Genomic DNA, 115,343 nt, shown 5'->3' on the forward strand with positions numbered 1-115,343 from the left:
GTTTTGTGTACCAACAATTCTTTTGGGACGTACTAAATCGAATTCAAAAGCTTCAATTAGAATGACCGAAAGAATGCTGTTCCCAACTGAAAAAAGTCGATTTTTTCAGTCAAGGGGGAAGTATGCCCAAATACAGGAAATAACCATTGGGAATGAAGTCATTTTGGTTAGCTGGCTATAATTTATGTCGAGAAGGCGATTAAGCCAAATTAGGGTACTGGATTTTCATTATCACTTTTTAGCTGTGAATAATTCAGGTATTTATATAATTTTTCGTTAAAATGGGAATTGATTTAACCATTGGCCGCCATCCATTGTAATACATTCTCCATTTATATAAGCAGCTTCATCTGAAAGTAAAAATGCAGCAACTCCTGCAATTTCCTCAGGGGTACCAAGACGTTGTAACGGAACACTATTTAACGTGCGTTTTGCCGCTTCCTCTGAAAGAAATAGCTTTTCGGCTCCCCCTGTTCGTTCAATTGGTCCTGGTGCAATGGCATTAGAGCGAATGCCATATTTTCTCCCCCATTCAACAGCTAATGTTCGTGTTAGAGAAAGAACGCCTGCTTTAGCCGCAGCCGAATGAATAACACCTGCTCCTGCGTTCCATGCGTATGTAGCGACCATATTTATAATCTGTCCTTTTTCACCTTTTGAAATCCAATCGTTCCCAACAGCAGAACTGCAGTAAAAAGTACCATTGAGGACGATGTCAATTACTGCATTCCAACCATTTGCAGATAATTTTTCCGCAGGACAAATAAAGTTTCCTGCTGCATTGTTAATGAGTGCATCAATCTTTCCGAATTTTTCGTTTGTTGCTTTCACCATTTGATTTGCCATCTCAGGCTCTCTTACATCCATTTGAAATGGAAGCACTTGCCCTGCAAACGTTTCAATTTCTTCTTTTGCCTCCATTAACCTTTCTTCATTTCTTCCCGTTATGACGACATAGTTTCCATCATTGGCAAACCGCGCGGCCATCGCTTTTCCCATCCCGCTTGATCCACCAGTAACGATAATCACTTTCCCTTTCATTTCTCCATCCCCCTTAATTGAGTTTTTATAGAACATTTGACACTACCAATAACAATTGAATGAATACTCATTCATATTTTAACATATTTTTCAGTATTTTCTCACTTCTTTTTTAAAATAATTTGCAGAATGGAAACGTGCTATAATAGGAGAACAACGAATTTAATAGAATGGTTGATTTATTTATGAAAGGTACATTATCTCGCCGTCAATTTTTAAAACGGCTGAGCGCAGCACTTTTAGCTGGAGTTGGTATATCATTCGGAGGATACAGTTATATACGGTTTATTGAACCGAAGCGGCTCAGCGTAACAAAAAAACAAATTAAACACCGTTTCATACCGAAATCATTCCATCAGAAAACGATCGTTCAATTTAGTGATACCCATTTAAGTGATTACTTTAAAATTGAACAATTAGAGCGAGTCGTTAATACGATCAATTCGTTCAATCCCGATGTCATTGTCTTCACTGGGGATTTAATTGATGAACCGAATAGGTACAATCGTTTAAATGATATTGTTCCCGTCTTACAAGACTTATCTGCACCACTAGGAAAATATGCGATATACGGCAATCACGATCACGGAGGCTATGGAACGGATATTTATAAAAATATTATGGAGCGCTCAAACTTCGAATTGCTACAAAACAAATCGAAAAAGATTCAACTTGAAGATGGAAGCTTCATCTACATGGCAGGTCTCGATGATTTAATGCTTGGCAAACCAGATTGGGATAAGACGTTTCATAAGATGGCTGAAAATACGTATACCATTTTACTAGCCCATGAGCCTGATGCAGCAAACCGGACAAAACATTATCCTGTTCACCTCCAATTATCAGGCCACTCTCATGGCGGGCAAATTAAACTACCTTTTATCGGTCCTTTATACACTCCCCCCTTTTCTAATGATTATCATGAAGGCTTTTATGAAGTTGGCTCGACAACGTTATACGTGAACAGAGGACTCGGAACAACACGGCTCCCGTTTCGCTTTTTGTCAGTTCCTGAGATTACAGTATTCACGCTTATATCCAATGAAGAAACGGAAAACTTATAAGAAAACCGCAAGCACCATGCTAGTCACAGGCAAAAATATTCTTACGACGAAAAGGTACTTTCTTCCTTTATTGGATGAACGTAATTTGACCTCGAGGGGCAGGCGCTGGAGCTAGGCATGAACAACTCCGTCCATTGTACTTTAACGCTTTATAGACTTTTTTGAAACAATAAAAGACTATTTACGGAATACCGCAAATAGTCTTTTTATTACTCTTCATCCTCTAACACGCGATAGGCCATATTAAATAAAACAAGCTGAGCATCAAATTCAGGTTCATCAGGCTGTCGCGTTACATAGTGATACTGACCGAATTCATCTTGTTCGCGCGCCTTTACGTTATCGGCTAGTAGAGCCGCAAGTGTTTTATTTAATCGTTTCTTTAATTCCCCTTCATAGATTGGGAACATGATTTCTACACGTTTTTCCATATTTCGTGTCATTAAATCGGCTGATGATAAGTAAATTTTTTCTTCCCCATTATGATGGAAAAAGTAAATACGCGTATGCTCCAGGAAACGACCGACAATGCTTCTAACGGTAATATTTTCACTTACGTCTTTTATACCAGGGCGAAGACAGCAAATCCCCCGAACAATTAAATCAATTTTCACACCTGCACACGATGCTTCATATAGCTTCATAATGATCGGTTTATCCGTTAACGAATTCATCTTTGCGATGATCCGACCATTCCCATACTGTTTATGAAACTCGATCTCTTTTTCAATTAACTTGATAAACTCGCTGCGAATATCAAAAGGGGCAACAGAAAGATGATGGAAAGTCGGCTTTTCTGTAAAGCCACTTAAATAATTAAAAAAGTTTGTTGCATCAATGCCAAACTTACGCTTAGAAGTAATTAACCCCATATCGGTATACAATTTTGCCGTTTGATCATTATAGTTTCCAGTACCGAGATGAACAAATCGATCAATCCGACCATTCCGTCTGCGAACGACGAGTGTAATTTTACTATGCGTTTTTAAATACGTCATTCCATAAATGACATGGCAGCCTGCTTTTTCTAACTCCTTCGCCCACTGGACATTATTTTCCTCATCAAAGCGTGCTTTTAATTCAACTAATACGGTTACTTGTTTTCCGTTTTCCGCAGCACGTTTTAATGCTTCAATGATTGGTGAATCCCCACTCACACGATAAAGAGTTTGTTTAATGGCCAGTACATCCGGATCATACGCCGCATCTGAGACAAAATCAACGACCGGTTCAAACGATTCATAAGGATGGTGAAGCAAAATATCCCGATCGGAAGCGATTTCAAATAGATCATCTGAGGAACCTATATCCTTTGGTGGTTGGGGAATCAACGTTTCATATACTAAATGTTCATGTGTTCGTTCCAGCTTTTTGTAAAAGCCAAATAAGAAAGTTAAATCTAATGGACCATCAATTTCGTATACATCTTTTTCATGAATTTCTAACTCATGAAGCAAATAATTTAAAATTCGTCGATCGCTTCCGTACTTTTTTACTTCTAAACGAACGGCCGCTCCCCACTTACGCTTTTTCAATTCTTTTTCGATTTCTTTTAATAAATCCCGGGCACCTTCTTCATGAATGGTCAAATCTGCATTTCTCGTAATTCGAAATTGCGTAACGGAAACAACTTTGTATCCTAAGAATAACTTTGAAATAAAATGGCTGATGACGTCCTCTAACATCATAAACGTTCGACTCGTTTCATCCCCTTCTAATTCAATAAACCGATTTAAAACAGACGGGACTTGTACAATAGCCGTTTTAAATCGATCATCCCCTGATTCATATTCATCTTCTAACAAAATCGCTAAATTTAAGCTTTTGTTTAACAGCATCGGAAAAGGACGGTAAGCATCGACAGCCATCGGCGTTAATACAGGGAAAATATGTTCATCAAAATAGCGTTCCAACTTGTCCAATTGTTCCTTATGTAAGTCATCTATCGTTGTAAATGTTACGTTCTCTTCCTTCAGCTTAGGTAGTATCGATTTTTTATAAATGTTATATTGACGTTCTACAAGTTGATGATTTTTATACGCGATTTTGGAAAGTTGTTCTTTCGGAGTAAGTCCTGCTTTATTTTCAGGCTTGTTAAAACCCGCTTTCACTTGATCTTTCAATCCCGCTACTCGTACCATAAAGAATTCATCAAGGTTTGAGCTGAAAATCGCTAAAAATTTCATTCGTTCTAAAAGCGGGTTTCGCTTATCTTCTGACTCTTCTAAAACCCGTTCATTGAATGCCAGCCAGCTTAATTCGCGATTGTTGTAATACATTGGATTTCTTAATTTTGTTTTCTTCTTCTTTTTTGTCATCGTCATCGCATTCACCCTTCATCCAAAATTGGCATCAATTCGTTCAATTTCCATCTTAACATTTACATTTCATTCATTTGTAAATTTCATGTTAAATTTGTATAAATTTAACGTAAAATCCCTTTCTATCAAATTATACCAAAATGGCTGTATATCTACTATTTAAAAAGTAGAGGAATGCTTTATTTTAATATATTTTTATTTCACAAATTCAACTACTTTCTCTTCGATCGATTTGAAATTCAGTTCGATTTTTTGTTTGAGTGTTTTTTCTAAATGCTTCTTTTGTTTTTCAGCTTCGTATTTTTCCGGTTGCCAATTTTGGTTACAATACACATTGATTCCAACCGTTTCATTATCTTTATGTGCAACGAATAAATCTTGTACAATATTTCGTTTCGTTGCATTTAAACTGTAAGTAAACTTGATTAAAGCACCCATTAATCGTAATTTTCTTTGCTCTTCTTTCGAAAACCAATCCATAAACGGCTCAATATATTGTTTGAACGCTGAATGGTTTTTAAAGGAAGCGATTAAGGCAAGTGCGAGCTGTTCTTTATGGCGTAACCCGTCAATCGTTCGGTTTGAAAGCAAATAAAACGTATGTTGACTACTTGATTCAGAATCGACATAGTGACCTAAATTATAAACGAAGGAACCATTGCGTAATATTTGAAGATCTGTTTTCGTTAATTGTACAACGTTAGCTTCCATTAATTGTTTAGCTAGCAGCATGAGAAGATTCGTTACTTGACACGTAAAGGGAATGTCGATTTCATATTCTACAGCTAATTCTTGGAAGCTTTCTTCAATGACATTCGGAAAAGCTGTTAATCCAAATTGCTGCAAAATTTCTTCGTAAAGCACGCCATCACGCAAGCCCTTTCGACTTAAGAGGAACGAAGATGTTTCTACAACGTTACATAATTCAAGAAACACTTCTGTCGTTGGAATAATAATGTCCGCTCTATCTTTTGATAATCCTTCCACACGCTGTAATTTTTCAAATGGAAGCGAGGTTAAATAGTTTTTCACATCCATAATATCTTCTTTATTTAATTCATATTGGTGTAATTTTGCGAGCGGATATTTTTTTAATGCTTGGTCTATTTGCACGACATTTCGGGCGCTGCCACCGATGGCAATAATCGGAAGCTTTTTCCCTTTTAACCATGGTAGTTTAGACATTTCTTTTTGTAAAAACTCTTTTACTGCTTTAAGTTCTAAACGTGTTGGCATATTTCCTTTTACAAACTGTTTTTTCAAGGATAAAGCACCAAACGGGAAACTATGAAATTCTTGTAAGCGCCGATTTTTGAAATACGTAACTTCACTACTTCCTCCCCCAATATCAATGGTAATCCCTTCTTGAAAGGAAGTGGAATTCACAACGGCTAAAAAACCGTAGTACGCTTCTTCATACTCAGATAAAACACGTACCCTAAAATCGGTATTTGTCGCAACTTCCGTCAAAATTTTGTTTTGATTGTTCGCTTGTCGAATCGTAGCTGTCGCAACAGAGCGAATATTCGTTAAATTATGAAAGCGAGTCACTTCTTGAAACGCTTTTAATGTATTCACAAGAACATGAATTCCTTCATCACTTAACTCTCCATTATTCGCTAAGTAATTTCGCAAGCGAGCAACTGCTTTTACATTTTCGATTTCTTTTAATCGGCCGCTTTTATCTTGAACATAGATCACTAAACGCATAGTGTTCGAGCCGATATCAATAATTCCATATTTATTTTTCAACGTCTCAACACCCTAACTAAAAGAATATAGTTTATTATAGCATACGATTGTTCATAAAAAATGTCCGTTATGAAAGGTGGTAAACGAATGATTCATCTCGTAAATAGTGGAGAAACTTTATCAGAAATTGCCCTTAACTACAGAATTCCCCTTTTGTCCTTAATTCAAGCAAATCAACTCATCAATCCAAATGTGATTTATCCCGGTCAACCGATTATCATTCCAAATTTGCCAGATCCGCAAACGATCCCATACAAGATCGATGTCTCCATTCAGGAAAGAAGGCTAAGATTATACAAAAACAACTCCCTCTATAAGACATTTCCGATTGCAGTAGGAGCCATTTTATCGGAAACGCCAATCGGTTCTTTTGTCATTGTCAATCGAGAGCCAAACCCAGGAGGACCATTTGGTGCAATGTGGTTGAGCTTATCAAAATTACACTACGGAATCCATGGCACGAACAATCCTGCTTCCATCGGGCAAGCAGTATCCAAAGGATGTATTCGAATGTATAACGAAGACGTTTTAGAATTAGCCTCCCTCGTTCCGAATGGGACGGAAGTTTCAATTCATCTTTAGCAGTTCGACTAGTTATGATATAGTTAAGAAGAATCGAAAGACAGACGTTTAAACAAGCATACATTACGATAGGAGCGGAAGCATGGATATCTTCAACAATCGTAATTTTGTCAAACTATTTTTAGCTGCATTCATGTCGCAAATGGGTTCTACCATCGGAAATATGGCATTTGCCTTCTATTTATTAGATCATTTCAGCGATCAACCTTATTACGCTACGCTTGCCGAGCTGATGTATTCGTTACCAACGATTTTTGTCTTTTTTATTGTCGGCGTTGTCGCAGATAGACTTGATCGAAAAAAGGTGGCGGAATGGTGTGATTGGATTCGTGCATGCTTAACCATTTTATTATTTTTTACTCTTTTTACCGAATCACTTCCACTCATATTTCTAATATTATTTTTACGTAGCGCTGTCACAAAATTTTTCTTCCCAGCTGAATCAAGTTTAGTTCAAGGAATTTTGCGGAAGGATCAATATGCAACAGCCGCAGGATTAAATCAAATTTTATTTAGTCTTTTTATGGTTTTTGGTGTCGGACTTGGGGCACTTACGTATAAATGGATTGGCATACACGGAGCAATAGTCGTGGATTGTGTGAGTTTTATCGTATCGGCCCTTTTTATTCGTGCATGTAAAATCCCAAGGGCTGTTCGATTACCGAATGGACTGCCTACGTTTAAAAATTTCCACTTTCATTCCACTTTCAATGATTTTAAAGTTGGTCTGAAGTATATATTGAAAAATCGGCTTTTGTCACTTATTATTTTCGGCTTTTTCGTTTTCGGTTTTTTCCAAGGTAGCTTCGCCATTTTACCAATGTTTACGATGAAGTTTGAGTTAGCGCCATTCCAATATGAAACATTCGCCGCGCTTTTTGCTATATTCCTAGGAGCAGGCTTATTTGTTGGCAGCTTATTTTCGGCATATCTTGCAAAAAAGTGCAAACCTTATTATTTGTTTATCATCCCGATCTTGATGACGAGCATTTTCATTCTCTTACTAGGTGTTACGGATAATGTATGGTTTTACTTAACACTCTCTTCTTTGATCGGAATATGTATTGGACCTGTTAATATCGTCATTGGCGGTTGGATGCCCAAAATTGTTGATCCAAAATTTATGGGCCGTGTCAGCGGCTGGATTGACCCTGTAATGATGTTCGCTCAGTCGTTAACATTAGCCGTTATCGCCGTTCTTTTCCCGAAATTTGTTCCAAGCGTTGACTTTATTTATTATGGGATGGCTGTGATCCTATTAGGGATCTTCCTATTCTACGCAAAATTTTTGCCAAAGAAAGAGGATTCATCACAAATGGAAGATGACAAACAGCTTCATGCATAATATTTCAATACCGTAAAAACGAAGAAGAGGTTCATCAAATCATGGATGACCTCTTTTTGATTTGCTGTTCTTTATATTTACTTCCTATCATTGAAAACAAGTAATATTGGTTGCATTTTCTATTCATAAAAGTATAATTTAGGTAAGATACTTTTTTTACATATATTAAACAAAGGAGAATTATTATGGATGACAGTTACCGAAGTATGACAGACGTAACCTTTACAAATGAAATTGCGCGAGCCATTTATGTCGTAAATCGACATGCCAAAACAGCACCTAATCCGAAAACTCTTTATTTCTTAAAGAAAAAGTCTTTACAAAAACTATTGTCAGAAGGTAGAGCGAAAAAAGTAGGATTGCACTTTTCAAACAACCCAAAATATAGTCAACAGCAGTCTGATGTACTCGTCTCTGCGGGACAATATTATTTTCACATGCCCCCTTCTAAAGAAGACTTCCAAAACCTCCCGCATTTAGGTTCCTTAAACAATTCATATCGAAACCCAAAAACAAATTTACCGTTATCAAAAGCGAAGGTCACCTTACAACAATATGTAGGGATAAAAAAGGAGAATGCAGAGCATCGAGGTAAGAATCAAAAAAGGACACCTCACCAAAAACCCGTTTTTAAACGTTTAGGGGAAAGCTATTTTTAACATATAAAGGTTATATGCCAAAACTAAGACCGAAAGAATGCTGTAAAATCTACATTCTTTCGGTCTTTATTTTTAGATATAGGGGTGTCATTACTTCCTATTTATCCTCTAATAGTTCGTCCATTTTTTGAACAAGGAGATGAATTTCCGGTTTGCTTATTTGGGCATCAACACCAACTTTTTGACCTTTATGGCGTAAATCTTCCGTTATTAAAGAGGAGAAAATGATAATTGGGAGTGCTTCCCATTCTGGTGTTTCTTTTATTCTTTTCGTTAAGTGCAACCCATCCATTTGTGGCATTTCAATGTCAGTAATGAGTAAATCTACCGTTTCGTAAAGATCTTTTCCTTCTTCTTTCAATAATTCTAAATACGTAACAACATCTTTTCCGTTCTCATAAAAGTCAATATTCGTGTAGCCAGCTTCTGTTAATGTTTCCTCTATTAATTGACGAAGGAGCGGCGAATCTTCCGCAACGATAATTTTCTTACTAGATCTGTCACATTGTGTATGTTTGCGTATTTTATCCTTCCCAATAGCGGATTCAGGATGAATGTCAAGGACAATGCGTTCAAAATCAAGGAGTAAGATCATATCACCATTTAATTTCACAACACCGGTAATTTGTGTCTCCATCCCTTGATACATGTCTTGCGGTTTTTCAATTTGCGTCCATGATACACGATGAATTTGTGTAACCGAATGCACACGGAACACAACCTTCATTTTATTAAATTCCGTTACAATCAGTTTATCTTTTTCCTGAATTTCATTTGGATGTAAATCAAGTGCTCGAGCTACGTTCACAACCGGCAAAACTTCACCACGAAGCTCAATAATACCTTCCACATAACGATGGGCATGTGGAACGGGGGTGACCGGGAGGGGTTGAATAATTTCTTTCACTTTCATAACATTGATTCCAAATTTATTTTCACCGACGGTAAACTCCACAATCTCAAGCTCGTTCGTACCTGTCTCAAGCAAGATATCTCTTTGTTCCATTATCTTCTTCCTTCCGTAACCATTCTCAACTTATATATCGGCAATTTCATAAGTCCTTTAATAGTTTGGGCAGACTTTCCGATGGAATCATTGTCATATGTTAAACATTTCCTCTTTGTTACTATCAATGAAAATGCTATGGTAAGGAGAAAATAACTACGAATCTTAAGCAACATGGAACGAGGGGCATAGAAAAACATGAAAACATCCGTTCTATTTTTGCATTTTTTTAATGAAATAAGACGTCAGACTTGTTATAATGCTATATGTGAATCAGTGTTTGCTGATTTAACGGGTTGGGTCGAGGGTTACATTATAAGGAAGGACGAAAAGTGAATAAGTTATTTAAACTAACTGAGCGCGGGACAAATGTACGAAAAGAGCTGCTGGCCGGTTTAGTCGCATTCTTTACCGTTGTGTACATCGTTGTTGTAAACGCATCTATTTTATCAGACGCTGGCATCCCTATTGAGGCAGGCATTTTGGCAACAGTGTTTAGTTCTGTTGTTGGTTGTTTGTTGGTCGGATTTATGTCTAACACACCGATCATTATTGTACCTGGGATGGGGGTTAATGCTTTATTTACGTTTACCATTTGCCAATCTATGGGCCTCACTTGGCAAGAAGGTTTAGCCGTTGTTTTCATATCAGGTATTCTTTTTATGATTATTGCCTTTACAAAGCTTGCTGCCATTATTTCAAATGCGATACCGGACTCGTTAAAACATGCGATCACAGTTGGAATCGGTATATTCCTTACGTTTATCGGTTTACAAAAAGGTGGGCTTGTCGTAGCAAATGAAGAAACATTTGTTGCATTAGGGGATTTAACGGATCCTCATGTCATCTCAACGATGGTAACACTACTCGTTACAGTTGTCTTATTTGCTCGCGGTGTACCAGGAAACTTTCTTTTTAGTATGTTATTTGGAGCTACCATTGCAACTGCTTTCGGTTTAATCGATTGGACGAATGTTAGCGGAACGTTATCATTTGATGAATACGCCAATGTGTTTGCTGCCTTTACATTTGATCGCATAGGAGATATTGTCTTTTGGACGGCTACTTTTTCGTTAACGATGGTCATTGTATTTGAGAACATTGGGCTTATAAACGGTCATGTAGAAATGATCCATCAACAAGAAAGTTACCGCCCGGCACTACAAGCAAATGCAATTTCCGCTGCTACTTGTGGGCTATTTGGAACGAGCCCAACCGTTGCGACTGCCGAAACCGCGGCTGGAATTGCGGCTGGAGGAAGAACAGGATTAACATCTGTTACGACAGGAGTATTATTTTTTGTTTCCTTATTCTTCTTACCATTTATTAAATTGATTCCAAATAGTGCGATTGCACCGATTTTAATTTTAATTGGTGCTTTAATGGTGCAAAGCATTCAGCATATTAATTTGAAAGATTTTACGGAAAGTTTTCCAGCCTTCTTAATTATTGTACTTATTCCACTCACATATAGTATTGTTGATGGAATGGCCTTCGGGTTTATTGCGTATCCAATCATTAAACTATTTATGAAACGCAGAAATGAAATTGCGATTCCATTGTATGTGATTGCCTTTTTATTTCTTGTCAATTTCATTTTCCATACGTAAGTTTACCTCCCACATCTTGTGGGAGGTTTTGTTTTATCCTTTTATTACCAGTAGCGTAAGTCGTATATTCCCCCTCTATCCATCAAACGATAATGATAAATACGGTTGGGGGTGCTTGAATTGAAAACTTGGCTCGTTCCTATCGCTTTTAGCCTGCTCATCGGATGTCAAAATCAAGCAGATGTAAATACACTAGAAGAAACAAAAGGACTTGAACATACAAATGCAGATAAAGACCAATCGCCAGATGAACTCTTATTGGAGTCGAGAAGAGAAGTAACATTTACGGATGACGAACTTCAGATTCGTGAAGCAGAAAATTTATTATCTTCCTACCTTAGAGTCAATGAAGAAGATACCGTCGTCCAATACGACCATAAGGAAAAGGGGAAATACATTTTACGCGTATACTCCTTAAACGAAAATCAAGACGTTCCCCATGAATGGTACAGCATCGATATTCATACGAAACAAATTGAGAAATTGATACGTTAATCCTTTTGCTAGGTAACTTTTACCTAGTTTTTTTGTTTAGAAACAATATTTACAAGCGAACAAAGTTCAGGCCACTTGTATTGTGACTATTTATTGAAGGTTAAATTTTCCCCCTAGATTTTTTTATGTAACGTGATAAAATTCTAAAGGTGTTAAAAATAATCTTTAATAGAAGGGTGTCAAAAGAAGTGGGTACCTTAATGTTTTTCCATCAAGATCAAGAAGTAACGGCCATTGAAAATGTTGACCGTGAAGTATATGACAACTTAAAACAAACCAAGGAAAACCATTCGGTCGTTATCACGATGAATGAAAAACCTTTTTTATTACACAACGTTCTTCATGTACAATATGTTGAAGACATCAATTGGGATTTCGGCTATTAATCGTTGAAAAAGCACTAGCTTAAGCTGGTGCTTTTTTTATACTATGATCAACCCCTTCTTTTGTCCTCATACGAACAATTCTCCATGAATACGTTTCATCGTTTTACATCGGCCATACACCTAACGAAATATTTATCATACAGTGTTAGTGAACTGGATTTTGATGAAAGGAGATTGCACATGTATCCATACAATCGACAGTTTCAAATTTTTCCTTTTCCGTTTGGTCAAGGCGGGCTCCCATTCCCTCCCTTTGGTGGAGGGCAGACACCTCCGTTTGGCCCACCTAGTAGTGGAGACGGTCTAGGCCAAGGTCAACAAGGTGGTCCACCACCTGGACCTCCACCAGCGTTTACTCCGCAGGAAGCGCAAGGTCCTTCACTTTATGCGGTAGACCCTGGCGGAATTCGCGGATGTTTATATCGTTACACGTATATTCGTCTAAATAATGGACGAAGCTTTTGGTTTTATCCAACCTTTGTAGGCAGAACATCTGTAGCTGGTTGGCGCTGGAGAAGAAGACAAAATCGTTGGGTATATTACGGAATTGACTTACAGCGAATTCGATCCTATTCTTGTTATTATTAAGAAAATGTAGAAGCCTAAATTTTAGCATTCAATGAAAGGACTGCACGTAGCGGTCCTTTTAAAATGATCACGTAGCTTAATCTCCTATCTCCCCCGTATTCCGGCATTCATCTAACGGTTGGGTAATTGCAGCAAAAGCCATTTGTACAGCTGTTTTGGCCGTGTTAGCGTACTGAAGCTCAACTGTTTTCCGTTCATCTAAAAAGCAACCTTCAAAAGCGACCTCTTTCACCTTTGTCGCCCAGCCTCCAGACGTTTCGATGACGATGACAGGCTTTTTATTCGTATAGGCGGCTGATAATTCCCCTAAAGTTCCATTTCCACCGCGAATCATAATGAGCGCATCGGCTGAGTGAACTAAGACTAAACCTCGATAATCGACATGCAAACCAGTTGTAATGGGAATATCGATATAATCATTGGCGACGTTCGTCTCGTCTCCAGCTAAAATTCCAATGACTAGTCCTCCCGCTTCCTTCGCTCCTTTTGAAGCTGCTTCCATCACACCACTTCCCCCACCAGATAACAGGACGGCCCCTTGTTTCCCGATTTCTGCTCCAACCTCTTCAGCCAATGAACACACTTCAGCTGGAATGTGACCAGACTGTCCAATAACAGCTATTCTTTTCATCTCTCTTCCCCCGTTTTTTTATATTTATTATACAAGTTTACGATGAACTTACTGTAAATTTTCTTATTTTTTTCGATTACATGAAAAAAACACCTACTTACGACAGTAGGTGTTTACATAGCCTCCATTCTGTTTTGTAACGACGCCATCCGTTTACTCCTTCTTTCGGCTTGTTCAATTAATCGCTCAATCTCTTGCTTGTAAAATCTCATATGTTGAACCGACAACGCTTGTAACATTTCATCCTTTAATCGACTTACGATACGTTTTTCTTCATCTGTTAAAACTGTCTCATCATACACCATGCTTCTCACCTCACATGAGTAATCTTTACTATAACTTTCGGAGGTGATATTTTCGCTATGTCGGTCTTTTCTTATAATTTTGGTCCTTTATTAAATCGAAACCAACCCATTCGATAGAAAAAAAAGACCATTCCGACCACAATAAAGGCCATTATGCCTAAAACAATAAAATATCCATTTTCCATTTGTAGCTCGGGCATATTTCGAAAATTCATTCCGTAAATCCCGACAATGAACGTTAATGGCATAAAAATGGAGGACATAACCGTTAGCGTTATCATAATTGTATTCATTCGATTGGATGTAAACGAAAGGTAACTGTCACGAATATCTGCCGTTAATTCTCGATTCGCTTCAATCATCTCAACGAGCTTTATCAAATGATCATAAATGTCGTGGAAGTAAAGCTCCTCATTCATTTGATTCACTCTTTCGGATGTTATCATTCGGTATAGTAAATCTCTCATCGGAATAATCGTCCTTCTTAATTTGTTCAAATCCGAGCGAATTTCGAATAACTGCTTCATTAAGTCATCAATCGATTGATCTTTCGTATTCTCTTCAATCTCATTAAGTAAATCTTCTAATCGATAAACGGGTGGAAAATAATCATCGACAATTTTATCTGTAATTTTATGCATAATTTGAATGGGGCCTTGTCTGAGACGTTCATCTTTTTTGACAAGATGCCAAATATTATTGATGTCGCGTATTCCTTTTTTATGAAAGGTCACAATATATTTCGTACTTACAAACATGTCTACTTCTTCTGCTTGTAACGATTTTTGATGGATCGCATGTAAAACAGTAAACATATATGTATCATAAAAGTCTAACTTCGGTCTTTGTACAAACTCTAAACAGTCTTCAATGGACAGTGGATGAAATTGAAAAAAGCGACCGAGTACTTTCGTTTCTTCGACAGTTGGGTTTTGAAAATCTACCCAATACCATAAAACGTTGTTCCTCTTCAAATCTGTTAAATTGTCATCATATTGTATCGAACCATTATCAAGTATGGCTAACGTTCGAATCATCCGGCTCGACCCTTTCTTTCTAAATTGCTGTCTTCCTTTAATATGGCTATTTCATAAGAAAATATCGGCATTGACGGGAAAAGAATGATAAAATAGGAGCAATGAAAAATTTATGATGGAAGGTGATAGCGAAATGGAACATCTCATTAACCAACGTGTAAAAGATTTGTCAATTTCAGGAATCCGTAAATTTTTTAATCTTATTCAGCAATATGACAATGTCATTTCATTAACAATTGGTCAGCCGGATTTCCCAACACCTTCTCATGTAAAGGAAGCAGCGAAAAAAGCCATTGATGATAATTTCACATCCTACACGCACAATGCAGGCTTCTTTGAATTACGTGAGGCAGCTTGTCAATTTGTCGAGAAGAAATATTCATTGACGTATGACGCAAAAGAAGAGGTGATCGTAACAAATGGAGCTAGTCAAGCAATTGATATTGTACTAAGAACAATCATAGAACCAGGCGATGACGTTCTTCTCCCCGGCCCAGTTTACCCTGGCTACGAGCCAATCATTCGATTATGTGGAGCCACTCCCGTACATATTGACACGACTCAAAACGAATTTAAATTGACGGCAGATCTAATTGAAAAACATATAACTGAACAAACAAAATGTATTGTCTTACCGTATCCGTCTAACCCTACTGGCGTATCGCTAACAGAAACAGAGTTAAAAGACATTGCAGAGCTTGTGAGAGGAAAAGACATCTTCATCCTTTCAGATGAAATTTATAGTGAGCTTTTGTTTTCGCAAAAACATGTTTCCATTGCCTCCTTTTTACGAGAGCAAACGATTGTCATTAATGGGCTATCGAAGTCCCACAGTATGACGGGATGGAGAATTGGCTTTTTATTTGCTCCAAAAGAAATCACAAAACACATTTTAAAAGTACATCAATATAATGTATCTTGTGCATCTTCTATTTCACAAAAAGCCGCATATGAAGCGTTAACGGTCGGAATGAATGATTCCATCATGATGAAAGCTGAATATGAACAAAGGTTGGAATATGCTTATATGCGCCTTTGTCAATTAGGGTTTGACGTCGTGAAACCCGATGGGTCCTTTTACTTATTCCCATCCATTCCAACCTCGAGACAGCAATCGTCTTTCGACTTTGCTCTTGAGCTTGTTCAAGGGGCAGGGGTAGCAGTTGTTCCGGGAAGTGCTTTTTCTCCATACGGGGAAGGGTTTATTCGTATATCGTATGCATACTCGATGGAGCAATTAGAAGAAGCTTTTCGTCGAATGGAACGTTATTTAACAACGTAGACGTTTTAATGAAGTTGATCGAACCTTTTCCCCCACCCATCTTATTTGCATTTTTTCAAAATCATAAGAGGTGGGGGACTTCTGCTCGTAAAGAGTGGGATTAAGCGGATGTGTATAATAGGTATGAGTGCATGGTGAAAATCAACTGAACGGCTTTCTATAGTATACGCTTTAAGAATAAGGAAGTTTAATTGTAAAGGTCGTTCCTTCTCCCTCTTTACTGCGAACGTTTATTGTACCATGATGGTTTTCCACCATTTTAAACGTCATCATAAGTCCTAAACCATTTCCACTTTCTTTTGTTGTGACAAAAGGTTGACCAATCTTTTGTAAAATGTCTTCGGGAATTCCCGTACCTGTATCCTTTACATGAATGACAAATTGATCATGTTCTGTATATGTGATAATGGAGACACTCCCTCCATTTGGCATTGCTTCAATTGAATTTTTAATTAAGTTAATAAATACTTGCTTGAGTTGATTTGGATCACAATAAATGTCACCACAATCTTCACAAAGTGATTTCTCAATCATTACGTTATTTAAATTGGCTTCTGTTTCTAATAATGTCATCACTTCCGTTAAAACATGATTCATATTTACTTTTTTCATGATCGCTTGTTGCGGCTTCGCCAGTAATAAAAGCTCACTTAAAATCAGCTCAATACGATTTAACTCAGAAAAAATAATATCAAAATATTGGTCATTTTCGTCTTTTTCAGCTTGCATTAATTGTAAAAAACCTTTAATAGCGGTTAATGGATTTCGAATTTCATGAGCGATTCCTGCAGCAAGTTGTCCAGCTATCGTTAATTTTTCTGATTGCAGCATCAATTCTTCCGTATGCTTACGTTCCGTTAAATCACGTATAATCACTTGTACTGCTGGTTCTCCAAAATAAGTTGTCGGTAAACAAACGATTTCTGTAAAAACTGCTCCTTTTTCTGCATGACGATTCCAGCTTTGATTCATTAAGACCGTATCCTTTTTTCCTTCAATAATTTCAGCAAGTGCTTTTCTCATATGCACATGATGCTCTCGCTCAAGAAAAGAATAGATATTCTTGCCAATGATTGCTGAATAATCACCGACGCCAAATAATTTGAGTCCTGATTCATTCATAAATACCCATTTATCTTTATGAATAACTGCAATCGTATCAATGGAGTTTTGAATAAGTCGTTGATATCTCTCTCTGCTTTTTTGCAGTTTATTTTGAACCCTCTTTCGCGATGAAACGTCATGGATAGCGACGAGTTCAGCTTTCTTACCTTTATACTCAATTAACGAAGGACGACACTCGACATCTATGAATCTTCCATCCGTTCTTCGCCACACTTGTTCAATCATCCCTACTTGTTTATCTTGATGGAGCAGTTGAATGCGCTTCCGTACAACTTCATGGTATGGAGCGAGAATAAGGTCATAAATGGACTTCCCAACAACTTCTTCCTTTGAGTGAGCACCTAGTAGCCCTAATAAAGATGTATTGACATATTGAATCACTCCATCAACCGAAATAAACAGCGGGCTAGGCAATTTTTCTATCAGGATATATGCATCTTCAAGGACTTTCAGATCGGAGATTGATGTATCTTGTATAGTTGGATTTTTCCCTTTCGTTGGTTGAGAGGATATATAGGAATCTAACATTTTTAGTTTAATTACAACTTCTCGCTCATTTTCTTTTAAGCGATTATGGATAAAATCAACCGTTGCCTCCATCCATATGTATACACCTTTTTTATGACGGAAGCGAAAAGAGCAAGGAGATAAATGATGATCATTGTAAAAAAACGATTCTAATAGATAAATATCATCCTTATGTATGTATTCGCGAACATCTCTTCCGATTAACTCCTCTTGTGCATATCCTAAACAATCTAAGCAATTTGAAGAGATGTACCGCAAGCGCCCATTCGAAGATAGTACAGAATACAATTCAACCGTATCAAATTTCTGTTTATCGCGTACATGGTTCGACAAAAGAACCCCCCCTTTTACAAAAAGCTCAAAAATACATCCCCTTATTTCTATTGTATTCGAGTTGTGCTCTATCTACAACTATATCAATCGAATTTTGTTAAATTCTACAATTTAATCATGATTTTTCTTGTATTCTTTTAAAGATGTGTACGCTTACGTGTCCCCCCTACAACTATTCTACTATAATAAAGTGAAATTGCATTCAGTGGGGTTTTTTTCATCTCCCACTGGATAGTGGATGTGATTAATTTTTATTTATTTCGACATGTTGTATTCAAATTCCTTTTAAAAATCGAACTCTTTGTAAAATGTACCATTTAATCGAGTCTCTTTTTCAAGTTTTCGGTTTAGTATTTACACTCCGAAATCTTAATAGACAGACCGAAAGAATGTTGATTTCACGGCATTCTTTCGGTCTTTTTTGGAGTATTTCCCCCTAAAGTTTTAATGCATCCCCTTCCATTGTCCATCATTTTTCGGAGCTTTTTCTTTTTTCGCGTGTTCTTTATGCTTTTCATTCGCTTCGTGACTGCCAAATTCATGGCTAAATTCTGAATCAATTTTACTTGAATCATAGCCTTTTTTATTCTTTTGCTCTGGATCATTTTTTTTCGTTCGTTTTGCCATCATCTCAACTCCTTTTCATTCATATCGTGTACGATTTGCTAAAAACTATCCATGAATAGTTGGAGAAAAAAAGCGACCTCGTGTCGAGATCGCTTTTTATTGTTCAGCTATTGTATCTTTTTTCGGGGCTGTTCCTTTTGCATCGTATTCTTTTTGTAAATCAACGTAGGCATTGACAATATCGTTGGCAATGGCTGTATTGATGTTTTCTCCTCGACTCGTGCGGGTCCATGGGACTACAACACTAAAAGCGATTTCAGGGTTATTCGAAGGATAGTAACCAGCAAACGTTAAATTGTACACATCTCGGCCCCAATAACTTCGATTTGCTCCATAATAACCGGATTCAGCCGTTCCGGTTTTGCCCGCGACATCGTGATTGAACGCACCATTTGCAGTTCCACCCGGACCTGTTACGAGCTTAAAGCCTTGTTGAACACGTTTTATGTCTTCCGGTGTATTATTGATTCGATTTAATATCGTTGTTTGACGTTCTTGTGCAACCGGTCCAATTTCACCATCGCCTGAAGGCTCGTGAATCGACGTGACAAGACGGGGCTGGATGCGATAACCACCGTTCGCAATCGTTGACATGTATTGAGCCAATTGCAGCGGTGTATACGTATCGTACTGTCCGATCACTAAGTCTAACAGTTTCCCCATATTAGTTGGCGTTGTTTGCTGTCCTTTTGATTCTACCGGTAAATCTATCCCTGTAGGAACCCCAAGTCCGAATTGGGCAAAATAATTTCGAATCGTCATAAAATCCTCTAGCGTTGCAGGAAACGACATCCCTGGATAGTAGTTCATCCCAGCTATTTTCATCGCAATATGGAACATATAGACGTTTGAACTCTTTTGCAGAGCCGTTATATCATTGACTGAACCTAGAGGTCTATAAGATCCTTTTGGTTTCGTACCCTTCAATCTAACAGGTGTATCGTAAACGTAATAACCATGAGAGATTCCAAATTGATAGCCTGCAAGAACCGTTGCTCCCTTGACTGTAGATCCCATTTCATATTGGGTCGCAAACGCTCCATAGTCAAAGTTCAAAACTTTTCCTTCTGAGTACATTTTTCCGACCATGGAAAGAACATCCCCATTGTAAGGATCCATGATGACGACAAACGCTCTGTCAAGTAAATAGTTTCCTGGATGTCTTTTCGCTTCAAGGAGGCGTTTTTTGACAATCTCATCAACTCTTTTTTGCAATTCCATATCGATGGATAAACGTAAGTCATAGCCCCTTCTTCCATCGTCGACGAGCTCTTGCGAAATCGTTTCTCCATCTTTATTGGATATATATTCAAGCTTCGCTTTTCTCGGATTTAAGTAATCTTCGTATTGCAGTTCAAGATAACTTTTTCCAACTCGGTCATTTCGCGCATAACTTCGAGCCCTGTAAAAAGATTCTCTTTCTTGCGGAATCCCTTCTTTTTCATTCGAGATGCCACCTAAAATCGTTCGAAACAACTCATCGCCATACGGATAGTGTCGTTCCCAATCCATTATGACATCAATTCCAGGCAAGTATTCCAGTCGTTCTGCTACTTTGGACACTTCTTCACGTTTCAAATTCTTTGCCACTAATTGTGGTTCGTACGCATAGCCTGATGAAAATTTAGTATAAAACGCGACGAGTTGAAGCTCGTCTGGATTCTTTGTAATTTTTTCAATTTCGTCTTCCGGCACTCGTTCTACTTGAAGCTTATACGTTTCCTTTGGCTTTAATTTCTTTTCTTCTTTCGATAATAATTTCTCTGCCTTCTTCGGGTATTTGGCGAGCCAATAATCGCGAATATCCCGCTCTTTTAAAAAGTCTGTTTTGATTGTGATTAACTTCGAGAGCTTTTCGGCTGTTTCCAGTTTATCTTCTGCTTTTGTCGTATTTTCCACCGTATACGTGATCGCTGGTACGTTTGTATTATCAACGATTACCCGGTGATGACTATCGTACATTTTCCCCCGCGGTGCAGGATACTTCGCGATATCAACCTCTGTTCGATTGACTTCCTTTGAGTATTCCTCACCTTGAACAATTTGAACAACCCCAAGACGAATGATTAGCGCAACGAATAATAGAAAGATGACAAAAAAGAATACATTCATTCTGATCATTCTTGCTTTTTTCTGCCGTTTTTTCTCTGTCGGTTGTTGTCTACTTTCTGAACTCACATCGATTCGTCCTTTCTAAACAATCTCTTTCGGTAAAGAGAATCTACACTCTTGATTGTAACCTATTTGTCATGTTTATGACAGAAAGTTGAAAAGAAAAAAATGCTTTTTTATGAAATGGATTTGACAATACCGCCATCGACGAGTAATGTTTGACCCGTCACGTAAGTATTTAGTTTGGATAGTAAAAATACAGCGTAGTTCGCAAATTCCTCTGGTTGCCCATATCGACCTAACGGAATGATGGACTTCATTCGTTCTTCGATCTCTTCTTTCGTTAGACCTTGTTTGTTCGCATTGATTTCGTCAAGCTGTGCAACGCGATCCGTAGCAATTCTTCCAGGTGCCACTGTATTAATTAAAATTTGATGTGAGGCAAATTCCATCGCTAACGTTTTCGTTAAACCGACAATAGCTGTACGAAATGTGTTGGATAAGATAAGACCTGGGATCGGTTCTTTGACACTGGATGAGGCAATATTGACAATTCGGCCATTTGATTGTTTTAAATACGGTAGCGCTTCCCGAATGATACGAATATAGCTTAATACGTTTAACTCAAACGCGCTTTGCCAATCTTCATCCGTCATCTCTTCAAACGTACCCGCTTTTGGTCCACCAGCATTGTTCAGGAGCATATCGATGCTCCCAAATCGACTTGCGGTTTCTTTGACAACTAGCTTGATATCTTCTTTTGAAGTTATATCCGCCGTTATGTAATGTACGTTTCCTTTTTGTAATGCTTCTAATTGATTCGCGGTTTGTTTTAATTTTTCTTCATTACGAGAAACGAGCATAACATTTGCGCCTTCTTCTACGAGCTTTTTTGCTATCGCCTTTCCTAACCCTTGACTTGAAGCGATAACGAGAGCGTTTAATCCATTAATTCCTAAATCCATTAATATCACGTCCTTAACTTTTTGTTCATAGTTTACCATATATTGATAGAAAAGTAGAACTTGTTTACTTAAAAAAACGCTGAACTCTTTTACAAGAGTCCAACGTCTTAAAAGCATTAAATAATAAAATGACGAACTATTTTTTGTAATTCCTTGCTTGATTCATTTAAGCCCTCTGCCGATTGTGCAACGGATTCGAATGCTATTGTTTGTTCATTTGTTGAAGCACTTACTTCTTCAACAGCGGCAGCTGATTGCTGGGAAATAGCAGAAATACTTTGAATCGCTTCGACTACTTGTTCCTTTTTCTCGTTAATATCGTTCATGTTTTCTGTAACGGTTTGTATCGACGTAATGAGTTCATTCATTTTTATCGCAATTTGTTGGAACGCTTCTCCTGTTAATTGAACGTGGGCATGTTGTTCATCGTTTAATTCTCTTGAACGCTTCATTGTATTTACCGCATTTTTCGCTTCTTCTTGAATGCCTTGAATCGTAACACGAATTTTATCTGTCGCTTCAGCTGATTGTTCTGCTAATTTTCTTACTTCCGATGCAACGACCGCAAATCCTTTCCCACTTTCACCTGCACGCGCTGCCTCAATACTCGCGTTTAACGCTAATAAATTCGTTTGGTCGGAAATGTTCGAGATCGTCGTTATAACATCCGCAATATGATGAATTTTTTCCGCTAAACCGTCTAACGCCTTTTCAACCGTCTGAACTTCGGTATTTGCTTCGTTTGACTTCAATTGTAAGTTATTTAATTTTTCTAACCCGTCATAACTAGCTTGTTCTGACTCTTTAGATAGTTGTTTGACTTGATAAATGGCATCATGAACACTTTCGATACTGATGGATAAACTTTTTGTTTGTTCATTCATATTGTCTACGTCATGAGCTTGTTCCGTCGTACCTTTCGCAATATCATCGATGGCTGCGGAAATTTGTTGACCTGAAGCCATTGTTTCTTCTGAAACGGCACTTAAATGTTCCGCGGAATCGCTTAAGTGGATGATTGAACTATTCACTTTTTCTAGCATTAAACGCATATTGTCGACCATTTTGTTAAAGCTTTCACTCAGTTTCCCAACTTCATCTTTCGATTTTACGTGAACAATTGCTGTTAAATCACCTTGAGATACTTTTTCCGCTTGGTTTGTAAGGGTAAGAATAGGACGAGCAATTGACCTTGACACGAAATAACTACAAATCACAGCAAAAACAACGGCTACAACAGTAATGACGAAGTTCATGAGCTTTAGCGCATTAGCCGTTTTCATTAGCTCCTTATATTGATAAACGACACCAATCTTCCAATTAACCCCATCTATCGTATCATAAACCATCATTCGTTCATCTTGATCGTATTCATAATCTAGTAAACCATTATCACTTTCTTTTAGTGGCTGCATGAAACTTAGCTCGAATAAATCCTTTCCTTTTAAAGTAGGATGCGAGAGCGCCATTCCATTACTATCCATTAAATAACCATATCCGTTATGCCCTACATGAACGTTATTAACGATCGAATCAACAGCTTCTAATGAAACGTCAAAACCGAGAACCCCTATCGTTTTTCCATTATGTTCAATTGCTTTCGCTCCCGTAATGAGTAATTCGCCAGATGCGGCATCTTCATAAGGTTCTGTCCATACAACTTCCTCTTTATTTTCAAGTGCAAGTTGATACCAAGGGCGAGAAGTTGGATCAAAATCATCAGGTAAATTTAAATTTGGCTCTGTATATGTCACTTTAGATTCCGTCCCGACAAGGACCGCTTTCACTAAAGGGTTTAATTCTAGAAATGATTGATATGAGTTTAGCACTTTTTCTAATTGCTTTTCAGAAGGATTTGCTATTTGTGCAACCAAATCTTCGTCTTTACTAAACAGGTGGATATCATTGCTATAATCTTCAATATGTATTTCAACATTCGTTTTAATTTGTTCGACAACTGATTTTCCTGATTCTCGTACTTCTCTCTTTAAATTATTGCTATCAAAATAAGTAGTAAAGATAAATACTGCTGATAATGAAATGATTAATAGTAAAGCGATCAATGAGGTGATTTTCCATTGTAGCTTTTTAAACATGTTTTCAACTCCTATAATTTGTATTTCTGATTGAAGGCTAAATTGAATGAGGTTTGTATAAAAGCATAAGCGTTCAAAAATTTAGCTACTATCGATACAAAAAAACAATAGGACATGACTCAAGTCCTATTGTTTATATCGGTTCATTTCATGATTTTTTAAATACAATTTTACGTTTGTGTAAATCATTTTTAAAATGGGCGCATGCAAGTCGTGTTTTTCTGCAAGAGTTAATAAATATCCTTGTAGATGATCTGCTTCGACTAATGACTTTTTCTCCATATCCCGTTGCATCGATGACTTCATGTCATATTCCATTTTTTGAATCGTCTTCATTTGTTTTGCAACGATTTGGTTATCGAGAGGCGCTCCGACTTTTTTCATGATCGCGTCAATTTCATATAAGACGTCTTCGATTAATTCTAGACCATATTCGGTTTCGCGAATTGGACCTATTGGTGCTTGAAACAACGTGGTAACACCAGAAAAGGCCGAGATAAACATATATTTTTGCCACATCGCTTTTAAAATGTTACGACTAGCCTTCATCTCTGTTTTCGTATTCGAAAATACTTCGGCCAATTTTTCTATACGGGTAGTGTGCTCACCATTTAATTCACCAAATTTCAGATGATGATCTTGACTTGTTTGGACAATTTCCCCCTTTTCATTTAATGTCGTTTCAATGAAGCAAAGCCCTCCAAGCACTTTTTCTTCTCCAAACACATCCTTTAATACATCGATATGTTTCATCCCATTTAATAAAGGAAGGATAATCGTATCTTTCCCGACAAACGGCTTCATATCCTCGATCGCTTCCTGAAGATGATAAGCTTTCGTACTTAATATAATGAGGTCATAGCACTCGTTTGCAGAACGATTTGTCAAAGTTTTTGGGTTTATTTTAAAGTCACCATGGATACTTCGAACAACAAGACCTGTTTCTTCTAATTGCTTCTTTCGATTTGACCGAACAAGAAAGGTAACATCCTCTCCCTTTTCCATTAACCTCCCGCCGAAATATCCCCCGACGCCACCTGCACCAACGACTAAAATATTCATTTTTTTGCTCCCCCTTCTTCCTTCTTTTCCCTCTAGTATAAGAAATAAGGAAGAAAAAATCATGTAAAATATTCAATCTTTGCTGTAGGAAAGTATTGCTCAATGTAATGATGAAGCGTTTCCTTTAACACTTCCTCCTCATCTTTTTCGTAAATATATTTACCAATTCCGTATCTTCCCCATTTGTAACGGCGCTTTTCTTCATCCATTTCGAGCTTTGATTTTGGATAATTTTTTTCAATGACTCGTTTTGCTGGCTTTGTAAACCGGTGTTGAATAAGCTCAAATGTGATATCGTCACGATCATCTTCCGGTACGTTTTTTGCTAATCTTTCAAACATGTCTCGATACCCCTCTTCCCACCCGTCATGGATGTAAATTGGCGCTACGATAAAGCCAATTGGATAGCCCGCTTTAGCCGCTTTACTTGCCGCTTCAATACGTTTATGAAGGGGAGATGTTCCATGTTCAAAATTTTTAATTACATAGTCCGCATTAATACTAAAACGAAAGCGACTTTTTTTATTATGTTTTGCGTCTAACAAGTGATCAATATGGTGGAATTTTGTCACAAAACGAAGCCTTCCAAATTCGGTTTGACCAATAAATTCAATCGCCTTTTTTAACGAATGGGTTAAGTGATCGATCCCGACAATATCCGATGTACAAGAAGCTTCAAATCGTGTAATTTCAGGTGCTCTTTCGTCAATATATTGTTTAGCACGCTCAAATATCTCTTCAAGGTTAACATATGTACGAATATAGGGCTTGGAACCGAGTGTTGTTTGTAAATAACAGTAATGACAATGTCCCATACAGCCAGTTGCTAACGGAATAGCATATTCAGCTGAAGGTTTTGATGTATCAAATTTTAATGTTTGTCGTACGCCAATCACGAGTGTTGACTTAGCATAACGATATTTCTGTAATTCATTTTCCCCGGGGATATTTCGAACTTGGTTATGGGATGTCGTTTGCCGAATTTCGATCCCTTGTTTTTTAAACGTTTGAAGTAATTGTTCCGTCAGAGGATAGTCAAGAGCTCGTGGCTCGTAATAAACTAATTGAGGCATAAACGGTTTAACCATTCGGTTCACTTCCTTCATTAAATCCTTTCTTATTAATATGAACGGTTACTCCTTTCCTTTATCTACATAAAATTTTCCTATTGGAAATCCTACCTCAATTACACGAGTCCAGTTATTTCATCTGCTTCGACATTATTCCATACCGTCTCGTTTCCACTATAAAAAAACAGCAAATGGCATAAACCATTTGCTGTTAAAAAGGGAGTCATACGTGGAATGTATTTTTTACAAATTCCACAACTTCTTCAGTTGTACTCATCGCTAAAATTTGTTCCTTGAAGCTTGCTGCTTCTTCTTTTGATAATTGTTTAATTTGAGTTCGTGCCGGCAAAATGCTTGTCGCACTCATTGAGAACTCGTCTAATCCTAACCCTAATAGGATAGGAATAGCAAGTGAGTCTCCGGCCATCTCTCCACACATTCCAACCCATTTTCCTTCTTTATGAGCTGCTTCAATAACTAATGTAACGAGACGAAGAATGGCTGGGTTGTACGGTTGATAAAGGTAAGATACGCGCTCATTCATACGGTCTGCTGCCATTGTGTATTGGATTAAATCGTTTGTTCCAATACTAAAGAAGTCCACTTCTTTGGCAAATTGATCTGCTAGAATAGCGGATGATGGAATTTCGACCATCATTCCCACTTCAATGTCGTCAGAAACTTGAACACCTTCATGAACAAGCTTTTCTTTTTCTTCCATTAAGATCGCTTTCGCTTGTCTAAATTCAGCTAACGTTGCAATCATAGGGAACATGATTTTTAAGTTCCCATATGTACTTGCTCGAAGTAGCGCTCGTAATTGTGTACGGAAGATGTCCTGTACATCTAAGCAAAGACGGACCGCGCGGAAGCCAAGGAATGGATTCATTTCCTTCGGTAAATCTAAGTATGGTAGCTCTTTATCTCCACCGATGTCCAGTGTACGAACAACAACAGGCTTTCCTTCCATTTTCTCAAGAACTGTTTTATATGCTTCAAATTGTTCTTCTTCCGTTGGAAGCTCACTGCGACCCATGTATAAAAATTCGGTACGATACAGGCCTACACCTTCACCGCCATTTTCGAGGACACCTTTCACATCTTCAGGCGTACCGATATTGGCAACGAGTTCAACATGATGACCATCTTTTGACATAGTCGGTTCATTCTTTAGTTTCGCCCACTCTACCTTTTGTTGTTCGTATTGTTCTTTCTTCTCTTCATATTGTGCGATCATTTCATCAGTTGGGTTGACGATCACTTTTCCATCTAAACCGTCGACGATGACTTGAGCTCCATTCTCGATTTTTTTCATGACTTCTTTCGTTCCAACAACAGCTGGAATTTCCATCGAACGAGCCATAATCGCTGAGTGTGAAGTTCTTCCGCCAATATCTGTAGTAAACGCTTGAACATATTGACGGTTTAATTGTGCTGTATCAGACGGTGTTAAATCTTCTGCGATGATAATCACTTCTTCAGAAATTAAACTCGGATTTGGAACTTCTACTCCTAATAAGTGGCCGATCACACGCTTTGTTACGTCACGAATATCGGCAGCCCGCTCTCTCATATACTCATTATCCATCGATTCAAACATCGTAATAAACATGTCAGCTGTTTCCCGCATAGCGTATTCAGCATTGACTGATTCAGTTTTCACTTTTTCTTGAACAGGGTTTAAAAGTTCTGGATCACTTAACACTAAAAGGTGTGCTTCAAAAATAGCTGCTTTATCTGCCCCTAATTCGCTTTTTGCATGATCTCTTATTTGTTCAAGTTCCGTTTTTGCTTTTTGAATCGCTTCTTCAAAACGAGCTACTTCTGCCTCAATATCGGCAATTTCTTTCTTTTGAACGGTTAAGTCAGGTTCTTCTAAGCGGTACGCTTTAGCAATGGCAATACCATGTGATGCTCCAATACCTTCTATTTGTAACATTACTCGCCTAACCCTTCTTTTTTAATTGTTTCTTCAATTGCTAAAAGTGCATCATTTTCGTCAGATCCAGCTGCTGTCACTTTAATGTCAGCACCTTTACCAATTCCTAAAGACATAACACCCATGATTGATTTTAAGTTAACGGTTTTTCCGTTATATTCTAAGTTAATATCTGCATCAAATTTACTTGCTGTTTGCACTAGCATCGTTGCTGGACGTGCATGAATTCCTGTATCTGCTGTAACTTTAAATGTTTTTTCTGCCATTTTACCTCAAACTCCTTTGTAATAAATTGACTTTTGTATAGTAACAGCCTAAAAGGCTTTTTTCAAGCAATTATATTTTAGAAAGGGCTATTTGCTAGCCCTCTCTATTTATCATTAAAGTGAGATAACTTTTTCTTCTCCAGCCTTTACATGACCTGATTTTACTAGATTTATCGCTTGTCCTTCTTCTAGGTTTGTAAAGACAATTGGCGTCATGATGGACGTTGCGTTTTCTTCAATGAAAGAAAGATCTACTTTTAATAATGGTTGACCTTTTTTCACTTCATCCCCTTCGGCAACTAATACGTCAAAACCTTCTCCTTTTAAATTAACCGTATCAATACCAAAGTGAATAAGAATTTCATGACCGCTGTTTGATTGAATGCCAATCGCATGCTTCGTTGGGAAAACATTAACAATTTTTCCATCAACAGGAGAAACGACTGTACCATCCGTCGGCTTAATCGCTAAGCCGTCACCCATCATTTTTCCAGAGAATACTTGATCCGGAACTTCTGTTATCGGATGAAGTTCACCAGTTAAAGGAGCAACGAAGTCAAGTGCACTCATCTCTGTTTCAACGTTCTTTTCTTCTTGTTTCTCTACTTTACGAGGGGTTTTTCCAGACATAATGTCTTGAATTTGTGTTTTTAAATTGTCCGATTTCGGACCGAAAATTGCTTGAATATTATTTCCTACTTCAAGGACACCTGATGCACCTAGTTTTTTCAAACGATCTTTATCGACTTGCTTTTGATCGTTTACAGATACGCGTAATCGTGTAATACAAGCATCTAAGTGAGCAATGTTTTCTCTTCCACCTAATGCTTCTAAAATGTTATAAGGTAAGTCTCCTGCTTCCGCTTTACCACCATCTGCTGAAGCATCCGTCTTTTCACGTCCTGGTGTATTTAAATTAAACTTGCGAATCGCAAAGCGGAATCCGAAGTAATAAATAACCGCAAAAACTAAACCTACTGGAATAACTAGCCACCAATCGGTGCGGTTTTGGATAACACCAAATAGTAAGTAGTCAATAACACCACCAGAGAAGGTCATCCCAATTTTTACATTTAATATGTGCATAACCATGAATGATAATCCAGCAAAAATCGCATGAATTCCGAAAAGAACCGGTGCAACGAATAAGAAGCTAAACTCAATCGGCTCTGTAATACCTGTTAAGAAAGAAGTTAAGGCAGCTGATCCCATAATACCAGCAACGACTTTTTTGTTTTCAGGCTTTGCTTCATGATAAATCGCTAATGCTGCTGCAGGTAAACCAAACATCATGAACGGGAATTTACCTGTCATAAATGTTCCTGCTGTTAATTCAGCTCCATCTTTTAATTGAGAGAAGAAAATCGCTTGATCGCCTCGAACGATGTCACCCGCTTGATTCACATAAGAACCAAATTCAAACCAAAACGGTGCATAGAAAATATGATGCAAACCAAATGGGATTAATGAACGCTCAATGACACCAAATACGAAAGCGGCAAACGTTTTATTCGTTTCAAGCATCCCTTCAGAAAATGCATTTAATCCACCTTGTATTGGAGGCCAAACGAAATACATAATCGCTCCTAACACTAATGCGGATGCCGCAGTCACAATTGGAACGAATCGCTTTCCGGCAAAAAATCCTAAGTATTGAGGTAATTCAATGTTATAATATTTGTTGTACATGTAGGCAGCCAATATCCCGATAATAATACCGCCAAAAACACCTGTTTGTAATGTCGGGATTCCTAAAACCGTTGCAAAAGCTGGGTCAGTGCTAATGTCCTCTGGAAGCTGGCCTAGCCCTTGTAAAATTTCACTCATTGTTACATTCATCACTAAAAATCCAATGATTGCTGCGATTCCCGCAACTCCATCACCATTTGCTAATCCAATGGCAACCCCAACCGCGAAAAGTAAAGCAAGATTAGCAAAGATAATTCCACCTGATTGCTCCATGATAGAGGCGATAAATTGCACCCAATCAGCCCCTAATGCAGGTGCTTTTTCAATTAAGGTTTCTTGTTGCAAGGCATTCCCAACGCCAAGCAAAATACCGGCAGCTGGCAATATCGCAACTGGAAGCATTAAAGCTTTACCCACTTTTTGCAACACACCAAATGATTTCTTAAGCATGTGTTTTCCTCCTTTTTTACTTCATGCAAAAGTGCGACTCGAAACCGTTTGCATCTTACACAAACAGAAAAAGGCATGGTGAAACAAGATGATATGAATTAGGGTAAACAAAACCCTTCTTCATATACGTATCTTGTTCACTCATGCCTGATCGTATCAGTAACACGTAAACAAATAATTATTATAACGCTTTCTTTTTAAGTCGATATAAGTGCATTGTTAAATAGACGGCTTCTGCATCATATACCGGTTTCTTTAGCACTTGTTGCATGACTTTAATCATCTTCCAAGCAGTATTATAGCATAATGGATATTCATTTTTCAACAATAAAGTGATCTTTTCTGGTTCTTCTACCATTTCCCCTTTTCTAACACGTTCAATCGCATGCTGCAGGTGGCGAACGAGTCTCATGTAATTGACACTTTCTTTATCAATTTTTACGTCCATCGAATCTTCAATAATATTCATCAGTTGACTAATGAGCTGAGAATATCGGTTCACTTCAGATAGCGATTTATTTGTTAGGGCACTATGAATATGGAGCGCAATAAACCCGACTTCTCCTTCAGGAAGATTAACTTGTAACTTTTCATTAATAATGTCAATGACTTCTTTAGCAATTTCAAATTCATTCGGGTAGAGCGTTTTCGTTTCCACTAAAAACGGATTATTAATCCCCATACCTTGTTGTAATCTTTTTATCGCAAAGGTTATATGATCCGTTAAGGCAATGTGAATGTGCTCATTTAATGGAAGCCCAACTTTATTACTAATAAAGTCGATGACATCACTGACAACGGCAATCATCTCTTCCTCAATAAACGGTAGAAGCATTTTATATTGTTCTTGTTCTTTTTCATTTTTTAAAACGAACATTTTTTCAACCGTTTCGTTTGATATCGCTTCTCCTCTTTTCTTTCCGAAACCAATTCCTTTTCCAATTAAAACAACTTCTTGAAACGACTCATGTTCTGCAATCAGTACGTTATTATTTAAAACTTTTTTTATTGTAAAGGACTCCATGCCGAAATCCCATCTCCTTTTAGTTGAATCTCTCTTATACTACAAAATTTTAGAGAGAAAGGTCAATGACTTTTGTCGCATTTTGTAGAAAATTTTATTACATCCTTATGTAAAAAAAGGATGTAATGAAGAAAAATAATCGAAACCTTATTATATGTACAAAAACAAAAAAACGGCATGTAGCCGTCTTTTCATTCAAACCGTACTAGATCGCTTTATTTTTTGGGTCTACTCCTGTATACACGGCATTGTAGGCAATTTTCATTTTTGCCAATGTCCCTTTTAACAGTTCCTGTTTATCACATTTCTCCCCGGATTGTAAGATTGTGAAGTCATACACGACTTGAGATAATAATTCAATCGCACGTTTCATTTGGAATGGGTCCGCTTGATAACCGTCCTTAATAATCAGTTCCATTACTTCTCCAGACAACTTTTTAATTTCCTCAATTTTTATTTGCTCCATCACAACGAATCCTCCCTTCCCATTTTTAACTTATGTCGTGCATTGATGTATTATTTATTATTTCGATACGAAGAGGCATATTTCCTTTACAAAGTGAAATTTCATTCGGTAGTTTTGGTGACAAAATGAGGATAAACCCGCATGAAAGAACGTTCGTTCGTATATTATAGTAGTACAGTAATTATTCATGGGAGTGTTGAGATGTCCCTTCTCGAAAGAAGCTTACTGGAACATCGACCACTAGAAGTTATATACATGTCAAAGGATGGAAAATTTTCAAAACGGCAAATTATGGTCCGTTCTATTCATGATTCGTATGTACGTGCATATTGTTTACGAAAACGGCAAATTCGGACTTTTCGGAGGGAGTCGATTTTATCTATGCAATTTTTGTAAAAGCCGTATGTTTGTTGAAAAATATAAAGAGAGCGGTTAAACCGTCTCCCTTACAATTAACTGATATGGCAGTATTTTACTTTCGCACTTCCCCGTTTCCAACAATTCTATAAACGCGGCAAATGCTTCTTGACCGAGTAAATATTTTGGGATTTCCATTGTTGTGATTTGAAGGGACTTGGCAATTGGATCATTATCAAAGCTTAACAATGCTAATTGCTCTGGGATTGTTATAGGATGTTTTTTGCATGCTAACAATAACCCTGCTGATACTTGATCATTTGTCACTAAAACGGCTGTCGGCTTATTTTCCATTTTCATATAAGTATGAAAAGCTCGTTCACCATCTTGGAAGTGATAACAATTGTCAAGAATCCATTCTTCCTTTACTTCTTCTCCCCAATTCATCAACGTTTGCCGATACACCTTTTCTCGTTTTTCGCTATTGCTCCCTTCTCTTCTTCCTAAGCAAAGCGCGATTTTTCGATGCCCGTTTTCTTTTAAAAAGTTTAACGCTTCTTTAAATGCATCGTCGTGTTTAATCGATACTACCGGTATTTCTTGAAGATGAATATCCTCACATAAAACAATCGGGCCATACGGTTTATAGGATAGAATCGTCTCAATAGGAAGATTTCTTGACAAAATAATTACCCCATCTAACAAGCGCTCTTGTAAATGTTTGAATGCTTGCATTTCTTTTTCTATTTCGTATTTCGATTGATAAATAACAAGCTGGTAATCCATTTCTACAGCTGAATCTGCAATTCCATTTAGGATGCGACTAAAATAATGGTGATCAATCGTAGGTAAAATGATCCCGACCATTTTTGTCCGTCCTTTTGATAAGTTAATCGCATTTTTGTTCGGGATGTAATTTAACTTTTCGATCGCATCTAAAACCGCTTTCCGTTTATCTTCACGAACATAGGGATGATGATTTAAAACACGAGAAACGGTCGTTACAGATACATTCGCTAGCTTGGCAATTTCTCGTATGTTCGCCACAAACGCATCCCTTCTTTCTTAATGTAAAATAATCTCTTGCTATGAAACGCATTTCATACTTTATGTTTATTTCAAAGAGTAGGAGGTGAGCATATGGGAGGTTTATTCGTTTTAATCCTGCTTTGTGCAATCGTTTTGATTGGAGCACGCATAGCTTTACACGCTGGTGGCATCTCGATTGAACGACAACCAGTAAACGATTTTGATGATTATTTCCCACAATATAAACACGACCTAAAATAATGCCGTTTACCTTTATTGTACAAAAAGCAAGTAGCTGACTCCATACAAATGAGTCAGCTTGTCGTTTCTTTTCAAGAATTTTTTAATTGGGATGGGAGCATTTGAATCGAATGGTTCACATCATCAAGCTTCCGCTCAATCCGGTTTAACAAATATAGTGTCACAACAATAGGAAACCCGACGTCGCTTATAAGCTGTAGCCACTCTTGCATAATGACCCTCCTTTTTTCAATATTCAAGTTAGAAAGAGCCAGTCCTCTACACGAGGACTAGCCATTCTTTCCTTAACTAATAGCGATTTCTGTTACTTGACGTTCAATCTCTCTAGCACCCTTCTTACTGACGAATTTTCCACCAGTTGAGATGAAAACATTCGATGATAAGATCGTATCCATTGCTGAAGCTATTTCAGCAGGGGTTAGGGAATCCTTTGGATCTTCAATAGAAAGCCTTACTGTTTTCCCCTCTTCATTTAAAAATTGAAGTTCTAGCGTTTTCTCCATGTTTATTCCACCTCTCTTTTACGGTTTAGTTTGTAATTTGTTGTGAATCATTACGTTCAATTGCTACAAGCGGCTTTTTTTGTAGACTTGCAATCGCTTGTGCTGCTGCGTAAAGTTGATCAGCTGTTGCAGTTGTGTCAACATTGTTGAAGTTTTTGTTTTTTAACTTGGGCTTTCCTTCTTCGTCTACGCCGTTTTGAAAAACGAGACGAAGTTGTGTATCCATTAATTGTGTCATTGCCATCTCCATCACCTCCCTTCACTTACCTTTTAGACGGAAAGGGGGGGAAGAGTAGCATCTAATTTTAAAAAAATTTATAGATTAGTAGAAACATCCATTTTTTATTGACGTATATGATTCATGTTGATATGATTCAAAGGGAAAGCTTGAGGAACCGGAGGCAGTTAAATTGGAGCAAATGATTCATAATTTAATCGAATTTTTTCAAGATTGGGGCGTTTTAGGCCTTATTATTGTCGCATTTACAGAATCTTCCTTTTTTATCATTCCACCTGATGCACTACTTATTCCATTAAGTGTCATCAATCCATCACAGGCGATTTTATACGCGGTCTACACAACCGCCGCTTCCGTAGTAGGAGGGATTGTCGGTTACTATTTAGGTAAAGGAATTGGGAAACCGCTCTTACACAAATTTGCATCAGAGGAAATTATCGAGAAAGCAGAACGCTTATATGATAAATACGGGACAGGTGCCATCATTATAGCAGGCTTCACCCCGATACCATATAAAGTTTTTACCATTTTAAGCGGTGCCGTTGAAATGAACATGACGCGTTTTATCATTGGCTCTATAATCGGTCGTGGGTCACGATTTATACTCGTTGCGAGCTTTATCATGTTGTTTGGGGAAAAAGCTATTGCACTCATTCAAGATTATGGCTCTATTTTCACATTGATCGTAGGGGTTGTATTTATTCTCATCTTTGTTCTCATTAAACGGAAAAAATAAGTATAAAAAATGCGGTTGATGTTTCAATTCAACCGCATTTTTTTCATCGTGTCTCACTCTAATGTGTGATAAGCAGACCTTAGCAACATATATTTATTGATGTTGCTTTAAATGCTTTACATAAAAAACTTCACGTTCATCGTCATTAATATTTTCCAAAAATCCGGTTTGATGGAAATCCAATCGATTTAAAAGTGATTTCATTGCCTCATTTGAATCATTTGTGGATACAAATAATTTTGGTGTTACGCATTGTTTCGATACTTCATTCATTAATAACGTCGCAATTCCGCTTCTCCGATAAGCTTCATCTACATACAAAAGCTTAATAAACCAATTTTCGAAAAATGAACGAGAAAAAACAACATACCCAACAACTTGCTCATCCTTCATTGCAACGAAGCAATTGCCTTTTTGTATCGCTTTATAAAGGCTTTCTTTTCTTGCCTTTTCTTTTTTAACCCATTCATTTAGAACGGAGATTTCATGTAATTGTTGTAAATCTGCTATTTTAATTTCTATCATTATACATACCTCGAAAGCGTTTTTATTTATACATTGTCTACTATTATATTAGAATTTAAGAAAAAGTAAATGGTTGACGTCAAGTTCGTGAAAGTTCTCACACAGTTTCAGAAAAAAAGGAGTGTCTTTTATTCACGCCCCTGCTTTCCGAAAGCCTGCATCCAAAGCTTCTCTTTCTGTACAAAAGATTGCTTCCGGCTTCGTTTTTTCATACCATGGTGATGTTGGTAAATGGTAAATTTTCTCTCCATCTGAATTAATGTTTCCTTTAATTTTACAACTGTCCCCTATTTTACTATTAGGTTCTGATTCTGTGAGATCGTCGTTAAACCCTACATCCTCTATAACATAGTTTTCTATGCTCCAAATACCGATTTCCTTTTGCTTTGCTTTTTTCTCGATACTGACAAATCGGTCAACATATTTTGTATTGGGCGGATATACATAGGCTACTCGTGCCAAGCCGTTTTCTAACAACATTTCATTAAACATTTGTCCGTTAATGTATACGTAAACGAGTAAACGACCATATTTATCACGTTCATTGACATCCAATTCTATCTCAACTTCTTTATTCGAAAGCATTTCTTTTGCGAATTGACTAGCTTCAGGGCCGAACGGCTGAACGGGTTTAGTTGGGTGTACGGTTTCCGGTGTGTCGATAAGTAATAAGCGAATCGTCTCTTCTTTACCATTCACGATTATTTTCATTGTGTCGCCATCAACCACATCTACAATGGTGGCCGAGATTCGCTCGTGGGCTTCATACGCTTTTTCACTATTTGATGATGATTGATCCATATCTGTCATTTGACATCCGACAATCATAAAGACGACAATAAGGTATACAAAGATTTTTAACATGTAAGTCTTCCTTTCTATTTCATGCCTAATCGTGATGGTAGAGACTATTATTTTATAACGAATCGAAAGTATCCGCAAGTTGGGGGCAAATTCGCTTAAGTTTGGATCATAATTCCGCAAATTATGAAAATAGTCCGCAAGTCATGAAAGAAATCCGCAACTTCATAAAAAAAGGACGCAACCGCATGAGGGACATCCTTACGCTTTTTTAGTTGAAAGCTTTCTTGAGGCTGAAAACTTTATCAAAATGATATAATTTCTAGCGTATTAAAAAATGAGAGCAGCCAACTTTTTCGGCTGCTCTCAATCTTTTTATGAGATAATTTGTAACGCTTTTGGAAACTTTGTTAAGGTTTCAGCACCATCTTTTGTAATGACCACGTCATCCTCGATGCGAACACCGCCAATATGCGGAACATAAATTCCTGGCTCGATCGTATAAACCATACCTTCTTTTAAGATATTATCGTTATCATCACTCATCGATGGATATTCGTGAACGTTAATGCCTAAACCGTGACCTAATCGATGAGGAAAGTACTCTCCATACCCTGCATTTGTGATGATCGAACGGGCAATTTTATCTAAATCACCGATTCGCACCCCTTCTCTACTTATATTTAATGCTTCAAGCTCCGCTTTTAAGACAACATCATATATTTCTTTTTGCTTATCCGATACTTCTTTGTAAACGACAGTTCTTGTAATATCTGAACAATAGCCGTTTAAAACAACTCCTAAGTCAAAAAGGACAAAGTCTCCTTTTTGAAGCTTTCTTTCCCCCGGTATTCCGTGAGGGTTTCCAGCGTTTTCACCGAAGAGCACCATCGTTGAAAACGACATGTCACGAACACCTTTTTTCTTTAGTTCATATTCAATCGTTGCAAGGACTTCTAATTCCGTACACCCTTCTTTAAGGGCGGAAATCCCGACTTCAACGCCATAATCAGCAAGCTTAGCCGCTTCTTTTAAAATTTCGATTTCCTCTTCGTCTTTAATCACACGCATTTCATTTAATTTTTGTTCAACAGATTGAAACGCCGCATTTGGAAACAGCTGAGCAAGCTGCTCTCCTCGTGATATCGATAATAAATCTTTTTCTACACAAATCATGTTGGCATCTTCTACATTCCGCTTATGTAAAGAGACTTTTAATAAATCCCATGGATTTTCGTTATCAGCATATCCGATAATTTCCCCGTTAAAGTTCGTCGCTTTAAGTTGTGGAACTTCCATTTTAGGTAAAATAAAGATCGTTTCACCTTCCGGAAACACGAACAATCCCATTAATCGTTCATGTGGGTCTGTATCATAGCCTGTTAAATAAAAGACATTTTCACGTGAATGGATAAACGCCACTTTTATTTTTTCTTCTGTTAACCAATTTTCCAAAATTTGTAAACGTTCTCTTTTCATCGTTAACTTCCTTTCTTCCTATTAAGCAATCATTTCAAAATCCATTGTATCAAATAATTCCGCTTATGACAGTGATATTGTTTTTCTACTTTGGCTTAACGATGTTTCTGCATACGTTCTTGTTCATTACAAACAAAATGAAGTGACAAATGCCGCTTGATCACATAAATAACTTACGTAACATTAAGTTTATGTTACGATTTAACTAATATCGGTGAGTAAACCATCGTTTTTTAGTATAATATATGGATAATTATAGTCCTCTTTTTTTGTTCTCATAAGGAGTGTATATTGTGACCGAGTTTTTAAAAAAACACATTGTGATGATTTTATGTATTTTAGCATTTATATCTCCTATTATTGGTAATTTGGCCATTGATTTATTTTACTATAGCTCCCTTATTGGTTGGATCATTGGATTTGTACTCATTGTATGTTCATATATCATTGTGACGAAAAGTCCGGATGATTCTGAAGGAGATCAACACGTTTCTTAATACCGCATTGCCAATAAAACGGTGAGTCTTACTCATAGGAGTGACTCACCGTTTTTTGTTCCTTCGTTTTTTACGATTTTAATAGTCGTAAACCGTTTAAAATAACTAATATTGTACTTCCTTCATGACCGATCACACCGTATGGCAAATCGATAATTTGCAAAAAGTTTGAGCAAATAAGAACGGCGATAACCGCTAAAGAAAAAATGATATTTTGCTTAATGATTCGGTTCATTTTTTTAGATAGTTTAATCGCATTCATCACTTTTGACATATCATTTTTCATTAATACGATTTCGGCGGTTTCTAATGCCGCATCGGTTCCTTCCCCCATCGCAATGCCGATGTTTGCTGTCGCTAAGGCTGGAGCATCGTTAATACCGTCTCCAATCATGGCAACGATACCGTAATCCTTTTTAAGCTGCTTCACTCGTTCCACTTTATCTTCTGGCAAACATTCACTATGAAATTCATCAATCCCTGCTTCACGGGCAATCGCCTTCGCCGTTGTTTCACTATCCCCTGTTAACATGACTGTATGAATTCCTTCTTTTTGAAGTTCATCTATCGCTTCAATGATTTCCTCTCTTAATACATCTTTTAACGCAAAAATGGCAACGATTCCTTTTTCATCACGGACATAAACAATCGTTTTTCCTTCTTCTGCATACCTTTTCGATACATGATCTTGAAACGTAACAGCATCTTCTCTACCAACGAAATCTGCTTTTCCTATTTTCCACATTTGACCTTTCCACTCCGCCGAAACACCAAACCCAGAGTGTTCTGTTACACTAATCCATTCATTTTCTCTTTTAATTTCATCTTGTCCAGTATAGTCAACAATCGCTTTCGCCAGCGGATGGTTTGACTGCTTCTCAATAAGATATACAGCTTCTAAGACGAGTTGTTTATCCGCACCTTCGCGAATAATAAAATCCGTCACAACCGGTTCACCTTTCGTCAACGTACCCGTTTTATCAAAACCAATCACTTTTACTTTACTTAATCGTTCTAAATGAACTCCTCCTTTAAAAAGGAGACCATTCCGTGCTCCATTCGAGATGGCTGAAAGTGTTGCCGGCATAATCGATGCTACAAGTGCACAAGGGGAGGCAACTACCATAAACACCATCGCACGGTAAAACGTTTCTTCCCACGTCCATCCTAGTACAAAATGCGGGATAACCATTAATAACAGAACGGCAATCATAACACCATTTACGTATGTGCTTTCGAACTTCTCGATAAATTGTTGAGAAGGAGATTTTTCAGATTGTGCTAATTGGACAAGTTCTAAAATTTTTTGAAACAAAGATTCCGTATTTTCTTTTGTCACTTCAACCGTAATCGAGCCATTCACATTCACAGTTCCGGCAAAAACTTCTTCATTAACATTTTTTTCTACAGGAACAGCCTCCCCTGTGATGGCGGATTCGTCTACACTTGTTCTCCCTTGAATCACAACTCCGTCAGCTGGAATTCGTTCACCTGGCTTAACGATAATGGGATCACCTTTTACTAACTCGGACACATGCACAATTTTTTCTTCTCCATTTGCAATGAGCGTTGCCGTTTCTGGCTGTAATTCCATTAAGCTTGAAAGTTCTCGCTGACTTTTGTTCGATGTATACGTTTCTAAAGCACCGCTTAATGCAAATATAAAAATTAAGATGGCCCCTTCTGCCCAATAGCCAATAATGGCAGAACCGATCGCAGCGAAAACCATTAACAGCTCAACATTTAATTTTTTATTTTCAATCGTTTCTTCAATTCCTTCTTTTGCTTTCGCAAATCCACCAATGACAAATGCTGCTAAATAAAGAGAAACCGATGCTGGTTCCACTCCATTTAAATGAAACAACCAAGCTGCAATAATCAAAATACCTGATGTAATCGCAGCGATTAATTCCCCGTGTTCTTTGAAAAACGGTTTCTCCTTTTCTTCATTCGTTCCCGTTATTTTCTCATTCATTTTTACTTTCATATTCGTCTCCATCTTCTCACCTCTCCTAATTTGAAAATCAAAATCATCTTCATTCCCCTACTAAACATTGAAAGCTGCCATAGAGGCAGCGTTACATCCTTACACATTCATCGTTGTTATCTCTATTCTATATCTATTATACATAAAGTGTAAAACTTTTTAAACAGATATTTATAATTATTTTAAATTAATAATCATTATTAATAACTGTTATCATTCTCATTTACCGTAGCAAACCGAACATAAGCGAGAACTTCGCGAAAGCGGCGTACAAACTGTACCATTTCAGTAGGAGATAAAGAAAACTCGGGCGACGTTTCAGTCGATGTTGACTGATTGTACGGACGAAATGGGAAGTTTACTAGCCACTAACGCCCGGAGCTAGTCGCAAAAAACTACGAACAAAATTGTCCAAAAATCGTGAATTTTATAACTTCCTATACAAAAAAGACAGGAACAAAATGTCCCTGCCATATGTAAAGAAGTATTTACACCTAAATACGTTGAATAAGATAGTATGAGATTTGGTTTTTTTCTACATGAATGATCTTCCATTCACGATTATGCCAATTAAATTGAAGGAGGTGGTGTTTATTGGCCATCTTGATTGTATGCCGAACATGCAATGGAACTGGAAAAATCAAAAAAGTCCCTCTTCTCCCCTTTTACACGCCATGTCCAGCCTGTAACGGTACGGGAAGGCAGTCGATTCAAACATATCGAGATGAAGAACAAAATCGCTAATGCGATTTTGTTCAGAGGCAAGAAGTTAGAGGTCAAAATCGGCGAAAAGCCGATTTCAATGTCGATAAGCATTTCCTAAAACCAAAAAGAACAAATATAAATTCTTGTGTATAATCAATTATGAACGACTTTCCGTTATCGTAAGGAGCTGCTCTTTCGTTACCGGACCAACTATTTTTTCTTTAATGACACCATCTTCATCGATCACATATGTTGTTGGAATAACGACAATACGATAAAGCTTCTGAGCGACATCGTTCATATCATACAAGATAGGATACGTTAAGTTAGATTGTTTCACAAAGGAATGAACAGCTTCTTTTCCACTTTCTTCCCCTGTTAAATTAACACCAATAGTCACAATAGATTTGTCTTCGGTCGTTTTCGCAAATGCCTGAATATCTGGAAGCTCCTCTTGACATGGCGGACACCACGATGTCCAAAAATTTAATACGACCTTTTTCCCTCTTAATGAAGAAAGTTTAATCGTTTCTCCATCAACCGATGTTAACGTAAAGTCAGGGGCCATCATCCCTTTTTCTGGAGACTCTTCGGCACTGCTTTCCTCTTGTTGTATGTTAAACATCCCTAAGACGACAATCATTATGAAAAATCCAACAACGCCCCATTTTCTAAACATCCTCCGTCACCACCTTTTTATCCTGTCATCTGCTTTCGTGTAAGCGTAAAATACGTGACGCCGATCTTTTGACAAATCGTTATATAATGCAGCAAAAACTGTAACACGCCTCCTGCATTTAAACCGATGATCACACCAGACATTTGCCATTCATGCATCGATCCTAAAATGTAAATGATTGAAAAGGCGACGATGTGTGACCATATCGTATGAAACAAAGCATCTTTAATTAAATTTAACCCAATTAAATACGCTTGTAGCGGGATGATTAAAAAGTGAAAGAAAAAATACGGCCATAACATTTTTAAATAGTAGCTCGCTGAAGACATATGAAAAAATAGCTTTGTTAACGAATCACCGAATGAAAAAATAATCATCACCGCTGGAATTCCATATAAAAACGTAATCAGCATCGATTGTTGTAAAAGCTTCTTTAATAAAGCAAAATCCCGATTAGCATATGCTTCAGATACAGACGGTATTAACACTATTAAAAGAGAATGTGCAATAAAGGCTGGAAAAAAACCAATGGTCATCGCCACACCTGATAATAAACCAAATTGTTCAACCGCCGCTGTTTGCGATAAACCAGCATTAACAAGAGCCATTTTAATTAAAAAAGGCTGGATGGCATGTGTTAGTGAATGGAAGATGCGAAGAACGGTAGTTGGTACTGAAACATGAAAAAGACGTTGCCTTATTTCTTTCGTACTTATCTCATTTTTCGCTACACTCACTAATTCTTTCGTTTGAAGCACATACGTACTTAATAAATAAATGACAACAATAGCTTCGCTGCCAATAAATGCACTAATTGCCGCTAATAAGGCTAATTCATGATGAAATTCAAAAACTTGAAACAATAATACGAGTAACCCTAATTGCACAAACTTACGAAATCCGTTCGAAAAAGCGATTTTCCCCATTTGATGCGTTCCCATAAAAAAACCACGGGCAATGGATGAAAAAGAAATCATCGGAATGAGGATGAGAAAAAGCCAAAGGATGACTGGATGATAATGCTGAAAAAAGGGCATTCTCGGTAGTAATAAAAACGTTAATAACGAAAACAATAATGTTATCCATATGGCAAGCTGAAACGCATTTTTCAACATGGGCCAATGGTGCTTCTTCTCACGTTCTGCTACATATTTTGAGATGGAAATGGGCAATTCAAAACTCGCTAACACGACGATAAAAAACATAACTGGGAGAATGGACATATAATGCCCCATCCCCTCTTCCCCTAATTCACGAGCAAGAATCATGTTAATGACAAACTCAAAGCATTCCCCAATAAACGCCGCAATAATTAAAAAAAGTGTACCAGTAAGAAATGTTTTCATGTTTTTCACCCTCATCTTCTCTCTATACAAGAATATGAGACAAGTTGTAAAACATGACAATCAAGACGATTTTTACTCAACAACACCTGTTTCAATCACCTTAACATTTGCTTTTACCTCTAATTTTGTTTGAAAAAAAGGGTTTTCCTGTTTGAATTTCTTTCGCGATCGGCTTTTAATAAAATCGCCAAAACCTACCGGATCCACTTGTAAAGATTGAAATAATGTTATTAACTCTTGGCCGTTTTCTTCGATTTCTTTTTCAAATGTTTTCTCAATTTTGTTTAGATCTTTTTTAGAAACTTTCGCCTTTGAATATTCACGAACATGACCTTTAACCGTTAATTCAACTGTGATTTTCGGCTCATCCTTATCGGAATAGATCATTTTTCGATTCGACTTAATACTTTGTAAGGAAGCAACGGTTCCATCTTCAAGTTTTAATGAGTAAGTTCCTTTTACATATTGATCGACGAACATTTTAAAAATAGGCAATTTCTTATTCGGAATTTCACCCACCATTTTGTCATTTTGAAAGAGAGCGAGTCCTTGAATTTTAATATTTTCATTCCCATTCTGTTCGATAATCGGCATAAAAGGATCTTTTCCATCTGTATATAAGGAATATAAATATAAGTGCAAGTTGTTCTCTGGTAGATCTCGCAACTGCATATTTTGTCTAATCATTTTCGTTAAATACGCTGCATTCCCTTGTTGTCCGTAATCAGCTTGAAGCAATTTATTCACATTATTTTTACTAACCGCTAAAATGACCCTCGATCCAACGCTTGCGTCTCGCTCAATCGAATCAATTAACGGTTGAACCCCTTCCTTTGCGATGTCGATATGATATAAGACGAGCTGTAATTTTCCGTACACGAGTGGATCGGCTGATTCTTTTTGCATCTTAGACATAATATCTCGACTTAAATCCCCTTCTACGGTCATCATTTTATTTTCAATCGGTTGATCTTTTTTGTACTGTGGCACAACAACAGTACCGAGAATTTCCTCGCCCTCTCCTTTATCATATCCGAGAATAGTAATTAAACTTATTTCATCTAAAACTTCCTTTTCAATACAGCCCGTTAATGTGATGAGAACAAGCAGGACGAACAAACTTTTTTTAACCATTTTCCTGTCTCCTTTTTTGCCACTTCTCTCGTATCCATGTCAGTACAAACAAAACAGGGGTATAATAAACCATTAAATAGTAGCCTGTTTGACTAAAAATAGTGTTAAGTTGATTAATGTTACTTCTTCCTACTAGTACGTTTACACAAAAAAACATGAAAAGAAGGATGACGATGATCCCATTTTTATAAGGCGTTTCAAAAAGTTCTTTGATCCCTCGATTCGCACACCATATCACTATACAAATATTCGGTAAAACGACCAAGCTCCAATTTGCTATACCGATGTATTCAAACCGTTCGACAAAAGGCATTTCGACAATCTTCCACATTGTTAACGTCGCCCACGAATTTCGGAGTAACTCCTGTTCTGAGAAGTATAAAATGGAGATGACCATAATGACAAAATATATAACGGTCGTAAATAAATGACCGAAATGTGCCCATTTCTGAGACTTTTCTGGCTGTTTAATGAAAGGATATAAAATATACAATACTTCAAACCCTAAAAACGTTAGCGACATTTCTTTTACTCCAGAAAAAATTTCTTTCGGGCTATGGGATAAAACGGGCATTAAATTGTTGTAATCGGCAAATTCCAGAGGAAAAATAATAAACGTTAAAATTAAATATAAAGGCAATATCGTTCCAAAAAAGGCTATACCGGTTACGACTCGAATTCCCCCCATAACAATGTAATAAATTAAGACGATAAAAAGAGCCGAATACACCCACACATTGATGTCCGGAAACATCCATACTTCAACCACCTCTATATACGTTCTTAAGACAACGATCGCGAAGCATAAAAAATAAGAAATCCAGATGAGATTTACTGCATTTCCAAGCCACTTTCCGAAAAGCTTTTGATGCACGGCTATTAAGCTTCCGTTTGCATATCGCAAAATACGGTACATCATCCAAATGAGAAGATGAATGTATAAGCCTGCAAGAATAACAGCGATCCATGCGTCATTTCCCGTTTCTTTGACGACAACCTTTTGAAAACCTAGTACGCCTATCCCAAACTGCGTTGCATGAATGAGAAAAAAAACGAGATAATAAGAAATTTGATGTCGCTCATTCATTTTTTCCATTCCATCCCTCACCTCCCAAGACGTAATTATTCATCCACTTCTTTGTTTTTCTGAGAATTTTTCGGATTCATCCGGTCAGGATGTTCTGTTCGCAACGCTTGAGGCCTTTTTGTCATCATGGAAAACGGAAAGCGAATAATCGCATCCTTTAAGTCATGGAGCCGCGGCGGATAGATTGGCTCTAAAAACGGTCTTCCTAATGAAGTAAGCCGTAATAAGTGTGCGGTAATAAAACTGAAACATAAAACAATGCCAAGCAGTCCGAACATCTCTGCAAAAAATAAAAAAGGAAAGCGAATAAGTCGAATTGTATTGCCCATTTTATATACAGGCGTTGTAAACGACGCAAGCGCGGCTAATGCGACAATAATAAGTAATATATTGCTCGTTAATCCCGCTTCAACTGATGCCGTCCCGATCACGATACCACCAACGATACCGATTGTTTGTCCAACTTTTGTCGGCAATCGAGCCCCAGCTTCACGTAACAGCTCAATCGTTAATTCTAAAAAAAGGGCCTCCAGCAATGGAGTTAACGGCACTTCCCTCCGTGACGTAATGAGTGTATTTAACATATCGGATGGAATAAGCTCATAATGATAATTCATCGTTGCAACATAGATAGGTGTGGCAAAGATTGAAAACGCAACGGCGAATAATCGGATAATACGAAAAAATGATGCCAGCAGCCAATTGGAAAAGTAATCTTCAAAGGATGAGAAAAACTCAACAAGTGTTGTTGGTGCAATTAACACATGCGGTGAACCGTCCACGATGACAGCGACTTTTCCTTCTGATAATATGGCCGCCACGCGATCTGGCCGTTCCGTATCGAGCATTTGTGGAAACGGTGAATGATTATTATCAGAAATCATTTGCGAAACATAGGAACTGTCATTGATTTGGTCCATTTCAATATCGTTAATACGTTGCCAAACCGTTTTCACATTTTCATCATTAGCTATTCCTTCTATATAGACGACAGCAATTTTCGTTTTAGAAATTTTCCCTAGTTTTAATAAACGAATGCGTAACTCTTGAATCGGAATTCTTTTTCGAATCATGTTTATGTTCGACTCAATAGACTCGACAAACGCTTCTTTCGGTCCTACAACGGTAAACTCCACTTCTGGAAGGGTTACTTCACGCGCTTTATTTACTTTTGCCTGTACAAGTAAACATGGCGATCCATACTCACTAAGAGCAATCATAATAAACCCATCAAGTACTTTTTCTTTCATGACATCCGTATCCATCGTGATGATCATGCCTTCAATCGGGAGAATTTGCTTTAATTCTTCGAGATTTTTCCACGGAACGGTATGCATCGGTTTTAAAATGTTGTCATGTAAAGTACTAACATCAACGAGCGTTCGAAAATAAGAAATCCAATACTTAACCTCTTCTGTTTTCGCATCAAATTGAGTAAAATCAGCAGATGTTCGAAAGATCGACATCATTTCGGTAACCGAATCTTTTTTCTTCCAATTTTGTTTATACATCTCTCCCATGCATACCACCTCCATTCTTTCCAATTATTCTCTTCTCCCTTGCATAAAATTATGTATCCAATTCTGTTCTTATTGTCCATATCACTCTTTTTTACGTACGAATCTTGCTACTATCTTCTTGTCAAATTGGTATTATCCGCCAAATGATCTGTCCGTTATCGTTTGTTTCCCCGTTCGCTCTTAAGCGTTGTAGCGCTGTATTGTGAAAATACCGCGGAATATTTAGAAGAGTGCACTCTTCATGAAGGAAGGAAACGATGGACAAAGAAGGACGATCATTTTCAACCATTCTAAAAGAGTACAACGGGATGATTTATCATCTCTTAAAGAATTTAAATATTCACGACCGAGAAAACGAATTTTATCAAATTGCCGCAATTGCTCTTTGGAAAGCAACGGAAAGCTTTGATCCTAAAAAAGGAACCTTTTCAACTTTCGCTTATGCGTATATAAAGGGAGAATTATTAACTGAATTAAGAAGAAGAAAAAAATTTTACGATCACCATGCATTACGTGATGAATGGAGTTTCGATGTAGAAGAGGAATACACGCAAGATATGGATGTTGAAAGCTTTATATGGCTTGAACAATTATCAGATGTTTTAACGCCCAATCAGCTGAAATGGGTAAAGGCATATTGTATAGAAGGGAAGCCACCGATTGTTATAGCAGAGGAGCTTGGGGTAACGATTGCACAAGTGAAAAGTTGGAGAAAGAGCGCGCTAAGAAAGTTAAAAAAATACGTATGAGGAAAAGAGAACTCGCCAAGTTTGTAACATATTTTCAAAATGGCAAAGGAGAAAAAAGCAGACTGTCCGAAAAGTCGTATTAACGGCCCAAAATCTAAAATGGTAGACCTAAAGAATGTTGATTTCACAGCATTCTTTGGGTCTTAATTTTGGATTATTTTATCCTAATATAGACTTTTTAGACATCCCCTTTAACTTCTCGGTTCTTTTAAATATTGATAGCGAACCTTCCCGCCGTGCATCGCAATTCCTTTAAAATGCTTAAAATCCGGTCTTGACACAAGCACTTTTCGTAACGTCATAAATTGCTCTTTTGTCACTTCATACTCATGAAGTTCTCCATCGCGTAGCTTATCTAACATTTCATGAATATATTTTTCGTCCATAATGACCCATTCCTTTCTATCAATCACTAATGATTACCAAAACCCTTTACAAGATTTCAGAAATCATGCAAAATAATGATAAGTTTAGTAGTAAAAGGAGAGAAAAAATGAAAATTGCTCAAGTTGGAAATGTCATTGAATTTAAAGATGGACTACAAGGTATCGTTGAGAAAGTCAACGAAAATTCCGTCATCGTAGATTTAACGTATATGGACAATTACCGTGAACTAGAACTCGAACATAAAACGGTCGTTAATCATAAAAACTATATCATTATCGCCGAACAAATTTAATAAGGTGAAACTTCATTCAGTGGGGTTTTTTCCCCCACTGAATGTTAGTCCCTACGGGATGACCTAAAGGCCCTTGTGGCCCACAGGATGTGGGTTTCACAGACGTTGCCACAGGACGTGGCGCTCTTAGTCTGTGTTCTTTATGTTCGGACCTTTACGGGCAGTTGCCCCCCACCTATCTTCTTTGCTTTCCTACAGAATCATGAGGTGAGGATCTTACTGCCCGTTAAGAGTGGGATAAAACTGAGAAGCGGGAGACAAATTCGTCTCCCGTTTTCGCTTTTATTATAAAGGAGAAACAAATGACTGTGCAATGGCGAAATCCTCATAAAGACTGTATCGCTTCAACAAAACAAAAATTTCCAAAGCAAAAAACTTGAAAGTCAAAAAAGGTCAAAGTATAATAAAGTCAAAAGGTCAAAGATAGTCAAAGTCAAACAAGACAACTAAAAGGGGGTAATGGAAAATGATGTGTCAAAAATGTCAAGAACGCCAAGCAACTTTTCACTTACATGTACAAGTAAACAACGAGAAGAAGCACTATCATTTATGTCAAACATGCTATCAATCATTAAAAGCTACGAATAAAATTCCGTCTGGATTAGGAGGTGGATTTATGTCTATTGACGATTTGTTGCAACAACTTCATGGTCAACATATGTCACAACAACCTGCAAACGAACAAATGACTCAAGTGCATCATGGTGGCGGAAATAAAGGAAATGGCTTTTTAGATCAGTTCGGGCGCAATTTAACGAATGCAGCGAAAGCCGGTTTAATTGACCCCGTCATTGGTCGAGATGATGAAGTTGAACGCGTCATTGAAATATTAAACCGTCGAAATAAAAACAATCCCGTATTAATCGGTGAACCCGGTGTTGGGAAAACAGCCATTGTCGAAGGGTTAGCGCTAAAAATTGCTGAAGGCACGGTTCCTTCAAAATTATTAAATAAAGAAGTGTATTTATTAGATGTTGCCTCATTAGTAGCGAATACAGGCATTCGTGGTCAATTTGAAGAGCGCATGAAGCAGTTAATTGCAGAACTTAAGCAACGCAAAAATGTCATTTTATTTATTGATGAGATCCATCTCTTAGTCGGTGCAGGGTCTGCTGAAGGTTCCATGGATGCAGGAAATATTTTAAAGCCTGCATTGGGACGTGGTGAATTACAAGTTGTTGGTGCGACAACATTAAAAGAGTACCGTGCGATTGAAAAAGATGCAGCTTTAGAACGTCGCTTCCAGCCGGTGATGGTACATGAACCAACGGCGGATGAAGCCATTGAAATTTTAAAAGGCATTAAGTCTAAATATGAGGACTTCCACGGCGTCCGCTATACAGATGAAGCGCTAAAAGCATGTGTAACGTTATCACACCGCTATATTCAAGACCGCTTCCTACCTGATAAAGCGATTGATTTATTAGATGAAGCTGGTTCAAAAATGAACTTAAAGTCTGGTGTTACAAACAAAGATGCAATCGAAAAACGCTTAAAAGAAATTGCTGTTGAAAAAGAAAAAGCTTTAAAGACTGAAAGCTATGAACTTGCCGCTAAGCTTCGTGATGAAGAAGCAAAGCTAGAAAAGCGTCTGCAAAATACGATGAAAGAAGAAACAAAACAGAGTGTCGATGTGGCCAACATCGAGGCAATTATCGAGAAGAAAACAGGAATTCCTGTTGGCAAGCTCCAAACAAACGAAGCAACGAAAATGAATCATTTAGCAGAAAACTTAGCGAATAAGGTAATTGGACAACAAGAAGCCGTTGAAAAAGTCGCAAAAGCCATTCGTCGTTCACGCGCAGGCTTAAAAGCGAAACATCGCCCGATTGGCTCATTCTTATTCGTCGGACCAACAGGTGTCGGTAAAACAGAATTAACGAAAACATTAGCGGAAGAATTATTCGGCTCAAAAGATGCGATGATTCGTCTTGATATGAGTGAGTATATGGAGAAGCATGCTGTATCGAAATTAATCGGTTCACCTCCTGGTTATGTCGGTCACGACGAAGCAGGACAATTAACGGAAAAAGTTCGTCGTAATCCTTACTCCATTATTTTATTAGACGAAATTGAAAAAGCACATCCGGACGTACAGCACATGTTCTTGCAAATTTTAGAAGATGGTCGCCTAACCGACAGCCAAGGACGTACAGTCAGCTTTAAAGATACCGTGATCATCATGACAAGTAACGCAGGTGTTGGCGAGAAGAAAATTTCGGTTGGATTTGAAAAAGCAACCGATGCGGTGAAACAAACATCTGTGCTTGATTCACTATCCTCCTACTTCAAGCCAGAATTCTTAAACCGCTTCGATGCGATTATCGAATTTAACCAATTAGAAAAGGATAGCCTCGTCAAAATTGTGAACTTAATGCTAGCAGAACTACAAAACACTTTATCTGAACAAAGCATCGTCATGACGGTGACGGAAGAAGTAAAAGAAAAGTTAGCTGAGCTTGGCTATCACCCTGCATTCGGAGCTCGCCCGCTTCGCCGCGTCATTCAAGAACAGCTTGAAGACCGAATCACTGATTTACTGCTAGACAAGGAAGAAGTAAAAGAAGTGCATGTTACTATTGAAAATGATGAGATTGTCGTAAAAGCGTAAAATAACACAAACTCCCTCTCACAGTCAGACTTCGTATGAGAGGGAGTTTTTTACATATCCTTTAGTTCGGTTCTCGGAAACATGACAAAAGCCCAAATTCGGGTGGTTTTGCCCCAATTCTTGAAGGTTTTGCCCCAATTCTTGAAAGAAAAGCCCAATTTATGAAAATAAAACCCAATTCGTGTTTTTCCGACTCAACTTCATTCCCCTTCTAAACTGCAGACTCCTTAAAAAGTTGCAATTCCGCAAGTTTAAGTGATTTCGCCGTAGGTTTTGAAAGTTTTGTTCACGTTTTGAAAATTTCCCGCAAGTCTTGAACATAAGACCCATTCTATGAAACTAAACCACATCTCATCAATAAATTGGACTTGTCCGAAAAGTGGTATTTGCTCCCAGAACTCAACAGAAGGAACCCCGAAGAATGCTGTAAAATCAACATTCTTCGGGGCTTTTTTTTGAGTAGTTACATTAAATTGGACTTTTTAGACAGCCCATTGTTATTATCGATTATCAATTTTCTCAGGATACAAGTCGTGATTCATCAGGCGATATTCCGCCATTTTTTCGTATTTCGTTCCAGGGCGTCCGTAGTTGACATATGGGTCGATGGAAATACCGCCGCGCGGTGTGAATTTTCCCCACACCTCAATATACCTTGGATCCATTAACGCAATTAAGTCATTCATAATAATATTCATGCAATCTTCGTGAAAGTCCCCGTGGTTTCGGAAGCTGAATAAATACAGTTTTAATGATTTACTTTCGACCATTTTTTTATCTGGAATGTAGCTAATATAAATCGTCGCAAAGTCTGGCTGGCCTGTTTTCGGACAAAGTGACGTAAACTCTGGACAATTAAATTTAACAAAGTAATCTCGGTTCGGATGTTTATTGTCAAACGCCTCAAGAATCTCAGGAGCATATTCGAATGCATACTTTGTTCCTTGATTCCCTAATAATGTAACGCCTTGTAATTCTTCATCTTTTCTTCCTGTCATAACGATTCTCCTTTCTGTTATACCCCTCTTTTATTCCCCCAAACGAGCGTATGGAGCTGAGGGAGTACACGTGCATCATTAAATTGTTCATCTTGCATCGTTTGATCAATTAACCACTCGTACCTTTTCAACAGATGTGAAACTAACACTTCCTCATTTTCTTCAGAAACGGTTGGATTTCCAACTTGTAAATAAAAAGGGATGCTCGAATAGCGTTTTTGCACCATTTTGGCAAATGATAAATCCTCTTCATCAAAAATAACAATTTTCAAGGAAACTGACGAAAGTCGATTTTCATTCTCTAATTCTTTCATAATCGTATCAAGAACGTGAAAGTCATGTTTCATCTTGGAGCTTGGTGGCTTTGGTGAAATCGTTAAATCGTCAACTTTCGTAAGCCACGATTGATAGCGACTTCCTTGTGTTTCAATCGCCACTTTAATCTTTTTATGATGAAGGAAATCAATGAACTCCTCTATTTGTGGATAAAGGGCAGGATTTCCTCCTGAAATGGTCACGTGTGAAAAATTGTTGCCAGCAAGATTTTTGAGATTTTCCCATATTTCATTTGGAGACATAAGCCGAATTTCTTTTTTACCGCTCCCATCCCACGTAAATGAAGAATCACACCACGAACAAGAAAAGTCACAACCTGCCGTGCGAACAAACATTGTCTTCCTACCGATGACCATTCCTTCCCCTTGAATGGTCGGCCCAAATATTTCAATGACTGGAATGAGTCGATTTCTCACGAAGATTTCTCCTTCTTTGGACGATAAACAACATAGCTCGTTGGTGTTTCTCTTACAAATACTTGGACACATTTCGGTTTATTCGGAAGCTCATCTAGTTCATGTTGAATCATTTCAAAAATCGTTCTCGCTACGACTTCTGTCGTTGGAAATTGATTTGAATTTGTGTTACTGAAATAAGGATGTTCATTTAACACCGTATGATCAAATTGTCCGTGAATCAGTTTTTTTAATACGCTAAAGTTAACTAAAAATCCCGCGTCATCCAGTTCGTCTCCAGCAATCGTGACATTCACAAAGTATGTGTGACCGTGCGTGTTTTGACAATTCCCTGCTGCTTCACTCGGAATAAAATGAGCAGCGGCAAATTGCATATCTTTATTTAATTCGTAGAGATAATCATGTTGTACTTGAGGGTAAATTTGTTGTAGCATTATGCTCCCCCATCCTTTTCTTTTACGTATTGGTCCAATCCTCTTTGTCTTAATTGACAAGCTGGGCATTCTCCACAGCCATCTGACATGACTCCGTTATAGCAAGTTAATGTTTTTTCACGTACAAAATCAAATGCACCTAGTTCATCCGCTAGTTTCCATGTTTCCGCTTTATTCAGCCACATAAGTGGTGTATGGATCACGAATTGACTGTCCATTGCTAAATTAACTGTGACATTGCAAGATTTAATAAAAACATCTCGACAATCTGGATAACCACTGAAATCTGTCTCACAAACTCCTGTCACAATATGCTTCGCCCCTATTTGTCCCGCTAAAATGGAAGCAAAGGTTAAAAATAATAAATTCCGTCCCGGAACGAACGTACTCGGCAATTCGCCTTCTTCTTGCGTAATCGCCATATTTTTTCTCGTTAATGCATTAGGTGCTAACTGATTTAATAACGACATATCTAAAATATAATGTTCAATGTTCAGTTCTTCCGCAATTTGCTTTGCTACATCTATTTCTAGCTGATGTCGTTGATTATAATCAAATGTCACCGCGACGACTTCATCAAACTGTTTCATCGCCCAAAATAAACAGGTCGTACTATCTTGACCACCGCTGAATACAACGACTGCTTTTTCTTTCCCCATTTATAAAATCACCTTTCCTAACAGTATAGGAGTCATCATTTCCCCATAAAAAAAGCACCTTCTATATAGAGGATAGAGGCGCTAGCAATAATACAACATAAAAAAACTATACCCTAAGGATATAGCGTTCCTTAGTTTTTTATAGAGGGTTTAGCTAGAACCTCTCCCGTTATGAATAACGGAATTGATATGCATTTGTCAAAATCCTTAAATACTATACCAATAATGTTTGAAAAATGCAATATATAAGCAAAAAATCGCCTCAAGATGGTGCTTGAGGCTTTGTTTACATGTTAACTCTGTTTTTCATCATTAGCTAATTGTTTAAACGATTTCACTTTCCCATGCTCATTTTGGGCTTGTTTTCGAACGGTCCATTGTCGTTCTTTTTGACGCTTTGATTGAGTCATGCTTCTACTCCTTTCAACCTTAATCTATTCATTAGCATTTAATGAATCAAGAAAAGATATGCATGAAGAAACGACTTTTGCGAACATTAACGATATACCTTGCAAAGAAAGGTGAGGAAATATGAAGATTGTCATTATTGGAGCTGGATTTGGTGGATTAGAGACATGCTTTCGACTCAGACGTTTATTAAAAGATCGACATGATGAAATCATCTTAATATCTGACATCCATTATTTCCTTTTTCGCCCATCTCTTATTTGGATACCGTTTCGTGAAAGAGAAATCTCTGACATTTCGCTTCCTTTAAAAGAAATTATAAAGGACACGAACATTACTTTTATGCATAAACGAGTAACGAGAATAGTACCGCAAAAACAAATGGTCGAATTAGACGATAATGAAACCGTTCATTACGACTATTTAGTGATCGCATCAGGAGCTGAACTCGATTTTCAACAAATAAATGGTGATACAAAAAAGATCCATTCCATTTACACAATAGAAGGTGCTTTGAAAGTTAGACAAGAAATTCAAAAAATAGCAGATGGCGATTCCATTGTCATCGGATCATGCGCCGGTAATCCTAATCCTTCGCCATCGTATGAGTTTACTTTCGAACTGCATGCTTATTTACAAAAGAAAAACATTAACGCTTCCATCACATACTTTACTTCGGAGGATCAGTTATTTCATTTTGCTATTTCCGAATCAACAGAACATGTCACGAAATTAATGAACAAAAAAGGGATTACGTATTTTACGGACACTACGGTTACAAAAATGACGGATCACCACGTTCAATTATCCAATCATCAAGTAATACCTTACACATTTTTATTAGTCATTCCCCCATATAAGGGAGCAGACTTTATTTTGAATTCAGAGCTTCACCACGAGAACGGATTGCTACGAGTCAAAGAAACATTACAATCTGAAGAGTGGGAGAATATTTTTGTTGTAGGAGATGCGTGTATATTGCCGAAACGGGAACGAGTTAAAAGCGGACGAGCAGCAGAGCTTCAAGGAAGCATCGCTGCAGAAAATATTTTTTCAAAGATGACGAAGCGTACTAAGCAAAAAAACTATGAAGATCAAGTAGTCAGCATAGTGGAAACGGGCACAGATGGGGGGATGCTTTCGGTTCTAACAAAACATTTGGAAATTCATACAAATGGATCTACACCACATGTAATGAAAATCATGTTGGAAAAATATTATTTACAAAAATTAAAGGGGCAAAAGTAAGACAGCCATATCCCAAATATGTCTAAAGTTCGATGAAAATAGCCTTACTTTTTGATTCCCCGATAACGTCCAGTTCTTAATTCTTGCTCATACTCTGCAACATCTGGAAGGCGTGCTTCTTTTGCTTGGGCAATGGCTTTTTCAATATCGTACGGGATACGAACAAATTGAATAGAAAATGGAGCAGATGTTGTTGAGTTGTATACACCTTCAACAATTACATAGGATGCTTGGGTAACATCAAGCGGATTTCCAACACTTCCCGTATTAAATAACGTTTTACCGTTAAGGTGTTGGATGAAAGCGTTGTGAACGTCACCATATCCTACGATTTGAGGTGTACCATACTTATCGCTTGTATTCGGTGAATTTTCAAACATCGAAAGCCTTTTCTCGATCGTGTCCCATGGTTGAATTCTCGTCCAAACACTAAATGGCGATGCATGGAAAAATCGCACAAACCGACCACTAATAAAACATTCAATCGCATAAGGAAGTTCATGCAAATACGTTAACTGTTCCCTTGTTAATTGGTTTTGATGCCATTTGATTTCAAACGGGACATCTTCTTTTTGCATGAGGTCATCCCAATTCCCTTGTACAACTTGTTCACAGCGATTTCGGATAATATCAACAGCTTCCCTCCCGCTTGGCCCTTTTCCAACGAGGTCTCCAAGGCAAAATATGCGGGTAATTTTTCTCATTTCGATATCTTGTAACACAGCTTCTAACGCTGGTAAATTTCCATGAATATCAGATATAATCGCAATCTTTTCCATAATATCCCCCTTCCACCTTCCGTACAGATTATGAACACTATTTTACCATCCATCCATTATTTCGGCACCTTTTTTAATGCTAAGAGAAGAAGAAACCCAACACTCATGTACCCAAATAATGGATATAACTTCGTGATAAGATCACTATACCCAACTAAACTAATAAAATAGGTAATACATAACAAAACAGTTACAATACTAATGCTAGGGAATTGGAAAGTCGCTTTTATTTGGCGTTCAATCCCGTATACATTTCCGATAACGGATGTAAAAACTTCTCCATACATGACAAGTAAATATAAATAATAAAAACCTACCATACTCCCTTTAATAAGCTCGGCCATTGGAATATCATACATTTCAACGTTCGGAAGACTTGATAAAGCGAGGTGGCTTGTACATAAAATGATACCTAGCCCAACCCCCCCAAGCTTTGCTCCAACCTTTATTGCTTCTTCATCTTGAATTTGCGAGGCTAGCGGAACTAATACAGCTTGCGCTAACGCTAAGTTGAACGATGCATATAAAAAACTTGAAAAGATAGATGATAGAGATGGACGTGCGATAAATTCGAGGGAAATCGTTGATACATCCAATGTTTGATATGAAAGAAAAAGTGAAAATAAAATAAAGATCGGTACGACGACGACATTGACAGATGAAATACCAGTAATCCCAAATAATAGAACAACCATCGTTAATAAAATCGTTAATACGATGCCAAATTGTGCCGACATGTGAAGCTGCTCTTTAAAAATGGCGCCTGCTCCCGATAACATTACCGAGGTTACCCCGATTAACGTCATAAGCATCAACATATTAAAAACAGGTCCAAAAAATGAACCGAAGAGAAAGTGATTTAATTGTTGATACGACTTAGCACCAATTCGATGTCCTACTATCATCATCTTCATGCCTAGCCAACTTAATAACCATGTACAAATAATAATGCCTAGTAACCCAGCCTCTCCATACTTTGTAAAAAATTCGACAATTTCTCTTCCAGTTGCAAACCCTGCGCCAACAACTGTACCAATATAAATCGCTGCTACTTGAAAAGCAACAAATAGATTTTTCCTCAACCTATCCACCTCGTTCAATCCCGTTAAAATATTATATGGACAAGAGCGAAAAAAAAGACGGATGAATCTTCTTAAAAAGAAAAAGTATTCATTCTCTCTTTCACTGTTCATACAATGTACGTGAGGTGATTGAAGTGGATTATATGGATCGATTTTTTTTATCGGTTGTCATCATTTTAGTGTGTTTAAATAGTACTTCTATTACGTTTATATTGTCATATGAAACGTTCGATTCTATATTTGGCCTGATAATGTATTATTTCATTTCCCTATTTTGCCTATGCTGTTATTCCATTCTGGACTTCTCTTCCTTCTCCACCTATTATCGAAACCTTCTTTTCTATTGTTGTATCGGGACATTGTTTTTACCTTTGTATTATGAATGGATTGGCAACTCTATATTTCGCCACCTTCTTTTTTCTCTCATCCTTTAGACTGAAAAAATTCCATCATTTATAACGACATAACATTACACCTTCTATCTGATTTTTTCCATCTTAATCCTTTATAAAATATAAATACATACAAAAAAAGGAGATGAAAACATGTTTGAACATGATTATTTCACTTGGAAACAATATGAATACACGTCTTTAAAATTAAGGAAAAAAACATGGTATTGGAGAGGGGCAGCGTAGGCTGGCTCTTTTTCTATGAATACTCGTCCTCTTCTTTCAGCATCATTATTCAAACTTTGTACATATTTTGTGTCAAAAAAATTGAAGTCGTTAAAGTTCTTTTCATTCATGTCGATATATGTAATAGGAACATTGAAAAAAGGATTTGATACATATGGACAAAACTTCTCTTATTGGTTTAATACTAGGAATTATTGCATTAAGTGTTGGGATGGTACTAAAAGGTGTTAGTTTTTCTACTTTAGTGAACCCAGCAGCGTTTTTAATTATTATTGTTGGAACGATCGCTGCTGTAGTCATCGCATTCCCTAGTAGTGAAATAAAACGAATTCCAAAGTTATTTCGCATCTTATTTCGCGAACAAAAAACAACTTCCATTAAAGAGGTCATTCCACTTTTTTCAGAATGGGCACAAATCGCCCGGAAAGAGGGTTTATTAGCTCTTGAAACAAAAATTCATGAAGTGAACGATCCGTTTCTTCGAAATGGGTTGATGATGGCTGTTGATGGGCAAAATGCGGAGTTTATTCGGGATGTGATGACAGAAGAAATTGAAGCGATGGAAGATCGACACGAATCAGGTGCTTCCATTTTTACACAAGCGGGTACTTATGCACCGACACTTGGGGTATTAGGAGCTGTTGTCGGGTTAATTGCGGCCCTTTCCAACATGGAAGACGTCGAAGCACTAGGAAAATCGATTGCGGCAGCTTTCGTCGCCACTTTATTTGGAATTTTTTCAGGGTATGTTTTATGGCATCCATTTGCGAATAAATTAAAACGAAAATCAAGACAAGAAGCGCTCGTTAAACAAGTGATGATTGAAGGAATATTATCCATTTTAGAAGGACAATCAGCACGTGCTATTGAGCAAAAGCTTGCGATTTACTTACCAGAAAATGAACGTGAACAGCTCTTTCAAGAAAGTGTGAATCAAGATGGCTAAACGAAGAAGGAAAAAAGAAGAACAACATACTGATGAATCTTGGCTCATCCCGTATGCAGACCTTCTAACGTTATTACTCGCTTTATTCGTCATATTATTTGGGATGAGCTCCCTTGATGCCCAAAAGTTCCGTCAACTAGCAAGTGCGTTTAATGCTACTTTAACAGGTGGGACAGGTGTTTTAGAATACCCTTATCCACCTAACGAAATTGAAAAAACAGATGTAGAAAATGCGGATCTTTTGAAAATGAAGGAAGAAGAAAAAGAAGCAGAGCGTAACAAAATCAAGGAAGAAAAAAATCAGTTAAATGAAGTTGAAGAAAAAATTAACACATACATTGATGAAAAAAATTTAAGTGGGAAGTTGCAAACGACGTTAACGAGTGAAGGACTTTTAATTACCATTTTAGACGACATATTGTTTGATTCTGGTAAAGCTGATGTCCGCAATCAAGATATTCAATTAGCAAAGGAAATTTCCGAACTACTTGTCATGAATCCTCCACATCATGTTGTCATTAGCGGGCATACAGACAATGTACCGATCAAAAATTCACATTTTGATTCAAACTGGCACTTAAGTGTGATGCGTGCTGTAAACGTCATGAAGATTTTATTAGAAAACGAACAATTAGATCCAAAAATGTTTAGTGCAAAAGGATATGGAGAATTTAAACCAGTTGCTTCCAACGATACGGCTGTAGGAAGACAAAAAAACCGTCGTGTGGAAATACTAGTGTTACCGTATGGAACAAACGAGAAGAATCGTAATTAAAAAATATCTATCAGAACAGCTAGCCTCCCTCGTATATGGGCGAGAACGTAAAAACCCAGCTTGCATTTAGCTGGGTTTTTACGTTGTTCACACTTATGAACGATCCATATTTTTCACATACAAACCAAGTTTTTTCAACATTTCAATGACAGCTGTTTTTTCTTCATCCGATAAGATGCAAAGCGCATCATCGATATATTGCTTATGTTTAGGAAACATCTCTTCCATAAGTTGAATTCCTTTTTCCGTAATGGCCGCATGTGTCACTCGTCGATCGTTAGGGCAAGCCTTTCGTTCAAGCAGTTCTTTTTTCTCTAGCTTGTCAACTACATACGTGATACTACCACTAGCTAGAAGAATTTTCCCACCGATTTGCTGTAGCGGCTGATGTCCTTTATGATACAACAATTCTAAAACGGCAAACTCAGTTGGGTTCAAACCGTATGATTGAATATGTTTACTCACATGATCGTGAATAGCGCGATACGCCTTTGATAAGACGACATATAACTTTAACGATTGATCCATATTTTCCGTACAACTCAATTTTCATCAATCCTTTTAATATAAATACCTTGAATTCTAAATAATCATAATGAAACTGCAAACAATTGTCAAGTATTACTGAATAATTTTCCAGTTTTCATTTGTCTTTCCTTCTAACATTTTCTATAGTCGATGATCAATGCTTTAACTACACGCTTAAAACTACTCGAGAATGATTCATGACAACGTAGTACAAACGATTTTCTCATGCCGTATTCCCATTGTATGTCAGTGAAATGAACCGTCACTTGCTTTGCTCTCTCCTTTTTACTTGCAACTTTTCTCTTCATACTAAAAAGTCCAACATAGAATATTGACATCCATGTTAGACTCGTTTTTATATGGTAACAATCTTTTCGATCTCTTCTAAAAATTGATAAGGGATCACAACAGTTGAAGCTTCTGCATTTTCGGCAATTTGTTCAACGTGTGACGCACCGACAAGTGTACTGGCTACATTTGGTTGTCGCAATATCCAAGCTAGTGCTAGCTGTGCCAGTGTAATGTTAAGTTCCGATGCGATTTCATTTAATAACGAAAGTTTCCGATTTACAATATCATTAATGATTTTCTTCACCCATGAATTAACATTTTCGTTGGCCGCTCGACTACCAGATGGAATATCTCCTCCTAAATACTTCCCTGTCAACACTCCTTGTGCTAGAGGTGACCAGACGACTTGAGAGATTCCATGCTTTTCACTTATTGGAATGATTTCTTCCTCGATCTCACGATGCAATAAATTATATTGTGGCTGATTCACAATAATGCGATTTAATAAGTATTGATCAGCAACAGACAATGCTTCTAGCATTTGCGCTGCCGTCCACTCACTGACGCCTACATACCGAATTTTTCCTTGTCGAATTAAATCATCAATCGCTCTTAACGTTTCATCTAGTGGTGTCTCTTTATCATAGCGGTGGCAATAAAAAATATCGATATAATCAAGTTCCATTCTTTTTAAGCTTGCATGAACTTGATCATATATATGCTTTCTTGACAATCCTCTATCATTAGGACCATCGCCAACAGGCCAAAACGCTTTCGTTGTAATGACATACGATTCTCTTGGAAATGCTTTTAATGATTTTGCCATCACGCGTTCGGCTTCACCATTTGCATATACATTCGCCGTATCAAAAAAATTGATTCCCTCGTCGTAGGCTTTATGTATAATGTTTTTCGCATCTTCTTCACTAACGGTTTTCCCAATGGTTAGCCAGCTGCCTAAGCTTACTTCACTTACTTTTAAACCGGATCTTCCAAGCCTTCGATAATTCACCTTGACTCCCCCTTCATAAGCCTAAAAAGTAAGTCCATCCCTTTTTTCTTTTTATCTGAAAAATTATTTCTACCTTTAATTTATCAGAAATTTCAAAAAACGTAAAGAACAAGTCGAATCCAATTATCGACTTGTCCGCCATTATGATGAATGGTATTTGTTCATTCGTGAACTTCCTCTTGCCTTTGGCTTAACACGTTTTTTTCGACGAAAAAGTTTTTTCAAGCTGGTAATGATGAAGTAACAACCTATGTATATAAAGAAAAACACAAGAAAGCCCCAAAGTCCAATAACGGCATCCTCAAATTCCATGTTTCCACGATTCGTAATTTTTTGCTGAATTTCAATGGCAAAAACAATGACGACTAAAACAGTAAATGTGTAAATAAACGAAAGAAACGTTATGCTATATTTACTAATCCACTTAAAAACAACATGTGTAAAGAAGAAAAAACCTATTCCGAAAATACCGATTACCCAAAAATGCAATTCCTTATCTGTAACCGTCAATCCTAAAATCTCAAACAATTGGATAAACATATCATGAAAATCATTCATGACATTGGCAATTAGTTTAATTACGTCTTTCATTTCATGGCTCCTATACTTCTCATTGTACCTTTTTATAATAATGATGAATAAAAAATTTGTAAAATAAAAAGATTGGATGTCTATTTTACAAATGGATGGCAAGATTATTTAAGGTGTTCGTAATGTAACGCTAAAAAAATGCAAGTTTCCCTTTAAGAAATCGATTTATTTACTAGAATAGGTTCAGAAATTGTCCATGATTTTACATGTTCATAGATATATTGAAAGGGCGTTTTTTCGGCAATCATTTTTTGGTATTCATTTAAAAGGTGATCGAGTTCTTGACTAATCATGACGGTTTCGGAATTTGTAAACCCTTTTAAATTAGCTACTTCCATTAACTTTTTTCTTTTTAATGAAATTTCCAAATCAAGTTTTTCCAAAACTTCGTTCGCCATTTTCTTTACCTCCTATTCAAATGTGCTAAAGTGAGCACTATCGTATTATTACAGATTCTACTATTTTTGTAAATAGAATCGCATTTTATGACAATTTTTTTAACATTTTTTATTTGATGACTCTTTTTTCCCCATCATTCGCAATACTCGTAATACTCATTTCCATACAAATGTTACTTCTCCCGACTTGTCTCATCGTGTAAGTAGAAACGAAATTTCATTTAGCTAATAATTCCATTCCCAACAATCTCCACTTCAACTTTTACATTCGCTTTTACTTTTTGATAATCTTCTTCCCAATTTAGTTGATCCCATGCTTTTCGGTTGTATGCCATTAATTCACGACCGATACCTAACGCATCACAATTTGCTTCTAGCAAATGTGATACTACTTCTTCTGCTTGTTTCGTGAACTGTTTACTAAGTTGTTTTGAAATATGTTTTATTTCTTTTGGAGACTGTAAACGATTTGGCGGATACTCTAAAATATCAGCCTTTGTATTTACTTGAATATCTACTACAATTTCATTGTTATTCTTTACTTTCACCTTTACTTTACGTTTTAAGTTATTGACTTTAATGGAGACGTTGGACTCCTCTTTCATCTTATTGGTTTTGATCTTTTCTGTAAGATACAGGTTACGGCCTATTTTACCAGTTAGCATCATATATATTTTTGTCTCTTCTGGCGTCATCTTCCCTGTCATTTGCTTATCATGAAATAATGCGAGGCCACTTAACTCTACTGTTTCTTCACCTTCTTTAAGTTTGACCATCGGGATTACGATACCTTTTCCAGTATCATAAATGATAGAATGAATCGACAAAGCCGTCTGTCTTGGAATGACAGAATCAATTTCGGCACTGATCAGTAAATCATTGATATGTTCACCAATATTCGTCTCTCCTACCCGCTTTTTACTTATAACGTCTAAAACCTTGCCTTCGACAATAATAATTTTAGCCCCTAATGAATTAACTGGGTTTCGATAAAACGTATCCAGTATCTCATAAATGTTCTTATGAGCTAATTCTTCACTAATTAAAATAGATTTAAGTTTATGCTGTACCGGTTCATCGGAAACACTCAAATTTAAGTTGGAAAGCGTTTCTTGTACTGACCTTCCACTTCCCTTAATGATTTCGTTTCTCTGCTCCCCTTCATCTGTACCGGATCCTTTGAATAACGTAATCGCAGCTGTTGCCAACAATTCATCATTGCTTAAACGATCAATTCCGACAATCGAAATAAACTTCGTATGCTTTAAAATTTTTTGATCCCAACAACCATTCAGAAGCAGTACGATTATAGAAAGTTTTAGTATGATACTTAATTTTTTCATTAAGCTGTCTCTCCCATTCGCTTCTTAAAAATAAATGCAATGATGAATAATAAGAGAGGGATCCCTGCAATAAAACCATATCCTAAAAAACCAATAAGTTTAGAAAATTGGTCTAGCATTTCTTGGTTTCTTGGAATTAATGAAACAATAAAAATAAGGACTGTGATATATGGGATCATCTGTTGATGCGGTTTTCGAAAAAAGTACTCTAGACCTTTGGCTCCTAAATATCCATATGTCGTTAAAGTTGTGGCAACGGAAACAATCCAAATGGACAGAAATAATAGATCAATCCGTTCGACAACCGTTAAGTTAATTGCTTTTAACATAAATAATACTGGCTCAGGAATAATGTTTAATTCCTCTGGTGAAAATGTAAGAAGTGATACAACAACTGTAAATAAATAGTATGAAGTAACAAAAAGGTTTGCGAACGTAACCGTTTTAAAAATGGATTTCCTATCTGCTTCAACTAACGGAAAGACAAACAGCAATACTTCTAATCCAACCATGGCAATAATCGATTTATCACTTCCTAACAATATGTTTTTTATACCTGATTGTCCGACCGGAAAAATATAACGAAAATCAACATATTCAAACGAAAAGATGACCAATACAACTAAGACAATTAAAAAAACTGAAACGAACATTTGAAAACGTGCAATAACTTGTATTGTTTGACTAGAAAAATAAATGACAATAATCGATCCCATTAAAAGAAAGACCCATTGTGGGGTTTCAAAGTATACCCATGTTTTTAATGTGACCGACCATAAATCGATAATGAGACTACACGTTAAAATGAAATAGATAATATAGAGAATGTTTATCCCTCGTCCTAGCCATTTGCCCACTATTTGCGGTGAAAACTCATAAAGATTGAATAGCGGAAATCTTTTACATAAGAAGTACATCAATACATAAATCAATTGGACAGCAACCCCAGCTATAATAATGGAGATCCAGCTATCACTTTTTGCAACTTGATGAACATCATACGGTAGTGACAAAATACCAACCCCGATTTGCGTAGATACAATAATAAAGAACAATTGAGCTGAGGTAATTGATGCTTTACTTCTTGCCATTCTTTTTCCACTCCATCGATTCAGATTGCTTCTTTAACACTTGTGGATGCGGTTCAAGTGGACGAGTTTTCATCATAAATACCGGCATTCGAACGATTGTATCTTTTACATCCTTCCACCTAAATGGTGCAAATGGTGCGAAATACGGAGATCCAAACGTTTCAAGTTTACAAAGGTGCATTAATAAGAACATCAAAATCAATACGATGCCTAAATAACCTAATACGGCTGCCCCTAACATTAAAGGGAAGCTAATAATTCGTAATGACACACTCATCTCATTTGAAGGAACGATAAACGAAGAGATCGCTGTTAAAGCAATGACGATGATCATCATATTCGACACTAAGCTCGCCTCCACTATCGCTGTTCCAATAACTAATCCCCCTACGACCCCAATTGTTTGTGCAATCGGACTAGGTAAACGGATGGATGCTTCTTTTAACAACTCTAAAATGGTGACCATAATGACTGCCTCAAAAAGCGGGGGAAAGGGGACATATTCTAACGAACTTTTAACAGTAAATAATAACTCAGCTGGAATGATTTCAAAATGAAACGATACAGTGGCAATATAAATGGCCGGTAAAGAAACAGCTAAAATAAAGCTAATCAACCGGAACATGCGATAAAGCGTTCCAACGTAAAAGCGACTATTATAGTCATCGGGTGATTGATAAAAGCTAAAAAATGTCACAGGCATTACAAGAGCTGATGCACTTCCATCCATCAATAGCACGACGCGTCCTTCCATTAACATGGATGCCACCCGGTCAGGTCGTTCTGTATTTAAAATTTGAGGGAAAGGTGAGAAAGGAGCATCTTCAATAAATTCTACAATATCCCCAGGCGTTTGTATGGCATCCGCTGAAATTGACTGAATTCTGTTTTCCACTTTCTGCACTAATTCATCGTTTGTTAAATTTTTAATAAACAATATCGCCAGTTTTGTTCCTGTTGCTTCCCCAATCTTTCGATATTTCGTCACTAAATTAGGGTTTTCAATCCGTTTACGAATAAGGTGTAAGTTTTTCTCAATTTCTTCTACCATTCCCTCATGGGAACCTCGTATGACTTGCTCATTTATAGGTTCTTCAATATTACGTGTAATTGATGAAGGGATGCTTAATACATTTACAATATCACTATTTTCAGTAATAAAGGCACAGCCACCTCGAATTATTTCCATTTTAACCTCGGTTAAATTATTCATCTTTTGAATATTTACAACCGAGACCGTTTCCTCTATTTTTCCTCCTTTGTTTTCTAAAATTGGCTTAATGACTTCCGTTTCTAACACTTTTTTATCAACCATTGCTTGGAGATATATAAGTATACAGCGCTTGTTATTAAATACGATTTCTTTTTTGTGTAAATCTTCGGTATGCCAAAAAGCTTCTTCAAAAAATCTTACATTCTCATACAAGCTTTCTGATGCTAAAACAGGTCGCTGATTCGTAATCTTATAAGTATGGTTATTAACGAACACAGGTTTTTGCGGTTTGAATAGCTTCCTCACCATTATTCCTCCATTTACTTAAAAGAAGCATATAAAGCCTTTGTCTAGTATTTTGTACGAAGAGGAATTAAAAAATACAAGAAATGAGTTGCTGTGAAACTTAAATAAAGTAAAAACACCCTTCCTTTCCTCATAATTTTATATAAATTTGCCTGAAATCTAGATAGGCTTCGCTAATCTAGATGAACAAAAATTGATGATTTTTATCACGACAAAAAAGTGCAGACCATAAGTCTACACTTTTTCTGAAATAGGTATTGTTACAGTTACAGTCGTTCCATGTCCTTTTTGACTTGCAATCTTCATTGATCCCCCGTGAAGTTCTATAATTTCCGATGCAATTGATAAGCCTAATCCGGCTCCTTGCTGTTGGGAAACTTGGTAAAACGACTTCGTTAAATATGGAAGATGTTTTGAATCCACACCAATCCCTTCATCCTTAATGGATAAGCTAAATTCGTTATCCGTTATGTTAGATTGAATGGAAATGCGCCCGTGCGGATTTGAAAATTTAATGGCATTATCCAAAATATTAAGGAAAACTTGCTTCATTCGATTCGGATCTACAGAAATGACTTGATCCTCCACATCAAAATCCAATCTTAACAGTTTATCTTCCGCTTTTTTGGATAATTGCATGATGACATCGTTTAATAAATGCTCAACGTTTACCTTTTCTTTTCTTAATTTTATTTTATGGTTTTGCAGACGTGAGAAATCTAGTAAGTCTTCGACCAATAATATCATCCGGTCTGTCTCTACCGATATGAGATTCAAACCATTCTCGATATCTTTTTTTGATAGTCCTTCTGGGTTCTTCAAAGTTTCAGACCAACCTTTTATTCCAGTGAGGGGTGTTCTTAATTCATGGGATATAGAAGAAATAAATTCATTCTTTAATTTTTCTGAACGAACAATTTCGTCAGCCATCGTATTTAATGTTTTCGCCAATGTGCCTAGTTCATCCGGGTAATTTTCATCCATTCGATCCTTAAAATTACCTCCAGCCATTTTAGAAGAAACGCTAATAATTTTCTCAATTGGTTTTACAATCGAATTAGCTAGTTTCAAACTAATGAAAAAAACGAGAATTGAAACAAACATTCCAATCATAACCGCAGCTATATTTAACGTTAAGAGCACTTGATTCACTTTTTTTAACGAAGTGATATAGCGTAAATAACCAACCGTTTGACCTTTCCATATTAAAGGACTATAGACTGATAATATTTTTTCTCCCGTCGTTGATTCTTCAATAAGATGAAACGAGGAATCGTTTGATTGCGATTTAATTTCCTTTACCGTTAATCCTTCTGTTGAAAACCCAGATGATGACTGAATGATACGTCCATCCCGGCTGACGACTTGGAGTGTCGCACCGGGATAATTCATCGTGTCGATAATTTCTCTCGTTACCTCACCATTCCACCCTTTTTGAAGTTGATAAAAACGCTCCTCTTGAAAGATCGATATGAGACTCGAAGCTGATTCGGCATGTCCTAAAATTGTTTTAGCAATTCCGTTATAGTAATATTGGGTCGCTGCTATTCGGAAAATCCCGATTGATAACAACTGTACGAGCAAAATGATGATCATAAATTGAAAAACGACCCGTTTTTTCATCCCGAATGTCCTTTCCAAATATAACCTCGTCCCCAAACTGTTTGTAAATACTCAGGGTCAGAAGGGTTCGTTTCAATTTTTTGACGTAGCCGTCGAATGTTCACATCGACAACTTTGTAATCGCCGACATAGTCCTTCCCCCACACATAATTCAATAGTTCATCTCGCGTAATCAGTTTGTTCGGATACTCAACAAATATCTTCATGATTAAAAACTCGGTCGGTGTAAGCGGAATAACGTTTCCGTCTTTTAACAACACTTCTTCATCAAGGGATAAGGCAATCGACTGAGAAAAGGCGTGACTGCCTTTTTTCTCAAATGAAAGCCTTCTCCAAAGCGACTGAATACGGGCTACAAGCTCCCCTACACTAAATGGTTTTACGATATAATCATCTGCACCACATGTTAATCCTTCAATTTTGTCTTCTTCTTGACCTTTCGCCGTTAGCATAATAACGCCGACTTCTGGATAGTTTTGACAAATATATTTACATACTTCAATCCCGTTAATACCTGGTAGCATAATATCTAAAAGGGCCATGTGGATTTTTTCTTTTTCCATTATTTCAATTGCTTGTTCACCTGTTTCTGCCTCATGTACATTCCATCCATGTTTTCGTATATTTAGAGATATAAAACTACGAATGGATAATTCATCTTCTAACACTAATATCGAATTCATCTCCTACACCTCTATACATTTTCAAACAATAAGTGAAAACGTTTCAATACGTCTTTTGAAACATGTTGTTTTTTTACATAAAATATGAACTCATCTGTTTCTTTTACGATTTGATATGATTGATTTTGTAAGTTTTTATCTTTGTTTTGCCAATAGATTTCCACATACCACTTCGATAAACTCCCAATTTTCACACTGTTTTCATTTTCAACGATACGAAGGGGACGATTCCATTTTTCATCGATTGTAATAAAAAATCCTTTTTCATAGTTTGCATACCGCTCATATTTTGTATGATAAGTAAGATCCGCGTTCATTTGAACATATTTCTCATAAAATGGCGTTTCCGCTAAAGAAGTGTATAATTGTCCTAATTCATTTTTCGGTTCTTCTAGCAAGCCGATTTCCACGATGTTATCTTGATTAACATCATGGGAATACACCATATACGGCTTAAATGTCACATCGTCTTTTTCTTCATCCACCCATTTTCGATAGTTATCATGTTCAAAGGTAACAATTTGCGTATAAGCCGAGTGAGCACCGACACTAGCATCAAGGAAAATCGCTTTTTTCCCTTGTTTTACTTGTCCTAATATGACATTTCCATATCCATTCACGAAAGGGTCTAACTCGATTTGATGAATCGTTTGAATACGGTTATTTTCATCCATTTGGAGCATTTCCAACCTAGCCTCTTCATTTCGAATGTGTTTGACTATGTTTACATCGACGAAACCATCCGTATTAAAATCATCAATGATCATATGTGAATAGTCTGTCTCATAAACAGATTGTAACTCTCCATCCGACTCCTCATAAATATATAATCCTTTTCCACTGGATTCAAAACTGGTCATTCCAATAACAATCTGACGTTTCCCTTTTTTTGTTAAATCTACCACATCAAAAAACTCAATATCGTACCCTTTTAATTCAGCTTGAGAAGTAAGACTCCACTCATGAAGATCTGCTTTTTTAAAAACCGCGATCGATACTGGGCTAAAGCCATCTTGTTTCCCAAAAAAGACAATCGCCTCTTCTTTTTCGTCTCCATCCAAATCAAACATATGAATCGTTTTAGGGTATTTGCTCTCTTTTGGTGTGATCATCTTCATATCAGACGGTACTGTTTCGGAAATGACTTGGAGTAAATGATCCTCTTCGACTCCTAAAGACGGCTCGTGTATTAATGCTGTTGGAGTAGCTTGAAAAGGATTACACCCCGATAAAATAACGAAAAAGAAAATAACTAAGAGGGAATTCCTCACCATAAAAATCCGCCTTTCAACACTTCTATGCTTGTTTGAAGAATATATATTAGATATTATGCCGTTCATATGGATCGTGCAATAACTCCTAAAAATGTATCGGCGTCATGTCTTCATTTAACGTTTTATATGTATAACCTTTCTCATCTAGTTTCGTCAAGAAGAGATCTAAATATTTGGCCGTCTCCACTTTTTCGTGCAATAAGACAACAGGTGATTTGTTTTGGGATTCTAGTGCTTCAATCTGGCTTATAGCATCTTTAACGTACCGTTTATCTCGATATTTCCAATCTCTACTATCGACATTCCAGTCCCACACTTTATATCCATTCTTCTCTGCTGCCTGAAAATATTCTTTCTTCATATTAGGATACGTGCCGTATGGTGTACGAATAAGAGAAGATGTAACTCCAGTTAATTCTTCTAACGTTTCTTTCGCCTTGTCCATTTCTGTCAAAACAGATTTTGCAGATCGATAAAATTTACGTTTATCATGTGTTACACCGTGTAATCCTAACGCATGTCCATCTTCTTTCATCCGCTTAACGATATCGGGATATTTTCTCATGTTTGGCTCAAGCAAAAAGTACGTTGCTTTCGCATTATGTTTAGCTAAAACATTTAAAATTTCTTCTGATACTGGGAACGGTCCATCATCAAAGGTTAAATAAATGACCTTCTCCATTTCTTTTTCATCTTGTTTTTTATTTTGATTTTCTTCGGTTGATGTTTTTTCCGTCACGTTTGTCGTTGGCTCATTTGTTGAATTCGTGTTATTGGAATTCTCCATTGTTTTTTTAGCGTTTTTTTGTTCAGCTACTTCATTTCCCTCTGCTTTTTGGTCCTCACCCCCATCACCTTTAAATTGATTTTCATCTTGTGCAACCGTTTCAGAGTTGGATATTTCTTCCTTCCGTTCTGCTTTTTGTGCTTCCTCCGAATGAATCGAATAAGCTTTCATACTACTTAACAGTACAATTAAACCGATACTTATCGAGAAAAAGTAAAGTCTTTTCTTTGATTTTCTTTTTCTGTTTTCTGACCGATTCCGCCCTTGCATTTTACGACCATCCTTTTCTATTATTTTCTACTTCGAGTATAAAAGAATAATAGAAAAGCATTGTTACAAAGAAGTAACAAAAATCAACAAATAGCAACAAAAATAAAAGAAATGAACCATATTTAAAAAAGATCTTTTGGCGATCATTTTTGTTATAAAAAAAATGAACAAAGGTTTAAAATAGAGATGGAATGAAACTTTTAAATAAATTAGGCGAAACTTGTTGCATACTTCATTCGTAAATAATAATAACAACTAAAATAGGAGTCGAATGTGAATGAAATCTGTTTTATTTTTTATTCTAAGAGGATTCGCTGCCTTGACAACCATGACATTCTCATGGCTTGTACTCTTTTTCATCGTTAATCTTCCGTTTTTACAAGCAAGTCTTTATTCTTTTTTAAGCGGAGTGGTGGTGTTTTTTTTACTTCGCATCATAGAGAAGCGGCGCTTTTTAAAAAAGAACGGTCTTTCAAGGCAGGAATTTAAGTATATTCAAGAAAATTTAATAGAAGCATCACGAAAAATGAATCGATTACAAAAAGCGCTCATCAAAGTGCGTTCAATTGATTCATGGAAAATGTTACTTGATATAAATAGAAAATCAAAACGCATTTATCACATTGTCAAAAATGAGCCAAAGCGGTTTTACCAAAGTGAGCGGTTTTTCTTTTATCATTTAGATACATGTGTTGAGCTTGCTGAAAAATATACAAAGTTGGCAGCACAACCGATAAAAGATGTAGAAATTCGTCGTTCTTTAGAAGAAACGAAAGGAATGCTTCATGAACTACACGAAAATTTAGAACAAGATTTAATCTTAGTCCTTCAACAAGATATTGAACATTTACAGTTTGAAATGGATGTAGCGAAAAAACAAATTGCGTATAGAAAAAGTGAGAGGTGATCAATATGGTTCAACAAAATAAAACGACAGAAAATACAATTGAAGATTTATTAGCCAATCCATTTGGTGAAGATGAATTGACTCCTACACCCCAGCCGGTACAAAGCGCTGAAGCACAAAAGCGGTTAATTGATGTTTTGCCGAAAGAGCATCGCGAAAAAGCAATGGAGATCGCCAAACAAATGGATCATTCGAATAGACACACAATCGTCCAATACGGGGCAAATGCTCAAACGAAGCTTTCGACGTTTTCCAATTCAATGCTTGAGCACGTTCAAAAGAAAGATATCGGTCCAATTGGTGACATTTTAATAGAGCTCATGACGAAATTAGAACAGGTAAATCCTGATGAGTTAAGTCCAGAGAAACGGAATGTTTTCTCTCGTTTTTTCGGAAAAGTTTCCAGATCCATTCAAGAAGTGTTATCCAAATATCAAAAAATTGGTGCTCAAGTTGAACGAATTACCGTACATTTAGAGAAATCGAAACGAACATTGTTAGAAGATATTAAAATGCTCGACCAGCTCTATGAACATAATAAAGAGTACTTTGATGCGCTAAATATATATATTGCCGCAGGAGAGGTAAAACTAGAAGAGCTTCATACAAAGATTATTCCTGAAGTACGAAAGAAAGCCGAGCAAACGGACAATCAAATGATGATTCAAGAAGCGAATGACTTAATGCAATTTGCCGATCGGTTAGAGAAGCGATTGCACGACTTAAAATTAAGTAGACAAATTACGATTCAAAGTGCACCGCAAATTCGAATGATTCAAAACATGAACCAAACTTTAGCTGAAAAAATTCAGTCATCGATTTTAACATCGATTCCACTTTGGAAAAATCAAATTTCGATTGCCTTAACGCTACATCGTCAAAAAGGCGCACTCGAAGCACAAAAGCAAGTAACGAAAACGACCAATGAGTTGTTATTAAAGAATGCTGACATGTTGAAGTCGAATACATTGGATACGGCGAGAGAAAATGAACGCGGAATCGTTGATATTGAAACATTAAAGAAAACGCAAGAACAGTTAATTACAACGATTCAAGAAACATTGCAAATTCAGCATGAAGGAAGAATGAAGCGAAAGCAAGCGGAACAAGAACTTATTACGATGGAGACTGAATTAAAGCAGCGGTTGTTAGAGTTAAAGGATGAATAAGGATCTTATTCATCCCGACAACCAGATAAAGACCTTAATGATACAACTTATAAAGTTTTAAAGATTTGCCACCTCTAACCCTTCTATAATTATCATATCAACGGAGTTGGAACCCTTCTGTTAGATATAGAGGTGGCTTTGCATTGTGGTTATGATTGCTCACTCATTGTAGAAGATCAGTTTTTCAGATTGTCACCAATGATAGAATTACTCCAAGCAGATTAAATGTCCGAACAATCTAGTAGAGGGCTGTATTCTCATGATCCCTTGTATGCTTTCTTTAATTCCTCAAGATCAAACTTCTTCATTTTTAGAAAAGCGTGCGTTACGCGGGCAATTTGCTCCGGTGTTCCCTTCTTCATTATCTCGTCCATCTCTCTCGGCACAATCTGCCATGACACGCCAAACTTATCTTTCAGCCAGCCGCATTGCTCAGCTTCAGGAACCGCAGAAAGCCTTTCCCAGTAGTAATCAATCTCTTCTTGTGTGTCGCAATATACCATTAATGAGATTGCCTCGTTGAAACTAAATTTATGCTCCCTATTACTGTCCATTGCTGCAAATCCTTTGGGCTTGCTGGAATTAAAATATATTTTATTCATTACCTGAAACTTTATCGAAAGGAACTTCTTCACCATTGCTAAAAGCCCTAGTATTTTCATACTCCTTATCTAAATTTACCTTAATAAAGAACTTTATGATCTAATTTCTTATTGAAATAATCATCGGTGTGTTCTTTGCTAAATCGAACGTTTTTGCTATTAACGATAGTCTCTTTAATTGAAGGATAGTGATAAGATGATAAGCCCTACAATTAATACGATAATAAGAATTCCTGTTCCTTTCCAACCTATACTTCCAATTAAATCAACAAGACTACCAATACTAGCCCTGTTAAAAGCATCATTGATATTTCCAGTCGGATTCCTTTTTATTTCTTTTTGCCTTACCCTCTCTCGTTTCCTTTCAGGATTTTTATTTTCACCTTTCATACTAATCTCCCCTAGAATTTAATTGAGCAACGTATATAGAAAGAAGACTGCTATGACAGCCCTCAGCTAATCCTTCATCTCACCCGTTACATGAACAATAATTAAAATTCAATTTAATTATTAGTGTGGTATTGAATTAGTTACAAGATAAAAAACCATAAATAGACTACAACCACCATTTCTACTTCTTTTTTGCTACAAAACATCATATTTTCAAGTCCATTTCACAAGTTCTCTTTTGCTGTAGAATATTGTTATACCAGCATTCTTAAAATAGGAAAAGGGGCATCCAAGATCGAGAAATCGACTTATTGGATATCCCCCTAACTTCAATAAATTAACATTTGAAGATTAATTTATTTCCTTTTTATATTTTGACTTGGCTTCTTTAATTAATTTTTTTACGGATTCACTATCACCACTAAACTCAAGTTCATCACCCTTAGTATTTTCTAATGAAGCTTTTCCATACACAGCACCAACTGGGACAAATGTTCCTGGATCAGAACTACTTTCATCCGTAAAAAGTACATAATGCTTTCCTTTTTTCATAAGTTCATATCCATTGAGTGAATAAGAGACCTTCTTCTTTCCATCCCCAATAGTATCGGTAGCTGCATTCTCTAATATAGGAATTATGTCATTTTTCTTTATTTCCTTACCAGAAGTGTTTTTAATTACTTTCTTAACTTGAAATTCTGAAATAGTGTATCCTCCAGCAACACCCTCGTATCCATCTTCTCCTTTTACACCATCTAGAAAAATAGTGGGCTTTTCTTTTGTAAGTTTCTTACCAACTATAATTAAAGTGGACTTATTCTCCATTTCTTCAATACTTTCAAATTCTTCATGTTTCCCATGACCATAATAAGTTTGTTCTAGAGTTTTCTTATTAGAGTCGTTGTAAACGTATATACCACCTACAGTAATTACCAAAGCTAAAGCTGTTGAAATTAAAATTCCTTTGTATTTCATTTGTAAACCTCCTTCCTAATATCTAGCACGAATCCCCGCCCAATCATCAGATACTGGATAGATGCTATCTAACCAACCTTTTTCTCCTGATACCATAATGGAAGGGACATCATCCTCATGAGCCAAACCTAATGAGTGACCTACTTCGTGTGCTGCTGTTTCTTTTTGACGATCGTCAGAAAGTTTAGAAAAATCAGCATAGAAAGTTATATTTGAATAATCACTTGTAACACATCTACATTCACTAACCTCAGCTGCATAACTATTATTATCTATTGATGATTTTTCAAATCTAATAGTAGCTTGACTTTTATTGTATTTTTGTCCATAAACCCCAATTTCCGGTGCTGGATCCCACGCAAAAACACCATGCCTAGCGTCAGTATTATACACTCCTACTGATGAGCCAATATAATAAGTTAATGCGTGGGGAGCCTTTATTTTATTACCTAAAAATCCATATGCTTGGATTGAAATCGTTGAACTAAAAAATAAAACGACCAGTAAACTTGAAAAAGCTAATCCCTTCTTCATTATATCCCCCTCGTTCATAGAATTGATAATCTACAAAATCACTAATCTAAAAAAACAAACTTTCAACCTTAAGCTATCGTTTGATTAAAACGTTGACCGTGAGATATTGTAGTTTTCCAATTTGCGCTCTTTTTTCAATTGGTGTTAATTCGTTTTCAAATAAAATTTCATCATCTTTTACAAGGTCAACTCCGCCTAATAGCTGCTCTTTTAACTGACTCTCTAAAAATGAAGCATCACGACCGAGCACACCTTTAAAAATACTCATCAACAATGGCCGATCATAAACAGCTAATTCTTTCCGAATCTTTTCAACTCCAAATTTCGGTCCAGGGAAGGCTTTCTTTAATTCAACGGATAAATTAAGGTCTACAAGTTTAATAGCCCCATCCAGTGAAAGCTTTCCAAAAACCGTTGTTAAAAGCGCTGGCCAATCATGACTGAAATTCAAGGAAGGATAGGCGATTTGTATGAGCCCTTTTCTTCCAAGCTCTGCATCTTCTTCATTTTTGTCTTCAATTTTCACCACTTCGCCTTTATGCTTTTTCAGCTGTTCTTTCTCAAGATGAGGTAAGTCTGTCCATGATCCGACGGTTAAACCGAGGGCAATCGATTCTGCTTTTTTTTCGAATTTTCCTTTTTTGTCGTACACGACATATGTTGCAATGACTTGACTCATTTCACACCATCCTTGAATTCCAGTTTTCTTACAATAAAAAAAACAAAAACCTCTTCTACATTTGCGAGAAGAGGCTGGAAAGTTTACACTTACCATCCTTATCTCTCAGCTAAATGCTGCAAGATTTAGCACCGTGCTTAACACGATCTCCCTGTTAAGTCGGTTGCCGGGCTTCGTAGGGCTAGTCCCTCCACCTGCTCTTGATAAGAATGCTTAAACTTGAAATATTTACTTGTTTCGTTTGAAATTAATTTGGATTATGACGCGATTTTTTTTAATTGTCAACCATTTTAAAAAATATTTAATCCTTGAACTCTGTTTACAGCTTCCTTAATACGTTCTTCCTCTGTCAATAAACCGACGCGGACATATCCTTCACCATATTGGCCAAATCCATGTCCTGGTGCAACCGCAACATGTGCTTTATCAAGCAAATATTTTGAAAAGCTTTCTGACGTAAAGCCTTCTGCAACAGGGAGCCAGGCAAAAAATGACCCGCTAGGCGGTGTTGCTTCCCAACCGATGTTTTGAATTGCTGTCATAAGCACTTTCCGTCTTGATTCGTATATGTGAACGAGCTCTTCTACACACGATTGCGAACTTGTAATCGCGACAGCGGCTGCTTCTTGAATGGCGCTAAATACACTAACATATAAATGATCCTGTAATAAGTTAATAGCATTTATCACACTTTTATTCCCTACGGCAAAAGCGATACGCCACCCTGCCATATTATATGTTTTCGACAATGTGTAGATTTCAATGCCAACGTCTTTCGCTCCATCTGTTTGCAAAAAGCTACGTGGCTTTTCTCCGTCAAAACCTATCGCCCCATAAGCAAAGTCATGGATGACGCAAACATTATGTTTTTCGGCAAATTGAACGGTTTCGTTAAAAAATTCCTCGGTTGCGGTCGCTCCCGTTGGGTTATTCGGATAATTTAAAAACATTAATTTAGTATTGTTTTTAATGTTTTCGGGTATCCGGTCATAATCAGGTAAATACGCATTTTCTTTCACAAGCGGCATCATTTCCATTTTCGCCTTCGCTAACGCAACACCAGACCAATAGTCAGGGTATCCAGGGTCAGGGACTAACACCGTATCTCCTTGATTTAATAAACATTGGGGAATTTCGACTAATCCAGCTTTTCCTCCAAACAAAATAGCTACTTCTTCATTTGGGTCAAGTGACACACCATACTCACGCTTATAAAATGTGCGAACAGCTTCTTTCAAAAAACGTTGACCGCGAAATGGTGAATATTTATGATAGTCAACATTTTCCACAGCGTTTTGCATCGCCTCTACAATGTGTTTTGGCGTAGGTTTGTCAGGATTACCTTGACCAAGATTAATCACATTATAACCTTGCTTCACATATTGATGAACCGTTAACGCAAGTTTGGCAAAAAACTGTTCGGGTAGTTGTTTCAAAATATTTGATTGCTCAAAATTCATAAATTACACACCTTCTCAAAAAATTCTTGAAATTCTAGTCAAACATATTATAGTGTTATTAATAACTTGTAAAGTAAGTTTTTAAAAATTGGAGTGAGAAATAGAAAAATGCGAATATCATGCCTGCAATCAGATGTTTTTTTCGGACAGCCTGAAAAAAATATTGCTCATTATGAACATCTGCTCGAGAAGGCCGTCATAAAAGACAAACCATCCGTCGTTTTATTACCGGAACTTTGGACAACTGGCTACGATTTAAAAAATTTAGATTCAATCGCCGATGATGAGGGACAAATAGCACGTACGGTGTTATCTAAATGGGCAAAACAATACGGTGTCCATATCATCGGGGGGTCCATTGCAAAAGCGACAAAAAAAGGCGTTTATAATACAACTTATGTCGTGCATAAAGATGGCATTGTCATCCATGAATATAGTAAACTGCATTTATTTCAATTGATGGATGAACATCTATATTTAACACCCGGTGAAGGAAATGGTTTATTTTCGCTAGAAGGAGAAATGTGTGCAAGCTTTATTTGTTATGATTTACGTTTTCCCGAATGGATTCGAACACATACGGCAAATGGAGCGAAAGTGATATTTTTTGTCGCTGAATGGCCACTCGCACGCACGCACCATTGGCGCTCCTTATTAATCGCCCGTGCCATTGAAAACCAATGTTATGTCGTTAGTTGTAATCGAACAGGAAGTGATCCGAACAACGTATTTGCCGGCCATTCGATGATTATCGACCCATGGGGTGACATTATTCAAGAAGGGTCTGAACAAGAAGAAATCGTTACAGGTGACATTGACATCCAAAAAGTCGATGAGGTACGAAAGCAAATTCCGATTTTTTCAGACCGGAAACCGAATTTCTACTAATTTTTCAAAACCTTAAAAATCTATTGACAAATGGATTGAAGTGTTGGTAACATCTTCAACAAGTTTACTTTTCCAAAAGCCAAACTTTATTGACTAATTTTATATCACGATTTGAACTCTTATCTAGAGTTGGCGGAGGGATTTGGCCCGATGATGCCGCAGCAACCGACCGTAATACCATTGTGAAATGGGGCGTGATATACGCTTTGTAAGGCACGGTGCTAATTCCACCAGGAAGTATTCCATTCCTGAAAGATAAGAGGTGCGAAGACATGATTCTTCGAGCCTCTTTCAAACGGAAAGAGGCTTTTCTTATGGCCATACGATAAGAAAAGCCTCCAAAAAAATCCATTCATTTGGGGGTTATCTTATGACAACAAACTATTCTACTTATGAGCCTTTAACGACGGAAACAGCTTGCGATCTTGTTCAACGTCTCGGCATCATCGAACGTACTGAAGGAGTCGAATGTACAGAAGTTGGGGACGGAAACGTAAACCTTGTGTTTCGTGTCGTGAATCATAAAATAAATCATTCTGTCATTGTAAAGCAAGCTTTGCCTTATGCAAAAGTAGTTGGCGAGAGCGGACCACTTCCATTAAAACGAGCTTCAATTGAAGCCCATGCCTTAATCCGTTTTAAAGGTGTGGCAAATGAATTTGTTCCAACTGTTTATTATTTTGACGAAAAATTAGCGGTGACGGTCATGGAAGATTTATCACATCTTGATCGTGTTCGGACAGGACTCGTTGAAGGGAAAGAATATCCTCTTCTTTCAAAGCATATTGGGGAATATTTAGGCAATACGCTCTTTCATACATCTGATTTCGCCTTACATGCTGTGAAAAAAAAGCGACTACTAAATCAGTTTTGCAATCCGGAATTGTGCAACATTACTAAAAATCTCGTCTTTACAGATCCGTTTTTTAACTATGAGACAAATGATTTTAAAGCCGAGTTATTAGATGATGTAAATGCGATACGGAAAGACGAATCACTATTATTAGAGGTTGCCCAGTTAAAGAAAAAGTTTTTAACGAATCAAGATGCACTCATTCATGGTGACCTTCATACAGGGAATATTTTTGCCAATGAGCGAGAAACGAAAGTGATTGATCCGGAGTTTGCGTTTTTTGGTCCAATAGGGTTTGATATCGGCCTATTTTTTGCGAATCTTCTGTTAAATTACATATCACGTTCAGAAGCCGGTAAGGAGTCACTATTAAATCATCTCGCTTCCACTTGGGATACATTTGTAAAAACGTATTCAGCACGTTGGAAAGAGCATCATGTTGAAACATGTTCATTTGACCATTTACACATTGTCATTGCTTCAGCCTTTGAAGATGCCATTGGTTTTAGCGGGTGTGAAATTATTCGCCGCACGATAGGTTTAGCCCAAGTTGCAGATTTAGATACTATTGAACCTTATGAATTACGAATTACTAAGAAGAAAAAAGCCTTACAGCTCGGTTCGACACTTATAAATAAGCGACGGTACATTCATACAATAGATGAACTGATCAACTCTGTTCAAAACATCGCTAGAGAAAAGGAGAAAGCGGTATGACAAACCAACATTTCACGTCAGGAAGAAGGAGTACATGAAGCTGTTTTAGGGGCTGTCCGAAAAGTAGTATGTATGCTCAGAAATTTAAAAAGGTAGACCCAAAGAATGTTGATTTTACAGCATTGTTTGGGTCTTAATATGGGAGTACATTATCCTAACATAGACTTTTTAGACAGCCCTATTTCTTTTTAACTCATTCTAAAATTTCTGTGAAATGTTTGTAACCTTTCTCTTCATTCATTCGCTCACAACTTCCTTTTATGTTGGTTGTCCCTTTTTCATTTAAACAAATGATTATTCTTTTGTGTAAGATTGGACCATCTTTTCAATTTCTTGTGCTTGTTTATTAGAGAGAACGTGCATTTTATTTAAAATCTTTGCATATGCGGCGATTTTTTTTGGTCGTGACGTTTTCCAACACACTTTTATCACCTCTTTTTTGCCTTAGCGCAAATTTATTTCCCCTAGTAAATAATATGACGAGACAATGAAAAAGTGTAGAAGAAAAGCCTATATTGAACAAAATCGCTAACCGCGACTTTGTTCAGAGGCAGAAGTGAGATGTCAGAGTAGTCGAAATCGGCGAAATAGCCGATTTCGACTATCAATGGTTTGAAGTATTCCGAAAAAACTCTTTCAACATGAAAGAAAGCTACATACTTTTTTTAAAGGGCGCTTGTTCTAATGTTAATAAATACGCCTTTTTGTCCGTTTGATTTCCAGCGTAACCAACTAACTGATGATTTTTTCCGATGACGCGATGACACGGTATGACAATCGGTAACGGATTCCTTTTATTAGCCTGTCCAATCGCACGTACAGCTTTTGGCTTTTCGATATGATTCGCTACATCTTGATAACTCCACGTTTCACCGTAAGGGATAGATTTAAGCGTGTTCCAAACACGTTGTTGAAACGACGTCCCTTCTATTTTTAAAGGTAGATCAAATTGTGTACGCTTTCCCTCGAAATATTCTCTTAATTGATTCATCGTTTCTTTCAGCAAGGGCGTTTCTACTTGATGAACGTCTTTCTTTTTACAAAAACGGTTCAGTTCATGTATATCAAAAAATATTTGAGAAAGTTTCTCTTCTTCTTCAAGTATATATAATGAACCGATCGGTGCGTTTAATATACAATACGAAAACATATTACACCTCATTTAAAGTATCGTCTTGATGAATCGGCAACGATATCGAAAACGTCGTACCATTTCCCACTTTACTCGTTACGTCTACTTTTCCATTATGTTCTTCAATTATTTTGTAACTTACCATTAAGCCTAAGCCTGTGCCACGCTCTTTCGTCGTATAAAACGGTTCCCCTAATCGTTTTAATTTATCGCGAGGAATGCCGATGCCTTCATCTTTAATGGAAACAGTCACTTTCTGGCCGTTGCTTGATGAAATGCGTACATGTATGTTCCCGCCATTTGGCATAACCTCTATAGCATTCTTTAGTATATTAATGAACACTTGCTTAAGTTGGTTTGGTTCGCAATAAATAGGAGGAGTATCAATTGCATCGAGATGAATTTGTACATTTGCCAATATCGCCTGTGCGTTTAACAGGTCAATCGTATCTTTCATAATATCGACGAGATTTTTCTTTTGAAAATGGACAGCTTGAGGCTTTGCTAATATAAGAAATTCTGTAATAATCGATTCAATTCGTTGCAGTTCAGACGTTATCACTTTAAAATACATGGAATGGTCTTCCTTCATACTCCCTTGCAACAATTGAATGAATCCTTTTAAAGCGGTCATTGGGTTTCTAATCTCATGGGCAATACCAGCAGCCAATTCGCCTACGACATTTAACGTGTCTGATTTACGTAATTTTTCTTCCATTTCTTTCTTTTCCGTGACATCCCGAAAAATAGCTAAATTCATATTTTGTATAATATCACGTTTAAAGGAACATTCGATAAGTCTCTCTTCACCGCTTTGTAATATGAACGGAAGCTCTTTCGGCATTTTGTCCCCTTTTTCTAGCAATGTTCGAATGTTTTCTGTTTGAAAGATATCATGTATATGAAGCTTCTTTAACTGATGGAGTGGAATGTTGAATATTTTACTTGCAACAGGGTTTGCGTCAATAATACGAAACGTATCATCAAATAAAACATTTCCATCCATCGTTCCATCAAATACTTTTCTGAATTTTTGCTCACTTTCACGCAATTCTTTTTCCATTCTCTTTCGATCGCTAACATTCCGTAAAATCGTCATATGATACCCGTCATGACCTTCACGCTTAGAAGTAAATTCTAGCTGCTTTTTTTGACCATTAGGCATGTGAAACAAAAGTTCTTCACGAATAGCCCCCGTTTTCATATATTCCTTTTTAATTTTCTGAAATTTTTGGTCATTTTTATCAACAAAGTCGCAAACACGACTCTTTAAGAGCTTATCAAGTGGCAATTCGAAAATCCGACAAGCCCATTGATTCGCACGCACAATCTTCCCGTTTTCGTCCCAAAGGACAATGGCGTCTAATGCACTTTCAAACACTTCCCTAAACCGTTCTTCACTTTCCTTAAGTTGTTGTTCCATCATGCGCTTTTCGGTTATATCCCGTAAAATTGACATATAAAATCCGTTTAATATATTCGCTGTTGACGTAAACTCAAATATTTTCGTTTTCCCATTCTTTAATTTGACAGGGAGTTCTCCTTTTACTTTCCCCTCTTTCAACATAGTTTGTTTCATTTCAATTATTTTAGTTGGTTCGATAACAAAATCTTCTAAACGAAAGTGATTTAGCTCATGTTTATTCAAATCAAAGCTTACACAAAATGAATAATTGGCATCGACAAAGTAGCCTTCTTCATCAAAGATAACAATGCCATCAACTGCTCGATTAAATAAATCTTGGAATAATTGTTCGTTAATCGTACGTTCTCGTTCAAGTACTTTCCTCGATGATACATCACGAAAAATAGACAAATCGTATTCACCGAACGCTTTATATTTTGCAGTAAACTCGACAAACTTAACTTCGCCATCATCAAGATTTATGACAAGCTCATCTTGCAAGTAGCCCATTTTATAAAATCGCTTCATTTGCTCTTCTTTTTGTTCTTTCGGCATTAGTTTGAGGAAATCGTGTAAATTCCGTGACAAAAGCTCTTCCTCTGTTACATGGAACATATCACAAGCTGCCTTGTTGACTTTGACAAAGTTTAATTGTTGATCAAAAAAGACGATTGCATCTAATGCTTGTTCAAAAATGACTTGATATTTATTTAAATCGGATTTTAATTTTCTATTTTCTTCCGTTAATTGCTCGATAGCACTTATTAACTCTACTTGGTGAATCGTATTTTTCAATCTTCCCACCCCTCATCATTCGATCAGCTTATTAAACTTTCTACATCTTTCGATAGACTCCTTCTATTTTCCCTTTTACATTTTAGTAACTTTCGTTTGTTGATTTTTCAATTCACTTACATTTTGTTAACAATAAATAATAAACCATTCTAATTCGAGTAGACTGTTTTAAAATAGTACACGAACGCTCTAATACACCATCCCTTTTAACGATTTTGTTAACTATTCAATCATAGAAAGACGTTTAAGAAAAGGGGGAGAGAAGATGCATCGTGATAGTTATTTCGATAATGCCAAATTTATTTTAATTGCCCTTGTTGTGTTCGGACATCTCATTCGTTCATTTATTGAACAAAATGAAGTGATGTTGACCGTTTACAAGTTTATTTACACCTTTCATATGCCAGCTTTCATCTTAATAGCTGGGTATTTTGCAAAAGGATTTCAAAAAGAAGGCTATATTAAAAAAGTATCGATCAAACTGATTATTCCGTATTTAATTTTCCAAGGTATATATTCGGTGTATTACGTTATCATTCAAGAAAAAAATATGTGGGATTTGGTGGATCCGTTAAATCCACATTGGTCACTTTGGTTTTTATTAAGCTTATTTTGCTGGAATCTACTTCTTTATCCTTTTACAAAACTGCAAAAAGGCTTTGCTTTAGGTCTTGCTTTTTTCATCGGGATTGTTATTGGGTATGTTGATTTTATTAGCAACTATTTAAGTTTATCACGAACATTCGTCTTTTTCCCGATATTTTTAATCGGATTTTATTTACAAAAAGAGCATTTTTCTTGTTTAACGAAGCGATCGATTAAACGGTTAAGCATTCTTGTTTTATGTATAACGTTTATCTTGTATTTTTCGTTTCCATTTGACTATGAATGGCTATTTGGTTCTAAACCGTATTCGTATTTTGGCGAGACTTCCATTCTAGCAAGTGTAAAGCGACTTGGCTTTTATTTGTTAACGGTGATTACTACTTTTTTATTTTTATCCATTGTACCAACGAGGCGGACATTCTTTACCGATTGGGGAACGAGAACGTTTTACGTTTATTTGCTTCATGGATTTATCATTCAAGCGTTCCGTGCAAGTGATTTAGAGCATGAAATTTCATTTTTAAATAATTTGTTTATTGCTGCCATTTTGGCAATTGTGATTACATCGATCTTATCAAGTAATCTCATTAAAAAAGCGGTTCATCCTTTAATAGAAGTTCAACGAATCACGTATAAAAATGAAGAAACGATCGCCAAATGACGATCGTTTCTTTTCTTATAAGTCTTCTACAATGATATAAGATGCATGGATCGGTCCATGTACACCTACAACGAGATTCATTTCAATGTCTGCAGAATTACTAGGTCCTGAAATAAAATTAATACAAGACGGTATCCATTCACCGCTTTCGACCTTTTCATGTATTTGCTTCGCTGCTTGGGTCATTCTCGGGACAATCGTACTTTTTGGAATAATGGCAATGTAGGTTGTCGGTAGCAAACTGACTGAGCGTCCCTTTTCTTCAGAGCTAAATAATACGACAGTACCTGATTCAGCCAGTGTTATGTCACTAAATGTTATACCAACGTTTGCTTTTTCAGCGATTTGAACATTTTCCTCTTGTAAATTTGCCTCCCAAATATGTGTATCTATTTTCTTTTTTGGAAGTTCTTCTTGAAAAAATGACCGTATTTTCGCTTCGTCTAAGCGTTTATCCTCCCACACGACAATAGGGCCGCCACCATACTTGTGAATGATACGCTCAATTGTATTGGATAAATCATTTTTTGAAACATAATAAGCATCTGTTTGGATATTTTGACATTGCTCTATTAATACGTCAACAAGGTCATCATTTGATTTATTTTTCAACACGTCCCATTGTGGCTGATGGCGGTAATGTGGCCTGATGACTCCTTCTTTTTTCACCGGTCTACCGAGGCGGTTCGCTAAGTTCGATAGAAAGACTTCTCGGTTTTGAATCGTTCCCTTCATTTTTCTTCACCTCGTTTTTCGCGACTTTGAAACCATTCGCGGAAACCATTTTTCGGTGCCGGAAATTCACGTATTTGCGTCCAAGCTTTTAACGGTCCCGGTCCGTTTGAAATTTTTTCATCCTTTGTAAAAGGTTTCATCGCAGCTGGTGCTAATTTTGCTCCAAATTTATAAAGACTTGGATTGGCTGCTCCAAGACCAAATGCTTTCATCGCAAGCTTTTCGGACACAGGGGCTCTTCCTTCTTTTTCAACAATGACTTGACGGTGCTTATGAAGGAGTTCATGCAAAGGAATCTTTACTGGACAAGCTTCCGAACACGCTGCACATAGTGTAGACGCGTACGGCAATTCTTTATAATCATCATATCCGCCTAAAAGCGGGGATAAAACAGCACCGATCGGGCCGGAATAAATCGACCCATACGAGTGACCGCCAACATGACGATATACAGGACAAACATTTACACAGGCGGCACATCGAATACATTGAAGGACGGATTGGAATTCTGATCCTAATATTTTCGAACGACCATTATCAACAATCACTAAATGAAACTCCTCAGGCCCATCTGCATCTTCTTGCTCTTTCGGACCAGTTAGAACTGTTACATAACTCGTTAATTTTTGGCCGACTGCACTTCTTGTCAAGAGGCTTACGAGAATATCAAACTCTTCAAAAGTAGGAACGATTCTTTCCATTCCCATTACAGTAATTTGTGTTTTCGGAGCCGTTGTTACGAGCCGCGCATTCCCTTCATTCGTCACTAGGCTGATGGAGCCTGACTCTGCAATCGCAAAATTACATCCCGTTATCCCAACATCAGCTGTTAGAAATTCATTCCGCAACATTTTTCGTGCATGTATTGCTAATTCTTCCGGTTTTTCCGTTTTCGTATAATGTAGCTTTTCTTTGAATACATCACGGATTTGCTCTTTATTTTTATGCAGGGCTGGTGCGACGATGTGGGATGGTGGATCATGATCATCCACTTGCAAAATGTATTCGCCAAGGTCTGTTTCAATCACTTGACAGCCTTCTTTTTCCAAGCATTGATTCAAATGAATTTCTTCTGTTACCATCGATTTCGATTTAACAATTTTTTTTGCTTTTTTCTTTTGAATCACTGTCCGAATATAATGATTGGCTTCTTCAGCCGTTTCCGCAAAAAACACATGCCCCCCGCGTTTGGCAACGTTTTCACTTAATTGATGTAAATAGTAATCTAAATTTTCCAATGTATGCTGACGAATTTCTTCTCCTAGCTTTCGCCATTCTTCCCAATTACCGAGTTCTTCTGCAGCCCGCAGCCGGTTCGTTCGTAATCTCTCCTGCGCTCCTGACACCGCTTGGCGCATGAAATCATTTTGAATTCCTTTCTCAATACGATGTTGAAAAGCTTCATCACTGATTTTCATAGACATTTGCGCCACCCCCTAGTTTTTCTCACATGTATTTAAAACTTCTGCGATATGAAGCACTTTCACTTCTTTTCCTTTACGCTCCATTCTGCCACCAATATTCATTAAGCAACCACAATCTGCACCAATTAAAAAATCCGCTCCCGATTGTTCTACATGTTGTACCTTTTCATCCACCATCTGTTCTGAAATGTCAGACATTTTAACTGCGAATGTTCCACCAAAACCGCAGCAATTATGACAATTTTTTAATGGAACCACTTCGAGTCCTTCTACATTTTGCAACAGCTTAAAAGGCGCCTCTTTTACACCTAGCAATCTTGTCATATGACAAGAAGTATGATAGGTTGCTTTACCGTTTAATTTTGCACCAACATTCTCGATCTTTAAAACTTCGAGTAAAAATTGTGTTAATTCATACGTTTTATTGGCTAATTCTGTCGCCTTTTTTTCCCACTTTGGATCATCTTTAAAAACATGTGGGTATTCTTTAAACATCGTCCCACATGAACCAGAAGGTGTCACAACGTATTGTGCTTGCTCAAATGTACGAATCATATTTTTCATCGCTTCTTTTGCATCTTGGACATATCCACTATTATACGCAGGCTGACCACAGCATATTTGACTTTGTGGAAAATCAACATCGCATCCTAATTTCTCCAACAACTCAACTGTTGACTTCCCAACATTTGGGTGAAACATATCAACTAAACACGTTGCAAATAACGAGACCTTCATCTTCTCCTCGTCCTTTCCTTAATCAGGTAAATCGTTTCTTAACTACCACTTTAGCCTGTTTTAAGTTTTAGGTCAACCGGTCATCTGATGACTAAGTTTTTTTAGAAAAGGAACCTAATTTTTTAGGTCCCTTCCTGTTGACGGTTGTTTAAAAACTTCTTTAATACGTTTTCAACTTCTGTAATATGGGCTAACATTAAACGTTGGGCTTCTTCCGCATCTTGATTTTTAATCGCTTCATAAATATTTTTATGTTCTTCATATAACCGTTCATTGGTCGTATCTTTTGAATATAACCAAATTTTCCTCGTTTCTCGCATCGAATCGATCATCATGCCAGAAACATTGCTCATTAAGCTAATTAAGATGGGATTGTGTGTTGCCGTTGAAACGGCCATATGAAACAGCAAATCAGCTTTTTCGCCTAACTCTTTGTCATTAAAGTTCGATTTCATTTGGTTTAGCGCAAATTCCATTGCATCTAAGTCATGTTGATTACGTTTCATCGCAGCAGTGTAAGCAGCCCCAACCTCTAAAATTTTCCTCACTTCTACTAAATTTCTAATATCTTCCATATTCATCAATGCAGCCGTTGATAGTGGAATCGTCAAAGTTACCGGGTCAAATTCCTTTACATATGTTCCTTCCCCTTGCTTCATCTCAACAAGCCCCATCGCTCTTAATGCACTTAGCGCTTCACGAATCGCCGATCTTCCGACTTGAAAACTATCAGCAAGCTGTTGAATCGAATCAAGTTTTTGGCCAGGTTTGATTTCCCCTTTTTTGATCATATCTAAAAGAGCCTCTGCTACTTCTTCATATATTTTTTTAGGTTTTATCTGTTTATACTGCATTCTTATTCACCTCAAAGTTTGTAGAAAAAAAGCTTACTAGATTACCAATATGACTATTTTATAGTATCTCCTTCAAAAAAACAAAGAAATGCTATTGCAATTTGTTATCGCTTACATTATCATATAGTCATCTGATGACTACATGACCTGTTATTCAGTTTATTTTCAGAAGTTTATTTTCAGAATTTTTTGTCAGTTATGTTAAGGAGGTTATTGATTTAATGAATCAATGGATTGCGCTGATTGCTTTATTACCTATTGTATCTGTATTCTTTTTTCTCGTTTTATTAAAATGGCCAGCAAGTCGTGCTATGCCTTTGTCACTTTTTGTAACCATTTTATCGGCTTACTTTTTATGGGGAACAGACGGAAATGTAATCGCTGCTGCAGCCATAAATGGTGCTGTGACGACATTCGAAATTTTAATGATTGTTTTTGGTGCTGTATTATTGTTGAATACCGTTAAAGAAAGTGGAGCGATTGCGACCATTCGCCAAGGGTTTATTAATATTTCGCCAGATCGACGGATACAAGCCATTATTATTGCTTGGTTATTCGGAGCTTTTATTGAAGGAGCAGCCGGTTTTGGAACCCCTGCTGCGATTGCCGCACCTCTTCTCGTTGCGATTGGATTTCCTGCCATGGCTGCCGTATTAGTAGCACTCATTATTCAAAGTACACCTGTTTCTTTCGGAGCCATTGGAACACCGATTCTAGTAGGGGTTAACAGTAGTTTAGCAGATCAACCAATAGTCACATCAGCACTTGGTAATTGGGAGTATACTTCCTACCTATACACGATTGCTGCAAATGTCGGCTTACTCCACAGCATCATCGGGATGTTTATTCCATTATTTATGGTCAGTATGCTGACGAGATTTTTTGGTAAAGAACGATCCTTCCGACAAGGATTAGCAGTTTGGAAATTTGCTCTGTTTGCTGGAATTTCCTTTACTATTCCCTATTACTTGATTGCTGTCTTTTTAGGGCCTGAATTTCCGTCTTTACTAGGGGCACTGATCGGAATGCTTATCGTGATTCCAGCTGCAAAAAAAGGACTCTTTATGCCTAAAAAAGACGAAATTTTCGAATTTGAAGATAAGGAACATTGGCAAGAAGATTGGTTCGGAACATTGAATAATGATCCGCCAGTAATGACAAATCGTTCAAATAACATTTCATTAATTCGCGCATGGGCGCCCTATGCATTTGTCGCAATATTACTCGTATTAACACGATTTTCACCGGAGATAAAAGGATTCTTAACTTCTCCGTCGGTAACGGTTTCCGTTTCCAACTTATTTGGGACAAATATCGGGATCAAAACTTCTCCTTTATACGTGCCTGGAGCAATTTTTATTGCCGTATCCATTTTGACCTATTTTTTACATCGAATGAACTTAAGCTCTTATAAGAAAGCTTGGTCGAAATCATTTAATACGACAATAAGTGCTGGAGTTACGTTAATCTTCGCCGTGCCAATGATTAAAATCTTTTTAAACACACAAACGGACGAATTAGCGAGTATGCCAATTACGTTAGCAGAAGGATTAGCTCACGTAGTTGGACCAATTTGGCCTATGTTTGCCCCGATAATCGGTGCACTTGGCGCATTTATCGCAGGGAGTAACACATTTAGTAATATGATGTTTTCCATCTTTCAATTTGGAGCCGCTGAAAACATCGGACTAGATGTTACGCAAGCAAGCTATGTTGTTGCATTACAGGCAATTGGTGGTGCAGCTGGAAACATGATTTGTGTCCACAATGTTGTAGCAGCTTCAGCAACGGTCGGATTAAGAGGGAAAGAAGGTACGTTGATCCGATTTGCTCTTATTCCGATGAGCTATTACGTGTTAGCTGGAGGCGCTATCGGAATGGCAATTATTTCGGGTGGTTGGAACATGTGGCTTTTCGTATATGTATTCATTTTAATGAGCTACTTTATGTTGATTTACTATAATAAAGGGAAGCAACCCCTTCAAATAGAAAATAATCAATTTAGTGCTTAATAGCACGAGAGAGGGATTAACATGTATTCCCTCTCTTCTTTTTTGGCTAAAATGTGATAGAATAGAAAAGTTAAAATATATGAACAAAGGTGTTGACAAATGAACATTATCGTCAGTTCATTAAATGCAAAATACATTCATACGAATTTAGCGATTCGATGCTTAAAAGCTTATGCAGAGCCCGATTTTCACATTACGATGGCTGAGTATACGATTAAAGATCCAGCGATGAATATCGTGACAGATTTATTCCGTAAAAAACCAGATGTTATCGGGTTTAGTTGCTACATTTGGAATATTGAAGAAACGATAAAAGTCGTGAAAATGTTAAAAAAAATTAACCCTAACTTAACTATCATCCTCGGGGGTCCTGAAGTTACGTACGATACAAAAGAATGGATGGAAAAAATTCCAGAAGTTGATTTTATCGTTATTGGCGAAGGGGAAGAAACATTTAAGCAATTGCTCAACCAATTACATGGTGATTGCAACTTTGCTGAAGTAAGTGGGCTTTCTTATCGTAAAAATGGCACGATCATGATTAATCCACAGCGAAATAAAATTGATCTACGGCAAATGCCTTCCCCGTTCCGGTTTAAAGAGGATATCCCGCACTTATCAAAACGAGTGACTTATATTGAAACGAGTCGTGGTTGTCCGTTTAGTTGTCAATTTTGTTTATCTTCGATTGAAGTCGGTGTCCGTTATTTTGACCGCGAAAAAGTGAAAGAAGATATTCGCTATTTAATGAAACATGGGGCGAAAACGATTAAATTTGTCGATCGTACGTTCAACATTAGCCGTAGCTATGCGATGGAGATGTTTCAATTTTTAATTGACGAGCACCTTCCCGGAACGGTGTTTCAGTTTGAAATTACAGCAGATATTATGAGACCAGAAGTGATCGAATTTTTAAATGAGAATGCGCCTGAAGGATTATTCCGCTTTGAAATTGGTGTACAATCGACAAATGACGTAACCAATGAACTTGTAAAACGAAAGCAAAACTTTAAAAAGCTGACACGTACCGTCACAATGGTAAAAGATGGCGGGAAAATTGACCAACATCTCGATTTAATCGCCGGACTTCCAGAAGAAGATTACGATACGTTTAAGAAAACATTTAATGATGTGTTTGCGCTTCGACCTGAAGAGCTACAGCTAGGCTTTTTAAAAATGCTGCGTGGAACAGGTCTTCGCGTCGGGGCTAAGCAGTTCGGCTATTTATTTATGGATCATGCACCATATGAAATTTTAGGAAATCATGTTCTATCCTTCGATGACATCATTCGTATTAAACAAGTGGAAGATGTGTTAGAAAAATATTGGAATGACCATCGTATGGATGAAACATTGGAATATTTAGTTCAGCACGTCTTCAAAACCCCGTTTGATTTTTTCCAAGACTTTGGAACGTATTGGGACGAGCAAGGTTGGGCAAGAATCGGCCATCAACTAGAAGACTTATTTAAACGACTTTATCTCTTTTTACAAAATCAAAAAAGGGAACATCTTTCAATTGTTGAAGGATTTATGAAATATGACTATTTACGAAATCATAAACATAAACCGCGAAAGCCTTGGTGGGAAGAAAAGCTCTCGAAAAACGAGCAAAGTAAAATTTATCAAGCAATTCTTCAAACGAAACATATTTTTGGCGAAGAATTTGATAAGCTTAACTTAAATGAAAAAGATCTCTACAAGCACACAGTTATAGAAGTCATTCCATTCGATTTTGCTTACTATAAGGAAACAGGTACGATCATTCAAAAACCTTCTGTCATCCTTGCATATTATGACCCAAGCTTAAATAAGCCAACTTTATTTACAGCATCTACCTCCGTCCTTCAACAAGAAAAAGAAGCATAAAGAAAACAAACAACCGACCATCTAAGTGGCTCGGTTGTTTTTTTACAAATTAAATGCCTACCACAATAATTGTAGCAGGCACATCGATGAAGGTAATGCATGATATGTTGTTAATACCGTGGATGTGAAGGATTTATATCATGCATTGTTATTATTTGAAAAAGAAATTTTTTTATACATAAAAAAATTAAATTTAACATTCATCTTTCTTTCCTTTATTCCCTAACACTTCATAAATTTTACTTGCATTGTAATCTCCAAGCTCCGAGCCAAACTCTTCTTGAAGCAATTGTTTATGCATCGGCTTTTTATGATTTTGCATCTCTTTACTTTTTTGATGTTTTTTTGTCATAATCGTTTTCCTTTACTTCCTTTTTTTGAATTACGATTCGCACCTTTCATTGGGTCTTCGATATCATATGTCGCAGAAAATTCTGTATCTGGCAAACTTTCCTTCGGTGTAAAATTATTTTTTCGTGCTTGCTCATGAGCTACTTTTCGTTTCATGATGCTCCCCCCTTTACCCATTAATTTTCAACATTTTTCTATGAAGTAATCATGGAAATGATAAGTAATTCATAACTTCCCTTGCCGGAGTCATACTAATAACGAGGTGATGATTATGAAGAAAAAGGAGCCATTTGAGCATACGCTTCCTCATCAAATAAATGCGCCAAACTGGGAAGGAACAGGTCAATCGTTACAAAAAACGTTTACGAATGAGCATGGGGTTATCATTGGAGATAGTTATTACGATTCTGAACAATCCCCTTTAAATAATTGGAATGATGAAGTCGATCCTTCTATCATGTCAGGGAGTAAATGGGTTCATCCGACAAACGATATTGGCTGGAATACTCCTGAAAATCGGGAAATCGTTGAAAGTCAAAAAACCCCTCAAGGTGCACCATTTATGCACCCGACTAAAGATGTGGGAAGTGGAACGGATTAAGTTCATTCATACTTCGATAGAGAGGTACTCAAAGATAGCCTTATTATGAGTCATCCTCTCATTTTTTACTTTAGATGAACTAACGAGAAAAGCCATTAGGATTTGGTTCCAATAAGAAAGGAAGTAAATGTTCGCTCAATACGTTTCTTTTCTTTCTTTTGTTTTTACTGACTCATCCAGCATCATTTCGATTTCAAATGATTCATTGTCGCTCGCAGAGGCATCTGTATCCCACTCCTCGTTTAATAAAACCGGTTCATCGTCTTTCTTTTTCATCCTATACAACCTCCTTTACTATTCATTCAATGATTGAAATGCTATCTTATTTATCTTTTAGCATAAAGTGAAACTTCATTCACCTGACTCGTTCATCCAAAAAGAAAAGCGTGTCCCCATTTTTGAGACACGCTTATCCTATGATCACTCTTTCTTTCGGGTAGTGGTAATTAGCTTCTATTTCACGCCTTCCAAGTAAATAGAGGAAAGATAAAATTCCAATTCTTCCGATAAACATCAAAGTCATAATGACAATTTTCCCAAATGTCGTTAAGTCAGGCGTAATCCCCATTGAGAGTCCGACCGTACCAAAGGCCGAGCTTACTTCAAACAAAATTTCCATTAGCTGAAACGGTTCCGTAATCGTTAATATGACAATGGCTGTAAACCATAAAAAAAAGGCTACTAATGTAACGACTAATGCTTTAATCATATCTTCTTGATGCAATTCCCGGCGGAAAACCTTAACCGTACGAGATCCGCGCGCAAAATGGAACATAGTCAGTAAAACGATTGCAAACGTTGTTGTCCGAATACCTCCACCAACTGAGCTTGGCGAGGCACCGATAAACATTAAAAAGCATAATAATAGCAAGGTCGGTTCACTAAATAAGTTAACATCCATAGTAGAGAGACCTGCACTTCTCGTAGTGGCTGCTTGAAATAAAGCATAGAAATACGATTCATGCCACGATTTAGTAGCGAAAAATTTGTTATATTCTAAAATCAGTATGCTAATCGTGCCAAATATGAGGAGTCCGAAATATGTCACCGATGTTAATTTTGTGTAAAGAGAAAAACGATATTGATTGTGCTCCTGCTTTGATTTGAAATAGTTTTTCACTTCAATTAATACTGGAAAACCTATCGCTCCAAGTGTAAGTAAAACGATATTCACAATTTGAACAAAATAGTCATTAGCAAAAGGGACAAGAGACGACCCCGTAATATCAAATCCAGCGTTAGTCGTGGCGCTGACAGAAGCAAAAAAACCTTGTAAAAACGCTTCTTGCCAACTTGGAAAATAATTCAAATAATAAATACTTAAAATAACGGCCCCGACGAACTCAATCGTTAAAATCAGTACTAATATTTGACGCAATAAATTAACAAGACCAGAAAGCTTTGATTGATTCTGATCAAGCATAATTAATCTTCGTTCTTGCAATCCAATTTTTTTTCCGAATAAAATCCAAATAAAGGTTCCGAGCGTCATAACCCCAATACCACCAATTTGAAGGACAAACGCTAAAATGAATGTGCCGGCTACGCTAAACGTATCGGCCGTATTGACAACGGTTAAGCCCGTCACACTTACAGCACTTACAGCTGTAAAGAAGGCATCGATGAATGACCATTCTACCCCAGGCTTTCTAGCAAATGGTAAGCTTAGTAATAAAAATGATACGGTGACGGCTAAAAAGTAAAACGTCACAATTAATTTTGGCGGTGATAAAGAATATAATCGTTTTTTAAAATGTACTATCATATCAATTCAATCCCTAATCGTGTTGTTCTAATACGTACGGTATTAATCATAAAGAAAAACGTAGAAATTTAAAAGGTATTTTTTCATTTTTCTAAAAGGAATCATTTTTGACAGAAAAAATAAGGGGAAGTTCCCCTTAATTAGCACCATCATCAAAAAACTCCTCTAACTCCTCTTTTTTTATTTCGTCTTGTGCAATCTTCTCTGCATAAGGGTTTTGATCTAACGGAGACTTTGGATCTAAAGGTGTTTTCATAACAAAAATTGGATCATTTGACTGTTCACGATATAAGCGCTTTCCATTTTCATGCGCCATTTCATATCACCTCCTTCTCTTATGATGAGCGTGAAAGGTGCTTGTTATCCACAAAGACAACTCTCTACATTTTAAGTTCATGTGAACTTATATTATAATAATGGAAAAGAGAGGACATTTGAGGTGTATGATGGGAAAAATTCAATTAAAGCGAATAGCGATGTCTCAATTATTATTATCTTTACAAGGCATTCATTCAACTCCAACCGAAATCATTAAACAGCACGTTCCTTTCGTAGAGGATGAAGATATTCCAGAATTCATACATAGATTTGAGAAGAAAAAAAATAAGAAGGATTTCGGACTTTCCACAGTTGAGATTGTCACACTAGCTAATATTTGTGAGTTAACATCGTTAAAGTCTACTTTAATTCAAAACTGGATTAAGCGTGATATTAAAGAAATTATCGGTTCGCCTGAACTCGGTAAAAAATATTCAATTGAACAGGCTGCCCTTTTATTTATCGTTAAAGATTTAAAAGCTGTATTTGATTTTGAAACGATTCGTTTTATGTTAATGAAAGTATTTAATACATTATCAGACCGTAGTGACGATTTAATGAGTCCGTTACGTTTTTATCAATTGTATGCTGAAGCATTAGAAAATGTCGGACAAATTACATGGGCTCAATCGAACGAATTTCCACTTGAATCACGAATTGAAAAAGAGGTTACTCGATTGTTACGAAGGGAACATTATTTAAATGAAGACCAAATACAAGAAATAGCCCAAATTCTCGTGATCACCATATTATCGGTCGTCTCTTCCCACTTTCAATTAAGAACGATACGATACGCTGAAGGGTTGCAATCATGTACCATAAAGTGAAAACTTCATTTAAGAGTGGGATAATTTACATGAATGGAATCAAGCATCGGCTCAATACTAACATTACAACGTTTTTATACGTTGTAATGAAGGTAAGGAGATGAATCGTATGGCAAATCGGAACAAATTGCTTGTGCCTGGAGTTGAACAAGCATTAGATCAATTTAAAGCAGAGATTGCCCAAGAATTCGGCGTTCATTTAGGTTCTAATACCGTTTCAAGAGCAAATGGCTCTGTCGGTGGGGAAATGACGAAAAGGCTTGTTGCTCAAGCACAAGCACAATTGAATAATTCAAAATCATAAATATGGAAAAAAGCGCCAATACTGGCGCTTTCAAATTTTTTAGTATTACTTATCTTTATCTTGATGTTTATTCCATTTACGTTGTTCATCTTTTTTGTTTTTCCGTTCTTCATGAGCTTCTTTTTTCTCTTGTTTCTTGATTTGCTTTTCTTCTTTTCTTTGCTCTTTCATTTGTTGCCTTAATTCTTTTTTCTGTTCCCGCATTAATCGTTTTTCTTCTTTTTTCTCTTTTTGTCTTAATTGTTTTTCTTCTTTTTTCTCTTTCTTATTTAATTGATTTTCTTCTTTTTTCAATTGCCCTCGAGGTGTTTTTGTCTCATTTTGAATTTCTTTCTCTTCGTTTAGTTCTCCACGATCCGTCTGCACTTCTTTTTTCATAGTCTCTTTTTGGTTTAGAGCGCGTTGTTGTTGAGTATTAGCTTTTTCTTTGTTGTTGTCCTCTTTAGGTTGTACCTTCGTTTCCTTCTCTATGTACTTCCCTGTTGAAATCCCTTTGTTTTCCGCCTTTTTCCTAGTTTCGATATCAGATTTAATCGTTTCGATCTTAATTTCTTTATCATGATACGTTTTTTTCATTTCGTTTAACTCTTTTTCGAGCTTTTCATCCGATTTCTTTTCTTTACTATTAATAATCGTAGCAATCATAATTTCTTGATTTTTCTTTAAGTAACCTTCATTCTCTGTAACCGATATAATTTTATCGGTTACAGCTTGAATTGAGCGATTCTTCCAATCCGAAAGCTCTTTTACAATTTGTTTTGCATCCTTATTCAACGGTTTAATGTCTGTGACGAGTAAATCTGAATCGATTTCAAGCTCAAAGCTCGGATTGATATCAATCGTCATATACGCATATACATCCTCTTTTTGGAAAATCGGGATACTTAAGACAAGTAGCATAACAACTGCTAAAGCTAAGGCAATACGTCCATTAAAACGTGGTATAGACGCTTTTCTTTGTATTCTTGACAACTCATTTGGAAACGAGATTTCCTCCCCCAGTGCATACGATCCCCTGACGTTATTTGTTTTGACGAATTGGCCGTCAGGGGTTAATAATGTAACAAACCGTTCATTGACCTCTATGACGACCCCTTTTTTCAAGACGTTAGCACCCCTTTAATATAATCTTTCAAATAGACGTAATCACCTGATAAAATAATAGCCATGGACATGATATATTTTCGATTTCTCTCTATCGTCTTGCGGCTAACGGACACTTTTTTTTCGAGTTGTTTGACGGGTAACCTTTTCTTTTGAAGCAAAAACTGCTTCAATTCTTCATCTTCGACTAACACTTTTGCGACATTGATAGCATTTTGACGTGCATCTACATGCTTTGGGGATTGCTCAATCAATTCTTCAAGAGACAACTTAAACTCCTTTAATACCGCACGAAAAAATAATATTTCCTCTTTTCTTTGTTCCTGCTCTAACAATTTCTCATATTCTTCGATGGACAAATCAGCTTCAACTTTACTTTGAGGAGCCTCTTCATCCTCGGCCATCACTGGATCCCACTGAATCGTTCGACTTGCTCGCGCCTCTTTTCGAATATAATCAATAACTTTTCTCTTTATGATTAATTCGGCAAATGATAACAATGAGCTCCCTTTATCCGCTGAGTATTTTTCAACCGCTTCATTGAAAGCAATTAAGCCGATGCTAAATTCATCATCTCGTTCATCTATATATCGTTTACATACGGAAGACACGGATTTGGCAATAAAAGGTTTATATTTTTCAATCAGCTCATTTTGTAATTCGAGGTCGCCTTTTTGTATTTCATGCACAAGTTGTTCTAGCGATTTTTCCTTTTTTATTTTAAACAAAAGGCTTAACAAATGGTTTCACCCCTACTCCTCCCTATCATCCTTCGATAATCATAGCGAATTTCTACAAAACTCGCAAAGGGAGAATTAAAAAACAGAGGTGACGTTGTCAGCAATGTTACGAAAAAAAGACAAGCTTTTATTATTTTTCATGCTATTTTGATGTTGAACTGGCCAGTTCTATCACATCATTCGTACGATCTTTCTTTTTATTGGGGGATACAGCCAAATTTTTTACATTTCCATTACAAATCAAGAAAAGTGCAAGCACCTTGCTCACGTCGGGCAAAAACGTTTTTACGACAAAAAGTACCTTTTACAACGTCACGTTTTTGAACTTGAGGGGGAGGTGACTTTCGCAAGACACAAAAAACTATGTGCGAAGTTTTATACTCTTTCTTAAAAAAGCACTCCAAAATTAAGACCCAAAGAATGCTGTAAAATCAACATTCTTTGGGTCTACCTTTTTAGATTTCGGGCGAATCGGACAGCCCCTTTTTACGCATTATTCAGCTTTTCGATATGCGTTTGATTGTTCCTCTTGACGTTTTTCTTTTGAAAAAATCCAACCGAATGCTCCAATGGCTAATAATACACCCCAGAAGATGAGCTTCCACGTCGCAGAATGAATAAAGTGTTCTGAGATAACGGCTATTTCAGGGTGGGCTAACGTATGAAGTGCAAGCTTAACTCCAACCCAACCTACGATGAAAAACGCTGCTGTCTCTATATTTGGGCGCTTCTTTATGAGTTTAACAAACGCCGTTGCAGCAAATCTCATTAAGACCACACCGATAAAACCGCCAAGAAATACGACAATAAATTGTCCTCCGTCCATATCTCCTATATTCGGTAACGGAGTTTCTGGCAATGTAACAGCTAATGCTACGGCAGCTAAAATAGAATCAATCGCAAATGCGATATCTGCCAATTCCACTTTCAATACGGTCATCCAAAAGCCGCTCGTTTTCTTTTCTTTTTTTGGTTTTTCTTTCGGTTTATTTTTAAGTAGCCATTTCTTTGCGATATGATGAATCGAAATAAAGATTAAGTAAATGGCACCAAGCGCTTGTATTTGCCATATATTTACGAGTAATGAAATGACAAAAAGAGAAGTGATTCGGAATACAAAAGCACCTGCTAACCCATAGAATAGTGCTTTTTTCCGCTTTTCTTCCGGCAAATGCTTCACCATCACTGCCATGACTAATGCGTTATCGGCAGCTAAAATCCCTTCTAAACCAATTAAAATGAGCAATACCCAACTGTATTCTAGTAATAAGCTTACGTCCATCCTTATCCTCCTTCATATACTGGCTCGTTGCCCAACATGGCAGAAGACAAAACAAAAAGACCTTTGCCACGTATGGGCAAAGGTCTTGCTAGACATGGTTTCATGCCAACAAAGCCGATGGAGAATTCTCCATGAAATGACGACTTTGTTTTCAGAGTAAGTACTCTGAACGCTACTCCCCTTTTACCGAAAGCCGATAATTTTGTTAATTTAATTGTATATGAGTTTTAGAGGAACCGTCAAGAGACAAACATACATTTTATTCATTTTTGGCTGTTTTGGGAACATTATCCTTATTTACAGAAGGTTTGATGACTTTATTTTTTCAAAAAATCTTGTATGGTGATCGAACGAATTTGATGGTTCCGCCTGTAAAAAAATATAAATAAATATAAACAAAAGGCCAGTAGAGCGAACGGGAAAAACCATATGTTTAAAAATTGTTGAACTTGTTTTACATTCCCTCCAAGCATATAGCCTAAATAAATGTACAAGTACGTAATCGGAATCATCGCTAAAAAAGTATACAATGTAAAGGTTCCCACGTTCATTTTGGCTATTCCACAAGGCAATGAAATAGCCGTGCGAACCCCGGGTATAAAACGGCCGGTAAACGCAACAAATGCACCGTGCTTTTCGAAAAACATCTCGGATTTTGCCAAGCTTTTTTGTGAAAGAAACATATATTTTCCATACTTTTCAAGAAAGGGTCGTCCAGCAAAATAACCTAGTGCATAAAAGGTTAAAGGTCCTGTTGTTCCCCCAATTGTACCGGCAATGACCGCCCAAAACATGGACATTTCTCCTTTATAAACCCAGTACCCAACTAAAGGCAATACGATTTCACCAGGAACAAATTCAAACGTTAATGCAATCATCACACCGACATATGACAGATCCTTAAACCAACCGAGCATCGCCTGAAACAAACTTTCCATCTATGTCTCCTCACACGTTCGTTATAGTACAAGATATGTTTGACGAGCAGTTCTAATTCCAATTGTTCTTCATACGTTTAATTATACCTTGTCATTTCGAAACTAGGCGATACGAGGAGTGTCAAACATGGATTGGATGCAAGCGATTATATTAGGGTTCATTCAAGGGATGACCGAATTTTTACCAATTAGTAGTACAGGGCACTTATATATTGGGCGGATGCTCGTAGGCCTTCAAGAAGCTGGTTTATTTTTAGATACGATGCTGCATATTGGTACATTTTTAGCTCTCATCGTTTTTTATAAAGAAGTCTTGTTTTCAATAGTAAGAAACCCTTTTAGTAAATTAACGTTTTTATTAATAATCGGGACAATTCCTGCCGTCATTGTTGGATTGTTATTCTCGGATTTTTTTGACGAAATTTCTAAAACAGGAGAGACGATCGGATGGGAATTTCTCATGACAGGGGCCTTTTTATGGTTTGCTGATTCGGCCAAAAACGGCTCTAAACGACTTGAACATATTTCATGGCTCGATTCCTTTATTATCGGTTGCTTTCAAGCTCTTGCGATATTCCCTGCCGCCTCCCGTTCAGGACTCACCATTGCCGGTGCATTATTTCGAAAAATTGAGAAGGAAACTGCCGCGTATTTCTCTTTTTTACTCTCTATCCCAGCGATATTTGGAGCTATCACCATACAATCACTTGAACTATTTAATGGACACGTCCAACAAATTTCTTTTATGTCATTATTTTTTGCTACATTGTCGTCCGCCATTTTCGGTTATATTGCCGTTAAATGGATGATCGCCTTTGTTAAAAAATATTCACTAAAGATTTTTTCTTTGTATGTGTGGGGATTAGGGATTCTTCTATTACTCTTTCAGTAAATGTATAATGAATCATCCCAAAAAAAAGATTTGGCGATCATGCCAAATCTTTTTTTATTTTATTTCCAATAGGCCATTGACCGCTTTTTCATCATGTTACGATATTGTTCTGTCGATTTTTTTAACACTTCGCCACTCGCAAAATCAACAATCACACCATAGCGACGAATTAAATCCAATTGATCAATTTCTCCTTGCTTATACTTATGATAAACAACATCAATCTCTTCATTTAACCATTGTCTGCGATGTTGTTGAATGTACTTGCGTGCTTCGATCGTCGCATCCTCATCAATTTCAAAAAGGTCTAACTCACGATCAATTTCTTGAATAACTACACCGTAATCTTTTTCCGCACGTTCAATGGAAACATAGCCGTCAATTACATCCTCGAGCACAGCTTTCGGATCTCGCTCAAGCGGATCTCCTAGTCCACCGCCACCGGCTGAAGGTCTTGTAAAGGAATCTCCCTCTTTAATTTTCACATTGGAAAAAATAGCCCCTAAAAACGCTTCATCTTCTTTTCCTTTATTTAACCATGCACCGTGAGGAGAAGACGGTAATCCACCGAAAATGCCCCATGTTACCGAACGAGAGCGGTCACAGCAATAAGACATAACGGTATCTCGTGCATTCGTAAGAACTCCTCCTTTTTCAACACCGCAGCCGCCTCGATACTTTCCGGGTCCCCCTGAATCTGTTACAATTTCATGGTTTGTTGTCACAACAGGCGATAGTCTTTCTTGACCTTCACAAGGCTGGATGCTTAAGCCCACCCCGAACACCGGTGAAAGGGCATTCGCACCATCTCTATCGCTACGGCCACCATGACCTCCTGCCATCCAGTCATACCACATAAAGTAATTATCATACCCTTTTCGTTTATCCCAGCCGCCAATTAGCAAGTATTCTAAATTAAACGAACAGGCCAAAGCCCGCTCAGGCATTACATGAGACCATAACTCAAAACAAGCATTCATTATTTTTTCATAAGCACCTGAACAAAAACCTGTTACCGCAACAGGCCACGGTGCATTGACGACTGAATTTTCTGGAAGTTCTACACAGACAACACGATAAAACCCTGAATTTAACGGCACATCTGGGAAAAATGTTTTTGTACCGGCATAGGCGGCTGACATCGAAGACCCAAAAGCTGAATTTAAAAAGCAGCCAATATAAGGATGTGATCCTGCTAAGTCATAATAAATTTGATCATCATCAATCGTCATTTTAACGTGGATTGGAATAAGCCCATCGCCTTCTTCTGGGTCCATATCAATATAATCTGTTGTTTCCCAAACACCGTTTGGCAGTTCTTTTACTTTTGCTTTTGTTAGACGTTCAACATAATCCTGCACTTCTTCGAAGGCTGTTAAAACGGTATCCAGCCCGTATTTTTCAACGAGATGTATGAGCTGCTGCTCGCCTACTTTTGTTGCTTCCGCTTGCGCTCGTAAATCTCCTAATCTTTCTTCAGGAACGCGCATATTCCCTACAAGCATATTGGCAACATCGTGTAAATAATGACCTTTACTCCAAACACGAAGTGGTGGAATGCGAAGCCCTTCTCCGTAATGGTCTTTTGAGTTGACATCGAAGGAGCCGGGAACAGAGCCTCCCATATCAGACCAGTGACCATTTGACTGCATAAAGGCAATCAATTTTCCTTCATAAAAAACCGGCCGGACAATTCTTGTATCATTAAAATGTGTACCCCCACGATACGGATCATTAATTAAAAACACATCACCAGGATGTATATCATCACGAAAATCTTCGATCACTGCTTTTGCCGTTAAATGCAAGGTGCCTACATGAACTGAAATATCCTGTGTTCCTTGCATGACGGTATTTCCCTTTGCATCGCATAAACAAGAGCTGAAGTCTCGATTATAAATAACAAAAGAATAGCACGTTCTTAAAATTTGCTCTGACATTTGGTCAACTAAATTAACAAAACCGTTTTTTAATACTTCAAAGGTAACTGGATCAAGTTTACTTTCAAATACTTTACTCATACTGTTCACCTCTTTATTTAATTTCGTATCATTATTCATTTACCGAAACAGCATTTTTTTCTTCTTGAGTATGTTGTGTTCCGCTTGGAACATGAAATGACATAATAAGGTTTTTATAGTCATCTACTTTCACTTTACATTTCGGCGGCACAACGATGGTGGAATCTAACTGTTCGACAATGGCCGGGCCCATGAATTCAGAGCCAACAGGAATCTTTTTACGATCATAAATCGCTGTCTCAACAAATCCTCCTGCTTCTTCAAAATATACCTCTCGCTGTTCTTTTAGCGCATCTTCTAATGTACCTGTAGGCTTTTCTTTCGGAAGATTTGGCTTTGGAACCGTTCCGATTGCCTCAACACGCAATCCATAAATTTCGATGCCTTTTTCACGGTCGGAAAAGGCAAATTCCCGTTCATGTTCTGCATGGAATTGTTCAAGTGCGTCTTCTAACGAGTGAATCGGTCTGCCTACTGGAACAGATAAAGTTCTCCATTGTCCAACATAGCGCATGTCGACATAACGAATTAAATTCATATTTTCTGTCGCAATTCCCTCTTCTTCTAATAAAGAAACCGCTTCCTTTTCCATACTGATAAACTCATTTTCAAGTTCATTCTTCGATAGATGTTCCACATTCACTACATATGTTTTCGTTACATCATGACGGACATCAACTAATAAACACCCCATTGCAGCCGCGACTCCAGGATGTGCCGGAACAATGACATTTGGAATACCCATTTCCTTTGCTAAATCTGCACAATGGAGGGCACCAGCTCCACCTAGAGCGACAAGGGCAAATTCACGCGGGTCATAACCGCGACGAACCGAAATTAATCGAAGGGCATCACACATATTTGCATTGGCAACTTTTAAAATGGCATTTGCTGCTTCATACATGTTATAGTCAAAACGATTTGCAATATTTTCCTCAATGACCTTTTTCGAAGCTTCTTTGTCTAATTTCATTTGTCCGTCTAACAGCTCGGTATTTAATCGCCCAAGCACTAAATTAGCATCTGTATTCGTCGGCTCCTCTCCGCCTCGGCGATAACAAGCAGGCCCTGGCTCTGCTCCAGCACTTTGCGGTCCATTTCGCAACGAGCCACCTTCATCAATCCATGCTAAACTTCCTCCCCCTGCACCAATTGTTAAAATTTCAATGCTTGGGAAGCCAATTGGATAACCATACTCAATATACCAATCTTTTGTAATCCGTAAGTCGCCGTCATACATTAATGAGATATCCGTACTTGTTCCTCCCATATCAAGCCCGATTGCATTTTTGAATCCGCATAGATTGGCAATATATTTACTCGCGATGGCTCCGGCAGCAATTCCCGAGCTTGCAAGACGCGCTGCGTAACGCGGAACCGTTTCGGACGTCATGACACCGCCACCGGAATGAAGGACTAAAATATCGTCATCATACCCTTTTGCTTTCATTTCTTCCTCGAGAACTTTAATGTAGTTGCTTACGGTCGGCCCTAATACCGCATTAACAATTGTTGTACTCATCCGTTCATGCTCAAAAATTTCAGGTAATGTATCACTTGATGTACAAATATAAACATTTGGTAGTTCCTCTTGTAAAATTTCTTTTACCTTTGCTTCATTCACTGCATTTACATATGCATTCATGAAACAAACGGCAATCGATTCAACGTTACGCTTTTTTAACTTTTTTGCAAGCACTCGTACTTCAGCTTCATCAACAGCCTTTATAAGCTTACCTGAATAATCAATACGCTCATCGACTTCAAAACGATCTCTACGACGGATATATGGCGGCGCCACATCGTTGTATGCATCCCATAAATCCAATTTTGTTCCGCGACGAATTTCCGGGACATCTCGAAAGCCTTTCGTTGTAATTAAGGCTGTTTTCGGTAGTTTCCGTTCAATTAAGGCATTTGTTCCAACTGTTGTCCCATGTGAAAACATCGCAATTTCATCACCGGTAATGCCCGCTTTTTCTATTCCGTTTATAATCCCTTTTTCCGGATTTGACGGTGTTGAAGAAGTCTTTGTTACAAAAATTTCTCCTGTTTGTTCATTAAAAACAAATACATCTGTAAAAGTACCTCCAACATCAACTGCTACACGATACTTGCTCATAAAACCGCCTCCAATTTAAAATATAATTATATTCTTATTTATGAATATAAACTCTTTGAATCTACCTATTCGATTCACTCATCTCTGTGATATCACCCTCCATCCGTTATAACGACCAATACTCGTACTATCTGGGGATACCCAGACACTTTTTAAACGTATCATCTTCTTTCTTGCCTATCTCCTTATCACTTCCTCATTCGTAGTACTTTTTGGAGAAATAATATTGGCCATCTGTACGTTCATCTCCTATTCGGATATTCTTAAATCTAGCATTATTCCCTTTCCTATGATCACCACCTCCTTTAAGTTCCAACAAAAATATTAAATCTTATTAATTTTCAAACTATTTTTCGTGCTAAAATCTTAGCATCTTTTAGTTTCATAAAATATTTAGTTCTTCTACCATTTTTTTTATTTGGATTTGTTTATTAATACGTATTTGAATCGCTTGATTTACTGTAACTGCATGAAAACGTATAACGGACTTTGGTCTTGCTTGTGAAAGGATACTTAAGTCTGGACTGATGACAGTGCCAATTGTTACATACCCTCCTCCACCTGTTGCATCATTTAATAAAACGATAATCTCTTCATTATTAGGAACTAAAATTGAGCCAATTGGGTAAGCAATGTCAACAATATTAGCGGAGCTTTTTCCAGATCCAAATGGTGGCTCAAAATGATTGTAGTCGATGACAGCTCCTTTCAGTCGATAAGCTACCCGGTTTGATTCCATTAAAACTTCCCATTCATGATTTAAAAAGCTTTTCACCCCATAATCACTAACTCTTTCACTTGTTAATCCCATGACGACACGAACATCAACATTTCTTTGAAAGTGAGGAATCTTATCTAGTGGAATGTGTTTTCCAACATGTTTAAAAACACCAGGTAATGGCTCGCTGTATTCGATTACATCTCCCTCTTTAACTTTGCGGCCAAGGAGACCTTCAAACTCACTGAAAACATAGGCTGAACGGCTCCCTAACATTTTCGGTATTGTAATCCCTCCTGAAATACAAAGGTATGTACAAACACCATCTTTTGTAGACGAAAACGCTAAAATGTCTCCTTCTTTTACGGCTACTGTTTCCCACATCGGGATTAAATGGTTATTTAAATAGACATCAGCTGGTGCACCCGTAACGACAATCACAGTTCTTTTGTGAAATTGAATTTTTGGCCCTAATAACATGACTTCTAGCGCTGCACTATCAACAGGGTTTCCTAATAACAAGTTTCCTAGTTGAAACGAGTATTTGTCACTAGCTCCTGAAGGTGGTACCCCTAAATGGTAATAGCCATATCGCCCCATATCTTGAATCGATGTATGAAATCCACCATCTAAAACTTCAAACACATTAAAATCCCTCCATTAATTCTTGAATATATTGTCTTTTCTTTTGAACGTATTCTTCAGCTGAAAAATCAATGGTTTTTGATTTATATTGATAAGAACCCTCTTTTACTTTCTCACGAATTTGATAGAATTCTTGCTCATTTACAGAACGATACTTCCACAAGTTACCAGGATTCGCTAAAAAGTATGAATCATTAAAATCCTTTAAATATCTCTTTTGATCATATACAGGCACCGCTGACATCCCAATAAGCTGATAACTTCCAGATGAGCGTGATGGATAGATAACGGTAAATGCGCCGCCAATACCTACAGCTTCCTTTGGGGTATCAGTTCTCGGACTATAATATTTCGGTGCTTGAATCATCTCTTCATGCGAAAGTCCTAGCGGAAATCCCCAAGCTGTTCCAGGGATAAATCCAAGCATTGTAATTAAGTATGGCATTCTTGAATGCGCCTCTATAAACTCTTCTTTATAATGAAATCCATTTACCTTCATGACATATTCAAAATTTGATCCTTGAGGATTTTGGTGTCTTTGCTTAAATTTTTCAGCATATTCGCGTGTCAGCGGGTCGTCATACCAAATTGGAATTTCGATCATTTTACTTTTTAAATTTAATTCGGAAATATTGCTTTTTGTACAATCAATTTCACGTAAATAATCAAGTAAATCATATGGAGAGATTAAATTAGGATTATATCGAACAAGGTATGAAGCATTTGCTGGATAGATTTCAATAATTCCAGGAATATTTCGTTTTCGTAATTCATTTGTTATGGCAATTGCTTTAAAATTGCTTTCAGCACTCATGTCTTTCGCTATTTCTGCATAAATATATTCATCCCCACATAGATCGAAGCGTGTTTCAGGAAAAGTAAACAACTCGTTTCTCTCCTTTAATTTAATACCTTCTTCATTCGTCTGCTAATCGTAGATGGACTGATTCCTAAAACTTCTGCTGCTTTTGCTGCAGTCCCATATTTATTTATCGCTTGCTTAATTAATTGGCTTTCAACTTCATCCACTGCATCTTTTAGCGGCATTATTCCATATACAGATACAAAAGATTCCTCATTCTCTATTTCAGACTGATAAATAATTTGATAGACATCCTTTTGCTGAATAACGACTTGCTTCGTTGTAACGACTAACCTTTCAACAACATTTTGTAGTTCACGAACATTCCCTGGCCAACGATAGCTTTCTAATAGTTGTAATGCTTCTCTTGAAAATCTTTTTTCTTTCCTATACTTCTCGTTAAGCTGCTGTAAGAAATATAGTGATAAAGAAATAATATCGTCCTTTCGTTGGCGAAGTGGTGGAATAAATATTGGAATAACATGGAGTCGGTAATACAAATCTTCCCGAAACTTTTTTTCATAAACCATCTTTTTTAAATCACGATTTGTAGCGGCAATGATTCGAACATCAATTTTAATCGGCTTTATCCCGCCAACTCGAACGATTTCTCGTTCTTGTATGACTCGTAATAGCTTTACTTGCATATGGAATGGCATTTCAGTAATTTCATCAAGTAAAACGGTTCCACCATCTGCTGCTTCAAACAAACCAACTTTCCTTTCAACTGCACTCGTAAACGCCCCTTTTTCATGTCCAAACAATTCACTTTCTAATAAATTGTCTGGTATGGCACCACAGTTAACACTCATAAATGGCTTGTCTTGTCTATCACTTAATGAGTGCAAATGGCGAGCAAATACTTCCTTTCCAACCCCCGATTCTCCTATAAGAAGAACTGTAGAGTCGACAACGGCGATACGTCCCATTTCTCCAACGAGGCTTTTCATCTTATTCGAGCGATAAACAAGCGGCTTTTCCATAAGAGTTGATTCAGAATGATTATTCGTTTGAGCGACTGCTAATTCTTCTTTTAACCGATCAACTTCTGTAATATCACGAGAAATAACGACTACCTTTTGAAATTCTCCATCTTTATAAATAGGTGTTGCGGTTGACCAAATTTTCGTTTTAGCGTTTTGTTGGACGATGCTAACTTTTTTCTCTTCTTTTATACATTGGCTCACAACATTTGGTGTAAAGAACCCTTCTTTTTCTAAGTCATAGACATTTGCACCAATAAGAGGCTCTTGTGTATCTACATGCCAGAAATCTTTCAAAAAAGTTCCAGCTAATCTTGTAATGACACCGTTAAGATTCACAACTAGAATTTGTTCATTTGAAGAAGAATAAATCGCCTGAAAATCTTCATTTAATTCCTTTACAAATTCTAATTCATTCACTGCTTCTTTCCAATGTTCTTGAAGATAAAAAATATGAACGATGCCATTCACTTTCCCCTCTTTATAGATGGGTGAAAAGTGGCCACTCATCTGCTTAAAATTAAACGAGCTCTTCACACTGATAAGACGTTTCCCCATAAGCACTTCTTGGATATCCTCTTCTACCGTTATCAATGTTTTGTAATTACGACCGATTAAAAAAGAACGGGACAAACCGAGAATATTTTCGGCCACTTCATTCATAAATATAATTTCAAAATCATTATTCGTTGTAATAACTCCAAATTCAGCACTATCAATGCTTTTATTCATATGTTCAAGCATTAAACGATTCATTTCATGACGTGCATCGACAACGGTTGTATATCCAATAACATGATTTTCCTTGTTCACTCCTATAATACAATCGCTGTTATGATAAAATTCGATCGGTGCGTAGTCACGAACCTTTAAAATATTTGTTTCGTATTGAACTGTTTGCTCAAGGTGACCCATTAATTCAATTTGTTTACAAAGTGACTGATAATCAATATATCCTACTATTATTTCTTGTTCATAAACAAACCCTATCTCAGCGTTTGCTTCTATTAATTTCTGTATCGCTTCTTTTATCAAACAGTTCTTTTCGATTTTCACCGGAATCGCCTTTAATATTTCCCCCCACTTCATGCTCGTAACCCCCTTTTATAACCTGGAACAAAACGTTCAACGCCATAGGTAGTTAATAAATGTTTGATACTATTATAATGAAAGGAGGAAATTTGAGTAAATAGAAGCATTTAATGACTTGTTACACAACTGCAACGTACAATACGACACGCTTAATTAAGGGTATATTAAGTGTATCAATGTGTATACATCTTACTTTTTAGCTCTCTACCCTAATAACAGCAATCTCTTGTCCAACTTCAACAATATCTTCATTTTCCACTTTAAATGATTCGATTGTTCCATCCTTTTCCGCTTTTACTTCGTAGAAGTTCTTCATGATTTCAACAAGTGCAATAATATCACCCGCTTTAACCTTTTCTCCTTCCTTTACACATATTTCTTCTTTAGGACTCGACTTAAGGTAAATGATTCCTGGTATAGGTGAAAACACGCTTTTATATTCGCTCATATTCGTCTTACCTCACAATACCCTTTTTTTAGGCCGTTTTCACAAACTTTGTTGCTAATTAACAAGTCGTGGGGAGTGGTTTATCTATTAATTTTTTTTTACTCCTCTATTTCTTTCTACTATTTCTTTCACCGTTCCTGTATCAACTTTTAATTTTGCAAATTTTATGCCAAATATTTAAATTTTCAAAAAATAATTATAAAAAGACTTCTTTTTTCTTGAACTGACAATGATTTCATTTATTGCATTTTCTTTGTCAAAGGTGAAATTTCAATTACATGTATTCAAATTTTCAGGGATATTCTTGCAAAAATGAAATATGATATTTCATTTTTGCAATAAAACGACGATGTTTACTTGAATACTGCTTTCAATCCGTATCTCTATTGTCATTTTTTTCTAATCATATTTCTTTTCTAGCAACCGATAATAAGATTATGTTTATTGTTTCTCAAGGAAGGAAGTGTCCGGCATGCATACGATGTGGAAAGGATCGATTCGGTTTGGTTTAGTCAATATCCCAATTAAGTTATTTTCAGCAACGGAAGATAAGGATATTAAGTTGCGACAATTACATCGTAACTGTCATACACCGATACAATACGAAAAGAAATGTCCACATTGTGATGAAACAGTTTCCAATGATGATATTGTAAAAGGGTATGAATATGTTAAAGGGAAATTTATCGTTTTAACAGATGAGGAATTAAAAGAGCTAAAAGATGAACATGAAGATAAAACGGTCGAAATAAAAGATTTTGTTTCATTAGAAGAAATTGACCCGATTTATTATCATAGATCGTACTATTTAGGACCGGGAGAAAACGGGATTAAGGCATACGCTTTATTACGGGAAGCGTTACTTAAATCTGGAAAAATCGGCATTGCGGAGATTACGATTCGCTCTAAACAGCAGTTAGCTGTCGTGCGAGTGTATAACAATTGTTTAGTGATGGAAACGATTCATTATCCAGATGAAGTAAGAAGTGTCGAAAACGTTCCAAGCCTTCCTGAACAAACGACAATTGATGAAAAAGAACTATCTACTGCGATCATGCTCATCGACCAGTTGTCGACAACGTTTGAACCCGATAAATATACGGATGATTACAGGGAAGCACTAAAAAATAAAATCGAAGAAAAGATCAACCGAAATGAAGGCAAGGCTGTGGAAGAGGCGCCACGACAAAATGTTGTCGATTTAATGAGCGCGTTACAAGCAAGTATCGAACGGACGAAGAAAAAAGAAAAAGCTGCGAAGAAAGAAAACGCACCGAAAACTACTGAAAAGAAAAAGAAAACTGTCCGGAAAAAAGCTTAGGCGTTTGCTTATAAGGATGTATATCTACATTTTCACAAGTAACGAAAAATGGTATTTTTCCGGACTTATATCGATTGTTCAGCAATCCATTTCGCTGCATCAAGTAAATGCGGGAAGTGATAGTCTGCTTCTGGAACATCTTCTTCCCCAACTAAGATCGTTTTCACACCGGCTCTTTTGCCAGCAGTAATATCAACATCTCGGTCACCAATCATATAGCTTACTTCAAGATTAATATCATATTTATTTGCTAAATCGGTAATCATCTTCGGCTCTGGTTTGCGACAGGCACATCCGGCTTTTGGTGCATGCGAGCAATAAGCAATCTCTTTTATCGTTCCACCGTGCGTTTCGATTTCACGTAGCATTTTTTTATGTACTTCATGTAACTGCTGTTCTTTCATATACCCGAGGGCTATCCCCCCTTGGTTTGTCACAACAAATACGTCATAGCCGTGTTCATTTAATAAACGAACGGCATCCCCTACCCCTTCCAACAAGTACAAATCGGCAGGCTTGTTAACAAATTTGACACGGTCGGATAACACTTCATTGATGACACCATCTCGATCTAAAAATACAGCTTTATTCATAAAAAAACCTCCTTAAGGGTGAATAACATGAAACCGATGCTTCCAACGTTAACATCAAGACCTCCATTAGGCAATCAGTGGATTTTCGAACCGAAATATGATGGATTTCGCGCCCTTTTTCATCTCGAAAAAACATCCTACAAATTCATTAGCCGAAACGGACATGACATCACTTCATCTTTTCCAGAAATTGAGCAATTTGTTCAAGAAAATCTTTCATCCTTTACACCGTTTCTGCCACTTCTATTAGATGGCGAGCTCGTCTGTCTCAATTCCCGTTATAAAAGCGATTTTGAAGCCATTCAACAGCGAGGTAGACTCAAATCGAAAGAGAAAATTCGTGCTCATACGGACGACTTCCCTTGTCATTATGTCGTGTTCGATATTCTATCAATTAAAGGGGTGGATATAAGCAAAACACCGCTGATTGAACGGAAAGAAAAGTTACAGCAACTGTTTGACGTCCTTCATTTCCCATTACATGTATGTCCGAAAAAAGAAGGGCTTATACAATTAACCGAAATGAGTCGTGACTTTCAAACGTTATGGAAAAAAGTCGTTGCTGATGAAGGAGAAGGTGTCGTTGCCAAACAACTGAATAGTACGTGGGAAAAAGGGAAAAGAACGAAGCAATGGTTAAAAATAAAAAATTATCGAACAGCACTCTTTTTTATAACCGGGTATGATGAGTCTAATGGATATTTTCACATCGGCGTTCATCATCAAGGAAACATTCTATCGGTTGGGTCATTTACACACGGCATGAACGATGAAGAGCGGAACGCGTTATTGCACATTATTAAAGAAAACGGGACGAAAAACGGACATTTTATTGAACTCATTCCATCTATTTGTATTAAATTGAATTTTTTATCGTTTTCACAAGGACAATTACGGGAACCTTCTTTCCATTCTTTTGCGTTGGAATCACTATGGGAAGAATGTACACTTTTCCAACTAAAGATAGCCGGGAACCATATCCATAGAGACGTCCATTTTACACATCTTGATAAAGTCTTATGGCCAAAAACTCATTTAAAAAAAGACGATTATTTAGGCTATATGGCTGACGTTTCACCATTTATGCTTCCTTTTTTACAAAATCGCGCATTAACCGTTGTTCGCTACCCACACGGTTTGTCTGGCGAAGCATTTTTTCAAAAAAATTGTCCAGACTACGCTCCTTCTTTTGTCAAAACCGTAAAAATCGATCGCATTGAATATATCGTATGTGAAGATTTATCAACACTTATGTGGTTAAGTAATCAATTAGCGATTGAGTATCACATTCCATTTCATACGATTCATAACCAAAAACCAAAGGAAATCGTCTTTGATTTAGATCCACCGAGTAGGAACCATTTTCATTTAGCGATCCGAGCAACTCGAGAGCTAAAGGAATGTTTTGAAAGGTTCAATCTTGTTGCTTATCCAAAATTATCAGGTAATAAAGGAATTCAACTTCATATTCCTTTACCCTCTGAATCATTAACGTATGATGAAACGCGGGCGTTTACAGCTTTTTTTGCTCAATACTTAGTTGAACAATTTCCTCATTTATTTACGTCAGAACGATTGAAAAAGAATCGCGGAGAGCGGTTGTACGTTGATTATATCCAGCATGCACGTGGAAAAACAATTATATGTCCATACTCTGTTCGAGGCAATGAAAACGGGACTGTTGCAGCTCCATTGTTTTGGGATGAGGTACATGATCAGCTTGATGCTTCCACCTATACGATGGAATTTGTCCTTAAGCGGTTAAAAGCGCGCGGATGCCCGCTGAAATCATATTTTACTAACGGGCAAGATGAAGTAGTTAGAGCAATCATTGATCAACTGCGGCATTTGTGAATATTAAAAACCTTCGCAAACTCTATCAAAATACACCAAATTTATATCAAAAAGAAAATTTCTCATAAAAAGAAGGTTTTCGTAATTCAAAATAAATAACAAGACAAAAAACATTTAGCATTAAGCAAGAAGTTTCATTACAAATCCATAATTTCAATGTTTATTCAATCTTCTTCAAGCTTTTTAAATTAGTTAATATTTTAACAAAATATCTCATAGGGACTCTCTGCTTTGGCGATGTTCTTTATTTCCAAACAATACCACACAAAAAGAGAGTCCCTTTTCAATAGAATTTCCCATTAAACCTCCCGCCTGTCGGTTAGTGGATGTATTCTTTTTTTGTAATCAAAACAGCCTGGATCTTTGGCACCATCAAATTAAACATCATTTCAATTTAATTGTCAAATTCCCGCACTGCCTTTCAATCTCTTTTTCAAAGAGATCTTGCAGTTTTTTCGTAACTAATCCAGGAGCCCCGCTCCCCACTATTTTTCCTTCAATTTCTGTTATAGGAACAATTTCTGAAGATGTATTAGACATAAATACTTCATCTGCTTCATTTAAGACCTCCAGTGAAAAAGTTGATTCTTCGAACTTAATCCCATTTGCTCTACAAATATTTTTTATTATACGACGGGTAATACCATTAAGGATTAGATTTGTCGCAGGATGGGTTAGCACCTTGCCGTCTTTAACAATCCAGATATTGGATGAGCTTCCTTCTGTTATTGTATAACCTCGATGTTGAATCGCTTCGTAGCTACAGGCCTCATTCGCTTTTTGCTTAGCTATGATGTTGGCAAGAAGATTTAAGCTCTTTATATCACAGCGATTCCATCGAATGTCTTCAATCAAGATAGCTTTCACACCATTTTTCATACTATTAACTGGCCTTACCAATTCACGAGTATATGCCGTGAAAACAGGCAATAGCTCTCTGGGATATTCATGGTTTCTTGCCGAGACACCTCTTGTAAATTGCATATATACAATTCCCTGCTCCAGCTTATTTTTAATGATCATTACTTCCAGTAACTGTTTTAGTTCATCTACAGTATAAGGTATGTTTAAGTCTATCTTCTTACCGCTTTCAAGCAACCGATCAAGATGCTCTATTGGTGTGAACATTTTTCCATTATACACTCGAATTACTTCATAAACACCATCTCCAAATTGATAACCTCGATCTTCAATATCAACTTTCGCTTCTGAACGTTCGATAAACTTTCCATTCAATATGGCATATTCC

113 protein-coding genes, 3 pseudogenes and 4 riboswitches (1 of these 120 running past the window's edge) are annotated in these 115,343 nt (G+C 37.1%); of the genes and pseudogenes, 34 read left to right on the top strand and 82 right to left on the bottom strand.

Annotated elements, in window-relative coordinates; translation table 11 throughout:
- A partial coding sequence (locus tag MLD65_RS09630) for a hypothetical protein (protein WP_243291655.1) occupies positions 1-181 on the top strand: 181 nt, incomplete at its 5' end.
- 95 nt (positions 182-276) lie between these two features.
- On the opposite strand, the gene fadH is transcribed toward MLD65_RS09630, so the two are convergent.
- Positions 277-1,041 carry a 2,4-dienoyl-CoA reductase gene (gene fadH, locus MLD65_RS09635; protein WP_243291656.1) on the bottom strand — a complete coding sequence of 255 codons (765 nt, stop codon included), beginning with the start codon at positions 1,039-1,041 and terminating at the stop codon, positions 277-279.
- A 185-nt stretch (positions 1,042-1,226) separates the two neighbouring features.
- Between fadH and MLD65_RS09640 the strand changes: the two genes are divergently transcribed.
- Positions 1,227-2,105, top strand: a complete 879-nt coding sequence (locus MLD65_RS09640) for a metallophosphoesterase (RefSeq protein ID WP_243291657.1) — start codon at positions 1,227-1,229, stop codon at positions 2,103-2,105.
- Between the two features lie 209 nt (positions 2,106-2,314).
- Here MLD65_RS09640 and MLD65_RS09645 read toward each other — a convergent pair whose 3' ends face one another.
- Positions 2,315-4,423: an RNA degradosome polyphosphate kinase gene (locus MLD65_RS09645; RefSeq protein WP_243291758.1), complete on the bottom strand. Its 2,109-nt coding sequence runs from the start codon at positions 4,421-4,423 to the stop codon at positions 2,315-2,317.
- A 198-nt stretch (positions 4,424-4,621) separates the two neighbouring features.
- A complete protein-coding gene (locus tag MLD65_RS09650) occupies positions 4,622-6,136 on the bottom strand; it encodes a Ppx/GppA family phosphatase (RefSeq protein WP_243291759.1) in 1,515 nt (504 codons plus the stop codon).
- Positions 6,137-6,265: 129 nt separating this feature from the next.
- Between MLD65_RS09650 and MLD65_RS09655 the strand changes: the two genes are divergently transcribed.
- The 3 genes from MLD65_RS09655 to MLD65_RS09665 all read left to right on the top strand — a co-directional run bounded on the left by MLD65_RS09655 (position 6,266) and on the right by MLD65_RS09665 (position 8,764).
- Complete coding sequence (locus MLD65_RS09655; RefSeq protein WP_243291658.1) at positions 6,266-6,760, top strand: L,D-transpeptidase family protein; 495 nt, start codon at positions 6,266-6,268, stop codon at positions 6,758-6,760.
- A gap of 82 nt (positions 6,761-6,842) precedes the next feature.
- Positions 6,843-8,105: an MFS transporter gene (locus MLD65_RS09660; protein WP_243291659.1), complete on the top strand. Its 1,263-nt coding sequence runs from the start codon at positions 6,843-6,845 to the stop codon at positions 8,103-8,105.
- 185 nt (positions 8,106-8,290) lie between these two features.
- The gene (locus MLD65_RS09665; protein ID WP_243291660.1) at positions 8,291-8,764 is read left to right on the top strand and encodes a YkyB family protein; all 474 of its coding nucleotides are present in this window, start codon (positions 8,291-8,293) and stop codon (positions 8,762-8,764) included.
- A 97-nt stretch (positions 8,765-8,861) separates the two neighbouring features.
- Here MLD65_RS09665 and MLD65_RS09670 read toward each other — a convergent pair whose 3' ends face one another.
- Positions 8,862-9,770: a chemotaxis protein gene (locus MLD65_RS09670; protein ID WP_243291661.1), complete on the bottom strand. Its 909-nt coding sequence runs from the start codon at positions 9,768-9,770 to the stop codon at positions 8,862-8,864.
- A 332-nt stretch (positions 9,771-10,102) separates the two neighbouring features.
- On the opposite strand from MLD65_RS09670, the gene MLD65_RS09675 reads away from it, so the two are divergent.
- From MLD65_RS09675 to MLD65_RS09690, 4 genes are all read left to right on the top strand, one after another.
- Entirely contained in the window at positions 10,103-11,380 is a 1,278-nt protein-coding gene (locus MLD65_RS09675) for an NCS2 family permease (protein ID WP_243291662.1), read from the top strand.
- 120 nt (positions 11,381-11,500) lie between these two features.
- Positions 11,501-11,875: a hypothetical protein gene (locus MLD65_RS09680; protein WP_243291663.1), complete on the top strand. Its 375-nt coding sequence runs from the start codon at positions 11,501-11,503 to the stop codon at positions 11,873-11,875.
- 188 nt (positions 11,876-12,063) lie between these two features.
- Positions 12,064-12,261: a hypothetical protein gene (locus MLD65_RS09685; protein WP_243291664.1), complete on the top strand. Its 198-nt coding sequence runs from the start codon at positions 12,064-12,066 to the stop codon at positions 12,259-12,261.
- A 180-nt stretch (positions 12,262-12,441) separates the two neighbouring features.
- The gene (locus MLD65_RS09690) at positions 12,442-12,849 is read left to right on the top strand and encodes a transporter (protein WP_243291665.1); all 408 of its coding nucleotides are present in this window, start codon (positions 12,442-12,444) and stop codon (positions 12,847-12,849) included.
- Positions 12,850-12,925: 76 nt separating this feature from the next.
- On the opposite strand, the gene MLD65_RS09695 is transcribed toward MLD65_RS09690, so the two are convergent.
- The 3 genes from MLD65_RS09695 to corA all read right to left on the bottom strand — a co-directional run bounded on the left by MLD65_RS09695 (position 12,926) and on the right by corA (position 14,822).
- Positions 12,926-13,480 (bottom strand): TIGR00725 family protein, encoded by a 555-nt coding sequence (locus MLD65_RS09695; RefSeq protein WP_243291666.1) that lies wholly within the window; start codon positions 13,478-13,480, stop codon positions 12,926-12,928.
- Between the two features lie 113 nt (positions 13,481-13,593).
- On the bottom strand, positions 13,594-13,785 hold the full coding sequence (locus MLD65_RS09700; RefSeq protein ID WP_243291667.1) for a hypothetical protein: 192 nt from the start codon (positions 13,783-13,785) through the stop codon (positions 13,594-13,596).
- A gap of 71 nt (positions 13,786-13,856) precedes the next feature.
- Positions 13,857-14,822, bottom strand: coding sequence for a magnesium/cobalt transporter CorA (gene corA, locus MLD65_RS09705; protein ID WP_243291668.1), 966 nt, complete (start codon positions 14,820-14,822; stop codon positions 13,857-13,859).
- Positions 14,823-14,955: 133 nt separating this feature from the next.
- Between corA and MLD65_RS09710 the strand changes: the two genes are divergently transcribed.
- Positions 14,956-16,104, top strand: a complete 1,149-nt coding sequence (locus MLD65_RS09710) for an aminotransferase A (RefSeq protein WP_243291669.1) — start codon at positions 14,956-14,958, stop codon at positions 16,102-16,104.
- A gap of 171 nt (positions 16,105-16,275) precedes the next feature.
- On the opposite strand, the gene MLD65_RS09715 is transcribed toward MLD65_RS09710, so the two are convergent.
- The 13 genes and pseudogenes from MLD65_RS09715 to MLD65_RS09770 all read right to left on the bottom strand — a co-directional run bounded on the left by MLD65_RS09715 (position 16,276) and on the right by MLD65_RS09770 (position 31,859).
- A complete protein-coding gene (locus tag MLD65_RS09715) occupies positions 16,276-18,090 on the bottom strand; it encodes a PAS domain S-box protein (protein ID WP_243291670.1) in 1,815 nt (604 codons plus the stop codon).
- Positions 18,091-18,534: 444 nt separating this feature from the next.
- Complete coding sequence (locus MLD65_RS09720) at positions 18,535-18,717, bottom strand: hypothetical protein (protein ID WP_243291760.1); 183 nt, start codon at positions 18,715-18,717, stop codon at positions 18,535-18,537.
- A gap of 96 nt (positions 18,718-18,813) precedes the next feature.
- Positions 18,814-20,838: a peptidoglycan D,D-transpeptidase FtsI family protein gene (locus MLD65_RS09725; protein WP_243291761.1), complete on the bottom strand. Its 2,025-nt coding sequence runs from the start codon at positions 20,836-20,838 to the stop codon at positions 18,814-18,816.
- Between the two features lie 167 nt (positions 20,839-21,005).
- Positions 21,006-21,794: an SDR family oxidoreductase gene (locus MLD65_RS09730; RefSeq protein WP_243291671.1), complete on the bottom strand. Its 789-nt coding sequence runs from the start codon at positions 21,792-21,794 to the stop codon at positions 21,006-21,008.
- 116 nt (positions 21,795-21,910) lie between these two features.
- Positions 21,911-22,858 carry a methyl-accepting chemotaxis protein gene (locus MLD65_RS18385; RefSeq protein ID WP_481748514.1) on the bottom strand — a complete coding sequence of 316 codons (948 nt, stop codon included), beginning with the start codon at positions 22,856-22,858 and terminating at the stop codon, positions 21,911-21,913.
- Positions 22,853-23,890: pseudogene (locus MLD65_RS18390) on the bottom strand (cache domain-containing protein); the annotation flags it as partial. The pseudogene MLD65_RS18390 and the gene MLD65_RS18385, both read right to left, overlap by 6 nt.
- 126 nt (positions 23,891-24,016) lie before the next feature.
- Positions 24,017-24,952: a ketopantoate reductase family protein gene (locus tag MLD65_RS09740; protein WP_243291673.1), complete on the bottom strand. Its 936-nt coding sequence runs from the start codon at positions 24,950-24,952 to the stop codon at positions 24,017-24,019.
- Between the two features lie 59 nt (positions 24,953-25,011).
- Positions 25,012-26,040: a spore photoproduct lyase gene (gene splB / locus MLD65_RS09745; RefSeq protein WP_243291674.1), complete on the bottom strand. Its 1,029-nt coding sequence runs from the start codon at positions 26,038-26,040 to the stop codon at positions 25,012-25,014.
- A gap of 205 nt (positions 26,041-26,245) precedes the next feature.
- Positions 26,246-27,961, bottom strand: a complete 1,716-nt coding sequence (ptsP, locus tag MLD65_RS09750) for a phosphoenolpyruvate--protein phosphotransferase (RefSeq protein ID WP_243291675.1) — start codon at positions 27,959-27,961, stop codon at positions 26,246-26,248.
- Positions 27,961-28,227, bottom strand: coding sequence for a phosphocarrier protein HPr (locus MLD65_RS09755; RefSeq protein WP_243291676.1), 267 nt, complete (start codon positions 28,225-28,227; stop codon positions 27,961-27,963). Before MLD65_RS09755 ends, ptsP begins: the two co-directional genes overlap by 1 nt.
- Positions 28,228-28,341: 114 nt before the next feature.
- Positions 28,342-30,366, bottom strand: coding sequence for a glucose-specific PTS transporter subunit IIBC (gene ptsG, locus MLD65_RS09760; protein ID WP_243291677.1), 2,025 nt, complete (start codon positions 30,364-30,366; stop codon positions 28,342-28,344).
- Between the two features lie 181 nt (positions 30,367-30,547).
- Complete coding sequence (gene glcT, locus MLD65_RS09765) at positions 30,548-31,390, bottom strand: glucose PTS transporter transcription antiterminator GlcT (protein WP_243291678.1); 843 nt, start codon at positions 31,388-31,390, stop codon at positions 30,548-30,550.
- Positions 31,391-31,595: 205 nt separating this feature from the next.
- Positions 31,596-31,859, bottom strand: a complete 264-nt coding sequence (locus tag MLD65_RS09770; protein ID WP_243291679.1) for a hypothetical protein — start codon at positions 31,857-31,859, stop codon at positions 31,596-31,598.
- A 138-nt stretch (positions 31,860-31,997) separates the two neighbouring features.
- On the opposite strand from MLD65_RS09770, the gene MLD65_RS09775 reads away from it, so the two are divergent.
- A complete protein-coding gene (locus MLD65_RS09775; RefSeq protein WP_243291680.1) occupies positions 31,998-32,252 on the top strand; it encodes a WYL domain-containing protein in 255 nt (84 codons plus the stop codon).
- A gap of 36 nt (positions 32,253-32,288) precedes the next feature.
- Here MLD65_RS09775 and MLD65_RS09780 read toward each other — a convergent pair whose 3' ends face one another.
- On the bottom strand, positions 32,289-33,260 hold the full coding sequence (locus MLD65_RS09780) for a LacI family DNA-binding transcriptional regulator (protein WP_243291681.1): 972 nt from the start codon (positions 33,258-33,260) through the stop codon (positions 32,289-32,291).
- A gap of 93 nt (positions 33,261-33,353) precedes the next feature.
- Between MLD65_RS09780 and MLD65_RS09785 the strand changes: the two genes are divergently transcribed.
- A complete protein-coding gene (locus MLD65_RS09785) occupies positions 33,354-33,503 on the top strand; it encodes a hypothetical protein (RefSeq protein WP_243291682.1) in 150 nt (49 codons plus the stop codon).
- 71 nt (positions 33,504-33,574) lie between these two features.
- Here the strand turns inward: MLD65_RS09785 and MLD65_RS09790 are convergent, their stop codons facing one another.
- From MLD65_RS09790 to MLD65_RS09800, 3 genes are all read right to left on the bottom strand, one after another.
- Positions 33,575-33,715, bottom strand: coding sequence for a YvrJ family protein (locus MLD65_RS09790; protein ID WP_243291683.1), 141 nt, complete (start codon positions 33,713-33,715; stop codon positions 33,575-33,577).
- A gap of 72 nt (positions 33,716-33,787) precedes the next feature.
- Positions 33,788-34,006 (bottom strand): DUF2922 domain-containing protein, encoded by a 219-nt coding sequence (locus MLD65_RS09795; RefSeq protein WP_243291684.1) that lies wholly within the window; start codon positions 34,004-34,006, stop codon positions 33,788-33,790.
- Between the two features lie 25 nt (positions 34,007-34,031).
- Complete coding sequence (locus MLD65_RS09800; RefSeq protein WP_243291685.1) at positions 34,032-34,250, bottom strand: DUF1659 domain-containing protein; 219 nt, start codon at positions 34,248-34,250, stop codon at positions 34,032-34,034.
- A gap of 175 nt (positions 34,251-34,425) precedes the next feature.
- Here MLD65_RS09800 and MLD65_RS09805 point away from each other — a divergent pair, with 175 nt between their 5' ends.
- Complete coding sequence (locus MLD65_RS09805; protein ID WP_243291762.1) at positions 34,426-34,980, top strand: YqaA family protein; 555 nt, start codon at positions 34,426-34,428, stop codon at positions 34,978-34,980.
- Positions 34,981-35,073: 93 nt separating this feature from the next.
- On the opposite strand, the gene MLD65_RS09810 is transcribed toward MLD65_RS09805, so the two are convergent.
- The 3 genes from MLD65_RS09810 to MLD65_RS09820 form a co-directional block, all read right to left on the bottom strand.
- Entirely contained in the window at positions 35,074-35,505 is a 432-nt protein-coding gene (locus MLD65_RS09810; RefSeq protein ID WP_243291686.1) for a GNAT family N-acetyltransferase, read from the bottom strand.
- 132 nt (positions 35,506-35,637) lie between these two features.
- A complete protein-coding gene (locus MLD65_RS09815) occupies positions 35,638-36,369 on the bottom strand; it encodes a thermonuclease family protein (protein WP_243291687.1) in 732 nt (243 codons plus the stop codon).
- A gap of 312 nt (positions 36,370-36,681) precedes the next feature.
- Positions 36,682-37,785 (bottom strand): M24 family metallopeptidase, encoded by a 1,104-nt coding sequence (locus MLD65_RS09820; protein ID WP_243291688.1) that lies wholly within the window; start codon positions 37,783-37,785, stop codon positions 36,682-36,684.
- A 293-nt stretch (positions 37,786-38,078) separates the two neighbouring features.
- Here MLD65_RS09820 and MLD65_RS09825 point away from each other — a divergent pair, with 293 nt between their 5' ends.
- Positions 38,079-38,282 carry a hypothetical protein gene (locus MLD65_RS09825; protein WP_243291689.1) on the top strand — a complete coding sequence of 68 codons (204 nt, stop codon included), beginning with the start codon at positions 38,079-38,081 and terminating at the stop codon, positions 38,280-38,282.
- 70 nt (positions 38,283-38,352) lie between these two features.
- Here MLD65_RS09825 and MLD65_RS09830 read toward each other — a convergent pair whose 3' ends face one another.
- Positions 38,353-40,281 (bottom strand): heavy metal translocating P-type ATPase, encoded by a 1,929-nt coding sequence (locus tag MLD65_RS09830; protein WP_481748513.1) that lies wholly within the window; start codon positions 40,279-40,281, stop codon positions 38,353-38,355.
- Between the two features lie 582 nt (positions 40,282-40,863).
- Between MLD65_RS09830 and MLD65_RS09835 the strand changes: the two genes are divergently transcribed.
- A complete protein-coding gene (locus tag MLD65_RS09835) occupies positions 40,864-41,013 on the top strand; it encodes a hypothetical protein (RefSeq protein WP_243291690.1) in 150 nt (49 codons plus the stop codon).
- A gap of 118 nt (positions 41,014-41,131) precedes the next feature.
- Here the strand turns inward: MLD65_RS09835 and MLD65_RS09840 are convergent, their stop codons facing one another.
- From MLD65_RS09840 to MLD65_RS09860, 5 genes are all read right to left on the bottom strand, one after another.
- On the bottom strand, positions 41,132-41,653 hold the full coding sequence (locus tag MLD65_RS09840; protein WP_243291691.1) for a TlpA disulfide reductase family protein: 522 nt from the start codon (positions 41,651-41,653) through the stop codon (positions 41,132-41,134).
- Positions 41,654-41,670: 17 nt separating this feature from the next.
- On the bottom strand, positions 41,671-42,999 hold the full coding sequence (locus MLD65_RS09845) for a polysaccharide biosynthesis protein (protein WP_243291692.1): 1,329 nt from the start codon (positions 42,997-42,999) through the stop codon (positions 41,671-41,673).
- 72 nt (positions 43,000-43,071) lie between these two features.
- On the bottom strand, positions 43,072-44,133 hold the full coding sequence (locus MLD65_RS09850; RefSeq protein ID WP_243291693.1) for a Ger(x)C family spore germination protein: 1,062 nt from the start codon (positions 44,131-44,133) through the stop codon (positions 43,072-43,074).
- The gene (locus tag MLD65_RS09855) at positions 44,126-45,229 is read right to left on the bottom strand and encodes a GerAB/ArcD/ProY family transporter (RefSeq protein ID WP_243291694.1); all 1,104 of its coding nucleotides are present in this window, start codon (positions 45,227-45,229) and stop codon (positions 44,126-44,128) included. Before MLD65_RS09855 ends, MLD65_RS09850 begins: the two co-directional genes overlap by 8 nt.
- A gap of 26 nt (positions 45,230-45,255) precedes the next feature.
- Positions 45,256-46,740, bottom strand: a complete 1,485-nt coding sequence (locus MLD65_RS09860) for a spore germination protein (protein ID WP_243291695.1) — start codon at positions 46,738-46,740, stop codon at positions 45,256-45,258.
- A gap of 257 nt (positions 46,741-46,997) precedes the next feature.
- Here MLD65_RS09860 and MLD65_RS09865 point away from each other — a divergent pair, with 257 nt between their 5' ends.
- Positions 46,998-47,489 carry a sigma-70 family RNA polymerase sigma factor gene (locus MLD65_RS09865; RefSeq protein ID WP_243291696.1) on the top strand — a complete coding sequence of 164 codons (492 nt, stop codon included), beginning with the start codon at positions 46,998-47,000 and terminating at the stop codon, positions 47,487-47,489.
- Positions 47,490-47,680: 191 nt separating this feature from the next.
- On the opposite strand, the gene MLD65_RS09870 is transcribed toward MLD65_RS09865, so the two are convergent.
- On the bottom strand, positions 47,681-47,875 hold the full coding sequence (locus MLD65_RS09870) for a hypothetical protein (RefSeq protein ID WP_243291697.1): 195 nt from the start codon (positions 47,873-47,875) through the stop codon (positions 47,681-47,683).
- Between the two features lie 107 nt (positions 47,876-47,982).
- Here MLD65_RS09870 and MLD65_RS09875 point away from each other — a divergent pair, with 107 nt between their 5' ends.
- Positions 47,983-48,168 carry a YkvS family protein gene (locus MLD65_RS09875; RefSeq protein ID WP_243291698.1) on the top strand — a complete coding sequence of 62 codons (186 nt, stop codon included), beginning with the start codon at positions 47,983-47,985 and terminating at the stop codon, positions 48,166-48,168.
- Between the two features lie 466 nt (positions 48,169-48,634).
- Complete coding sequence (locus MLD65_RS09880; protein WP_243291699.1) at positions 48,635-50,779, top strand: ATP-dependent Clp protease ATP-binding subunit; 2,145 nt, start codon at positions 48,635-48,637, stop codon at positions 50,777-50,779.
- 500 nt (positions 50,780-51,279) lie between these two features.
- Here the strand turns inward: MLD65_RS09880 and queF are convergent, their stop codons facing one another.
- The 5 genes from queF to MLD65_RS09905 form a co-directional block, all read right to left on the bottom strand.
- Positions 51,280-51,777: a preQ(1) synthase gene (queF, locus tag MLD65_RS09885; RefSeq protein ID WP_243291700.1), complete on the bottom strand. Its 498-nt coding sequence runs from the start codon at positions 51,775-51,777 to the stop codon at positions 51,280-51,282.
- Positions 51,778-51,794: 17 nt separating this feature from the next.
- Entirely contained in the window at positions 51,795-52,469 is a 675-nt protein-coding gene (gene queE / locus MLD65_RS09890) for a 7-carboxy-7-deazaguanine synthase QueE (protein ID WP_243291764.1), read from the bottom strand.
- Positions 52,470-52,525: 56 nt separating this feature from the next.
- Positions 52,526-52,963 (bottom strand): 6-carboxytetrahydropterin synthase QueD, encoded by a 438-nt coding sequence (queD, locus tag MLD65_RS09895; protein WP_243291701.1) that lies wholly within the window; start codon positions 52,961-52,963, stop codon positions 52,526-52,528.
- Positions 52,963-53,622: a 7-cyano-7-deazaguanine synthase QueC gene (gene queC, locus MLD65_RS09900; RefSeq protein WP_243291702.1), complete on the bottom strand. Its 660-nt coding sequence runs from the start codon at positions 53,620-53,622 to the stop codon at positions 52,963-52,965. Before queC ends, queD begins: the two co-directional genes overlap by 1 nt.
- Positions 53,623-53,747: 125 nt before the next feature.
- A riboswitch (PreQ1 riboswitch) is annotated at positions 53,748-53,792 on the bottom strand.
- A 123-nt stretch (positions 53,793-53,915) separates the two neighbouring features.
- A complete protein-coding gene (locus MLD65_RS09905) occupies positions 53,916-54,032 on the bottom strand; it encodes a DUF6254 family protein (RefSeq protein WP_243291703.1) in 117 nt (38 codons plus the stop codon).
- A 121-nt stretch (positions 54,033-54,153) separates the two neighbouring features.
- On the opposite strand from MLD65_RS09905, the gene MLD65_RS09910 reads away from it, so the two are divergent.
- Positions 54,154-55,278, top strand: a complete 1,125-nt coding sequence (locus MLD65_RS09910; RefSeq protein WP_243291704.1) for an NAD(P)/FAD-dependent oxidoreductase — start codon at positions 54,154-54,156, stop codon at positions 55,276-55,278.
- Between the two features lie 44 nt (positions 55,279-55,322).
- On the opposite strand, the gene MLD65_RS09915 is transcribed toward MLD65_RS09910, so the two are convergent.
- Together MLD65_RS09915 and MLD65_RS09920 are read right to left on the bottom strand one after the other, a co-directional pair.
- Positions 55,323-56,057 (bottom strand): metallophosphoesterase family protein, encoded by a 735-nt coding sequence (locus MLD65_RS09915; RefSeq protein ID WP_243291705.1) that lies wholly within the window; start codon positions 56,055-56,057, stop codon positions 55,323-55,325.
- Positions 56,058-56,113: 56 nt separating this feature from the next.
- A complete protein-coding gene (locus MLD65_RS09920; RefSeq protein ID WP_243291706.1) occupies positions 56,114-57,139 on the bottom strand; it encodes a YkvI family membrane protein in 1,026 nt (341 codons plus the stop codon).
- A gap of 792 nt (positions 57,140-57,931) precedes the next feature.
- On the opposite strand from MLD65_RS09920, the gene motA reads away from it, so the two are divergent.
- Entirely contained in the window at positions 57,932-58,723 is a 792-nt protein-coding gene (gene motA, locus MLD65_RS09925) for a flagellar motor stator protein MotA (RefSeq protein WP_243291707.1), read from the top strand.
- Complete coding sequence (gene motB, locus MLD65_RS09930; RefSeq protein WP_243291708.1) at positions 58,716-59,498, top strand: flagellar motor protein MotB; 783 nt, start codon at positions 58,716-58,718, stop codon at positions 59,496-59,498. Before motA ends, motB begins: the two co-directional genes overlap by 8 nt.
- A 93-nt stretch (positions 59,499-59,591) precedes the next feature.
- Here the strand turns inward: motB and MLD65_RS09935 are convergent, their stop codons facing one another.
- The 11 genes from MLD65_RS09935 to MLD65_RS09985 all read right to left on the bottom strand — a co-directional run bounded on the left by MLD65_RS09935 (position 59,592) and on the right by MLD65_RS09985 (position 70,908).
- Positions 59,592-60,026 (bottom strand): MarR family winged helix-turn-helix transcriptional regulator, encoded by a 435-nt coding sequence (locus MLD65_RS09935; protein ID WP_243291765.1) that lies wholly within the window; start codon positions 60,024-60,026, stop codon positions 59,592-59,594.
- 355 nt (positions 60,027-60,381) lie between these two features.
- A complete protein-coding gene (locus tag MLD65_RS09940; protein ID WP_243291709.1) occupies positions 60,382-61,329 on the bottom strand; it encodes an aldo/keto reductase family protein in 948 nt (315 codons plus the stop codon).
- Positions 61,330-61,470: 141 nt separating this feature from the next.
- Entirely contained in the window at positions 61,471-61,920 is a 450-nt protein-coding gene (locus tag MLD65_RS09945) for a hypothetical protein (protein WP_243291710.1), read from the bottom strand.
- Between the two features lie 152 nt (positions 61,921-62,072).
- Positions 62,073-62,318, bottom strand: coding sequence for an aspartyl-phosphate phosphatase Spo0E family protein (locus MLD65_RS09950; protein ID WP_243291711.1), 246 nt, complete (start codon positions 62,316-62,318; stop codon positions 62,073-62,075).
- Positions 62,319-62,539: 221 nt separating this feature from the next.
- Complete coding sequence (locus tag MLD65_RS09955; RefSeq protein WP_243291712.1) at positions 62,540-63,661, bottom strand: Ger(x)C family spore germination protein; 1,122 nt, start codon at positions 63,659-63,661, stop codon at positions 62,540-62,542.
- On the bottom strand, positions 63,661-64,752 hold the full coding sequence (locus MLD65_RS09960; RefSeq protein ID WP_243291713.1) for a GerAB/ArcD/ProY family transporter: 1,092 nt from the start codon (positions 64,750-64,752) through the stop codon (positions 63,661-63,663). The genes MLD65_RS09955 and MLD65_RS09960 overlap by 1 nt, the downstream gene beginning before the upstream one ends.
- Positions 64,739-66,274, bottom strand: a complete 1,536-nt coding sequence (locus MLD65_RS09965) for a spore germination protein (RefSeq protein ID WP_243291714.1) — start codon at positions 66,272-66,274, stop codon at positions 64,739-64,741. The genes MLD65_RS09960 and MLD65_RS09965 overlap by 14 nt, the downstream gene beginning before the upstream one ends.
- Before the next feature lie 231 nt (positions 66,275-66,505).
- Entirely contained in the window at positions 66,506-67,894 is a 1,389-nt protein-coding gene (locus tag MLD65_RS09970) for a HAMP domain-containing sensor histidine kinase (RefSeq protein ID WP_243291715.1), read from the bottom strand.
- On the bottom strand, positions 67,891-68,577 hold the full coding sequence (locus MLD65_RS09975; protein WP_243291716.1) for a response regulator transcription factor: 687 nt from the start codon (positions 68,575-68,577) through the stop codon (positions 67,891-67,893). The genes MLD65_RS09970 and MLD65_RS09975 overlap by 4 nt, the downstream gene beginning before the upstream one ends.
- Before the next feature lie 11 nt (positions 68,578-68,588).
- A complete protein-coding gene (locus MLD65_RS09980; RefSeq protein ID WP_243291717.1) occupies positions 68,589-69,851 on the bottom strand; it encodes a hypothetical protein in 1,263 nt (420 codons plus the stop codon).
- An 85-nt stretch (positions 69,852-69,936) separates the two neighbouring features.
- On the bottom strand, positions 69,937-70,908 hold the full coding sequence (locus tag MLD65_RS09985; RefSeq protein ID WP_243291718.1) for a polysaccharide deacetylase family protein: 972 nt from the start codon (positions 70,906-70,908) through the stop codon (positions 69,937-69,939).
- 277 nt (positions 70,909-71,185) lie between these two features.
- On the opposite strand from MLD65_RS09985, the gene MLD65_RS09990 reads away from it, so the two are divergent.
- Together MLD65_RS09990 and MLD65_RS09995 are read left to right on the top strand one after the other, a co-directional pair.
- The gene (locus tag MLD65_RS09990) at positions 71,186-71,815 is read left to right on the top strand and encodes a 5-bromo-4-chloroindolyl phosphate hydrolysis family protein (RefSeq protein ID WP_243291719.1); all 630 of its coding nucleotides are present in this window, start codon (positions 71,186-71,188) and stop codon (positions 71,813-71,815) included.
- A gap of 5 nt (positions 71,816-71,820) precedes the next feature.
- Entirely contained in the window at positions 71,821-72,984 is a 1,164-nt protein-coding gene (locus MLD65_RS09995) for a toxic anion resistance protein (protein ID WP_243291720.1), read from the top strand.
- Between the two features lie 257 nt (positions 72,985-73,241).
- Here the strand turns inward: MLD65_RS09995 and MLD65_RS10000 are convergent.
- From MLD65_RS10000 to MLD65_RS10025, 6 genes and pseudogenes are all read right to left on the bottom strand, one after another.
- Positions 73,242-73,547 (bottom strand): annotated as a pseudogene (locus MLD65_RS10000) (VOC family protein); the annotation flags it as partial.
- Positions 73,548-73,760: 213 nt separating this feature from the next.
- Positions 73,761-73,976 (bottom strand): DUF6366 family protein, encoded by a 216-nt coding sequence (locus tag MLD65_RS10005; RefSeq protein ID WP_243291721.1) that lies wholly within the window; start codon positions 73,974-73,976, stop codon positions 73,761-73,763.
- Positions 73,977-74,327: 351 nt separating this feature from the next.
- Entirely contained in the window at positions 74,328-74,951 is a 624-nt protein-coding gene (locus MLD65_RS10010; protein ID WP_243291722.1) for a hypothetical protein, read from the bottom strand.
- A 15-nt stretch (positions 74,952-74,966) separates the two neighbouring features.
- Positions 74,967-75,485: a matrixin family metalloprotease gene (locus MLD65_RS10015; protein WP_243291723.1), complete on the bottom strand. Its 519-nt coding sequence runs from the start codon at positions 75,483-75,485 to the stop codon at positions 74,967-74,969.
- A gap of 112 nt (positions 75,486-75,597) precedes the next feature.
- A pseudogene (gene mtnW / locus MLD65_RS10020) lies at positions 75,598-76,164 on the bottom strand (2,3-diketo-5-methylthiopentyl-1-phosphate enolase); the annotation flags it as partial.
- A gap of 95 nt (positions 76,165-76,259) precedes the next feature.
- Positions 76,260-76,374: riboswitch (SAM riboswitch) on the bottom strand.
- 80 nt (positions 76,375-76,454) lie between these two features.
- A complete protein-coding gene (locus MLD65_RS10025) occupies positions 76,455-77,624 on the bottom strand; it encodes a pyridoxal phosphate-dependent aminotransferase (RefSeq protein ID WP_243291724.1) in 1,170 nt (389 codons plus the stop codon).
- Positions 77,625-77,732: 108 nt separating this feature from the next.
- On the opposite strand from MLD65_RS10025, the gene MLD65_RS10030 reads away from it, so the two are divergent.
- Entirely contained in the window at positions 77,733-78,512 is a 780-nt protein-coding gene (locus MLD65_RS10030) for a carbon-nitrogen family hydrolase (protein WP_243291725.1), read from the top strand.
- A gap of 116 nt (positions 78,513-78,628) precedes the next feature.
- A riboswitch (SAM riboswitch) is annotated at positions 78,629-78,774 on the top strand.
- Between the two features lie 108 nt (positions 78,775-78,882).
- The gene (gene mtnK, locus MLD65_RS10035; RefSeq protein ID WP_243291726.1) at positions 78,883-80,082 is read left to right on the top strand and encodes an S-methyl-5-thioribose kinase; all 1,200 of its coding nucleotides are present in this window, start codon (positions 78,883-78,885) and stop codon (positions 80,080-80,082) included.
- A gap of 294 nt (positions 80,083-80,376) precedes the next feature.
- Here the strand turns inward: mtnK and MLD65_RS18095 are convergent, their stop codons facing one another.
- From MLD65_RS18095 to MLD65_RS10045, 3 genes are all read right to left on the bottom strand, one after another.
- Positions 80,377-80,505: a hypothetical protein gene (locus MLD65_RS18095; protein ID WP_279326031.1), complete on the bottom strand. Its 129-nt coding sequence runs from the start codon at positions 80,503-80,505 to the stop codon at positions 80,377-80,379.
- Between the two features lie 229 nt (positions 80,506-80,734).
- Positions 80,735-81,232 (bottom strand): methylated-DNA--[protein]-cysteine S-methyltransferase, encoded by a 498-nt coding sequence (locus MLD65_RS10040; RefSeq protein ID WP_243291727.1) that lies wholly within the window; start codon positions 81,230-81,232, stop codon positions 80,735-80,737.
- 1 nt (position 81,233) lies between these two features.
- The gene (locus MLD65_RS10045; RefSeq protein WP_243291728.1) at positions 81,234-83,414 is read right to left on the bottom strand and encodes a PAS domain-containing sensor histidine kinase; all 2,181 of its coding nucleotides are present in this window, start codon (positions 83,412-83,414) and stop codon (positions 81,234-81,236) included.
- A 265-nt stretch (positions 83,415-83,679) separates the two neighbouring features.
- On the opposite strand from MLD65_RS10045, the gene MLD65_RS10050 reads away from it, so the two are divergent.
- Positions 83,680-84,681 carry an acyltransferase family protein gene (locus MLD65_RS10050; RefSeq protein ID WP_243291729.1) on the top strand — a complete coding sequence of 334 codons (1,002 nt, stop codon included), beginning with the start codon at positions 83,680-83,682 and terminating at the stop codon, positions 84,679-84,681.
- A gap of 15 nt (positions 84,682-84,696) precedes the next feature.
- On the opposite strand, the gene MLD65_RS10055 is transcribed toward MLD65_RS10050, so the two are convergent.
- From MLD65_RS10055 to MLD65_RS10070, 4 genes are all read right to left on the bottom strand, one after another.
- Positions 84,697-85,416 (bottom strand): LutC/YkgG family protein, encoded by a 720-nt coding sequence (locus MLD65_RS10055; protein ID WP_243291730.1) that lies wholly within the window; start codon positions 85,414-85,416, stop codon positions 84,697-84,699.
- The gene (locus MLD65_RS10060) at positions 85,413-86,840 is read right to left on the bottom strand and encodes a LutB/LldF family L-lactate oxidation iron-sulfur protein (RefSeq protein WP_243291731.1); all 1,428 of its coding nucleotides are present in this window, start codon (positions 86,838-86,840) and stop codon (positions 85,413-85,415) included. The genes MLD65_RS10055 and MLD65_RS10060 overlap by 4 nt, the downstream gene beginning before the upstream one ends.
- A gap of 12 nt (positions 86,841-86,852) precedes the next feature.
- The gene (locus MLD65_RS10065) at positions 86,853-87,578 is read right to left on the bottom strand and encodes a (Fe-S)-binding protein (protein ID WP_243291732.1); all 726 of its coding nucleotides are present in this window, start codon (positions 87,576-87,578) and stop codon (positions 86,853-86,855) included.
- A gap of 122 nt (positions 87,579-87,700) precedes the next feature.
- On the bottom strand, positions 87,701-88,432 hold the full coding sequence (locus MLD65_RS10070; protein WP_279326032.1) for a FadR/GntR family transcriptional regulator: 732 nt from the start codon (positions 88,430-88,432) through the stop codon (positions 87,701-87,703).
- Positions 88,433-88,653: 221 nt separating this feature from the next.
- On the opposite strand from MLD65_RS10070, the gene MLD65_RS10075 reads away from it, so the two are divergent.
- Together MLD65_RS10075 and MLD65_RS10080 are read left to right on the top strand one after the other, a co-directional pair.
- Complete coding sequence (locus tag MLD65_RS10075; RefSeq protein ID WP_243291733.1) at positions 88,654-90,444, top strand: L-lactate permease; 1,791 nt, start codon at positions 88,654-88,656, stop codon at positions 90,442-90,444.
- 99 nt (positions 90,445-90,543) lie between these two features.
- Positions 90,544-92,313 carry a B12-binding domain-containing radical SAM protein gene (locus tag MLD65_RS10080; RefSeq protein WP_243291734.1) on the top strand — a complete coding sequence of 590 codons (1,770 nt, stop codon included), beginning with the start codon at positions 90,544-90,546 and terminating at the stop codon, positions 92,311-92,313.
- 193 nt (positions 92,314-92,506) lie between these two features.
- Here the strand turns inward: MLD65_RS10080 and MLD65_RS10085 are convergent, their stop codons facing one another.
- Together MLD65_RS10085 and MLD65_RS10090 are read right to left on the bottom strand one after the other, a co-directional pair.
- Positions 92,507-92,665 carry a hypothetical protein gene (locus MLD65_RS10085; RefSeq protein ID WP_243291735.1) on the bottom strand — a complete coding sequence of 53 codons (159 nt, stop codon included), beginning with the start codon at positions 92,663-92,665 and terminating at the stop codon, positions 92,507-92,509.
- A complete protein-coding gene (locus tag MLD65_RS10090; protein WP_243291736.1) occupies positions 92,662-92,820 on the bottom strand; it encodes a hypothetical protein in 159 nt (52 codons plus the stop codon). Before MLD65_RS10090 ends, MLD65_RS10085 begins: the two co-directional genes overlap by 4 nt.
- A 115-nt stretch (positions 92,821-92,935) precedes the next feature.
- On the opposite strand from MLD65_RS10090, the gene MLD65_RS10095 reads away from it, so the two are divergent.
- Positions 92,936-93,265, top strand: a complete 330-nt coding sequence (locus tag MLD65_RS10095; protein ID WP_243291737.1) for a DUF3905 domain-containing protein — start codon at positions 92,936-92,938, stop codon at positions 93,263-93,265.
- A 135-nt stretch (positions 93,266-93,400) separates the two neighbouring features.
- On the opposite strand, the gene MLD65_RS10100 is transcribed toward MLD65_RS10095, so the two are convergent.
- From MLD65_RS10100 to MLD65_RS10110, 3 genes are all read right to left on the bottom strand, one after another.
- The gene (locus tag MLD65_RS10100; protein WP_243291738.1) at positions 93,401-93,541 is read right to left on the bottom strand and encodes a hypothetical protein; all 141 of its coding nucleotides are present in this window, start codon (positions 93,539-93,541) and stop codon (positions 93,401-93,403) included.
- Positions 93,542-93,674: 133 nt separating this feature from the next.
- Positions 93,675-95,030, bottom strand: coding sequence for a TrkH family potassium uptake protein (locus tag MLD65_RS10105; protein WP_243291739.1), 1,356 nt, complete (start codon positions 95,028-95,030; stop codon positions 93,675-93,677).
- A gap of 136 nt (positions 95,031-95,166) precedes the next feature.
- Positions 95,167-95,346, bottom strand: a complete 180-nt coding sequence (locus tag MLD65_RS10110) for a hypothetical protein (protein ID WP_243291740.1) — start codon at positions 95,344-95,346, stop codon at positions 95,167-95,169.
- A 127-nt stretch (positions 95,347-95,473) separates the two neighbouring features.
- Between MLD65_RS10110 and MLD65_RS10115 the strand changes: the two genes are divergently transcribed.
- Both MLD65_RS10115 and MLD65_RS10120 read left to right on the top strand, forming a co-directional pair.
- Complete coding sequence (locus MLD65_RS10115) at positions 95,474-96,175, top strand: DUF1836 domain-containing protein (RefSeq protein WP_243291741.1); 702 nt, start codon at positions 95,474-95,476, stop codon at positions 96,173-96,175.
- A gap of 109 nt (positions 96,176-96,284) precedes the next feature.
- The gene (locus MLD65_RS10120) at positions 96,285-96,479 is read left to right on the top strand and encodes an alpha/beta-type small acid-soluble spore protein (RefSeq protein WP_243291742.1); all 195 of its coding nucleotides are present in this window, start codon (positions 96,285-96,287) and stop codon (positions 96,477-96,479) included.
- A gap of 45 nt (positions 96,480-96,524) precedes the next feature.
- Here the strand turns inward: MLD65_RS10120 and MLD65_RS10125 are convergent, their stop codons facing one another.
- The 4 genes from MLD65_RS10125 to MLD65_RS10140 all read right to left on the bottom strand — a co-directional run bounded on the left by MLD65_RS10125 (position 96,525) and on the right by MLD65_RS10140 (position 100,543).
- Positions 96,525-97,583, bottom strand: coding sequence for an anti-sigma factor domain-containing protein (locus MLD65_RS10125; protein WP_243291743.1), 1,059 nt, complete (start codon positions 97,581-97,583; stop codon positions 96,525-96,527).
- Positions 97,580-98,323, bottom strand: a complete 744-nt coding sequence (sigI, locus tag MLD65_RS10130; RefSeq protein WP_243291744.1) for an RNA polymerase sigma factor SigI — start codon at positions 98,321-98,323, stop codon at positions 97,580-97,582. Before sigI ends, MLD65_RS10125 begins: the two co-directional genes overlap by 4 nt.
- Positions 98,324-98,816: 493 nt before the next feature.
- Positions 98,817-99,605 (bottom strand): TerC family protein, encoded by a 789-nt coding sequence (locus tag MLD65_RS10135; protein ID WP_243291745.1) that lies wholly within the window; start codon positions 99,603-99,605, stop codon positions 98,817-98,819.
- Positions 99,606-99,638: 33 nt separating this feature from the next.
- Positions 99,639-99,798, bottom strand: a riboswitch (yybP-ykoY riboswitch).
- Positions 99,799-99,922: 124 nt separating this feature from the next.
- Complete coding sequence (locus tag MLD65_RS10140; RefSeq protein WP_243291746.1) at positions 99,923-100,543, bottom strand: DedA family protein; 621 nt, start codon at positions 100,541-100,543, stop codon at positions 99,923-99,925.
- A 127-nt stretch (positions 100,544-100,670) separates the two neighbouring features.
- On the opposite strand from MLD65_RS10140, the gene MLD65_RS10145 reads away from it, so the two are divergent.
- The gene (locus MLD65_RS10145; protein ID WP_243291747.1) at positions 100,671-101,435 is read left to right on the top strand and encodes an undecaprenyl-diphosphate phosphatase; all 765 of its coding nucleotides are present in this window, start codon (positions 100,671-100,673) and stop codon (positions 101,433-101,435) included.
- A gap of 59 nt (positions 101,436-101,494) precedes the next feature.
- Here the strand turns inward: MLD65_RS10145 and MLD65_RS10150 are convergent, their stop codons facing one another.
- From MLD65_RS10150 to MLD65_RS10175, 6 genes are all read right to left on the bottom strand, one after another.
- Entirely contained in the window at positions 101,495-103,456 is a 1,962-nt protein-coding gene (locus MLD65_RS10150) for a hydantoinase B/oxoprolinase family protein (protein WP_243291748.1), read from the bottom strand.
- A gap of 31 nt (positions 103,457-103,487) precedes the next feature.
- Positions 103,488-105,578, bottom strand: coding sequence for a hydantoinase/oxoprolinase family protein (locus MLD65_RS10155; protein WP_243291749.1), 2,091 nt, complete (start codon positions 105,576-105,578; stop codon positions 103,488-103,490).
- Between the two features lie 382 nt (positions 105,579-105,960).
- On the bottom strand, positions 105,961-106,941 hold the full coding sequence (locus tag MLD65_RS10160) for a 5-oxoprolinase subunit C family protein (protein WP_243291750.1): 981 nt from the start codon (positions 106,939-106,941) through the stop codon (positions 105,961-105,963).
- A 1-nt stretch (position 106,942) separates the two neighbouring features.
- Positions 106,943-107,827 (bottom strand): 5-oxoprolinase subunit B family protein, encoded by an 885-nt coding sequence (locus MLD65_RS10165; protein ID WP_243291751.1) that lies wholly within the window; start codon positions 107,825-107,827, stop codon positions 106,943-106,945.
- A gap of 14 nt (positions 107,828-107,841) precedes the next feature.
- On the bottom strand, positions 107,842-109,875 hold the full coding sequence (locus MLD65_RS10170; protein WP_243291752.1) for a sigma 54-interacting transcriptional regulator: 2,034 nt from the start codon (positions 109,873-109,875) through the stop codon (positions 107,842-107,844).
- A 199-nt stretch (positions 109,876-110,074) separates the two neighbouring features.
- Positions 110,075-110,326 carry a biotin/lipoyl-containing protein gene (locus MLD65_RS10175; protein WP_243291753.1) on the bottom strand — a complete coding sequence of 84 codons (252 nt, stop codon included), beginning with the start codon at positions 110,324-110,326 and terminating at the stop codon, positions 110,075-110,077.
- A 472-nt stretch (positions 110,327-110,798) separates the two neighbouring features.
- Here MLD65_RS10175 and ku point away from each other — a divergent pair, with 472 nt between their 5' ends.
- Complete coding sequence (ku, locus tag MLD65_RS10180) at positions 110,799-111,647, top strand: non-homologous end joining protein Ku (RefSeq protein WP_243291754.1); 849 nt, start codon at positions 110,799-110,801, stop codon at positions 111,645-111,647.
- A 65-nt stretch (positions 111,648-111,712) separates the two neighbouring features.
- Here the strand turns inward: ku and MLD65_RS10185 are convergent, their stop codons facing one another.
- Complete coding sequence (locus MLD65_RS10185) at positions 111,713-112,240, bottom strand: D-glycero-alpha-D-manno-heptose-1,7-bisphosphate 7-phosphatase (protein WP_243291755.1); 528 nt, start codon at positions 112,238-112,240, stop codon at positions 111,713-111,715.
- Positions 112,241-112,267: 27 nt separating this feature from the next.
- Between MLD65_RS10185 and MLD65_RS10190 the strand changes: the two genes are divergently transcribed.
- Positions 112,268-114,094 carry a DNA ligase D gene (locus MLD65_RS10190; RefSeq protein ID WP_243291756.1) on the top strand — a complete coding sequence of 609 codons (1,827 nt, stop codon included), beginning with the start codon at positions 112,268-112,270 and terminating at the stop codon, positions 114,092-114,094.
- A gap of 384 nt (positions 114,095-114,478) precedes the next feature.
- Here MLD65_RS10190 and dat read toward each other — a convergent pair whose 3' ends face one another.
- On the bottom strand, positions 114,479-115,343 hold the 3' portion of the coding sequence (gene dat, locus MLD65_RS10195) for a D-amino-acid transaminase (protein WP_243291757.1). Its footprint extends 2 nt past the window's final position; the window shows 865 of its 867 coding nt (coding positions 3-867); its start codon straddles the right edge of the window (only 1 of its three bases is visible, at position 115,343); its stop codon occupies positions 114,479-114,481.

Source organism: Bacillus sp. FJAT-47783, assembly GCF_022808615.1.
Classification (GTDB): domain Bacteria; phylum Bacillota; class Bacilli; order Bacillales; family Aeribacillaceae; genus Bacillus_BZ.

What these genes read in the sequence shown, in the direction of transcription:
- MLD65_RS09790 (WP_243291683.1), bottom strand. Translation starts at nt 33,715, where the DNA reads ATGCAAGAGTGGCTACAGCTTATAAGCGACGTCGGGTTTCCTATTGTT.
- MLD65_RS09845 (WP_243291692.1), bottom strand. Translation starts at nt 42,999, where the DNA reads ATGAAAACATTTCTTACTGGTACACTTTTTTTAATTATTGCGGCGTTT.
- MLD65_RS09650 (WP_243291759.1), bottom strand. Translation starts at nt 6,136, where the DNA reads ATGCGTTTAGTGATCTATGTTCAAGATAAAAGCGGCCGATTAAAAGAA.
- MLD65_RS10175 (WP_243291753.1), bottom strand. Translation starts at nt 110,326, where the DNA reads ATGAGCGAATATAAAAGCGTGTTTTCACCTATACCAGGAATCATTTAC.
- MLD65_RS09815 (WP_243291687.1), bottom strand. Translation starts at nt 36,369, where the DNA reads ATGTTAAAAATCTTTGTATACCTTATTGTCGTCTTTATGATTGTCGGA.
- MLD65_RS09990 (WP_243291719.1), top strand. Translation starts at nt 71,186, where the DNA reads ATGAAATCTGTTTTATTTTTTATTCTAAGAGGATTCGCTGCCTTGACA.
- MLD65_RS10060 (WP_243291731.1), bottom strand. Translation starts at nt 86,840, where the DNA reads ATGTCTATGAAAATCAGTGATGAAGCTTTTCAACATCGTATTGAGAAA.
- MLD65_RS09950 (WP_243291711.1), bottom strand. Translation starts at nt 62,318, where the DNA reads ATGGCGAACGAAGTTTTGGAAAAACTTGATTTGGAAATTTCATTAAAA.
- MLD65_RS09720 (WP_243291760.1), bottom strand. Translation starts at nt 18,717, where the DNA reads ATGGCAAAACGAACGAAAAAAAATGATCCAGAGCAAAAGAATAAAAAA.
- MLD65_RS10120 (WP_243291742.1), top strand. Translation starts at nt 96,285, where the DNA reads ATGGCAAATCGGAACAAATTGCTTGTGCCTGGAGTTGAACAAGCATTA.
- MLD65_RS09775 (WP_243291680.1), top strand. Translation starts at nt 31,998, where the DNA reads ATGAAAGAACGTTCGTTCGTATATTATAGTAGTACAGTAATTATTCAT.
- MLD65_RS10150 (WP_243291748.1), bottom strand. Translation starts at nt 103,456, where the DNA reads ATGAGTAAAGTATTTGAAAGTAAACTTGATCCAGTTACCTTTGAAGTA.
- MLD65_RS10115 (WP_243291741.1), top strand. Translation starts at nt 95,474, where the DNA reads ATGATGGGAAAAATTCAATTAAAGCGAATAGCGATGTCTCAATTATTA.
- MLD65_RS09915 (WP_243291705.1), bottom strand. Translation starts at nt 56,057, where the DNA reads ATGGAAAAGATTGCGATTATATCTGATATTCATGGAAATTTACCAGCG.
- MLD65_RS09910 (WP_243291704.1), top strand. Translation starts at nt 54,154, where the DNA reads ATGAAGATTGTCATTATTGGAGCTGGATTTGGTGGATTAGAGACATGC.
- ptsP (WP_243291675.1), bottom strand. Translation starts at nt 27,961, where the DNA reads ATGTTACAAATAGAAGGTATTGGAGCATCACATGGTATTGCCATTGCT.
- MLD65_RS10015 (WP_243291723.1), bottom strand. Translation starts at nt 75,485, where the DNA reads ATGAAGAAGGGATTAGCTTTTTCAAGTTTACTGGTCGTTTTATTTTTT.
- MLD65_RS10155 (WP_243291749.1), bottom strand. Translation starts at nt 105,578, where the DNA reads ATGAGCAAGTATCGTGTAGCAGTTGATGTTGGAGGTACTTTTACAGAT.
- MLD65_RS10145 (WP_243291747.1), top strand. Translation starts at nt 100,671, where the DNA reads ATGGATTGGATGCAAGCGATTATATTAGGGTTCATTCAAGGGATGACC.
- MLD65_RS09785 (WP_243291682.1), top strand. Translation starts at nt 33,354, where the DNA reads ATGGGAGGTTTATTCGTTTTAATCCTGCTTTGTGCAATCGTTTTGATT.
- ptsG (WP_243291677.1), bottom strand. Translation starts at nt 30,366, where the DNA reads ATGCTTAAGAAATCATTTGGTGTGTTGCAAAAAGTGGGTAAAGCTTTA.
- MLD65_RS09935 (WP_243291765.1), bottom strand. Translation starts at nt 60,026, where the DNA reads ATGGATCAATCGTTAAAGTTATATGTCGTCTTATCAAAGGCGTATCGC.
- queF (WP_243291700.1), bottom strand. Translation starts at nt 51,777, where the DNA reads ATGACAGGAAGAAAAGATGAAGAATTACAAGGCGTTACATTATTAGGG.
- MLD65_RS10170 (WP_243291752.1), bottom strand. Translation starts at nt 109,875, where the DNA reads ATGAAGTGGGGGGAAATATTAAAGGCGATTCCGGTGAAAATCGAAAAG.
- MLD65_RS10030 (WP_243291725.1), top strand. Translation starts at nt 77,733, where the DNA reads ATGCGAATATCATGCCTGCAATCAGATGTTTTTTTCGGACAGCCTGAA.
- MLD65_RS09755 (WP_243291676.1), bottom strand. Translation starts at nt 28,227, where the DNA reads ATGGCAGAAAAAACATTTAAAGTTACAGCAGATACAGGAATTCATGCA.
- MLD65_RS09810 (WP_243291686.1), bottom strand. Translation starts at nt 35,505, where the DNA reads ATGATAGAAATTAAAATAGCAGATTTACAACAATTACATGAAATCTCC.
- MLD65_RS09805 (WP_243291762.1), top strand. Translation starts at nt 34,426, where the DNA reads ATGATTCATAATTTAATCGAATTTTTTCAAGATTGGGGCGTTTTAGGC.
- mtnK (WP_243291726.1), top strand. Translation starts at nt 78,883, where the DNA reads ATGACAACAAACTATTCTACTTATGAGCCTTTAACGACGGAAACAGCT.
- MLD65_RS10080 (WP_243291734.1), top strand. Translation starts at nt 90,544, where the DNA reads ATGAACATTATCGTCAGTTCATTAAATGCAAAATACATTCATACGAAT.
- MLD65_RS09660 (WP_243291659.1), top strand. Translation starts at nt 6,843, where the DNA reads ATGGATATCTTCAACAATCGTAATTTTGTCAAACTATTTTTAGCTGCA.
- MLD65_RS10070 (WP_279326032.1), bottom strand. Translation starts at nt 88,432, where the DNA reads ATGCAGTATAAACAGATAAAACCTAAAAAAATATATGAAGAAGTAGCA.
- MLD65_RS09850 (WP_243291693.1), bottom strand. Translation starts at nt 44,133, where the DNA reads ATGGTTAAAAAAAGTTTGTTCGTCCTGCTTGTTCTCATCACATTAACG.
- MLD65_RS09695 (WP_243291666.1), bottom strand. Translation starts at nt 13,480, where the DNA reads ATGAAAAGAATAGCTGTTATTGGACAGTCTGGTCACATTCCAGCTGAA.
- MLD65_RS09945 (WP_243291710.1), bottom strand. Translation starts at nt 61,920, where the DNA reads ATGAAAGACGTAATTAAACTAATTGCCAATGTCATGAATGATTTTCAT.
- MLD65_RS10110 (WP_243291740.1), bottom strand. Translation starts at nt 95,346, where the DNA reads ATGGCGCATGAAAATGGAAAGCGCTTATATCGTGAACAGTCAAATGAT.
- glcT (WP_243291678.1), bottom strand. Translation starts at nt 31,390, where the DNA reads ATGGAGTCCTTTACAATAAAAAAAGTTTTAAATAATAACGTACTGATT.
- MLD65_RS10140 (WP_243291746.1), bottom strand. Translation starts at nt 100,543, where the DNA reads ATGGAAAGTTTGTTTCAGGCGATGCTCGGTTGGTTTAAGGATCTGTCA.
- splB (WP_243291674.1), bottom strand. Translation starts at nt 26,040, where the DNA reads ATGGTTAAACCGTTTATGCCTCAATTAGTTTATTACGAGCCACGAGCT.
- MLD65_RS10185 (WP_243291755.1), bottom strand. Translation starts at nt 112,240, where the DNA reads ATGAATAAAGCTGTATTTTTAGATCGAGATGGTGTCATCAATGAAGTG.
- motB (WP_243291708.1), top strand. Translation starts at nt 58,716, where the DNA reads ATGGCTAAACGAAGAAGGAAAAAAGAAGAACAACATACTGATGAATCT.
- MLD65_RS10100 (WP_243291738.1), bottom strand. Translation starts at nt 93,541, where the DNA reads ATGAAAAAGAAAGACGATGAACCGGTTTTATTAAACGAGGAGTGGGAT.
- MLD65_RS09730 (WP_243291671.1), bottom strand. Translation starts at nt 21,794, where the DNA reads ATGGATTTAGGAATTAATGGATTAAACGCTCTCGTTATCGCTTCAAGT.
- corA (WP_243291668.1), bottom strand. Translation starts at nt 14,822, where the DNA reads ATGATTCGAACGTTAGCCATACTTGATAATGGTTCGATACAATATGAT.
- MLD65_RS09640 (WP_243291657.1), top strand. Translation starts at nt 1,227, where the DNA reads ATGAAAGGTACATTATCTCGCCGTCAATTTTTAAAACGGCTGAGCGCA.
- motA (WP_243291707.1), top strand. Translation starts at nt 57,932, where the DNA reads ATGGACAAAACTTCTCTTATTGGTTTAATACTAGGAATTATTGCATTA.
- MLD65_RS09830 (WP_481748513.1), bottom strand. Translation starts at nt 40,281, where the DNA reads ATGGAGACGAATATGAAAGTAAAAATGAATGAGAAAATAACGGGAACG.
- MLD65_RS09665 (WP_243291660.1), top strand. Translation starts at nt 8,291, where the DNA reads ATGGATGACAGTTACCGAAGTATGACAGACGTAACCTTTACAAATGAA.
- MLD65_RS10095 (WP_243291737.1), top strand. Translation starts at nt 92,936, where the DNA reads ATGAAGAAAAAGGAGCCATTTGAGCATACGCTTCCTCATCAAATAAAT.
- MLD65_RS09670 (WP_243291661.1), bottom strand. Translation starts at nt 9,770, where the DNA reads ATGGAACAAAGAGATATCTTGCTTGAGACAGGTACGAACGAGCTTGAG.
- MLD65_RS09870 (WP_243291697.1), bottom strand. Translation starts at nt 47,875, where the DNA reads ATGGACGAAAAATATATTCATGAAATGTTAGATAAGCTACGCGATGGA.
- MLD65_RS09690 (WP_243291665.1), top strand. Translation starts at nt 12,442, where the DNA reads ATGTATCCATACAATCGACAGTTTCAAATTTTTCCTTTTCCGTTTGGT.
- MLD65_RS10025 (WP_243291724.1), bottom strand. Translation starts at nt 77,624, where the DNA reads ATGAATTTTGAGCAATCAAATATTTTGAAACAACTACCCGAACAGTTT.
- MLD65_RS09960 (WP_243291713.1), bottom strand. Translation starts at nt 64,752, where the DNA reads ATGGCAAGAAGTAAAGCATCAATTACCTCAGCTCAATTGTTCTTTATT.
- MLD65_RS18385 (WP_481748514.1), bottom strand. Translation starts at nt 22,858, where the DNA reads ATGGTCGACAATATGCGTTTAATGCTAGAAAAAGTGAATAGTTCAATC.
- MLD65_RS09865 (WP_243291696.1), top strand. Translation starts at nt 46,998, where the DNA reads ATGGACAAAGAAGGACGATCATTTTCAACCATTCTAAAAGAGTACAAC.
- MLD65_RS09995 (WP_243291720.1), top strand. Translation starts at nt 71,821, where the DNA reads ATGGTTCAACAAAATAAAACGACAGAAAATACAATTGAAGATTTATTA.
- MLD65_RS09645 (WP_243291758.1), bottom strand. Translation starts at nt 4,423, where the DNA reads ATGACAAAAAAGAAGAAGAAAACAAAATTAAGAAATCCAATGTATTAC.
- MLD65_RS09710 (WP_243291669.1), top strand. Translation starts at nt 14,956, where the DNA reads ATGGAACATCTCATTAACCAACGTGTAAAAGATTTGTCAATTTCAGGA.
- MLD65_RS10040 (WP_243291727.1), bottom strand. Translation starts at nt 81,232, where the DNA reads ATGTTTTCGTATTGTATATTAAACGCACCGATCGGTTCATTATATATA.
- queE (WP_243291764.1), bottom strand. Translation starts at nt 52,469, where the DNA reads ATGGTCATCGGTAGGAAGACAATGTTTGTTCGCACGGCAGGTTGTGAC.
- MLD65_RS09905 (WP_243291703.1), bottom strand. Translation starts at nt 54,032, where the DNA reads ATGACTCAATCAAAGCGTCAAAAAGAACGACAATGGACCGTTCGAAAA.
- MLD65_RS09980 (WP_243291717.1), bottom strand. Translation starts at nt 69,851, where the DNA reads ATGGTGAGGAATTCCCTCTTAGTTATTTTCTTTTTCGTTATTTTATCG.
- MLD65_RS10055 (WP_243291730.1), bottom strand. Translation starts at nt 85,416, where the DNA reads ATGAAGGGAACGATTCAAAACCGAGAAGTCTTTCTATCGAACTTAGCG.
- MLD65_RS09740 (WP_243291673.1), bottom strand. Translation starts at nt 24,952, where the DNA reads ATGAATATTTTAGTCGTTGGTGCAGGTGGCGTCGGGGGATATTTCGGC.
- MLD65_RS09725 (WP_243291761.1), bottom strand. Translation starts at nt 20,838, where the DNA reads ATGATCAGAATGAATGTATTCTTTTTTGTCATCTTTCTATTATTCGTT.
- MLD65_RS10065 (WP_243291732.1), bottom strand. Translation starts at nt 87,578, where the DNA reads ATGAAGGTCTCGTTATTTGCAACGTGTTTAGTTGATATGTTTCACCCA.
- MLD65_RS10090 (WP_243291736.1), bottom strand. Translation starts at nt 92,820, where the DNA reads ATGAAACGAAAAGTAGCTCATGAGCAAGCACGAAAAAATAATTTTACA.
- queC (WP_243291702.1), bottom strand. Translation starts at nt 53,622, where the DNA reads ATGGGGAAAGAAAAAGCAGTCGTTGTATTCAGCGGTGGTCAAGATAGT.
- MLD65_RS09820 (WP_243291688.1), bottom strand. Translation starts at nt 37,785, where the DNA reads ATGAAAAGAGAACGTTTACAAATTTTGGAAAATTGGTTAACAGAAGAA.
- MLD65_RS10005 (WP_243291721.1), bottom strand. Translation starts at nt 73,976, where the DNA reads ATGAAAGGTGAAAATAAAAATCCTGAAAGGAAACGAGAGAGGGTAAGG.
- MLD65_RS09700 (WP_243291667.1), bottom strand. Translation starts at nt 13,785, where the DNA reads ATGGTGTATGATGAGACAGTTTTAACAGATGAAGAAAAACGTATCGTA.
- MLD65_RS09855 (WP_243291694.1), bottom strand. Translation starts at nt 45,229, where the DNA reads ATGGAAAAAATGAATGAGCGACATCAAATTTCTTATTATCTCGTTTTT.
- MLD65_RS09800 (WP_243291685.1), bottom strand. Translation starts at nt 34,250, where the DNA reads ATGGCAATGACACAATTAATGGATACACAACTTCGTCTCGTTTTTCAA.
- ku (WP_243291754.1), top strand. Translation starts at nt 110,799, where the DNA reads ATGCATACGATGTGGAAAGGATCGATTCGGTTTGGTTTAGTCAATATC.
- MLD65_RS09880 (WP_243291699.1), top strand. Translation starts at nt 48,635, where the DNA reads ATGATGTGTCAAAAATGTCAAGAACGCCAAGCAACTTTTCACTTACAT.
- MLD65_RS09955 (WP_243291712.1), bottom strand. Translation starts at nt 63,661, where the DNA reads ATGAAAAAATTAAGTATCATACTAAAACTTTCTATAATCGTACTGCTT.
- MLD65_RS09840 (WP_243291691.1), bottom strand. Translation starts at nt 41,653, where the DNA reads ATGTTTAGAAAATGGGGCGTTGTTGGATTTTTCATAATGATTGTCGTC.
- MLD65_RS09965 (WP_243291714.1), bottom strand. Translation starts at nt 66,274, where the DNA reads ATGGTGAGGAAGCTATTCAAACCGCAAAAACCTGTGTTCGTTAATAAC.
- MLD65_RS10190 (WP_243291756.1), top strand. Translation starts at nt 112,268, where the DNA reads ATGAAACCGATGCTTCCAACGTTAACATCAAGACCTCCATTAGGCAAT.
- fadH (WP_243291656.1), bottom strand. Translation starts at nt 1,041, where the DNA reads ATGAAAGGGAAAGTGATTATCGTTACTGGTGGATCAAGCGGGATGGGA.
- MLD65_RS09860 (WP_243291695.1), bottom strand. Translation starts at nt 46,740, where the DNA reads ATGGGAGAGATGTATAAACAAAATTGGAAGAAAAAAGATTCGGTTACC.
- MLD65_RS09655 (WP_243291658.1), top strand. Translation starts at nt 6,266, where the DNA reads ATGATTCATCTCGTAAATAGTGGAGAAACTTTATCAGAAATTGCCCTT.
- MLD65_RS10135 (WP_243291745.1), bottom strand. Translation starts at nt 99,605, where the DNA reads ATGGACGTAAGCTTATTACTAGAATACAGTTGGGTATTGCTCATTTTA.
- queD (WP_243291701.1), bottom strand. Translation starts at nt 52,963, where the DNA reads ATGCTACAACAAATTTACCCTCAAGTACAACATGATTATCTCTACGAA.
- MLD65_RS10050 (WP_243291729.1), top strand. Translation starts at nt 83,680, where the DNA reads ATGCATCGTGATAGTTATTTCGATAATGCCAAATTTATTTTAATTGCC.
- MLD65_RS09985 (WP_243291718.1), bottom strand. Translation starts at nt 70,908, where the DNA reads ATGCAAGGGCGGAATCGGTCAGAAAACAGAAAAAGAAAATCAAAGAAA.
- MLD65_RS09875 (WP_243291698.1), top strand. Translation starts at nt 47,983, where the DNA reads ATGAAAATTGCTCAAGTTGGAAATGTCATTGAATTTAAAGATGGACTA.
- MLD65_RS10010 (WP_243291722.1), bottom strand. Translation starts at nt 74,951, where the DNA reads ATGAAATACAAAGGAATTTTAATTTCAACAGCTTTAGCTTTGGTAATT.
- MLD65_RS09795 (WP_243291684.1), bottom strand. Translation starts at nt 34,006, where the DNA reads ATGGAGAAAACGCTAGAACTTCAATTTTTAAATGAAGAGGGGAAAACA.
- MLD65_RS10085 (WP_243291735.1), bottom strand. Translation starts at nt 92,665, where the DNA reads ATGACAAAAAAACATCAAAAAAGTAAAGAGATGCAAAATCATAAAAAG.
- MLD65_RS09970 (WP_243291715.1), bottom strand. Translation starts at nt 67,894, where the DNA reads ATGAAAAAACGGGTCGTTTTTCAATTTATGATCATCATTTTGCTCGTA.
- MLD65_RS09975 (WP_243291716.1), bottom strand. Translation starts at nt 68,577, where the DNA reads ATGAATTCGATATTAGTGTTAGAAGATGAATTATCCATTCGTAGTTTT.
- MLD65_RS10105 (WP_243291739.1), bottom strand. Translation starts at nt 95,030, where the DNA reads ATGATAGTACATTTTAAAAAACGATTATATTCTTTATCACCGCCAAAA.
- MLD65_RS10075 (WP_243291733.1), top strand. Translation starts at nt 88,654, where the DNA reads ATGAATCAATGGATTGCGCTGATTGCTTTATTACCTATTGTATCTGTA.